116 protein-coding genes and 3 tRNA genes (2 of these 119 cut by a window edge) are annotated in these 115,343 nt (G+C 33.3%); 50 read left to right on the forward strand and 69 right to left on the reverse strand.

Features of this window, described 5'->3' with window-relative positions:
• Nucleotides 1–129: the 5' portion of a LytR/AlgR family response regulator transcription factor gene (locus tag ACFO3N_RS12705; protein ID WP_379798245.1), read on the reverse strand. The gene continues 591 nt to the left of window position 1, outside the view; 129 of the gene's 720 nt are visible here — the first part of the coding sequence; the start codon lies at nucleotides 127–129; the stop codon falls past the left edge of the window.
• Nucleotides 92–853 carry a sensor histidine kinase gene (locus tag ACFO3N_RS12710; protein ID WP_250834974.1) on the reverse strand — a complete coding sequence of 254 codons (762 nt, stop codon included), beginning with the start codon at nucleotides 851–853 and terminating at the stop codon, nucleotides 92–94. The genes ACFO3N_RS12705 and ACFO3N_RS12710 overlap by 38 nt, the downstream gene beginning before the upstream one ends.
• Before the next feature lie 221 nt (nucleotides 854–1,074).
• Between ACFO3N_RS12710 and ACFO3N_RS12715 the strand changes: the two genes are divergently transcribed.
• The 5 genes from ACFO3N_RS12715 to rpoN all read left to right on the forward strand — a co-directional run bounded on the left by ACFO3N_RS12715 (nucleotide 1,075) and on the right by rpoN (nucleotide 8,435).
• Nucleotides 1,075–3,441 (forward strand): efflux RND transporter permease subunit, encoded by a 2,367-nt coding sequence (locus ACFO3N_RS12715; protein ID WP_379798247.1) that lies wholly within the window; start codon nucleotides 1,075–1,077, stop codon nucleotides 3,439–3,441.
• A gap of 26 nt (nucleotides 3,442–3,467) precedes the next feature.
• Nucleotides 3,468–4,451 (forward strand): PDDEXK nuclease domain-containing protein, encoded by a 984-nt coding sequence (locus ACFO3N_RS12720; protein WP_379798250.1) that lies wholly within the window; start codon nucleotides 3,468–3,470, stop codon nucleotides 4,449–4,451.
• 309 nt (nucleotides 4,452–4,760) lie between these two features.
• Nucleotides 4,761–6,206, forward strand: coding sequence for an asparagine--tRNA ligase (asnS, locus tag ACFO3N_RS12725; RefSeq protein ID WP_379798252.1), 1,446 nt, complete (start codon nucleotides 4,761–4,763; stop codon nucleotides 6,204–6,206).
• Nucleotides 6,207–6,402: 196 nt separating this feature from the next.
• Entirely contained in the window at nucleotides 6,403–6,798 is a 396-nt protein-coding gene (locus ACFO3N_RS12730) for a GxxExxY protein (protein ID WP_379798254.1), read from the forward strand.
• A 176-nt stretch (nucleotides 6,799–6,974) separates the two neighbouring features.
• Nucleotides 6,975–8,435, forward strand: a complete 1,461-nt coding sequence (gene rpoN, locus ACFO3N_RS12735; protein WP_095928315.1) for an RNA polymerase factor sigma-54 — start codon at nucleotides 6,975–6,977, stop codon at nucleotides 8,433–8,435.
• 256 nt (nucleotides 8,436–8,691) lie between these two features.
• Here rpoN and ACFO3N_RS12740 read toward each other — a convergent pair whose 3' ends face one another.
• Both ACFO3N_RS12740 and ACFO3N_RS12745 read right to left on the reverse strand, forming a co-directional pair.
• Nucleotides 8,692–9,111 (reverse strand): hypothetical protein, encoded by a 420-nt coding sequence (locus tag ACFO3N_RS12740; RefSeq protein WP_379798256.1) that lies wholly within the window; start codon nucleotides 9,109–9,111, stop codon nucleotides 8,692–8,694.
• Between the two features lie 42 nt (nucleotides 9,112–9,153).
• Nucleotides 9,154–9,744, reverse strand: a complete 591-nt coding sequence (locus tag ACFO3N_RS12745; RefSeq protein ID WP_095928508.1) for a thymidine kinase — start codon at nucleotides 9,742–9,744, stop codon at nucleotides 9,154–9,156.
• A 236-nt stretch (nucleotides 9,745–9,980) separates the two neighbouring features.
• Here ACFO3N_RS12745 and ACFO3N_RS12750 point away from each other — a divergent pair, with 236 nt between their 5' ends.
• From ACFO3N_RS12750 to ACFO3N_RS12790, 9 genes are all read left to right on the forward strand, one after another.
• On the forward strand, nucleotides 9,981–11,015 hold the full coding sequence (locus tag ACFO3N_RS12750; protein ID WP_379798259.1) for a hypothetical protein: 1,035 nt from the start codon (nucleotides 9,981–9,983) through the stop codon (nucleotides 11,013–11,015).
• A gap of 45 nt (nucleotides 11,016–11,060) precedes the next feature.
• Nucleotides 11,061–11,780: a 16S rRNA (cytidine(1402)-2'-O)-methyltransferase gene (gene rsmI, locus ACFO3N_RS12755; RefSeq protein ID WP_177211859.1), complete on the forward strand. Its 720-nt coding sequence runs from the start codon at nucleotides 11,061–11,063 to the stop codon at nucleotides 11,778–11,780.
• 117 nt (nucleotides 11,781–11,897) lie between these two features.
• Entirely contained in the window at nucleotides 11,898–12,242 is a 345-nt protein-coding gene (locus ACFO3N_RS12760) for a HopJ type III effector protein (protein WP_379798262.1), read from the forward strand.
• A 186-nt stretch (nucleotides 12,243–12,428) separates the two neighbouring features.
• A complete protein-coding gene (gene recJ / locus ACFO3N_RS12765; RefSeq protein WP_379798264.1) occupies nucleotides 12,429–14,132 on the forward strand; it encodes a single-stranded-DNA-specific exonuclease RecJ in 1,704 nt (567 codons plus the stop codon).
• Nucleotides 14,119–15,402, forward strand: coding sequence for an MFS transporter (locus ACFO3N_RS12770; RefSeq protein ID WP_379798266.1), 1,284 nt, complete (start codon nucleotides 14,119–14,121; stop codon nucleotides 15,400–15,402). Before recJ ends, ACFO3N_RS12770 begins: the two co-directional genes overlap by 14 nt.
• Nucleotides 15,402–16,316 (forward strand): alpha/beta fold hydrolase, encoded by a 915-nt coding sequence (locus tag ACFO3N_RS12775; RefSeq protein ID WP_379798268.1) that lies wholly within the window; start codon nucleotides 15,402–15,404, stop codon nucleotides 16,314–16,316. Before ACFO3N_RS12770 ends, ACFO3N_RS12775 begins: the two co-directional genes overlap by 1 nt.
• 129 nt (nucleotides 16,317–16,445) lie before the next feature.
• Nucleotides 16,446–16,802, forward strand: a complete 357-nt coding sequence (locus tag ACFO3N_RS12780; protein ID WP_379798270.1) for a hypothetical protein — start codon at nucleotides 16,446–16,448, stop codon at nucleotides 16,800–16,802.
• Nucleotides 16,803–16,899: 97 nt separating this feature from the next.
• Nucleotides 16,900–17,256 carry a hypothetical protein gene (locus ACFO3N_RS12785; RefSeq protein ID WP_379798272.1) on the forward strand — a complete coding sequence of 119 codons (357 nt, stop codon included), beginning with the start codon at nucleotides 16,900–16,902 and terminating at the stop codon, nucleotides 17,254–17,256.
• 83 nt (nucleotides 17,257–17,339) lie between these two features.
• Entirely contained in the window at nucleotides 17,340–18,548 is a 1,209-nt protein-coding gene (locus tag ACFO3N_RS12790) for a cytochrome c3 family protein (protein ID WP_379798274.1), read from the forward strand.
• Here ACFO3N_RS12790 and ACFO3N_RS12795 read toward each other — a convergent pair whose 3' ends face one another.
• The 4 genes from ACFO3N_RS12795 to ACFO3N_RS12810 all read right to left on the reverse strand — a co-directional run bounded on the left by ACFO3N_RS12795 (nucleotide 18,549) and on the right by ACFO3N_RS12810 (nucleotide 20,898).
• Nucleotides 18,549–19,292: a UDP-2,3-diacylglucosamine diphosphatase gene (locus ACFO3N_RS12795; protein ID WP_250834962.1), complete on the reverse strand. Its 744-nt coding sequence runs from the start codon at nucleotides 19,290–19,292 to the stop codon at nucleotides 18,549–18,551.
• Between the two features lie 87 nt (nucleotides 19,293–19,379).
• Nucleotides 19,380–19,832, reverse strand: coding sequence for a 6-pyruvoyl trahydropterin synthase family protein (locus tag ACFO3N_RS12800; RefSeq protein ID WP_379798276.1), 453 nt, complete (start codon nucleotides 19,830–19,832; stop codon nucleotides 19,380–19,382).
• A 33-nt stretch (nucleotides 19,833–19,865) separates the two neighbouring features.
• Nucleotides 19,866–20,042, reverse strand: coding sequence for a hypothetical protein (locus tag ACFO3N_RS12805; RefSeq protein WP_008465178.1), 177 nt, complete (start codon nucleotides 20,040–20,042; stop codon nucleotides 19,866–19,868).
• A gap of 91 nt (nucleotides 20,043–20,133) precedes the next feature.
• Nucleotides 20,134–20,898: an enoyl-CoA hydratase/isomerase family protein gene (locus ACFO3N_RS12810; RefSeq protein WP_379798279.1), complete on the reverse strand. Its 765-nt coding sequence runs from the start codon at nucleotides 20,896–20,898 to the stop codon at nucleotides 20,134–20,136.
• A gap of 103 nt (nucleotides 20,899–21,001) precedes the next feature.
• Here ACFO3N_RS12810 and ACFO3N_RS12815 point away from each other — a divergent pair.
• From ACFO3N_RS12815 to ACFO3N_RS12830, 4 genes are all read left to right on the forward strand, one after another.
• Nucleotides 21,002–21,076, forward strand: a tRNA-Phe gene (locus ACFO3N_RS12815).
• A gap of 9 nt (nucleotides 21,077–21,085) precedes the next feature.
• Nucleotides 21,086–21,159: transfer RNA gene (locus tag ACFO3N_RS12820), tRNA-Ala, on the forward strand.
• A 66-nt stretch (nucleotides 21,160–21,225) separates the two neighbouring features.
• Complete coding sequence (locus ACFO3N_RS12825; protein WP_379798281.1) at nucleotides 21,226–21,474, forward strand: GIY-YIG nuclease family protein; 249 nt, start codon at nucleotides 21,226–21,228, stop codon at nucleotides 21,472–21,474.
• A gap of 257 nt (nucleotides 21,475–21,731) precedes the next feature.
• Nucleotides 21,732–22,166 (forward strand): hypothetical protein, encoded by a 435-nt coding sequence (locus ACFO3N_RS12830; RefSeq protein ID WP_379798284.1) that lies wholly within the window; start codon nucleotides 21,732–21,734, stop codon nucleotides 22,164–22,166.
• 108 nt (nucleotides 22,167–22,274) lie between these two features.
• Here the strand turns inward: ACFO3N_RS12830 and ACFO3N_RS12835 are convergent, their stop codons facing one another.
• Nucleotides 22,275–22,400 (reverse strand): hypothetical protein, encoded by a 126-nt coding sequence (locus ACFO3N_RS12835; RefSeq protein WP_379798286.1) that lies wholly within the window; start codon nucleotides 22,398–22,400, stop codon nucleotides 22,275–22,277.
• 198 nt (nucleotides 22,401–22,598) lie between these two features.
• Between ACFO3N_RS12835 and ACFO3N_RS12840 the strand changes: the two genes are divergently transcribed.
• Nucleotides 22,599–23,033 carry a hypothetical protein gene (locus ACFO3N_RS12840; protein WP_379798287.1) on the forward strand — a complete coding sequence of 145 codons (435 nt, stop codon included), beginning with the start codon at nucleotides 22,599–22,601 and terminating at the stop codon, nucleotides 23,031–23,033.
• Nucleotides 23,034–23,089: 56 nt separating this feature from the next.
• Here ACFO3N_RS12840 and ACFO3N_RS12845 read toward each other — a convergent pair whose 3' ends face one another.
• Nucleotides 23,090–23,311 carry a hypothetical protein gene (locus ACFO3N_RS12845; RefSeq protein ID WP_379798289.1) on the reverse strand — a complete coding sequence of 74 codons (222 nt, stop codon included), beginning with the start codon at nucleotides 23,309–23,311 and terminating at the stop codon, nucleotides 23,090–23,092.
• Nucleotides 23,312–23,465: 154 nt separating this feature from the next.
• Here ACFO3N_RS12845 and ACFO3N_RS12850 point away from each other — a divergent pair, with 154 nt between their 5' ends.
• From ACFO3N_RS12850 to tnpA, 6 genes are all read left to right on the forward strand, one after another.
• A complete protein-coding gene (locus ACFO3N_RS12850) occupies nucleotides 23,466–23,909 on the forward strand; it encodes a hypothetical protein (RefSeq protein WP_379798291.1) in 444 nt (147 codons plus the stop codon).
• Nucleotides 23,906–24,496: a hypothetical protein gene (locus ACFO3N_RS12855; RefSeq protein WP_379798293.1), complete on the forward strand. Its 591-nt coding sequence runs from the start codon at nucleotides 23,906–23,908 to the stop codon at nucleotides 24,494–24,496. The genes ACFO3N_RS12850 and ACFO3N_RS12855 overlap by 4 nt, the downstream gene beginning before the upstream one ends.
• Before the next feature lie 42 nt (nucleotides 24,497–24,538).
• Nucleotides 24,539–25,570, forward strand: coding sequence for an oxidoreductase (locus tag ACFO3N_RS12860; protein WP_379798295.1), 1,032 nt, complete (start codon nucleotides 24,539–24,541; stop codon nucleotides 25,568–25,570).
• Between the two features lie 32 nt (nucleotides 25,571–25,602).
• On the forward strand, nucleotides 25,603–26,187 hold the full coding sequence (locus tag ACFO3N_RS12865; protein WP_379798297.1) for an SMI1/KNR4 family protein: 585 nt from the start codon (nucleotides 25,603–25,605) through the stop codon (nucleotides 26,185–26,187).
• 226 nt (nucleotides 26,188–26,413) lie between these two features.
• A complete protein-coding gene (locus ACFO3N_RS12870; protein ID WP_379798299.1) occupies nucleotides 26,414–27,181 on the forward strand; it encodes a hypothetical protein in 768 nt (255 codons plus the stop codon).
• Between the two features lie 266 nt (nucleotides 27,182–27,447).
• Nucleotides 27,448–27,900, forward strand: coding sequence for an IS200/IS605 family transposase (gene tnpA, locus ACFO3N_RS12875; protein WP_379798301.1), 453 nt, complete (start codon nucleotides 27,448–27,450; stop codon nucleotides 27,898–27,900).
• Nucleotides 27,901–28,137: 237 nt separating this feature from the next.
• Here tnpA and ACFO3N_RS12880 read toward each other — a convergent pair whose 3' ends face one another.
• The 3 genes from ACFO3N_RS12880 to ACFO3N_RS12890 are packed head-to-tail and all read right to left on the reverse strand — an operon-like array spanning nucleotide 28,138 to nucleotide 30,987.
• A complete protein-coding gene (locus ACFO3N_RS12880) occupies nucleotides 28,138–29,109 on the reverse strand; it encodes a lipid A deacylase LpxR family protein (RefSeq protein ID WP_379798302.1) in 972 nt (323 codons plus the stop codon).
• Nucleotides 29,084–29,875 carry a monofunctional biosynthetic peptidoglycan transglycosylase gene (mtgA, locus tag ACFO3N_RS12885; RefSeq protein ID WP_379798303.1) on the reverse strand — a complete coding sequence of 264 codons (792 nt, stop codon included), beginning with the start codon at nucleotides 29,873–29,875 and terminating at the stop codon, nucleotides 29,084–29,086. Before mtgA ends, ACFO3N_RS12880 begins: the two co-directional genes overlap by 26 nt.
• Complete coding sequence (locus ACFO3N_RS12890; protein ID WP_379798305.1) at nucleotides 29,872–30,987, reverse strand: NAD(P)/FAD-dependent oxidoreductase; 1,116 nt, start codon at nucleotides 30,985–30,987, stop codon at nucleotides 29,872–29,874. Before ACFO3N_RS12890 ends, mtgA begins: the two co-directional genes overlap by 4 nt.
• A gap of 312 nt (nucleotides 30,988–31,299) precedes the next feature.
• Between ACFO3N_RS12890 and ACFO3N_RS12895 the strand changes: the two genes are divergently transcribed.
• On the forward strand, nucleotides 31,300–33,201 hold the full coding sequence (locus ACFO3N_RS12895) for a S9 family peptidase (protein ID WP_379798307.1): 1,902 nt from the start codon (nucleotides 31,300–31,302) through the stop codon (nucleotides 33,199–33,201).
• Nucleotides 33,202–33,377: 176 nt separating this feature from the next.
• Entirely contained in the window at nucleotides 33,378–35,816 is a 2,439-nt protein-coding gene (locus tag ACFO3N_RS12900; protein WP_379798309.1) for a hybrid sensor histidine kinase/response regulator, read from the forward strand.
• A 38-nt stretch (nucleotides 35,817–35,854) separates the two neighbouring features.
• Here the strand turns inward: ACFO3N_RS12900 and ACFO3N_RS12905 are convergent, their stop codons facing one another.
• The 12 genes from ACFO3N_RS12905 to pdxA form a co-directional block, all read right to left on the reverse strand.
• A complete protein-coding gene (locus tag ACFO3N_RS12905; protein ID WP_379798312.1) occupies nucleotides 35,855–37,210 on the reverse strand; it encodes a sigma-54-dependent transcriptional regulator in 1,356 nt (451 codons plus the stop codon).
• Between the two features lie 136 nt (nucleotides 37,211–37,346).
• A complete protein-coding gene (locus ACFO3N_RS12910) occupies nucleotides 37,347–37,643 on the reverse strand; it encodes a PepSY-like domain-containing protein (protein WP_379798314.1) in 297 nt (98 codons plus the stop codon).
• A 14-nt stretch (nucleotides 37,644–37,657) separates the two neighbouring features.
• Entirely contained in the window at nucleotides 37,658–37,951 is a 294-nt protein-coding gene (locus ACFO3N_RS12915) for a PepSY-like domain-containing protein (protein ID WP_379798316.1), read from the reverse strand.
• Nucleotides 37,952–37,969: 18 nt separating this feature from the next.
• Nucleotides 37,970–38,260 carry a hypothetical protein gene (locus ACFO3N_RS12920; protein WP_379798318.1) on the reverse strand — a complete coding sequence of 97 codons (291 nt, stop codon included), beginning with the start codon at nucleotides 38,258–38,260 and terminating at the stop codon, nucleotides 37,970–37,972.
• A gap of 28 nt (nucleotides 38,261–38,288) precedes the next feature.
• Nucleotides 38,289–38,585 carry a hypothetical protein gene (locus ACFO3N_RS12925; protein ID WP_248728511.1) on the reverse strand — a complete coding sequence of 99 codons (297 nt, stop codon included), beginning with the start codon at nucleotides 38,583–38,585 and terminating at the stop codon, nucleotides 38,289–38,291.
• A gap of 75 nt (nucleotides 38,586–38,660) precedes the next feature.
• Nucleotides 38,661–38,957 (reverse strand): hypothetical protein, encoded by a 297-nt coding sequence (locus tag ACFO3N_RS12930; RefSeq protein ID WP_379798321.1) that lies wholly within the window; start codon nucleotides 38,955–38,957, stop codon nucleotides 38,661–38,663.
• Between the two features lie 345 nt (nucleotides 38,958–39,302).
• Nucleotides 39,303–40,649 carry an acetyl-CoA carboxylase biotin carboxylase subunit gene (gene accC / locus ACFO3N_RS12935; protein WP_248728513.1) on the reverse strand — a complete coding sequence of 449 codons (1,347 nt, stop codon included), beginning with the start codon at nucleotides 40,647–40,649 and terminating at the stop codon, nucleotides 39,303–39,305.
• A gap of 108 nt (nucleotides 40,650–40,757) precedes the next feature.
• Nucleotides 40,758–41,243 (reverse strand): acetyl-CoA carboxylase biotin carboxyl carrier protein, encoded by a 486-nt coding sequence (accB, locus tag ACFO3N_RS12940; protein WP_095928350.1) that lies wholly within the window; start codon nucleotides 41,241–41,243, stop codon nucleotides 40,758–40,760.
• 23 nt (nucleotides 41,244–41,266) lie between these two features.
• Nucleotides 41,267–42,265: a beta-ketoacyl-ACP synthase III gene (locus tag ACFO3N_RS12945; RefSeq protein ID WP_095928351.1), complete on the reverse strand. Its 999-nt coding sequence runs from the start codon at nucleotides 42,263–42,265 to the stop codon at nucleotides 41,267–41,269.
• A gap of 175 nt (nucleotides 42,266–42,440) precedes the next feature.
• Nucleotides 42,441–42,635: a 50S ribosomal protein L32 gene (gene rpmF, locus ACFO3N_RS12950; protein ID WP_008465217.1), complete on the reverse strand. Its 195-nt coding sequence runs from the start codon at nucleotides 42,633–42,635 to the stop codon at nucleotides 42,441–42,443.
• A 9-nt stretch (nucleotides 42,636–42,644) separates the two neighbouring features.
• Entirely contained in the window at nucleotides 42,645–43,187 is a 543-nt protein-coding gene (locus ACFO3N_RS12955) for a YceD family protein (protein WP_379798324.1), read from the reverse strand.
• A 105-nt stretch (nucleotides 43,188–43,292) separates the two neighbouring features.
• A complete protein-coding gene (gene pdxA / locus ACFO3N_RS12960) occupies nucleotides 43,293–44,342 on the reverse strand; it encodes a 4-hydroxythreonine-4-phosphate dehydrogenase PdxA (protein ID WP_379798328.1) in 1,050 nt (349 codons plus the stop codon).
• Between the two features lie 57 nt (nucleotides 44,343–44,399).
• Here pdxA and ACFO3N_RS12965 point away from each other — a divergent pair, with 57 nt between their 5' ends.
• A complete protein-coding gene (locus tag ACFO3N_RS12965) occupies nucleotides 44,400–44,990 on the forward strand; it encodes a riboflavin synthase (protein WP_379798330.1) in 591 nt (196 codons plus the stop codon).
• A gap of 29 nt (nucleotides 44,991–45,019) precedes the next feature.
• On the opposite strand, the gene ACFO3N_RS12970 is transcribed toward ACFO3N_RS12965, so the two are convergent.
• Nucleotides 45,020–45,289: a hypothetical protein gene (locus ACFO3N_RS12970; protein WP_379798332.1), complete on the reverse strand. Its 270-nt coding sequence runs from the start codon at nucleotides 45,287–45,289 to the stop codon at nucleotides 45,020–45,022.
• A 473-nt stretch (nucleotides 45,290–45,762) separates the two neighbouring features.
• Here ACFO3N_RS12970 and dcm point away from each other — a divergent pair, with 473 nt between their 5' ends.
• On the forward strand, nucleotides 45,763–46,749 hold the full coding sequence (gene dcm, locus ACFO3N_RS12975) for a DNA (cytosine-5-)-methyltransferase (RefSeq protein WP_379798334.1): 987 nt from the start codon (nucleotides 45,763–45,765) through the stop codon (nucleotides 46,747–46,749).
• Here dcm and ACFO3N_RS12980 read toward each other — a convergent pair.
• From ACFO3N_RS12980 to ACFO3N_RS13000, 5 genes are all read right to left on the reverse strand, one after another.
• On the reverse strand, nucleotides 46,746–47,165 hold the full coding sequence (locus tag ACFO3N_RS12980; protein ID WP_379798336.1) for a very short patch repair endonuclease: 420 nt from the start codon (nucleotides 47,163–47,165) through the stop codon (nucleotides 46,746–46,748). The genes dcm and ACFO3N_RS12980 overlap by 4 nt on opposite strands.
• A gap of 156 nt (nucleotides 47,166–47,321) precedes the next feature.
• Nucleotides 47,322–47,395, reverse strand: a tRNA-Ile gene (locus ACFO3N_RS12985).
• Nucleotides 47,396–47,542: 147 nt separating this feature from the next.
• A complete protein-coding gene (gene mce / locus ACFO3N_RS12990; protein ID WP_095928359.1) occupies nucleotides 47,543–47,947 on the reverse strand; it encodes a methylmalonyl-CoA epimerase in 405 nt (134 codons plus the stop codon).
• Nucleotides 47,948–47,957: 10 nt separating this feature from the next.
• A complete protein-coding gene (locus tag ACFO3N_RS12995; protein ID WP_379798338.1) occupies nucleotides 47,958–50,318 on the reverse strand; it encodes a hypothetical protein in 2,361 nt (786 codons plus the stop codon).
• On the reverse strand, nucleotides 50,278–51,153 hold the full coding sequence (locus ACFO3N_RS13000; protein WP_379798340.1) for a hypothetical protein: 876 nt from the start codon (nucleotides 51,151–51,153) through the stop codon (nucleotides 50,278–50,280). Before ACFO3N_RS13000 ends, ACFO3N_RS12995 begins: the two co-directional genes overlap by 41 nt.
• Nucleotides 51,154–51,446: 293 nt before the next feature.
• On the opposite strand from ACFO3N_RS13000, the gene ACFO3N_RS13005 reads away from it, so the two are divergent.
• Nucleotides 51,447–53,135, forward strand: a complete 1,689-nt coding sequence (locus ACFO3N_RS13005; RefSeq protein ID WP_379798342.1) for an Ig-like domain-containing domain — start codon at nucleotides 51,447–51,449, stop codon at nucleotides 53,133–53,135.
• On the opposite strand, the gene ACFO3N_RS13010 is transcribed toward ACFO3N_RS13005, so the two are convergent.
• From ACFO3N_RS13010 to ACFO3N_RS13035, 6 genes are all read right to left on the reverse strand, one after another.
• Nucleotides 53,132–53,899, reverse strand: a complete 768-nt coding sequence (locus tag ACFO3N_RS13010) for a nitrilase family protein (protein WP_379798344.1) — start codon at nucleotides 53,897–53,899, stop codon at nucleotides 53,132–53,134. The two genes, ACFO3N_RS13005 and ACFO3N_RS13010, sit on opposite strands and share 4 nt — an antisense overlap.
• Before the next feature lie 37 nt (nucleotides 53,900–53,936).
• Nucleotides 53,937–54,713, reverse strand: coding sequence for a DeoR/GlpR family DNA-binding transcription regulator (locus tag ACFO3N_RS13015; RefSeq protein ID WP_250834934.1), 777 nt, complete (start codon nucleotides 54,711–54,713; stop codon nucleotides 53,937–53,939).
• A 269-nt stretch (nucleotides 54,714–54,982) separates the two neighbouring features.
• Nucleotides 54,983–55,729: a succinate dehydrogenase/fumarate reductase iron-sulfur subunit gene (locus tag ACFO3N_RS13020; protein WP_095928369.1), complete on the reverse strand. Its 747-nt coding sequence runs from the start codon at nucleotides 55,727–55,729 to the stop codon at nucleotides 54,983–54,985.
• A gap of 46 nt (nucleotides 55,730–55,775) precedes the next feature.
• Nucleotides 55,776–56,150 (reverse strand): four helix bundle protein, encoded by a 375-nt coding sequence (locus ACFO3N_RS13025; protein WP_035653142.1) that lies wholly within the window; start codon nucleotides 56,148–56,150, stop codon nucleotides 55,776–55,778.
• 21 nt (nucleotides 56,151–56,171) lie between these two features.
• Nucleotides 56,172–58,172 (reverse strand): fumarate reductase/succinate dehydrogenase flavoprotein subunit, encoded by a 2,001-nt coding sequence (locus ACFO3N_RS13030; protein WP_201999492.1) that lies wholly within the window; start codon nucleotides 58,170–58,172, stop codon nucleotides 56,172–56,174.
• 11 nt (nucleotides 58,173–58,183) lie between these two features.
• A complete protein-coding gene (locus tag ACFO3N_RS13035) occupies nucleotides 58,184–58,849 on the reverse strand; it encodes a succinate dehydrogenase cytochrome b subunit (protein WP_248728545.1) in 666 nt (221 codons plus the stop codon).
• A 356-nt stretch (nucleotides 58,850–59,205) separates the two neighbouring features.
• Between ACFO3N_RS13035 and ACFO3N_RS13040 the strand changes: the two genes are divergently transcribed.
• A complete protein-coding gene (locus ACFO3N_RS13040; RefSeq protein ID WP_379798348.1) occupies nucleotides 59,206–60,567 on the forward strand; it encodes a hydroxymethylglutaryl-CoA synthase family protein in 1,362 nt (453 codons plus the stop codon).
• A gap of 327 nt (nucleotides 60,568–60,894) precedes the next feature.
• On the opposite strand, the gene ACFO3N_RS13045 is transcribed toward ACFO3N_RS13040, so the two are convergent.
• The 8 genes from ACFO3N_RS13045 to ACFO3N_RS13080 form a co-directional block, all read right to left on the reverse strand.
• Nucleotides 60,895–61,077 (reverse strand): hypothetical protein, encoded by a 183-nt coding sequence (locus ACFO3N_RS13045; protein WP_253789435.1) that lies wholly within the window; start codon nucleotides 61,075–61,077, stop codon nucleotides 60,895–60,897.
• A 57-nt stretch (nucleotides 61,078–61,134) separates the two neighbouring features.
• Nucleotides 61,135–61,506 carry a hypothetical protein gene (locus ACFO3N_RS13050; protein ID WP_379798350.1) on the reverse strand — a complete coding sequence of 124 codons (372 nt, stop codon included), beginning with the start codon at nucleotides 61,504–61,506 and terminating at the stop codon, nucleotides 61,135–61,137.
• Nucleotides 61,507–61,668: 162 nt separating this feature from the next.
• Nucleotides 61,669–62,073 carry a hypothetical protein gene (locus ACFO3N_RS13055; protein ID WP_379798352.1) on the reverse strand — a complete coding sequence of 135 codons (405 nt, stop codon included), beginning with the start codon at nucleotides 62,071–62,073 and terminating at the stop codon, nucleotides 61,669–61,671.
• Between the two features lie 67 nt (nucleotides 62,074–62,140).
• Nucleotides 62,141–62,695, reverse strand: coding sequence for a hypothetical protein (locus ACFO3N_RS13060; RefSeq protein WP_379798354.1), 555 nt, complete (start codon nucleotides 62,693–62,695; stop codon nucleotides 62,141–62,143).
• A gap of 101 nt (nucleotides 62,696–62,796) precedes the next feature.
• The gene (locus ACFO3N_RS13065; RefSeq protein WP_379798356.1) at nucleotides 62,797–63,537 is read right to left on the reverse strand and encodes a LytTR family transcriptional regulator DNA-binding domain-containing protein; all 741 of its coding nucleotides are present in this window, start codon (nucleotides 63,535–63,537) and stop codon (nucleotides 62,797–62,799) included.
• Nucleotides 63,538–63,679: 142 nt separating this feature from the next.
• Nucleotides 63,680–64,114 carry a GNAT family N-acetyltransferase gene (locus ACFO3N_RS13070; protein WP_379798358.1) on the reverse strand — a complete coding sequence of 145 codons (435 nt, stop codon included), beginning with the start codon at nucleotides 64,112–64,114 and terminating at the stop codon, nucleotides 63,680–63,682.
• 7 nt (nucleotides 64,115–64,121) lie between these two features.
• Nucleotides 64,122–64,730, reverse strand: a complete 609-nt coding sequence (locus ACFO3N_RS13075) for a hypothetical protein (RefSeq protein ID WP_379798360.1) — start codon at nucleotides 64,728–64,730, stop codon at nucleotides 64,122–64,124.
• A gap of 6 nt (nucleotides 64,731–64,736) precedes the next feature.
• Nucleotides 64,737–66,119 (reverse strand): bactofilin family protein, encoded by a 1,383-nt coding sequence (locus ACFO3N_RS13080; protein WP_379798361.1) that lies wholly within the window; start codon nucleotides 66,117–66,119, stop codon nucleotides 64,737–64,739.
• A 144-nt stretch (nucleotides 66,120–66,263) separates the two neighbouring features.
• On the opposite strand from ACFO3N_RS13080, the gene ACFO3N_RS13085 reads away from it, so the two are divergent.
• Nucleotides 66,264–66,680, forward strand: coding sequence for a helix-turn-helix domain-containing protein (locus ACFO3N_RS13085; RefSeq protein WP_379798363.1), 417 nt, complete (start codon nucleotides 66,264–66,266; stop codon nucleotides 66,678–66,680).
• 116 nt (nucleotides 66,681–66,796) lie between these two features.
• On the opposite strand, the gene ACFO3N_RS13090 is transcribed toward ACFO3N_RS13085, so the two are convergent.
• On the reverse strand, nucleotides 66,797–67,348 hold the full coding sequence (locus ACFO3N_RS13090; RefSeq protein ID WP_379798365.1) for a hypothetical protein: 552 nt from the start codon (nucleotides 67,346–67,348) through the stop codon (nucleotides 66,797–66,799).
• 737 nt (nucleotides 67,349–68,085) lie between these two features.
• Here ACFO3N_RS13090 and ACFO3N_RS13095 point away from each other — a divergent pair.
• A complete protein-coding gene (locus ACFO3N_RS13095) occupies nucleotides 68,086–69,378 on the forward strand; it encodes an aminopeptidase P family protein (protein ID WP_379798368.1) in 1,293 nt (430 codons plus the stop codon).
• 336 nt (nucleotides 69,379–69,714) lie between these two features.
• On the opposite strand, the gene ACFO3N_RS13100 is transcribed toward ACFO3N_RS13095, so the two are convergent.
• Nucleotides 69,715–70,233 carry a ferritin gene (locus ACFO3N_RS13100; RefSeq protein ID WP_095928386.1) on the reverse strand — a complete coding sequence of 173 codons (519 nt, stop codon included), beginning with the start codon at nucleotides 70,231–70,233 and terminating at the stop codon, nucleotides 69,715–69,717.
• A gap of 89 nt (nucleotides 70,234–70,322) precedes the next feature.
• Entirely contained in the window at nucleotides 70,323–70,679 is a 357-nt protein-coding gene (locus ACFO3N_RS13105; RefSeq protein ID WP_379798370.1) for a hypothetical protein, read from the reverse strand.
• Between the two features lie 177 nt (nucleotides 70,680–70,856).
• On the opposite strand from ACFO3N_RS13105, the gene ACFO3N_RS13110 reads away from it, so the two are divergent.
• Nucleotides 70,857–71,660, forward strand: a complete 804-nt coding sequence (locus ACFO3N_RS13110) for a TIGR00266 family protein (protein WP_379798372.1) — start codon at nucleotides 70,857–70,859, stop codon at nucleotides 71,658–71,660.
• Nucleotides 71,661–71,830: 170 nt separating this feature from the next.
• Nucleotides 71,831–72,607: an alpha/beta fold hydrolase gene (locus ACFO3N_RS13115; RefSeq protein ID WP_379798374.1), complete on the forward strand. Its 777-nt coding sequence runs from the start codon at nucleotides 71,831–71,833 to the stop codon at nucleotides 72,605–72,607.
• A gap of 85 nt (nucleotides 72,608–72,692) precedes the next feature.
• On the opposite strand, the gene ACFO3N_RS13120 is transcribed toward ACFO3N_RS13115, so the two are convergent.
• Nucleotides 72,693–73,067 (reverse strand): hypothetical protein, encoded by a 375-nt coding sequence (locus ACFO3N_RS13120; protein WP_095928390.1) that lies wholly within the window; start codon nucleotides 73,065–73,067, stop codon nucleotides 72,693–72,695.
• 24 nt (nucleotides 73,068–73,091) lie between these two features.
• Complete coding sequence (locus ACFO3N_RS13125) at nucleotides 73,092–73,427, reverse strand: roadblock/LC7 domain-containing protein (protein ID WP_250834922.1); 336 nt, start codon at nucleotides 73,425–73,427, stop codon at nucleotides 73,092–73,094.
• A gap of 272 nt (nucleotides 73,428–73,699) precedes the next feature.
• On the opposite strand from ACFO3N_RS13125, the gene ACFO3N_RS13130 reads away from it, so the two are divergent.
• On the forward strand, nucleotides 73,700–73,843 hold the full coding sequence (locus ACFO3N_RS13130; protein ID WP_248728558.1) for a hypothetical protein: 144 nt from the start codon (nucleotides 73,700–73,702) through the stop codon (nucleotides 73,841–73,843).
• Nucleotides 73,844–73,849: 6 nt separating this feature from the next.
• On the opposite strand, the gene ACFO3N_RS13135 is transcribed toward ACFO3N_RS13130, so the two are convergent.
• The 7 genes from ACFO3N_RS13135 to ACFO3N_RS13165 form a co-directional block, all read right to left on the reverse strand.
• Nucleotides 73,850–74,524, reverse strand: a complete 675-nt coding sequence (locus ACFO3N_RS13135; RefSeq protein WP_379798376.1) for an ATP-binding cassette domain-containing protein — start codon at nucleotides 74,522–74,524, stop codon at nucleotides 73,850–73,852.
• Between the two features lie 298 nt (nucleotides 74,525–74,822).
• A complete protein-coding gene (locus ACFO3N_RS13140; protein WP_379798378.1) occupies nucleotides 74,823–77,585 on the reverse strand; it encodes a PD-(D/E)XK nuclease family protein in 2,763 nt (920 codons plus the stop codon).
• A gap of 63 nt (nucleotides 77,586–77,648) precedes the next feature.
• Entirely contained in the window at nucleotides 77,649–79,130 is a 1,482-nt protein-coding gene (locus ACFO3N_RS13145) for an OmpA family protein (RefSeq protein WP_379798380.1), read from the reverse strand.
• A gap of 113 nt (nucleotides 79,131–79,243) precedes the next feature.
• Nucleotides 79,244–80,437 carry a glycine C-acetyltransferase gene (gene kbl / locus ACFO3N_RS13150; RefSeq protein ID WP_379798382.1) on the reverse strand — a complete coding sequence of 398 codons (1,194 nt, stop codon included), beginning with the start codon at nucleotides 80,435–80,437 and terminating at the stop codon, nucleotides 79,244–79,246.
• 81 nt (nucleotides 80,438–80,518) lie between these two features.
• Nucleotides 80,519–83,677: a UvrD-helicase domain-containing protein gene (locus ACFO3N_RS13155; RefSeq protein WP_379798384.1), complete on the reverse strand. Its 3,159-nt coding sequence runs from the start codon at nucleotides 83,675–83,677 to the stop codon at nucleotides 80,519–80,521.
• 142 nt (nucleotides 83,678–83,819) lie between these two features.
• Nucleotides 83,820–84,416, reverse strand: a complete 597-nt coding sequence (locus ACFO3N_RS13160; RefSeq protein ID WP_095928395.1) for a lipoprotein signal peptidase — start codon at nucleotides 84,414–84,416, stop codon at nucleotides 83,820–83,822.
• 119 nt (nucleotides 84,417–84,535) lie between these two features.
• The gene (locus tag ACFO3N_RS13165) at nucleotides 84,536–84,751 is read right to left on the reverse strand and encodes a hypothetical protein (RefSeq protein ID WP_095928396.1); all 216 of its coding nucleotides are present in this window, start codon (nucleotides 84,749–84,751) and stop codon (nucleotides 84,536–84,538) included.
• A 180-nt stretch (nucleotides 84,752–84,931) separates the two neighbouring features.
• Here ACFO3N_RS13165 and ACFO3N_RS13170 point away from each other — a divergent pair, with 180 nt between their 5' ends.
• Complete coding sequence (locus ACFO3N_RS13170; protein WP_091494460.1) at nucleotides 84,932–85,288, forward strand: roadblock/LC7 domain-containing protein; 357 nt, start codon at nucleotides 84,932–84,934, stop codon at nucleotides 85,286–85,288.
• A gap of 35 nt (nucleotides 85,289–85,323) precedes the next feature.
• The gene (locus ACFO3N_RS13175) at nucleotides 85,324–85,704 is read left to right on the forward strand and encodes a hypothetical protein (RefSeq protein ID WP_250834915.1); all 381 of its coding nucleotides are present in this window, start codon (nucleotides 85,324–85,326) and stop codon (nucleotides 85,702–85,704) included.
• Nucleotides 85,705–85,963: 259 nt separating this feature from the next.
• Here the strand turns inward: ACFO3N_RS13175 and ACFO3N_RS13180 are convergent, their stop codons facing one another.
• On the reverse strand, nucleotides 85,964–86,344 hold the full coding sequence (locus ACFO3N_RS13180; RefSeq protein ID WP_012022792.1) for a TraR/DksA family transcriptional regulator: 381 nt from the start codon (nucleotides 86,342–86,344) through the stop codon (nucleotides 85,964–85,966).
• A gap of 7 nt (nucleotides 86,345–86,351) precedes the next feature.
• Nucleotides 86,352–89,753 carry an isoleucine--tRNA ligase gene (gene ileS, locus ACFO3N_RS13185; protein WP_379798387.1) on the reverse strand — a complete coding sequence of 1,134 codons (3,402 nt, stop codon included), beginning with the start codon at nucleotides 89,751–89,753 and terminating at the stop codon, nucleotides 86,352–86,354.
• A 300-nt stretch (nucleotides 89,754–90,053) separates the two neighbouring features.
• Between ileS and ACFO3N_RS13190 the strand changes: the two genes are divergently transcribed.
• On the forward strand, nucleotides 90,054–90,848 hold the full coding sequence (locus ACFO3N_RS13190) for a T9SS type A sorting domain-containing protein (RefSeq protein WP_379798389.1): 795 nt from the start codon (nucleotides 90,054–90,056) through the stop codon (nucleotides 90,846–90,848).
• An 81-nt stretch (nucleotides 90,849–90,929) separates the two neighbouring features.
• Here the strand turns inward: ACFO3N_RS13190 and recO are convergent, their stop codons facing one another.
• The 3 genes from recO to gdhA form a co-directional block, all read right to left on the reverse strand.
• Nucleotides 90,930–91,643, reverse strand: a complete 714-nt coding sequence (gene recO, locus ACFO3N_RS13195) for a DNA repair protein RecO (protein ID WP_379798391.1) — start codon at nucleotides 91,641–91,643, stop codon at nucleotides 90,930–90,932.
• Between the two features lie 152 nt (nucleotides 91,644–91,795).
• A complete protein-coding gene (porZ, locus tag ACFO3N_RS13200; RefSeq protein WP_379798584.1) occupies nucleotides 91,796–94,078 on the reverse strand; it encodes a type IX secretion system anionic LPS delivery protein PorZ in 2,283 nt (760 codons plus the stop codon).
• Nucleotides 94,079–94,203: 125 nt separating this feature from the next.
• On the reverse strand, nucleotides 94,204–95,547 hold the full coding sequence (gene gdhA, locus ACFO3N_RS13205; protein ID WP_379798393.1) for an NADP-specific glutamate dehydrogenase: 1,344 nt from the start codon (nucleotides 95,545–95,547) through the stop codon (nucleotides 94,204–94,206).
• Between the two features lie 327 nt (nucleotides 95,548–95,874).
• Here gdhA and ACFO3N_RS13210 point away from each other — a divergent pair, with 327 nt between their 5' ends.
• Complete coding sequence (locus tag ACFO3N_RS13210; protein ID WP_379798395.1) at nucleotides 95,875–96,666, forward strand: THC0290_0291 family protein; 792 nt, start codon at nucleotides 95,875–95,877, stop codon at nucleotides 96,664–96,666.
• A 172-nt stretch (nucleotides 96,667–96,838) separates the two neighbouring features.
• On the opposite strand, the gene ACFO3N_RS13215 is transcribed toward ACFO3N_RS13210, so the two are convergent.
• A complete protein-coding gene (locus ACFO3N_RS13215) occupies nucleotides 96,839–97,981 on the reverse strand; it encodes a cystathionine gamma-synthase (protein WP_379798397.1) in 1,143 nt (380 codons plus the stop codon).
• A gap of 104 nt (nucleotides 97,982–98,085) precedes the next feature.
• Here ACFO3N_RS13215 and ACFO3N_RS13220 point away from each other — a divergent pair, with 104 nt between their 5' ends.
• Nucleotides 98,086–98,829, forward strand: coding sequence for a DUF3298 and DUF4163 domain-containing protein (locus ACFO3N_RS13220; protein WP_379798399.1), 744 nt, complete (start codon nucleotides 98,086–98,088; stop codon nucleotides 98,827–98,829).
• Nucleotides 98,830–99,027: 198 nt separating this feature from the next.
• Here ACFO3N_RS13220 and ACFO3N_RS13225 read toward each other — a convergent pair whose 3' ends face one another.
• The 3 genes from ACFO3N_RS13225 to ACFO3N_RS13235 form a co-directional block, all read right to left on the reverse strand.
• Nucleotides 99,028–100,173 carry an ATP-binding protein gene (locus ACFO3N_RS13225; protein WP_379798401.1) on the reverse strand — a complete coding sequence of 382 codons (1,146 nt, stop codon included), beginning with the start codon at nucleotides 100,171–100,173 and terminating at the stop codon, nucleotides 99,028–99,030.
• Between the two features lie 109 nt (nucleotides 100,174–100,282).
• Complete coding sequence (locus ACFO3N_RS13230) at nucleotides 100,283–101,038, reverse strand: SDR family NAD(P)-dependent oxidoreductase (protein ID WP_379798403.1); 756 nt, start codon at nucleotides 101,036–101,038, stop codon at nucleotides 100,283–100,285.
• A gap of 134 nt (nucleotides 101,039–101,172) precedes the next feature.
• Nucleotides 101,173–102,048 (reverse strand): aldo/keto reductase, encoded by an 876-nt coding sequence (locus ACFO3N_RS13235; RefSeq protein ID WP_379798405.1) that lies wholly within the window; start codon nucleotides 102,046–102,048, stop codon nucleotides 101,173–101,175.
• Nucleotides 102,049–102,260: 212 nt separating this feature from the next.
• On the opposite strand from ACFO3N_RS13235, the gene ACFO3N_RS13240 reads away from it, so the two are divergent.
• The 9 genes from ACFO3N_RS13240 (at nucleotide 102,261) to ACFO3N_RS13280 (ending at nucleotide 112,116) form a co-directional block, all read left to right on the forward strand.
• On the forward strand, nucleotides 102,261–103,265 hold the full coding sequence (locus tag ACFO3N_RS13240; RefSeq protein ID WP_095928410.1) for an AAA family ATPase: 1,005 nt from the start codon (nucleotides 102,261–102,263) through the stop codon (nucleotides 103,263–103,265).
• A gap of 138 nt (nucleotides 103,266–103,403) precedes the next feature.
• Nucleotides 103,404–104,267: a DUF58 domain-containing protein gene (locus ACFO3N_RS13245; protein ID WP_095928411.1), complete on the forward strand. Its 864-nt coding sequence runs from the start codon at nucleotides 103,404–103,406 to the stop codon at nucleotides 104,265–104,267.
• Between the two features lie 74 nt (nucleotides 104,268–104,341).
• Nucleotides 104,342–104,698 (forward strand): four helix bundle protein, encoded by a 357-nt coding sequence (locus tag ACFO3N_RS13250; protein ID WP_379798409.1) that lies wholly within the window; start codon nucleotides 104,342–104,344, stop codon nucleotides 104,696–104,698.
• An 87-nt stretch (nucleotides 104,699–104,785) separates the two neighbouring features.
• The gene (locus ACFO3N_RS13255; RefSeq protein WP_379798411.1) at nucleotides 104,786–106,423 is read left to right on the forward strand and encodes a hypothetical protein; all 1,638 of its coding nucleotides are present in this window, start codon (nucleotides 104,786–104,788) and stop codon (nucleotides 106,421–106,423) included.
• Entirely contained in the window at nucleotides 106,423–107,424 is a 1,002-nt protein-coding gene (locus tag ACFO3N_RS13260) for a vWA domain-containing protein (protein ID WP_379798413.1), read from the forward strand. Before ACFO3N_RS13255 ends, ACFO3N_RS13260 begins: the two co-directional genes overlap by 1 nt.
• Before the next feature lie 150 nt (nucleotides 107,425–107,574).
• Nucleotides 107,575–108,609: a vWA domain-containing protein gene (locus tag ACFO3N_RS13265; RefSeq protein WP_379798415.1), complete on the forward strand. Its 1,035-nt coding sequence runs from the start codon at nucleotides 107,575–107,577 to the stop codon at nucleotides 108,607–108,609.
• 39 nt (nucleotides 108,610–108,648) lie between these two features.
• Nucleotides 108,649–109,410, forward strand: coding sequence for a tetratricopeptide repeat protein (locus ACFO3N_RS13270; RefSeq protein ID WP_379798417.1), 762 nt, complete (start codon nucleotides 108,649–108,651; stop codon nucleotides 109,408–109,410).
• A 108-nt stretch (nucleotides 109,411–109,518) separates the two neighbouring features.
• Entirely contained in the window at nucleotides 109,519–111,267 is a 1,749-nt protein-coding gene (locus ACFO3N_RS13275; protein ID WP_379798419.1) for a BatD family protein, read from the forward strand.
• Between the two features lie 102 nt (nucleotides 111,268–111,369).
• Nucleotides 111,370–112,116 (forward strand): tetratricopeptide repeat protein, encoded by a 747-nt coding sequence (locus ACFO3N_RS13280; RefSeq protein ID WP_379798421.1) that lies wholly within the window; start codon nucleotides 111,370–111,372, stop codon nucleotides 112,114–112,116.
• Between the two features lie 83 nt (nucleotides 112,117–112,199).
• Here ACFO3N_RS13280 and ACFO3N_RS13285 read toward each other — a convergent pair whose 3' ends face one another.
• From ACFO3N_RS13285 to ACFO3N_RS13295, 3 genes are all read right to left on the reverse strand, one after another.
• Complete coding sequence (locus ACFO3N_RS13285) at nucleotides 112,200–113,747, reverse strand: vWA domain-containing protein (protein WP_379798423.1); 1,548 nt, start codon at nucleotides 113,745–113,747, stop codon at nucleotides 112,200–112,202.
• 541 nt (nucleotides 113,748–114,288) lie between these two features.
• A complete protein-coding gene (locus tag ACFO3N_RS13290) occupies nucleotides 114,289–114,858 on the reverse strand; it encodes a 5-formyltetrahydrofolate cyclo-ligase (protein WP_379798425.1) in 570 nt (189 codons plus the stop codon).
• Nucleotides 114,845–115,343 carry the 3' portion of a succinylglutamate desuccinylase/aspartoacylase family protein gene (locus tag ACFO3N_RS13295; RefSeq protein ID WP_379798427.1) on the reverse strand. It continues 479 nt past the right edge of the window, so only the last 499 of its 978 coding nucleotides appear in the window; its start codon lies off the right edge, out of view; its stop codon occupies nucleotides 114,845–114,847. Before ACFO3N_RS13295 ends, ACFO3N_RS13290 begins: the two co-directional genes overlap by 14 nt.

Below are 115,343 nucleotides of genomic sequence, written 5' to 3' on the forward strand. Positions count from 1 at the left end.
CAAAAGTTTTTCAGGATTATTGAATGTCTTCACGATTTCCAATTCTGGAATTTGTTCGCAAAGCATTTTTAGGTAAGTCAATCCTGGAAGTTCATCGTCCAGAAGCAAGCATTTCAGTTTTGTATTCAAGTAAATCAATTTTTAGATGGGCAATATAAACATCGTTTTCTATAAACCTATCGAGTTTGAAATTATTCTTATAAATAATGCGAAGACGGTGTTCGAGCGTTGTGTGGCCAAAACCGCTTCGTTCTTTTTTCAGTACTTTTTTATCTGATATTTTATTCGAAACCGTCATAAAAAAAGCATTGTTTTTAAATTCAAAAACTACCGAAATAAAAGCATCTGCACTTTGGAGATCGGCATGTTTGAATGCATTTTCAATTAAATCAATGGAAATTAAAGGCGCTAGCAGAGGCTGTTCATATAATTTGTCTTCCTGATTGATATTGGTTTTAACCTTAAGTTCAAAAAGCGGACTAATTTTGATTTTGTTGATTTCGATTAAATTCAATGCAAAATCTATTTCTTCTTTGGCCGTTACAAATTTCTTTTTGCTTTCATATAAAATATAATCCAGAACGTTGGCCAATTTATCTAGAGCAAAATAGGTTTGATAAGCATGCGACTGAATCGAATTTAAGATATTCTTAAACAAATGCGGATTTAGTTTGGATTCTAAATTCTCCAACTGCAAATCGTTTACCTTAGATTCTAAAGCATAAAAACTTTTTTCAGCATCTTCTTTTGCTTTCTTCGTTTGCTTTAATTGATAAATCATAAAGCAAATAATAACAATTAAAAGCAAAAGAATGGTTAGAAAAATGAAAGTTGTAGTATTATTTTGTTGCATTGTTGCTGATCTATTTTTTAGTGCAAAATTACAATAACAGTATTTTTTACTGTAAAACGAATTGCAAATATGGCAAAAGCTAACGACTAATTGGCAAAAAGCAAGTAAATTATCCTGTTTTTAAAAATCTTGCGTTTTGTGTTAACATAAAGTAAAATAGAATCGAATATTTATGATTTCGAGCACTTTTCACTACATTTGCATCCATTTTTAAAGATTTTATGAAAAACGCTATCCAAGTTGGATTTTGGGAAAAGTTAGCCCGAATCATACTTAAAAACCGAATTACGATTCTGGTTATACTTTCTGCTTTAACTATTTTCTTTGGTTATCAGTGGAAGAATCTTTCTATGACTTATACCGAAGCTAACCTGCTTCCAAAAGATCATATTGCAAATAAAGATTATCAAAAATTCTTAGACAAATTTGGCGAAGAAGGAAACTTAATTGTTATTGGTTTCAAAGATCCTAAATTCTTTACACCAAAAAATTATGCGGCTTGGACCGAATTAATGAACGGTTTGAAAAAAGCCAAAGAAGTTGATTTGGTAATTTCTTTAAATGATCTAAAGAAACTTGAAAAAGATACCGTAAACCAAAAATTTGTTTTAGCACCGTTTATTGACGAAAGTAAAGTATTGGATGCTGCTTATTTAAAAAGCGTACAATACGATTTGTTTCACAATCTTCCTTTTTACGAAGGATTGCTGTTTAACAAAGAAAGCGGAAGCGTTCGTTCTGCCATTTACATGAATAAAGCGCTGGTAAATACAGCAGAAAGAAAGGTTTTTATCTTAAAAGATTTAGTTCCGAAAATCGATAAATTCGAAAAAGAAACGGGAATCGACCTTAAAGTTTCAGGAATGCCGTACATCCGTACAATCAATGCGGATAATATGAAAGGCGAAATCGGACTTTTCATTGGAGCGTCTTTATTGACCGTTTCTTTGATTTTCTTTTTCTTCTTCCGTTCGTTCAGAGCTACGTTTATTTCAATCTGTATTTTAATTGTCGGAGTAACTTGGTCGTTTGGAACGCTTGGTTTATTTGGTTATAAAATCACGATTTTAACAGCTATTATTCCGCCGCTAATTATCGTAATCGGAATTACAAACTGTATTTTCCTGATCAACAAATATCAGCAGGAAATCAAAATTCACAACAATCAGGCAAAAGCTTTACAGCGTGTTATTTCAAAAATTGGACATTCAACTTTTATGACCAACTTAACGGCTGCAATTGGTTTTGCAACCTTAATGATTACAGGAAACGAACTGCTTTTTGAGTTTGGATTGGTCACTTCAATCAACGTGATTTCTGTTTATACTTTGACACTTTTTATCGTACCAATTATTTACAGTTTTATGCCATTGCCAAAAGCAAAACACTTATATCATTTAGATAAAACTTATATTTCAACGCTTTTAAATACAGTTACAACTATCGTAAAAGGCAAAAAGACAATTGTTTATTGCATTTACGCTGTTCTGTTTCTTGTGAGTTTGAATGGAGTTAGACAAATGAAAGTTTCGGGAAGTTTGATTGGCGAAATGCCAAAAAGCGCTTCTTTCTTTAAAGATATTTTATTTTACGAAAAAGAATTTAATGGTGTAATGCCTCTGGAAATCATGATTGACACCAAAAAGAAAAAGGGTGTTATGAAACCGGCGACCATTCGTAAAATGGACGAATTGCAAAACACCATTTCTGAAATTCCTGAATTAGCAAAACCTGTTTCTGTTGTAAACTTGGTTAAATATGCAAAACAGGCTTTTTACAACGGAAACCCTGAATATTACCAATTGCCAACTTCTCAGGAACAGACTTTTATTTTAGGTTATGCCAAAAATGCAACCAAAAACAGTAAAGAAAACTTGATGAAAGCGTATGTTGATTCTACTGGACAATATGCCAGAATCACTACTTTCATGAAAGATATTGGAACAGATGAAATGGCAAAAGTAGAAGGAAAACTTCGCAAAAAAATTGATGAAATTTTCCCGAAAGACCGTTATGAAGTTACGATTACAGGAAAAGCATTGGTTTTCCAGAAAGGAACAACTTATTTGGCACATAACTTAATTGAGTCATTATTGTTTGCGATTTTAACTATTGCAATCTTGATGCTGTATTTATTCCGTTCGTTCAAAATGGTAGCAGCTTCTTTGATCACGAATATTTTACCGCTTTGCATCACTTCGGGATTAATGGGTTATTTCGGAATTCCGTTAAAACCTTCGACGATTTTGGTATTCAGTATCGCTTTCGGAATCTCGGTTGACAATGCTATTCAGTTTATGGCGAAATACAAAGATGAATTGACTCAAAACAAAGGAAAAGTAAAAAAATCTGTTTTCAGCGCCTTAAGAGAAACTGGAGTAAGTACATTCTACACTTCTATCGTTTTGATCCTAGGTTTTGCAACTTTTACATTATCAAGCTTCAGCGGAACAATTGCTTTAGGAGGATTAATTTCTTGTACTTTGGTTTTTGCGATGTTTGCTAACTTGGTTGTATTGCCTTCGTTGGTTTTGACTTTTGAGAAGAAGAAAACTAAGAAAGAGGAATTGGAGAATTTGGAGAAGTAAATATAATTCCCAACAAGTGATTGAGTATGGATAAGAGTTTTTCAGACATAACGAGTTTAATTAAACAGACTAGAATTAACACTTTAAAAATTGTTAATGCTGAGTTAATAAACTTATACTGGAATATTGGTCAATATATCTATGCCAAAACACAAGAAGCAAATTGGGGGCAGTCTGTTGTGAAACAATTAGCAATTCACATTCAAGATACTGAACCCGAATTAAAAGGATTTTCAGACAAAAATCTTTGGCGCATGAAGCAATTTTATGAAGCCTATAAAGATTTTCCAAAACTCTCACCATTGGTGAGAGAAATTAGCTGGACAAATAATTTATTGATATTTTCTCGAACTAAAACCATAGAAGAAAAAGAGTTTTACTTAAAAATAAGCAGACAGGAGTCTTATAGTAAGAGAGAGCTTGAACGCCAAATTTCTGCAAGTCTTTTTGAAAGGACAATGATCGGAAATTCAAAACTCTCAACAGTGTTGAGAGAAATTGATTCAGACATTACAAACTCATTTAAAGACAATTATATTTTTGAGTTTTTAAACCTTCCCGACTCTCATAACGAAAGTGATCTACAGAAAGGGCTTGTCAACCAGATGAAAAATTTTATTCTTGAATTAGGAAAAGATTTTTTATTTATAGACAAAGAATACAAATTACAAGTAGGGAACAGTGATTTCTATATTGATTTATTATTTTACCATCGAGGTCTGCAATGTTTGGTTGCCTTTGAATTAAAAACAGACAAATTTAAACCAGAACATTTAGGTCAATTAAATTTTTATTTAGAAGCTCTTGACCGCGATGTAAAAAAGCAAAATGAAAATCCAAGTATTGGTGTTTTGCTATGTAAAGATAAAGACAACGAAGTTGTAGAATATGCTTTGAGCAGAAGCTTATCGCCAACATTGGTTTCAGAATACAAAACACAGCTTCCTGACAAAAAACTTTTAGAGAAAAAATTGCACGAAATTTTTGAGAGCAAAAACAACCCTGAGTAGTTTTTTCGCCACGAATTACAACAACTGACATGAACTTAAAAAACTTAAATCTTTATCAAGCTCAAAACTTTGACAAATATTTAATATAAAGCATGTCATTTCCCCTTCATCGAAATGACAAAAACAAGAGAAATTGCTTCTTTTGAAACCGAGTACCCTAGCCCCGATCGAAGCGGCATCCTTTCTATTTTTCCTTTAAAAATAGAAAGATATAGCGAAGAGCGGGAAACAGCTTCAAAAATTAATTATTATCGATTATATTTGCAGTTGTTCAAAATGAATATTATTTAATATCAATTATATATAAAAATGAAACACACAAAAGTTAGAGACTTATTAAACAGTACGACGACGTTACAGGAAGTGAATGCAAAAGGATGGGTGAGAACTTTTAGAAATAATCAGTTCATCGCTTTAAATGACGGTTCTACCATTAATAATATTCAATGTGTTGTTGATTTTGAAAATACACCAGAAGAGACTTTAAAAAGAATCACAACTGGAGCTGCAGTTTCTGTAATTGGAACTTTGGTTGAAAGTAAAGGTGCGGGTCAGAAATATGAAATTCAGGTGAACAAACTTGAAATTCTTGGAGATTCTGATGCGGAGAAATTCCCAATGCAACCTAAAAAACACTCTTTAGAGTTTTTACGTGAAAATGCTCACTTGCGTGTACGTACAAATGCTTTTGGTGCGATTATGCGTGTGCGTTCGGTATTGTCTTATGCTGTTCACAGTTATTTCCAGCAAAAAGGTTTTGTTTATGTAAACACGCCAATTATCACTGGAGCTGATGCTGAAGGTGCTGGAGAAATGTTCCAAGTAACTTCATTGCCTTTGGATAATCTTCCAAAAAATGAAGAAGGAAACATTGATTTCAAAAAAGATTTCTTCGGAAAACATACCAACTTAACCGTTTCTGGACAATTAGAAGGAGAAACTTTTGCAATGGCTTTGGGTCAGATTTATACTTTTGGACCAACGTTTAGAGCGGAGAATTCAAACACTTCTCGTCACCTTGCTGAATTCTGGATGATCGAGCCAGAAGTTGCTTTCAACGACCTTGACGACAACATGGATTTGGCTGAAGATTTTATTCAGTACGTAATAAAATATGCTTTAGACAACTGTAAAGACGATTTGAAATTCTTGGAAGGAAGACTTCTAGAAGAAGAAAAATCAAAACCACAAGCTGAAAGAAGCGAAATGGCTTTGTTGGATAAACTGAACTTTGTTTTAGAAAACAACTTCAAACGTGTTTCTTACACTGAGGCAATTGACATTTTAAGAGATTCAACTCCAAATAAAAAGAAGAAATTCCAATATTTAATCAACGAATGGGGAGCAGATTTACAGTCAGAACACGAGCGTTTCTTGGTTGAAAAACACTTTAAATGTCCGGTAATTTTATACGATTACCCGGCAAACATTAAAGCGTTTTACATGCGTTTGAACGACAACACAGAACCAGGAAGAGAAACAGTTCGTGCAATGGACATCCTTTTCCCTGGAATTGGAGAAATCGTTGGTGGTTCTGAAAGAGAAGAGCGTTACGATGTTTTGGTTGAGAAAATGGAAAAACTTGGAATTGACAAAGAAGAATTATACTGGTATTTAGACACCAGAAGATTTGGATCAGCAACTCACGCAGGTTTCGGTTTAGGATTTGAGCGTCTGGTATTGTTTGTAACTGGAATGACAAACATTAGAGACGTAATTCCTTTCCCAAGAACTCCTGGAAGTGCGGAGTTTTAATACGTAAGGTTTTTTGCCACGAAGGCACAAAGACGCTAAGTTTATTTTTAAACTGATTGAAAGACTCTAAAAATTTTAAAATAATACCACGAAGACATAAATTCACAAGTATTATTTTATTGTTTATTGAAGATTTAAAAACTTTCAAAACAAAAACTTTGTGCCTTTGTGCCTTCGTGGCAAATCCCTAAAAAATATGCTCTCTGAAAGAACGGAAGAAATTGGAAAAATAATTGTAAACGCAGCATTTAAAGTTCACAAACAACTTGGACCTGGATTATTAGAAAGAGTTTATGAAGTTTGTTTGGCTCATGAAATCACTAAAGCTGGTCTTGATGTAAAACGCCAAGTTGATATTCCAATATTTTACGACGGAATAGAATTTAGCGAAGGATTAAGATTAGATTTACTGGTTGAAGATTCTATAATTATAGAAATAAAAGCAGTTGAACAAATAAATCCCGTTTGGGAAGCACAAATCATAAATCAATTAAAACTATTGAATAAAGATTTAGGCTTTTTAATTAATTTCAATGTTCCTTTAATAAAGAGCGGAATCAGAAGATTTATAAATACCAAAAGAGTATTTTAAGTTTTTGTAAATGTAAGAAAGCAAAAAACCTTGTGTCTTAGTGCCTTTGTGGCAAAAAACAAGAAACAAAAAACAAATAAAAAAACTTTGTGTCTTAACGCCTTTGCAGCAAGAAACAAAAAAATAAAAAAACTTTGTGCCTTAGCGCCTTAGTGGCAAAAAATAGCGCCTTAACTATGCTCAAGCAATTTTTAAATTTAAAATTATCCCAAAAATTATCTCCACAGCAAATTCAGCTGATGAAGTTAATTCAATTGCCTACGCAAGCTTTTGAACAGCGTTTATTAGAAGAAATGAACGAAAATCCGGCTCTAGAAGCTGGAAAAGAAGACGATTACGAAGCTGATGAATACGCTAATGAAGACTACGATGATTATGATGATGCAGAATCTGACAGAATCGAAGCAGACGACATTAACATTGACGAATATCTAAGCGACGACGATATGCCTGATTACAAAACTCAGGTAAACAACTACAGTGACGACGAAGAGCGCGAAACGCCTTTTGCGGCTCCGATCAGTTTTCATCAGGATTTAATCAATCAGTTGAATACTTTTATTTTGAATGATGAAGAGCGTGAAATCGCTGAATTCCTTGTTGGAAGTATCGATGATATGGGTTACATCCGTAGAAGTATTCCAGACATTGTAGACGATATGGCTTTTACTCAGGGAATTTATACTGACGAGGCGATGGTCGAGAAAATGATGACGGTAATTCATGAGCTTGAACCTTCAGGTGTTGGTGCTCGTGATTTACAGGAATGTTTATTGCTTCAGTTAAAACATAAAACTCCGACTGAATATGTTGATTTGGCTATTGACATTATCGAAAATCAGTTTGATGCTTTTACGAAGAAGCATTACGATAAGCTTTTACAGAAATATAGCATTTCTAACGAACAGCTTAAAAAAGCAATTCACGAAATAGAGAGGTTAAACCCAAAACCAGGCGGTTCTTTTACTGGAAACAATAAAGTTACAGAAAACATTGTTCCCGATTTTGCCATCAGAATTGTAGATGGAGAATTAGAACTGACTCTAAACGGAAGAAATGCCCCTTCTTTGCACGTTTCTAAAGACTATCAGGAAATGATGCAGACGTACAAAGAATCTCGTGATAAATCGACTGCGCAGAAAGATGCCGTTCAGTTTATCAAACAAAAACTAGATTCTGCAAAATGGTTTATTGATGCCATCAGACAGCGTCAGGAAACTCTTTTTGTAACGATGAATGCAATTATGCATTATCAGGAAGAATATTTCTTAGATGGCGATGAAACCAAGCTAAAACCAATGATCTTAAAAGATATTGCTGATATGGTTGGTTTGGATATTTCGACGATCTCGCGTGTGGCGAACAGCAAATATGTAGAAACCCCATACGGAACTAAATTGATTAAAGAATTCTTCTCTGAAGCCATGAAAAATGATCAGGGAGAAGACGTTTCGACTTTAGAAATTAAAAAGATTCTTCAAAATACGATTGAAGAAGAAGATAAGAGAAAGCCGCTTCCAGACGATCAATTGGCAGAAATCTTAAAAGAAAAAGGATATCCGATCGCGAGAAGAACTATTGCAAAATATCGTGAACAATTAGATATTCCGGTTGCGAGAATGAGAAAGAAGATTTAAACTTTCTCTAACCATATAAGAAATATAATTACACTTAAATAGCAAACCCGCCAGATTTTAAAAATCTGGCGGGTTTTATTTTGCCTCTATTTTACTACATTTCACACTCTTCAGTTTTGTCCGGCTGAGCGAAGTCGAAGCCCTAGTTAACTTAAATGGGCTTCGACTTCGCTCAGCCGGACAATCGTTTTAAAACAAAAAAACCGACAGGTTTCTAAAACCTGTCGGGTCTAACAACATCTAAGAAGAAGTTAAACTATTTGTATTCGTCTGGCAATATTTTCACATCAAACAAAAACACTTTCTTTTTATCGCTGTAGCTATACACCAACGTATAATCGTTTTCTCTAAAAACTTGAAGTCCAGGATTTGCTTTCGCAGTGCTTAAAAGGCTTTTTCTAATTTCTTCCTGAATTAAACTAATCTCTGCAGTTTCTTTAACGACCTTCATTAAAGTTAAATTGTACTGAACTGTTCTTTCTTGAGGCAAAGTAACACTGTCTAAACGAATTCCTTCTTGAATATTTAACGGACAGCTTTTATTGTATTTCGTAACTAATTCTTTAACTTCAGTATTTACTTCATCTTCTTTTTCGCCAAGATAAAATTGAAAATAAGCCACCAAAGCAACTGCAATTCCAATTAATAACAACAATAAACTAGTCGACTTTCTCATATTTTGTAGTGTTTTATTAAGGCTTATAGAAGGAAAATGAATCTATTTTTCCTGATTTTTTTTCATGGCATTAAAATACGCTGCACGGCTAAGTGGCTCGTATTCTTCTGTTTCACCAAGCATTACCAATTTATCATTAGCCGTTTTTCTAAAACTATAATTTGCTAAGTTACCAGTTCTAGTGCAAACAGCATGAACTTTCGTTACATATTCTGCAGTTGCCATAAGTCCTGGCATTGGTCCAAAAGGATTTCCTTTAAAATCCATATCCAATCCAGCTACAATTACACGAATTCCTTGATTTGCCAAATCATTACAAACAGTAATAATTTCGTCATCAAAAAACTGAGCCTCGTCAATACCAATTACATCACAACCTTGGGCCAAAATTAAAATATTAGCCGCTGCAGGAACTGGCGTAGAACGAATTTCGTTGGCATCGTGTGACACGACCATTTCGTCATGATAACGGGTATCAATAGCGGGTTTAAAAATTTCGACTCTTTGTTTGGCAAATTGGGCGCGTTTTAATCTACGGATCAGCTCTTCGGTTTTACCCGAAAACATTGATCCACAAATAACTTCAATCCAACCAAATTGTTCTTTGTGATTTACTGTATTTTCGAGAAACATTTTGTATTTTTCTACCTTTAAAAATGAATAGTTTTTATTACTTTGTACTGGCAATAAATTGATGTAAAAATGTGCTGTTTTACATTTTTTCAAAAGTAGAAAATTTTTATCAAACCTTAAATTCGCGACAGCGTATTAACAGAAATAAAAAATTATCTTTTGAATTTCCTTGAGAATAGAGACATTCAAACATCAAATACACTAAAATACCTTATTCACTATAATTTTCAACAGTTATGAAAAAAAAATTGGAAGCTGATTTAATTAGCATTGCACATCGAATTTTAAAACTTAAAAATAAATCCGATATCAATCAATTGTACCTTGAAACTCAGAAATTATACGAGAAATTAGCGGTATTAAAGTTTGTAGAAGAGAATTTCGACGCTGCAAAACCAACAATCGGGCAAAATGATATTGTATCCGAATTGGAAACCATTTTTGAAAAAGAAGAAGAGACAATTCCTGCTATAATTGAACTTGAGGCTCCAGCTGAAGAAAAAGTTATTGCACTTGAAGAATCTTACGAAACTGAAATTTCAGAAGAAAAACCAGCAGAAATTGTTGAAACTGCCGAACCAATTGTTGAAGTTGAAGAACCAGTAATTGAAGAAACTCCTGAGCCAGTTGTTGCCGAAATTGAAGAAGCTATTGTTGAAGAAATTATTGAGCCAATTGCTGAAAAAGTAGAAGAAACTGAAAAACCTATCGATGATCTTTCGTTTACGACTGTAAATGAATTGAAACCTATTCCAGATTTCAAGCCTGCTTTTGAATTAGAAATAGAACCAATTACTGAAGAAGTTAAAGAAGAACCTAAAATAGAGACAAAAGCAGAAACTCTTGGACAGCCAACTATTCAATTTGAAGATTTCGGAATTAATTACGCCGATGCGCAGTTTGTAAAAGTGGAAAGTTTTGAAAATGTTCCATCAACACAAGCTCCTTCTATCAGTGACTTTAAGGAAACTAAAAAAGTAGAAACGGCTATTCTTGAAACTCCTGCACAACCAAAATCGGTAAGTTTAAATGAAAAACTGGCAAGAGGTTTTCATATTGATTTGAATGACAGAATTGCTTTTACCAAAAATCTTTTTGGCAACAGTACAGAAGATTACAGCCGTGTTTTAAATCAATTAATGACTTTTGATTCCTATACAGAAGCAAACGAGTTTATCGAAAACATGGTAAAACCAGATTATAACAACTGGGAAGGAAAAGACGATTACGCAGAGCGTTTCATGGGAATTATCGAGAAAAAATTCTCTTAAAGACTTTTTCAAATCTTACATTTTACATTTCACGAATAAACAACTATGTCAAAATTATATATCGTTCCAACGCCAATTGGCAATCTTGAAGACATGACTTTTAGAGCCATTCGGGTTTTAAAAGAAGTCGATTTGATTTTGGCGGAAGATACTCGCACAAGCGGAAAATTGTTGAAGCATTTTGAAATTGGCACGCACATGCACAGCCATCATATGCACAACGAACACAAAACTACCGAAAACTTAATTGCACGTTTGAAAGCGGGCGAAACTATCGCTTTGATTTCAGATGCTGGAACTCCAGCGATTTCAGATCCTGGTTTTTTATTGACTCGCGCTTGTGTTGAAAATAAAATCGAAGTCGAATGTCTTCCTGGCGCAACTGCTTTTGTTCCGGCATTGGTAAACAGCGGACTTCCAAATGATAAATTTGTTTTTGAAGGTTTTCTTCCTGATAAAAAAGGACGTCAAACCAGATTTTTGGCTTTAGCCGAAGAAACCCGAACAATGATTTTATACGTTTCTCCGCATAAACTCGTTAAGACTTTAGCAGAATTCGTGCAATATTTTGGAGAGGATAGACAAGTTTGCGTTTCGAGAGAATTATCAAAATTACACGAAGAAAATGTACGCGGAACGGCAAAAGAAGTTTTAGCGCACTTCGAAAAAACAGCACCACGCGGCGAAATCGTAGTTGTCGTGGCCGGAAAAACCATAACCAAAGAACCTAAGAAAAATAAGTTTTCTAAGGACGAAGAAGAATAAAAAATAATATTAGTTCAATTCCATTTGTCACATCGAGCGGAGTCGAGATGCACGTTTGGTTCTCGCCTCCGCTCGAACTGACAATATGAACCAAAAAATATAATTAAAGAATAAATCATGAGCATTCAAGCCTTTTTAGAAAAAGTAAAACAAACTCCAACACAAATCACATTTCCAGAAACTATTGCAGTAATTGAAGAAAATTACATCTTTACTCCGACTGCTTTTCAAAACGGAACACAACATAATGCTGCAGGCGAAAATTCAGGTTCTTGCAAATTGTTTTCTTTCGCAAAACTGCAAAACTTAAGCAAAGAAGAAACTTTAGCATGTTTTGGAGCATTTTATTTTGAAGAAGTTTTAGGAGATCCAAACGGAACAAATCACCAAAACATTAGAAATTTCATCAACTTAGGTTGGGACGGAATTCAGTTTGAAGGAAATGCATTAGAAGCAAAATAACATTTGTCAGGCTGAGCGTAGTCGAAGCCCTTTCAGCACAAAATATTTTTGCCACAGATTTCACAGATTAACACAGATTAAAAAAAATTCTTTTAAATCCTTAAATCTGTGGCAAAAAAAATTACCCATCAAGATTAAACGATTTCACGAATCTGAAGTCTAAAATCTAAAATCTAAAATCAACCCATGCGTTGGACCTTAAAACCAAAACCTTCTGAAGAAAAAGTCAAACATTTGGCGCAAGCCTTGAATGTAGAAGATTTTGTTGCAACGCTTTTGATTCAGTGTGGTATTGAAACTTTTGAAGATGCCAAAAATTTCTTTCGTCCATCATTAGAACATCTTCACGATCCGTATTTGATGAAAGATATGGACAAAGCTGTTGCCAGAATCGAACAAGCCATTCAAAACGAAGAATACATCTTAGTTTTTGGCGATTATGATGTTGACGGAACAACAGCCGTTTCTTTGGTTTCTTCGTATTTAAAATCGCATTATCCTAATATTGCCACTTACATTCCCGATCGCTATGCCGAAGGTTATGGGGTTTCGTATAAAGGAATTGATTATGCAGATGACAATGGAATTTCTTTAATTATTGCTCTAGACTGCGGAATCAAATCGATTGATCATGTCGCCTACGCGAAAGCAAAAAACATTGACTTTATTGTTTGCGATCACCACCGCCCTGGAGAATTTCTTCCAGATGCCGTTGCTGTTTTAGATCCAAAAAGAGAAGACTGCTCCTACCCTTACGACGAATTGTGCGGTTGTGGAGTTGGTTTTAAATTAATTCAGGCTTTAGGTCAAAATCGAAATGAAACGATTGAAGATTTAGTTCCTTATCTAGATTTAGTAGCTACTGCAATTGCTGCTGATATTGTCCCGATAACTGGAGAAAATCGTGTTTTGGCATATTTCGGATTGAAAGTCATTAACAGCGAACCAAGACCTGGAATTAAAGCTTTAACGCATCAGGTAAAAAAGAAAGTTCTCGATATTACCGATGTCGTTTTTATTATTTCGCCAAGAATTAATGCTGCGGGAAGAATAAAACACGGAAATCATGCTGTTGAATTATTGACTGAATTCAATTTTGAGCAAGCACAGCAATTTGCTTCAGAAATTGAGCAATATAATGCAGATCGAAAAGATTTAGATAAAAAAATCACTAAAGAAGCTTTCCTGCAGATTATAGAAAATAAAGAAGAAGAACGTTTTTCTACCGTTGTTTTTCAGGAAGATTGGCACAAAGGTGTTATCGGAATTGTTGCTTCAAGATTAATCGAAACGTATTATCGCCCAACTTTGGTTTTTACTAAAAGTGGCGACAAATATGCAGCCTCTGCCCGATCTGTAAAAGGATTTGATGTTTATAATGCATTAGACGCCTGCGCCGAACATTTGGAACAATTTGGAGGCCATATGTACGCTGCAGGAATGACTTTAAAAGCAGAAAACTATCAAACTTTTAAAGATGCTTTCGAAAAACAGGTTTCAGAAACGATCCAACCAGAAATGCTTACTCCAGAAATTGAAATCGATGCCGAAATCAATTTCTCTGATATAACCCCCAAATTAATTCGAATCTTAAAACAATTCGAACCTTTCGGACCTCAGAATATGACACCTGTTTTTATGACTGAAAATGCTATTGATACAGGTTACGCTAAAACCTTAGGTGCAGAAGAAGAACATTTAAGGCTTTTTGCCAAACAAAATAACTCAGACGGGATCGCTGCAATTGGTTTCGGATTAGGAAAAAAACTAAATATTGTAAAAAATCAAAATCCGTTTCAGTTGGCATATTGCATTGCCGAAAACGAATGGAACGGAACTGTTTCAACACAGCTTATGCTAAAAGACATTAGAACAAATGGAAGAAATTAAATCCAATAAGCCCGATCCTTATCAGGCGCTTCGATATAAAGAATTCAACGTATTTTTATTATTGCGTTTTGCAATGGTTTTTGCCTGGTCTATGCAGTTTATCGTAATTGAGTGGGAAGTTTACAGTTTAACCAAAAACCCGCTTTCTTTAGGAATTATTGGTTTAATGGAAATTATTCCTGCCGTTTCAATGTCTCTGTTTGCTGGACATATTGTCGATCAAAGAGAAAAGAAAAGCTTATTGGTAAAGTGTATTTTAGGATTTTCAGTAATTAGTTTTGGGCTTTTCTTACTGACTTGGCCAAAAGTTGTTGGAGGCTGGTCTACACATGTTATTTTGTATTCTATTTACGCTTTAGTCTTTTTTGGCGGAATCGTTCGTTCTTTTATGGGACCAACTATTTTCTCTCTTCTTTCATTAATCATTCCTAAAAAAGTATATCCAAATGCGGCAACTTGGAGCAGTTCGGTTTGGCAGATTGGAGCCGTTATGGGGCCTGCATTGGCTGGATTCTCTATCAACTGGATTGGTGTTCATTGGTCAATGTGTTTGGTTTTCGGGTTTTCGATTCTTTCGTTAATTGCCTTATCGCAAATCAGTCAAAAACCGATTATAAATCCGAAAATGGGAGAATCTATGAAAGACAGTCTTATGGAGGGTATAACTTTTGTGTTTAAAAATAAAATTGTTTTGGGCGCACTTTCGCTTGATATGATTGCTGTACTTTTTGGAGGCGCTGTTGCATTATTGCCAGTTTTCGCACAAGACATCTTAAAAGTGGGTTCTGAAGGTTTCGGGATTTTAAGAGCAGCTCCTGCTGTGGGTGCTTTTATTACGATGCTCGTTTCTGCGTATGTTCCCCTGTATGAAAATGCAGGAAAGAAACTTTTAATTGCCATTTTTGTTTTTGGTTTATCCATCATCTTGTTTGGGTTGTCTACTTATTTCTGGCTTTCTGTTTTCGCCTTATTTTTAAGCGGATTGGCTGATGGAATTTCAGTAGTAATTCGTCAGACTATTTTACAGCTAAAAACTCCAGATCATATGCGCGGACGTGTTGGTGCTGTAAATTCGATATTTGTTGGATCTTCAAACGAATTAGGCGCTTTCGAAAGTGGTGCAACTGCCAAATTGATGGGAGCTGTAACTTCTGTTGTTTTTGGAGGAAGTATTACACTTTTAACTGTAGTTTTCACTGCATTGAAATCGCCTACTTTTAGAAATTTAGATTTGAAAAAAGATATGGATGAACACCATAAATTGGAGTAATGAAATCCTTTTTAGTCTCTTTCTTTTTCGTTTTTTCCCTTTTCTCCAAAGGACAAAGTCTTTATATCAAAACCTACGGAAACGAAAAGAATAAAACCATCATTTTTATTCATGGCGGACCAAGCGGCAATGCAACTTTATTTGAAGGAACAACAGCTCAAAAACTAGCCGATCAAGGTTTTTATGTTATTGCTTACGACCGAAGAGGCGAAGGAAGATCGACAGATTCTAATGCGAAATTTACTTACGAAGAAGTTTTTCAGGATCTAAATTCAATTTATGCAAAATATCACTTAAAGAAAGCTGTTATTTTAGGTCATAGTTTTGGCGGTTTAGTTGCGACACTTTATACTCATAAATATCCGCAAAATGTAAGTGCATTGGTTTTGGCGGGCGCTTTATTTTCTCAACAGGAAACTTACGATCACATTTTAAATACGCTGAAGAAAAAGTACAGCAACGATTCTGAACAATTAAAAAAAATCAGCATTGTTGAGAACCTAAATAAAAATTCAGCTGAATACAGAAAAGGATGTTATGAACTTGCTGGTGAAAATGGCTTTTTTAAAATGCCAAAACCAACAAAAGCTTCAAAAAAACTATACGCCAATTACGAAGCTGGCGAATTTTATAAAACCAATATTCGAAATAAAAACGCTCCACTTCTTTTTTATCAAAACGAAAAGCAAAATAATATTGATACACGTCCTGTTTTAAAGAAAATCAAATCTGCTGGAGTTCCTATTTATGGAATTTACGGAAAAGATGATGGTATTTTTTCATCAGATCAAATCAATTCTCTAAAGGCAATAACTGGAGAAAAACATTTCGCTTTTCTCGACAATTGCTCTCATTATTTATTTGTTGACCAACAGGTAGCATTTATTTCTAAGCTAAAATACTGGTTGAAATAATTCATCTAATTTAGAATTATAAACAACTCAAAATCAAATAGTAATATTAGTTTTTAGCTTTTTTTTATGCTTTTCTTAGTCAAGTATTAATACAAATAGCTCGTATCTTTGTGGCCTAAAAAAATTGCCATGAAAGATATCGAACAGATATACCGAAACGATTTTGGAATTTCATTTTATTGGAAAGAAGGCAACGAAATTATATCAGATAAAATCCAATTGCTTTTTAAACAAATGGGATTCTATTTTTCAGTTGAGGAATTGAATGAATTTCACGATTTAATTGAAGACTGCGTCACAGACCATAATAATTATGACACGCATGGTGTAAAACGCGCCTTCGATAAATTTTTATTGAAAACACCATATGTTGCTATAGATCTAGAAATATCACCAATGGAATTAAACTCCATAAAAGACTTGGTAGATGGGTCTTTATTTCGACTTAATCTTAATGAATATATCTACGGTTCGGGTATGAACTAAAGCGCGCTCAAAAAATATTTTTTTCAAACTTTTATGATTTTTTTATTTAGAATTAATATAAATAATATTTATATTTGTTGAAATAAAAGGATTTACGATGAGAGAAATTGAGCAAATATATCATAACAACTTTGGAATAGCTTTTTACTGGAAAGATCGCAATACTACAATTTCAGACAAGGTACAATTGGTTTTTAAAGAAACTGGCTTTTATTTTACGGTTCAGGAATTAAATTATTTTTGCGATTTGATTGAAGACAGTATGATAGAAAATGCTTGTTGCGAAGCTTGCGAAATGAAATACTCCTGCCATAAGTTTTTATTGAAAACACCTTGCAATTCTATAGATCTGGCTGTAAACATGACGGAATTAAAATCTATTAAAGATTTGGTTGAAGGTTCTTTATTTAAAATTGAATTAGATGAATATGTTTATGGAGTTGGCATGAATTAAGAAGCATTCTAAATATTTTAACAGCATTTTTTCATTATTGAAATATATTTTGATTCAATTCAAAAAAAAGTATATTTACAGCAATGAAAAAAGCTGCATTTCGACTAACTCTAACACTTCTGACAATTCTCGTTGTCAGTTGCAATAACAAATCTGGAGAATATATTGATCCTCGCGGAACCGATTATGCGGGATCTGAGAGCTGTATACAATGCCATAAAGTAGAATCTGAAATGGCATTCAAAAGTTCGCATTTTAAAGCAACCGCTCCAGCTATTTTAGGAAATGTTTCGGGCGACTTCGATTCCAAGAATCATACTTTCATTTACGATAAAGAGACCAAATTGGTGATGGAAAAACGTGGAGACAGCTTGTATCAAGTTGTTTATAAAAATGGTAAAGAAACAGCCAAATACAAATTTGAAATTGTTTTTGGAACCAAACATGCTCAAACTTCTGTTTACTGGAAAGACAACAATACATACGAATTACCAGTTTCTTTTTATCACTCTATAAACAATTGGGCAACAAGTCCCGGTTTTCCTGCTGACAAACCCTATTTTGACCGAATGGTGGTAAAAGACTGCTATTCGTGCCATGCCTCAAATGCCAGCAGCCGAAGTGTGAATCAAAATTCTGAACAAAAAAATATGATGTCTATGGATGTTGAAGATATCATTAGAAAAGAAACAGTTGTTTACGGAATTGACTGTGAACGCTGCCACGGTCCTGCCAAAAAACATGTTGAATTTCATCTAAAAAATCCAAACGTAAAAGTTGCCAATAGCATTACAAGTTTTAAAACTCTAAACAGACAGCAAAAATTGGATGCTTGTGCTCTATGTCATGCAGGAAATGACGGAATGAAATTAAAATCGCGTTTTGATTTTAAACCTGGAGATAATTTATCAGAATTCTTTCGTGAAACTAAAAGTATTAATGATACAACAAATTTTGATGTTCATGGCAATCAGTATCGATTGATGGCGCAGAGCAAATGTTTTATAAAAAGTGATAAAATGGATTGCATTACTTGCCATAATCCACATGAAAACGCTTCTAAAAACATGGCTTCGTATTCTAAAATCTGTATGAGCTGCCATCAAGGCTTAAAACACAAAGAAACCACTTTAAAAACAATGCCTGAGAAGCTATTAGCGAGCAATTGTGTAGAATGTCACATGCCGAAAAAAGCATCTGGAGCAATTAAATTTCAGCTTTCAAACAGCAAACAGCTTTCAGAATATATTCTGCGAACGCATAAAATTGGCATTTATCCGAATGCAAAGTAATTATTTTTCGAATTTTTTAAGCTCGAATTTTTCACCGTCAAAAACACCGTAAGTAAAATATCCGATCCAGTCTCCAAGATTTACATACTCGGAGTTTTCTCCAACCGGAATAATCATGGGTAAATGGCGGTGTCCAAAAATAAAATAATTGTAATGTTTGGTTTCTAGTTTTCGTTTGGCATACAAAACCAGCCATTCGTTTTCTTCTCCTAAAAACTTCACATCTTCGGCACCAGAAATCAGTTTGTTTTTTACTGATAAATATTGAGCCAAACTTACGCCAACATCCGGATGCAACCAGCGGAAAAGCCATTTTGAAAACGGATTTGTAAAGACCTTTTTCATTCTTTTATAGCCTTTATCGCCAGGACCTTTTCCGTCTCCGTGACCAATCAGGAACGTCTTTCCGTTAAAAGTAAATTCTTTGTTATCGTGATAAACCGGAATATTCAATTCGGTTTCAAAATAATCATTCATCCAAAGATCATGATTTCCAACAAAAAAGTAAATCGGAATTCCGCTGTCGCGAATTTCAGCCAGTTTGCCTAAAATTCGAACAAAACCTTTGGGAACAACGGTTTTATATTCAAACCAAAAATCAAATAAATCTCCCAATAAAAAAATTGCTTCTGCATCTTCTTTAACCTCATCAAGCCAAGCCACAAATTTCTTTTCACGCGGTAAACTCAATTCTGGAGTTGGCGCACCAAAATGCTGATCTGAAGCAAAATATATTTTTTTCATTTAATGTGAGATGTGAATTGTGAGATGTAAGATGTGAAATGAAAAAGCATTTTACAAATTACTTTTCACATTTCACTTTTAACTTTTTTACAAATTATCCGATGCGTACCATTCTGCAAAAGATGATTCTGTTTCCTGAAGTTTTAATGAGAAAAGAGAAATTCCTTCTGGAAGTCTTGCAACGATTCTCTCTGCAAAATCAACCACCATATTCTCGCTTGTCGGCTGATAATCTACTAAGATAACATGATGTCCGCGGTTTTTCAATTCATTTGCCAATTCGATATGCGGAGTTGTTTGATTAAAAACAGTTGCATGATCAAATTGATCGACGATTTCTTCTTTTACAATTTTCTTTAGATCAGAAAAGTCAATCACCATTCCGAACTTTACATTCGATCGGTCTATAATTGGCGAACCAATAACTGTTACCGATAATTTATAACTGTGTCCGTGAACGTTCTTGCATTTTCCGTCGTAACCGTACAAAGCGTGACCGGTTTCGAAACTAAATTGTTTTGTAATTCTGATATTACTCATCGATTTTTAATTTTAAGCTTGCAAATTTACAAATTAATTGCCGTTTTTAGCTCTTTTTTTAGCACGAGTATACATCCACAAAGCAATTCCGCCCAAAACTAGAAACGGAATGAAAGATCCAATGACAACGCCAATTTGATAACCGCTGTCTGGAGCATCTTTAATTTTCTCTGCAATGTCAACTTTTTGCATTAACGAAATAATAGTCATGTTCAATAATTTATATAGTGAAAATTTGATTTTAAAATATTTTTCAAAGCTATGCTCCCATTTTTCTAAAATCAATGACTTATATCATACCTTATTTTTTAAACTGCAGCAAAGCATTTTTAGTGAAATCAGACAAAACGAGTTTACCTGTAATGGCAGCACGCTCAAATAAAAGAGATTCCCATTGTTCTGTTCCTTCCCAAATTATCTTCTTCATTTCGTAAAGCGCTTCAGGATTATAAGAACTCAGTTTTTGAGCAAAACTTTCAACCTCAGCATCCAAATTTTCAGCGTCACATAAAACCGAAAAAAGTCCTTTTTCAAAAGCCCAATTTGCCGATTTCCATTCGTGAGCCGCTAATGTCATTTGTGTCATTGCTGTTTTTCCTATTTTTCTAGAAACTGCTGGTTCAATTACGAATGGTCCAATTCCTATTGCTAATTCTGATAATTTAATATCACTTTGCGGAGTTGCAAAAACATAATCGCAAGCCGAAACAATTCCGACACCGCCTCCAACAGCCTTTCCCTGTACGCGTCCAATTATAATTTTGTTGCAATTTCGCATAGCATTGAGCAGATGTGCAAAACCCGAAAAAAACTCTAGACCTTGCTCTTCACTTTCAACTTTCAAAAGTTCATTAAAAGAGGCTCCTGAGCAAAACGTTTTTTCTCCTTCACTTTTCAGAACAATTACCGAAACTTCTTCATTTCGACTTAAAGAATTAATTTCAGCTGTAAGTCTATTTAACAATTCACGTGGAAAAGAATTACTTGCAGGATGGCCAAATTGCACCGTTGCGATTGTATTTTGAAAAGAAGTTTCTAAGCTTCCGTTTGTATTTTCTAAACTCATAAAAATTAGATTTAAGGTAAAGTTACGCTTTTGAAAATAATTTGCCTGAAACTTCTACAAATTTGTTTTTTGAGAATTAATTGACTTTATTTGTTAAGACTTTGGGGGATTAGCTCATTTGGCTAGAGCGTCCCGATGAAAAATCGGGAAGGTGACAGTTCGAATGTAGTATCCTTCACAAACAAACGGGGGATTAGCTCATTTGGCTAGAGCGCTACGCTGGCAGCGTAGAGGCGATCGGTTCGAATCCGATATTCTCCACAAATAATTTAAAAATACCCAAGCAGAATCAGTATCCGCTTGGGTATTTTTTTTAGTACACCTTTTATGTTTTATATCTACATCATATATTCAAAAACCTTAGACAAATACTATGTTGGTTCCTGCCAAAATATTGAACAGCGTTTAAAAGATCATTTAAATAGTAGAAGTAAATTCACAAAAATTGTGAAAGATTGGGTATTAAAATATTCAGAAACATTTGCTACCAGAAGTGAAGCTTATCAAAGAGAGTTACAAATAAAAAAAATGAAAAGTCGGAAATACATTGAGACCCTAATAGAAACAAAAAGCTAGAGTGTCCCGATGCATCGGGAAGGCGAACGGTTAGAATCCAACATTCTGCACAATCCTGTCATTTAAGCAAGGAGAAATCACACTAGAAACTAGCGTAGAGATTAGAAATATAGTTAGTCGCAGATCTTTTTATTTATATTCCTAACAAACTTCCCTATCTAGTTTCAAAGAACACCTTAAACTATTAGAATTAAATCTTCTACAGCCTATCCTCTCAAACTCGTTTTTCCATTTTTGCAGTAAATAAAAAAAGAAAAATGATGAAAAAAGTAATATTATTATTCAGTCTTGTGTTTATTTACTCCTGCACAATTGACGAAATACTTGAAAATTCAAATCAAGGTATGGAAATAGGAAATGGAGATGATGTCTATGCAGATTATTTATCAAAAGATATTACTCCACCTTCCTGGATAATCGGAACGTGGATTAACCCCCAAGGAAAGGAACTTAAATTTACAAAAAACGATATTGTTTTTGGTTCAGAAGAATATAATACAGTACAAAGAGATGTCTTTTATTACCTTTTTCGAAAAAAAGATGCTGAGATTTTTCAAACCAAAACCGATACTACTTATTATTTACAATACAAGGAATCTGCTTCAGATAAAAAGAAATACAACTTTATAAAAATTTCAGATACTCTTATGGAATCAACGAAATTGTTTAAAGGAATTTATACCAAAAAATAAAACTAATTGTAAAATAAAAATCCGTATCACAAATAAGTAATACGGATTTTTTTATTCTATTTCTCATTAGCAGCATCATCTGCATCAACTCTATCTTTCTCAGCTTTTTTAAAATCGTTGTTTAGCAAGTTTTCTAGTTTGTTTTTTTTCTTTTAGATTTTTTCTAATTGTCAAAACGATTAAAATGATAACCAATAGTGTTACAACTCCTATTACTTCCCAATTAATTTCCATAGTTTTTAATTTTAAATTAAAAATAGAGATATTTAACATTTATCATATTATAAAAAGACTAAGTATTCTGCTACTTACATTCCTAACAAACTCTTCTATCTGGCTTCAAAGAATACCTTAAACTATTAGAATTAAATCTTCTACAGCCTATACGCTCAAATTCGTTTTTCCATTTTTGCAGTATATAAAAAAAGAAAAATGATGAAAAAAGTAATATTATTATTCAGTCTTGTGTTTATTTACTCCTGCACAATTGACGAAATACTTGAAAATTCAAATCAAGGTATGGAAATAGGAAATGGAGATGATGTCTATGCAGATTATTTATCAAAAGATATTACTCCACCTTCCTGGATAATCGGAACGTGGATTAACCCCCAAGGAAAGGAACTTAAATTTACAAAAAACGATATTGTTTTTGGTTCAGAAGAATATAATACAGTACAAAGAGATGTCTTTTATTACCTTTTTCGAAAAAAAGATGCTGAGATTTTTCAAACCAAAACCGATACTACTTATTATTTACAATACAAGGAATCTGCTTCAGATCAAAAGAAATACAACTTTATAAAAATTTCAGATACTCTTATGGAATCAACGAAATTGTTTAAAGGAATTTATACCAAAAAATAAAACTAATTGTAAAATAAAAATCCGTATCACAAATAAGTAATACGGATTTTTTTATTCTATTTTTCATTAGCAGCATCATCTGCATCAACTCTATCTTTCTCAGCTTTTTTAAAATCGTTGTTTAGCAAGTTTTCCAATTTCTTTTTTTCACGCAGATTTTTTCTGATTGTTAGCACAACAAGAATAATTACCAATATTGCTACAATCGCTATAATGTTCCAATTGATATCCATAATTAAATTTTTAATTAAAAGTAAATAATTAAAAATATCTTCCATGTTATCAAACAGTTAAGTGTTTTATTTTTTAATAAAACCTATTTTAATGCAATTATATTCTTTGAAGGATATTTCTTTAAAAAACTGTTTTCTATTTTTGCATGAGACAAAATTCAAACCACGCTATTTTTAATAGTTTATCAAACATTTCCAAATGCATCAAACCTTAAAACACAAAATATTCTCATTCATAAAGAAACCTCTTATAATTGCAGTTTTACTTTTCGTTTTTACTTTAATTGAAATATATTGGGCAATGGGAAGCTTTTCTGATAAAATATCAAGTGGCTGTTTAGATTGTTCTTTTTTTGATGATGCTTATTTAATGACTTTATTTTCTACCGTTTTCTTATCCATAGTTTTTCTGGCTCTTTCATTCATTAAAAACAATACTCTAAAAATTATACTTCAATTACTAATCTTAATTTCTGTTTGGTTTTTCTGGAATTACACCATTTTTGCAGATCGAGAATCTGGTTGGAGCACCTATCTATTTAAAGAAGAAATAATGTATACTTTTAAATTATCTTTCCTTCCTATTTCAATTTTATCTATTGTTACAGTATTTACTTTAAACTATATCTCAAGAAAATTATGAGTTCGGGTAAAAAAACACTTTTACGAATCTATTTCATCATCTGGGCACTTTTTGTGCTGGACTGCCTTTTATATTACTTTAAAGAAATTAGTCTTCGTGGTTATTATAGCGATGTAGTTTTATCATGGCTCTGGCTGATAAGCAACTTTGTAATAATTATTGTTTTTTGGAAAAAACTCTTAGCAAAACTTCTTATGGCGGCGATAACAATAACATTTGCAATTAGCATTATGGCTATGATGATGCCTTTTTTTGCCTTATTGCTTTCAAGCACATCTTTAGGTTTGTATCAAAATAAAGATCTAAATGAAAATTACAGAGCGCAAATTGTGGGTTACAGTCCAATGGGACATCCATGGCTAGAAGTTATTGAGAAAAAAGGATTGTTTGAAAAACGAATTATCAAATGTACCGACTCTCAGCTTATGAATGACAATCTGGATATCAAAATCAGGACGGCAAAAGATATTATTTTTAAAAGTGAAACCGATAGCACACTGACTTTGACTCTCTATTACGGAGGACCAAACATAACCATTACTTTTGATAAAAATACTGGAAATATTACTGCAATAAAAAACAACTAAAGTACTTTCGTACATAGCGAACCCCAAAATCAAATTTAAATAATGACAACAAAATCGTTTTTATTATCAACCACTTTTTTAATTCTATTATCTGCCTGCAATAAAAAAGAAAATACCACAACAACTGCACTTCCTGAAGTGACAGAACACGCAGAAACTGAAACCGACACTCTTCAAACTGAAGAAGTTACAAGAAAAGAAAGCATCAATTTATTTACAATTACCCCAAAAGACAGCAGCGATGTTGCTTTTGTTTCTCTTTCGGATATTTATCCTGTAAACGACGAAAAAGATACTCTTGCTTTACCAAACATCCAAAAAATAGGAAAGTACAATGCTGTGTATTTCACGTTTGACAAAAACTATAGAAAAAGATTTTTGGCTAAAACCAACATATCCGAAACCGATTCTGTTTTCATAATCGATTATGCTAAAAACAAGCACGTTTCTTTTGCTGTAAAAAACCTAAAAACCGCGGCGATGTTAAATGGTTATTCTTCTGAAGAAGATTGGCCTTACCAAAATTATGATTTTATGATTGGGTTTGAAATCAGCAAAAAATATTTAAGCGGATTCAGCGAATATTATAGAGATGCTTTGGTATATGTAGGTAAAGAAAATCCGTTTTCAAAAGAACGTTTGAAGCCTATTACGTGGGAAAAAATTGCAAAAAAAGATTATCCATCAAAAGCATTAAAAAATAACGACCGTAATTTGCTAAAGAACACAGTAACAGGGAATATGTATTTTTACAAAACAGAAAGCTATGAGTATTTTTTACAAGACTACCTAGATAGCAATAAAATAATTTATGGCAGACGTCTTTTGGTTGTCGATTCTAAAACGAAAGATGTTATTATCGAAAAACTTTTTAGTCAAAGCGAAGGCACATCTCCTGCTCCATTAAATTATGAAAATGGAGAGGATTCTATTGAACAATGGACAGGAAAACTTTTTAAAAATAAACCTGAAGTTGTTTTTGGTTTCGAATATATGTCTTTCGGCTGCCCAAATATTTCAATTATTGACAAATCTAATGAGGAGATTTTTCTGCAATGCGATAATCGTCATTAATAATCATTTACAACATCAATTCTAAGAAAACCATGGAACAAATAAAAACACGCATCGCCGAATGTGAACTTGAATACGATGAGATAAAAGAATCATCTCCAGCTTCAGATGAAGAAATACAAGAACTGGCTTCTTATTTCACACTGCCTTTACCCGAAGAATTAATAAACTTTTATAAAACTATTGGCGGTATCGAATCTGATGACATTTTTTGTATTTCTTCTGCTCAAAATCTAACCCGATACATGAAACAGAGAACCAATTTTGCTCATAATTCTACTGGCATTATCGATATGATTATTGCTTATTGGGGAAATGACAGACCAGAACTTCAGAAATACAAATTGCTTACTCAAGAAGAAACTGAAAAAATAAATACAAACTTTCAATGTATTGGTTGGATGACCTCTGAAGAAGATATTGAAGAAAGTAGCGAATATGTTATTTTTGATCGAAACGGGAACTTTACCAACATTTATTGTCATCAGGATAACATTAAAGCTACTACAAATCAATTACTGGAATTTTTAGAATCTGGCCTTCCGGAAAGATCTCTGGAAAATGTTTTGGAAGAATTATTTGAACGCGCCGAAGGAAATTTGAGCCGTTGGGATTAAATGCCAATCTATTTGCTATAACAAAAAGCCATTTCTAGAAATATAACAGAAGTGGCTTTTTGTTACATTATGCCCTATTGTGTCATAAATAAAACTTTTAAGATCCAAATTCTCTATTTAGGTATATAATATTTGCATTTTAAATCAGCGTTATTATTATCTTCTTAGCGACAAAATCCTATTACAGCAAACCCTCTAATCAAACCAAAATTTTCACTCTAATATCATGCGTACTTTTTTAAACTGGGAAATATTAAAACGGATTGAAGAATCACCAAAAGAATATATAGTTCAACGCAATGTAGATTTACTTAGTGCATTTCTATTTGGTTATGAAGACATTATATTAGAGCTTAAAGATAAAAAAGAATTAGAAGAAAAATATATCAAAATGCCTTCTATAGAAGATTATACCATTAAAAAATACAATGCACACCATATAGGCACACGAAATATTACAAGCATTATTTCATTTATTAGCGAGAATGAATTAGATTTTTACAAGAATTATTTATCCCTTTTAAAAGAGTATGAAGTTAAATATTCAATAGAAGAAACTATAAGCTATATTCTTCGTCAAGACAAGAAACGATTAAAAAAAAATCCAAATTATGAAGAAATATCAAGTTATTCTGAAGAATCTCTCCCTGAAAAAATGCCTTCTTTAAATGAATTGTTCTCACATATGAGAAAACGCTTTCCTATGTATTTTGGCAATTATAATTTAGCTCCTTTTCGTGCGTTTTTAGATGGTTACTTTCTTTGCAAGAAAGATTATCAAATTGCTTTAACACCTTTTGAACAAAAGGTAAAATCTTTTACTAAAAGTATTGTTTGTGGAAGTCTAGAAATAGAAAATGAATTTACGACTTGGGATAGAAAATACCGTTATGATCGAGACTGGAAATCTTGGGGTGATATTGACACTGTAAAAGAAAAAGATATATTAGAAAGTTTTTGGAAAGATATGGATGCATATATTGAAAGCGCTTAAAATCTACAACTTATGAAAGTCAATATTTTGGCAAAAGCCTTTTTTTATGAAGAAAATAAGGCTTTCTATTCGTTATAACAAAGCCATTTCTGGAAACAGAAGTGGCTTTTGTTATAATTTAAATTTTGCCCTATTATGTCATAATTAAAACTTTTAAGATCTACATTCTCTATTTACGTATACAATATTTGCATTTTAAATCGTCATCAATTGCCACGAATCTTTTTGCTTAAAATTCATCAAATGTAATTACAAAAGAGAAAAACATGCCTCAATCATTATACAAAGTATATGTTCATCTAGTCTTTAGCACAAAAAGGCGTTATCCATTTATTGATGACAATCTAAAAGAAAAATTATGGGCTTATCTGGGAGGGATTTGTAAAGGTTTGGAATGCAATCCTATTCAAATAGGAGGACATGATGACCATGTTCATATTTTATGTCTGCTGTCTAAAAAAATTACGCAAATGAAATTGGTTGAAGAAGTAAAAAAACAATCGTCAAAATGGGTAAAAACAGTAGATTCGCGTTATGCAAATTTTTATTGGCAGGACGGTTATGGTATTTTTTCTGTTAATCCTTCTCAATTAGATATAGTGGTAAAGTACATTAAAAACCAAGAAGAACATCATAGAAAAAAGACATTCAAAAAAGAACTTTTAGCCTTTCTAAACAAATATAATGTTGAATATGACGAACGTTATCTTTGGGATTAGGCTTTCGCCCTTTCAGGGCTAACTCTCTATATTCATATTCATATCGGGTTGCGTTGGGTTGCGTTGGGTTGCGTTGGGTTGCGTTGGGCTATTGTTAATAGCGCGTTGCGCTATTCTGTTGGTTTTGCTCTTTCAGAGCTATCTATATTGTATGCCTCTAGGCTGAAAGCCTAAGAGACATCAAAATAGTGCAACGCACTATTTCATAGCACTATCGCGCACCACTATCTCACATAACTATCGCAACAAAAACCCCATCCTTATCGAACCATAAAAATATCCCGAATTAGTATCAATTCCAGGATCATTCAATTCTCTTCCTCGATAAAGAAAAGAATACGAAATATTGAAGTTGTTGTGTCGGTATTTTAAACCAGCTTCGGCATTAAAACGAAGTGGCTCCAACTCAAAAGTAATCGGACTTGTGTCATTAAACATGCTTCCTTCGATTGTGGCATCATAAAACTGATAGTTGACACTTGGCGCTGCGTAGAAATAAAATTCTCTAATGTTGGGTTGAGTTTGTGTACTTATCGAAGCATCGTGCATATTAGAATCATAAATTGGCAGTAATTTTTTAAATCCGAATCTTGCCATAAATCCTGTTGAAACTCCAGAAAAAATAGTCCCAAGATTTCCTTCCGACTGCCAATGGAGATCTACAAAATCATTATGTTTTGAGGCAAACATTTTTTTAGAATAAATAGCGTGAGCCTGAACCCCTAAAGCATTATGAATCTGATTTTCCCAGCCATATACTTTTTTGTAGCCAATTATTTTATGAAAACCTTCCTGTAATTCCTCACCCAAAGCATTCGGGCCAAGAAAACCAATTTGAAAATCGGTCTTTAAAACCGATTCGCTCTGATAAAAAAAACTTTTTCCTACTTCTGCAAAAAGATAACCTGCAAAAGGACGATCGTTTACCGTAACTGCTTCTTTGTTTAAAAATCTTGGATTGTAAAGATATTGTCCAATTCTAAACTCAGTAATCTCTTTATTGATTTTTGGATTGTCATTTTTTGATAAAAAACGATAAAAAAGCTCTAGACCATTGGTATAATACATATCATATTTAGACGATGTATATAAATCGTTATCAGATATAAAACCTATTTCTGCAGTTTTTCCTTGTCCAAAAGTGAGTGTTACAGTCAATATTAGAAAAGCAAAAAGCGATTTTTTACTTCTTCTTTTCTTCTTTTCCATTATAATTGATTTTTCCAACGTAACGCATCTCACGTACAATTCGTTCTTTTCTTCTATTGATATAACTTGAAGATCCTGTAGCTTTAAATTTTCTTGGATTTGGAAGAATCGCTGCAATTCCTGCTGCCTGCATTGGTGTTAAACTCGAAGCATCTCTGCGGTACCAATGTTCTGTTGCTGCGTAAGCACCATAAACTCCATCTCCCATTTCGATACTGTTCAAATAAACTTCCATGATGCGTTCTTTGCCCCAAATAATTTCAATTAAAATTGTAAAATACGCTTCTAGACCTTTACGGAAATAACTTTTTCCTTGCCACAAAAAGACATTTTTGGCTGTTTGCTGCGAGATCGTACTTCCGCCACGAATTCTGCGTCCGCGTTCGTTACTTTTATATGCTTTTTGAAGCGCTTTAAAATCAAATCCATTATGCGTAAGGAAAGTTCCGTCTTCGCTGGCAATAACGGCTTTTTGTAAATTCATTGAAATTTTTTCAATCGGTTCCCAGTCGTGGTCAAAATAAACTTCTTTTCCTGCCATTTTATTCTCGATCGCACGAATCAGCATTAATGGCGTAAACGGCACAGGAACATATTTAAAAAAGATAACCGACCCGATAGAAATTCCGAAAAACCACAAAGCGGCTTTAATAAAAAACCATTTTACTTTTTCTCCAAAAGAACGATTCGATTTTTTTGAAGAAGCTGTCTTTGGTTTTGGTTTGTTTGTAGTTGTTTTTGGTGCCGGTTTTTTGGTTACTTTCATTCTATTAAATCTGCTAATTCTGTTCCTATTAAACTGCCTATCGCTACTCCCATTCCGCCCAAACGCACTCCACAGAATACATTTTCAGAAAGTTGGGTTACGACAGGATTCTTACTATTTCCGATTCCCATGATCCCGCTCCATCGGTGCGCAATCTGAAAATCCTGATTTGGTAAAATTACATTTTTCAGTAAATCTTCCAATCTATTTTGAATAATTTTCGTCTGTCCAAATTCAGTAGTTGTTTCTCCTTCAAAATCAAGATTTCTTCCTCCGCCTAATAGAATACGGTCATTAATATTTCTAAAATAATAATAGCCTCGATCTAAATGAAACGTTCCTTTGATGTCTAAATTGCGAATAGGCTCGGTAATAAGCACTTGCGCTCTTGCTGGTTTTACAGCGCCATTGGTCAATTCACTCGCAAAACCGTTTGTTGCAAAAAGCAGTTTTTTGGTTTTAAAGCTAAAATCGTTTACCGCAACCTCAACATGATTTCCTGCATCGGCATACGATTTTACTGTTTGCTGATTTAAGATTAAAATATCTGCCGCAATAGCTTGCTTCAGTAATTCTTGCATCATATTTCCAGTATCGATCTGTCCTTCAAATGGATTAAAAATTAAATACTCGTTACTATTTCCAAATCCAAAACGGTCTACTTCTTTTGAAAAAACATCAGCTTTAAAAAGTGGTTTTAGAATTTCATTGATAAACGGAATTTTCGAAATACATTCGTTAAACCCAAATTCATCATCTTTCAAAAATAATTCATATCCGCCGTGAGGTTTAAAATCGATTGCCGCGTCTCCTAATCTTTTTCGTAGCAATTGCAAACCTTTCCATCGTTTTTCAATAAGTGCCACAACATCTTCTTCTGAATTTGTTTTTAAATCATCCATAATTTCAGACAGGCTTCCGAAGCAGGCAAAACCAGCATTTTTGGTACTTGCTCCCTGTGACAGCATTCCGCGTTCAAGAACCAGAATTTTTGCGGCAGGAAATCTTTCGCGTAAGCGCAATGCAGTATGCAGACCAACAATTCCGCTTCCTACAATAGTATAATCTATATTCGTAAACCAATTTTTGAGTTCCCAATAGCTTAGTTCCATAAATTTTTTATTCTAAAAAATAAATTTCAATTCTTAAACTCCAAATTCCAATCTTGGGTTAAATTACAATTTTTTAAAATCCAAAACTAAATGAAATTCCAAATTCCAAAAACTTCATTGATTACAATTTTAGTCGAACTGTCAGGCTGAGCGAAGTCGAAGCCACATCTCGATAAGCCCTTCGACTTCGCTCAGGGTGACAAATAGGAATTTCTTCACATTGGAATTTTAACATTTTTTGGGATTTGGAATTTAACAACTTGGAATTTAAATGTTGTATTTTTAGCGCACAAAAAATAGAATAATTTGATTATGAAAAAAGTAGTAGTAACAACCTTAATAATGATGAGTTTAAATGCTATCGGACAGAATGTAATGTCTCCGGAATTGTTATGGAAATTAGGACGAGTAACTCCTCTTGGACTTTCGAAAGATGAAAAAAATATTGTTTACAAGGTTTCAACACCTTCTGTAGCCGATAACAAATCGACTTCTAAGCTTTATATTATTCCAGTAAACGGAGGTAATGCGACTGAAATTAAAGACACTAAAGACGTTTTAAAAGACAAAAATATTTCTCCTGACGGAAAATTTGTTGTTTATAATGATGAAGTAAAAATCGACAAAGTTTTAGGTAAAGATTTCTACCCAAGTCTTGACAAATCTGATGCTCAAATCTATGATGGATTAGATTATCGTCATTGGGATACTTGGAACGAAGGAAAGTTTAATCACGTTTTTTATAAAGAAAACAAAGACGGAGCAAAAGGAACCGATATCATGAAAGGTGAAACTTTCGATTCTCCGCAAAAACCTTTTGGTGGTGATGAAGATTACATCTGGTCTCCAGACAGCAAAAGCATTTTGTATGTGAGCAAGAAAAAAGCAGGAACTGCTTACGCGATTTCTACCAACACAGATATCTATGAGTACAATCTAGAAACTCAAAAAACAACCAATAAAACCGAAGGTAATTTAGGTTATGATACTGCTCCGCAATTTTCTCCAACCGGAAATTTAACTTGGTTGCAAATGAAACGAGACGGTTACGAGTCTGATAAAAACGATATTATTGTCGAGTTTAAAGGAATCAAAACTAACTTAACCGCAAACTGGGACGGAACTGTAGATAATTTCATCTGGAGCAAAGATGGAAAAACGGTATTTTTTGTAGCTCCAGTTGACGGAACCAAACAACTTTTCTCGGTTAATTTTCCTGGTTTAACTAAAATTGCGATCAACGTTCGTCAATTGACTAACGGAGATTTTGACGTAAATGATTTAGTTGGTTTTGCTGGCGATGAAATCATTGTTACAAGAACTGATATGAATCATGCAGGTGAGATTTATTCTTTCAACTTAAAGAAAAATACTTGGAAACAAATCTCAAATGTAAATACAGATACTTATAAAACTTTAACATTAAGCAAAACAGAAAAACGTTACGTTACTACAACCGATGGTAAAAAGATGTTGGTTTGGGTAATTCTTCCTCCAAATTTTGATGCTTCAAAAAAATATCCAACTTTATTATTCTGCCAAGGCGGACCGCAAAGTCCGTTGACACAATCGTATTCTTTCCGTTGGAATTTCTCTCTAATGGCTGCTAAAGGTTATGTAGTTGTTGCTCCAAACCGTCGTGGAATGCCAGGACACGGTGTTGAGTGGAACGAACAAATTAGTAAAGATTGGGGCGGACAAGTTATGGACGATTACCTTTCTGCAATCGATGATGTTGCAAAAGAAAGTTATGTTGACAAAAGTCGTTTAGGTTGCGTTGGAGCTAGTTACGGAGGATATTCTGTATTTTATTTAGCTGGAATTCACAAAAACCGTTTCAAAACATTTATTGCTCATGACGGAGTTTTCAACACCGTTTCGATGTTAGGAACTACTGAGGAAGTTTTCTTTAACAATTGGGATTTTGGTGGACCATATTGGGAAAAAGATAATGCTGTAGCGCAAAAAGCTTATACAACTTTTAATCCTGCAACTTTGGTTCAGAATTGGAACAAACCAATTTTGATTTTCCAAGGAGGAAAAGATTTCCGTGTGCCAATCGGTCAAGGTCAAGAAGCTTTCCAAGCAGCTCAATTAAGAGGAATCAAAAGTAGATTTGTTTATTTCCCAGATGAAAATCACTGGGTTTTAAAACCTCAGAACGCTCAGGTTTGGCAAGGTGAATTCTTCAAATGGTTAGATGAAACTTTGTAATTCCTAAAAAGAATATTTTGACAGCCGTAGATTTACACAATCTACGGCTGTTTTTCTTTGTAAACCTTACAATTATGTAACATATTGGGTAGATTTACTCTTCGTAAAACAGATTTTTTTAGATAAATTGCAATGTTTTAATAAGACCCCATTCCCTCAAATCTTTCAAGTAAAATATGGAAACAAAAAGAAGCTACACCGCAATTAAAGTTTTATTCAGCTATGTTGCATTATTAGCTTTGGTTGTTACGGTTGGATGGTTTCTTTATTCTGAAAATGTAGTTTACAATAAACTGGAAGATAAGATTGCTTTAGAAAAAAACAAAATCATCAGAGTCAGCAGATTGTATTCTAATGTTTATAAAACCGAAAGTTTAGCAAGGCAAACCATTCAGAACAACTCCGAAAAAGATTTTAAAAATTATCTTATCGAAACCGATTCTCTTCGCAAACGTATCGATACTTTAAAACAAGTTGTTACTACCGAATATCAGAAAACACTTTTAGATAGTGTAACTTATTTTTTGTCTGAAAAGACAGAAAACATTAAACAGTTAAGAGAAATCAAGAATAAAGCAGACGATGAAACTTCTGTAAATAATGCTATTGATGAAATCACGAAAATGGAGTTTAATTTGAGAAAACTCGAACTTCAGGATTTCACTAAAAACCCAAATCAGTTGGGGAGTTATCAGCGAAGTGTTTTACAGCAATATGTTGATTATTTAAATTCGAATATTCCAGACGACAGCACCAATACATTGAGCAAAAAAGCTTCCGATTCTATTTTGGCCAATTCTAAAAAGCTTTTGAGTTCTGTAAAAATAAAAGCCGAGAAGAAAAAAGAATCTTTGAATTTTGAAGAAAATAAACTGCTTCAGAATGAAATTGCAATTTCAGATCAGCTTAGAAAAATACTTCGAATTATTGAGCGAGAAATCATCATCAATTCGATCAAAAACAATTCATTAAAAGAAAAATCATTAAAAAGAGTCAACGAAATTGTAACGGCTTCGGCAGTTATCGGTTTATTGCTGACGGTCTTTTTCTCGATTCTAATTGTAAGCGATTATTCAAAATCTCAATTGTATAAAAAACAGCTCGAAATCGCGAATTTCAAAACCAAAAATCTGCTAAAAAGCCGTGAACAATTAATCTCGACAGTAAGTCACGATTTAAAAACGCCTTTGAGCACCATAGTTGGTTATTCTGAACTTTTAGGAAATTCAGACATCAATACGAAGCAATCCTATTTTATTAAAAATATTAAAAACTCGTCTGAATATATTACGCAATTGGTTCAGGATCTACTCGATTTTTCGCAGATCGAAGCAGGGAAAATTTCTATAGAAAAAGTTCCATTTTCGTTGCCAGAAATCATTGAAGATGTTGCCAGAAATATTCAAACGGTTTACAAGCAAAAAGACATTGATCTTATTATCAATGTAGACGAACAATTTCAGAAACGTATCGTTGGCGATCCATTTCGTTTAAAACAAATCTTGACTAACATTATTGGAAATGCTTATAAATTTACCGAAGAAGGCCATATTCGAATTGCCGCTTACATAAATGACGATCAGTTTTTTACCATTTCAATTCAAGATACTGGAATCGGAATTGAAAAAGCAAATCAGAAATTGGTTTTTGAAGAATTTGCCCAAGCGAATGAAAACATTGAAAAGAAATATGGCGGAACTGGTTTAGGGTTATCAATTTGTCAGAAGATCATTTCTATTCTAGGCGGTAATTTAAATTTAGAAAGCATTTTTGGAAAAGGGAGCACCTTTACTATTAAACTGCCTTTATTATTCGATAATAGCCAAAACTTTACTGCAACCGAACTAAAACCTAAGACGGCAAAAAGCAGTAAAACACAAACTTTTATTGTTGTTGATGACGACATTAATCTTTTGAATCTAACAAGTGGGGTTTTAAAACAAGAACAACATAGGGTTTATTCTTTTACTAATCCTGCAAAAGCTTTAGCAACGATTCAGACCACGCCTTTTGATTTTGTCATTACCGATATTCAAATGCCAGAAATAGACGGATTTCTATTTTTAGAAAAACTTCGTGAACTTCCAGATACCATTTTTAAAAATCAGCCTGTAATCGCATTGACAGGCCGCACCGATTTGGATCTTTCAGTTTATAAAAATGCTGGTTTTACTACCGTTATAAAGAAACCTTATTCGCCAAAAATTTTGCTCGAGACGATTCAGCATATTTTAGATCATGAAGAAATTCCGATAACTGAATCTACAGAGAATGCAAATGAAAATGCTTCTCAAATATATTCTTTAGAAACCTTGAAAGATTTTCTAGGCCAGGATGAATCGGCTTTGAAAGAAGTTTTGAAGTCTTTTATCGAAACGTCAATTGAAAATTTAGGATTTCTGAAAGTTGCCGTTCAAGAACAAAATCATGACGAAATAAAATCTATTGCCCATCGCATTGCTCCAATGTTCAAGCAAATTCAGGCAAATGAGATTGGCGAAATTTTAAAAAATTTAGAAAAAGAAGATTTAAATACAATCGATATAAAAGCAACGTACGCAGATTTATCTGAAAAAGTAGAAGTCCTTTTTAAGGAATTAAAACAAGAGATTTAATGAAGCAATAAAAAAGCAGTCTTAAAGAGACTGCTTTTTTATTCGATATTATATTGTTTCAATTTATTGTAAAGTGTTTTTCTAGTAATTTTCAGCAGTTTTGCTGCTTCAGATTTATTATTTTGGGTTTTTGACAAGGCATTAATAATAGTTTCTTTTTCGTTTTCAGACAATGAGAAAACTTCGGCAGTTGCAGCAGGCTGATTTTGGATCTGAAAAAATTCTGCTGGAAGCACATCACTTTCAATAAAATCACCACGAGTTAAAAGAGTGGCACGTTTTACACAGTTTTGCAATTCTCGTAAATTTCCTGGCCAAGAATAGTTCTGAAAAATAGAAACCACTTCTGGAGAAAACCCGATTACATCTTTATGCAATTGCTGATTGGCTTTTTCTAAGAAATAATCTGCAAAAACCATTAAATCTTCGCCTCGATCTTTTAAAGATGGTGACTGAATTGAAAATTCATTGATTCTATGGTATAAATCTTCTCTAAAATCGCCGTTTTTTACTGCCTCACGCAAATCTTCATTCGTTGCCGTAATAATGCGTATATCGACGTTTATTTCTTTATTGCTTCCTACTGGTTTAATTTTTCTTTCTTGAAGCGCTCTTAACAACTGGATTTGATTTTCGTACGAAAGATTTCCTATTTCATCCAAAAATAAAGTTCCGCCATTGGCAGCTTCAAAATATCCTTTTTTATCATTGATTGCTCCAGTAAAAGATCCTTTTAGATGTCCAAAAAATTCGCTTGCAGCCAATTCTTTCGGAATCGCTCCGCAGTCTACCGCGATAAAATTATTGTCTTTTCTTCTACTTTGCTGATGAATACTTTTAGCAATGATTTCTTTTCCTGTACCACTTTCACCAATTATTAAAACTGACATATCTGTCGGACTCACCAACTGAATATGATCTAGAAGTTTTTTGGATGCAACAGAAATTCCTTTTACAAACTCATTGTCTCCCGATGAAGCCTGCTTTTTTACTGTCTTTTTTTCTTTTACAGGAGCTTGTTCTTCTTCCTCTTTTGGTGCTTGTAGTGCATTGGTAATTACAAGAAGAACTTCGTCTGGATTAAATGGTTTAGAAATATAATCTGCTGCTCCATTTTTTATGGCTTTAACAGCAGTGTTTACATCAGAATATCCTGTCATTAAAATAACTGGAATATGAGGGTGAGAATTTTTAAATTCAGACATAAGTCCGATACCATCAGAATCAGGCAAGCGAAGGTCAGTCAAAATCAAATCGAATGACTCGTTTTTAACTGCTTCACGCGCTTCTGTTGCTGAGAAAGTAGTGGTTACCTCATACGCTTTTTTGATTAGAAATTTCTCTAATAATTTACAGAACGCAATATCATCTTCTATCAGTAATATCTTCGGCATTTGCTTGTAGGGTCTTTTTGCTAAAATAATATTATTAAACTTGTTATTTCATAAAATTATGCAAAATATGTAAAAAAAAAGAGATTGCACAATGCAATCTCTTTTTCACCAAAAACATAAATCTAAATTCACCTAATTATATCTTCAACCAGTTACCATTGACATCTGAGTAAACAGTAGCCTTTTGGTCTCCAACTGATATTTCTAGTTTGTACTCTTTTTTGTCATTGACAAATGCTTTATCCAGTTTTGCTCCTGGATAAGCTGTCTGCAAAGCTGTTTTCACAGGTGCAGGCACAGCATCTACTGTAACTTCTGTATATTCTGATTGAATAGCTACAGTTGCTTTAGTGTTTGGAGAAACAGGCAATACATTTCCTTGCATTGACAGAGTTCCTAGAACCACTATTGCTGATAAGATTAGTTTTTTCATGATGCTGATTTTAATTATTTCTTAATGATATTTCCAGAAGCATCTGTAAAAATAGTATACTTCTTTTCTCCACTTGAAATCTCAAGTTTGTACTCATTTTTCTCGTTTTTATAAGCTTTTTCTAGCTTAGTATTCGGGAAAGATTTTTCAAGTGTAGACTTTACAGCGGCCGGAACGGCATCTATAGCTACTTCAGTAAACTCACTTTGAGCGAATACTGATTGAGAAATCGACACTGCTGGAAGAACCGCAGCATTTACTGTAAAACTTCCTAATACAATTGCTGCTGATAAGATTAACTTTTTCATAATATTTAGTGGTTTAAATTATTTTTTAAGAATGTTACCAGAAGCGTCTGTATAAACGATCGATTTTTCACCTCGAACGGTTATCTCAATTTTGTACTCCTTTTTATCATTTACCCATGCTTTCTCAAGCACTACACCAGGATAAGCTTCATCTAAGCCTTTTTTTACGGCTGCCGGAACTCCATCTACTTCTTTGTATCCATCCTGATCATTTACTGTCTGCACCATTAAATTGGTTACAACAGGGGTTTCTGCGTTCATCGACAAACTGCCTAAAACAATTGCTGCCGATAAGATTAACTTTTTCATAGTAATAGTTTTTAAGGGTTAGACTTAATTATTTTTTAATCCAAGTTCCATCTGCGTTAGCAAAAAGATTCCCTGATTTATCTCCAACAGTTACTTCAAGCTTGTATTCAGATTTTGTGTTTTTAAACGCTTTTGAAAGCACAGCATCTGGATACGCTTTTTTAAGAGCATCTGTAATTGCTGCTGGAACTTCTTCCAATTTAATTTCTGTATAATCATCTTGGATAGAGATTGTTTTTACGATTGTATTTGAGATTGGCGAAGTTGAAGCAAATGATGTTAAACCTCCCAAAACGATTGCGGCTGATAAAAATAAATTTTTCATGATAGTTGTTTTTTAATATAGTTAATTTGATCTTAGTATTCTTGATCCGGATTTTCACAAGACTTCATTTTCAGATTATTGTGTAATCCAAGTTCCGTCTGCATTAGCAAATAAGTTTCCTACTTTGTCACCAACAGTTACATCAAGTTTATACTGTGCTTTTTCGTTTTTATATGCTTTAGTAATTACTGCTTCTGGATATGCTTTTTTCAAAGACTCTTTAATCGCAGCTGGTAATTCTTCTAATTTGATTTCTGTATAATCGTCTGCGATAGAAACTACTTTTTCATTTGTATGAGTAATTGGAGTAGTTGAAGCAAATGAAGTTAAACTTCCTAAAACAATTGCGGCTGATAAAAATAAATTTTTCATAACGTATATATTTAAATTAATAGTTGTTTACGCTTTAAGTAATGAAATTATTATGCCGTAAAGAAAAAGAGCCGTGCCAAAGATCGTAAAAACCTGTATTAAAAGACTTTACATCAAATATAGCAAAAAAAGACAAAACTCGAAAGGTGTGTAAATGAGAAAAAAGGTGTGTAATAAGTAAACACTTTTAGTGTAACCTTTCTAAAAAATTCTAAATTTTAAAATCACAAATTCCAAAATAAAGGAGTAAAAGTTCTAGATTTTGGGATTTGGAATTTATCTCTAAGTTTCGAGATTGGAATTTTGTAAAAGAAAAAAGGCTTCCAAATTTGGAAGCCTTTATAACTATTCTGGACTATTCATTTTAAATGTATCCATAAATGCAGTTGTATAATCACCTGCAATATATTTTGGATCATCCATTAATTGTCTGTGGAAAGGTATTGTAGTTTTCACACCCTCGATTACGAACTCATCCAAAGCTCTACGCATTTTGCTAATAGCTTCTTCACGAGACTGCGCAGTCGTAATTAACTTAGCGATCATAGAATCGTAGTTTGGCGGAATGCTATATCCTGAATATACGTGAGTATCTAAACGAACTCCGTGTCCTCCTGGCATATGAAGCGTAGTAATTTTTCCTGGTGAAGGACGAAAATCGTTGTAAGGATCTTCAGCATTAATACGAACTTCAATAGCATGTAATTGTGGAAGATAGTTTTTACCAGAAATTGGAATTCCAGCAGCAACCATAATTTGTTCACGAATCAAGTCATAATCAATAACTTGTTCTGTGATTGGGTGCTCAACCTGAATACGAGTATTCATCTCCATGAAATAGAAGTTTCTGTGTTTGTCCACTAAAAACTCTACAGTTCCAGCTCCTTCATATTTAATGAATTCAGCAGCCTTTACAGCAGCTTCTCCCATTCTAGCACGAAGGTCGTCTGTCATGAAAGGCGAAGGTGTTTCTTCAGTTAGTTTTTGGTGACGACGCTGTACCGAACAGTCTCTTTCAGAAAGGTGACATGCTTTTCCGTAAGAATCTCCAACAACTTGAATTTCGATATGACGTGGCTCTTCAATAAGTTTCTCCATGTACATTCCGTCATTTCCAAATGCTGCAGCAGCTTCTTGACGCGCACTTTCCCAAGCTTTTAAAAGCTCTTCTTCTTTCCAGATTGCACGCATTCCTTTTCCACCACCACCAGCAGTAGCTTTCATCATAACTGGGTAACCAATTTCTTTAGCTATTTTTTGTGCATGTTCGTAAGATTCTAACAATCCATCTGAACCTGGCACACAAGGTACTCCTGCTGCTTTCATTGTAGCTTTAGCAGAAGCTTTATCTCCCATTCGGTCGATCATTTCTGGAGCAGCACCGATAAATTTAATTCCATGCTCTTGACAGATTTTTGAGAATTTAGCATTCTCAGAAAGAAATCCATAACCTGGATGTATTGCGTCTGCATTTGTAATTTCTGCAGCAGCAATGATATTTGACATTTTCAAATACGATAAGTTACTTGGAGGAGGGCCAATACAAACCGCTTCATCAGCAAATTTAACATGTAAACTTTCTGCATCGGCTGTAGAGTAAACTGCAACAGTTTTGATTCCCATTTCCTTACATGTACGAATTACACGTAGTGCAATTTCTCCTCTATTCGCAATTAATATTTTTTTAAACATCTTATTTTAATTAGATAATTAGACAATTTGATAATTAGATAATTTTAGATGATTAACAAAACTTTTTTCGAACCATTCTAAAATCTAAAATCTAAAATCTAAATTTATTTATGATGGATCTACTAAGAATAAAGGTTGGTCAAATTCTACTGGAGACATATCGTCTACAAGAATTTTTACAATTTTACCAGAAACTTCAGATTCGATTTCGTTGAATAATTTCATTGCTTCGATTACGCAAAGAACGTCTCCTTTAGAAACAGTACTTCCAACTTCTGTGAAAACTGGTTTATCTGGAGATGGTTTTCTATAGAATGTACCAATGATTGGAGATTTTATAGTAATATATTTAGAATCGTTAGCAGCTGGTGCTTCTGGAGTTACACTTACAACTGTTGGAGCCGTAACTTGTGGAACTGCCGCTTGAGGTAAAGCTGCCTGAGCAGGTAATTGCTGTACGTAAGTTGCTTCAGTTACATTTGTTTCTAAAGTTGTTCTGATCGTGATTTTTACATCATCCATTTCTAACTTCACTTCTGCAACGCCCGAATTTGCAACAAATTTGATTAGGTTTTGAATTTCTTTTAAATCCATAATGATTCGTTTTTAGTTTTAATTTATTTTTTATCGTAAGCCCATTTTAAATAGATAGATCCCCACGTGAATCCACCACCAAAAGCGGCAAAGATAATGTTATCTCCCTTTTTAAGCTTATTTTCAAAATCAGCCAATACTAATGGTAAAGTTCCAGAAGTAGTATTTCCGTATTTCTCGATATTTACTAGAACTTTAGAATCTTCCAATTCTAATCTTCCAGCAGTAGCATCAATAATACGTTTATTAGCTTGGTGTGGCACTAACCAGTCAACATCTTGATTTGTCAAATTATTTCTTTGCAAAATCAATTCACTAGCATCTGCCATATTAGTTACAGCATATTTGAAAACAGTTTTACCGTCTTGCATAATATTGTGCTGTCTGTTTTTTACAGTATCTTCAGAAGGCGGAATCAAAGAACCTCCTGCAGGTATTTTAAGGAAGTCACGCCCTACACCATCACTTCTTAAATATTCATCCTGTAAACCTAAACCTTCATAATTTGGTTCGAAAAGAACTGCTCCAGCTCCATCTCCAAAAATAATACAAGTTGCTCTATCAGTATAATCTACAATAGATGACATTTTATCGGCACCAATTAAAAGTACTTTTTTGTAACGTCCAGACTGAACATATGCTGCAGCTGTAGACATTCCGTATAAGAAACTTGAACATGCCGCTTGCAAATCGTATGCAAATGCATTTGTTGCTCCAATTTCTGTTGCAACAAATACTCCTGTAGAAGCCACCATCATATCTGGTGTCGCAGTTGCCATTATAATCATATCAATCTCAAGCGGATCAATATTTGCTTTTGCAATTAAATCCTTCGCTGCTTGTATAGCAAGGTAAGATGTACCTTTATCAGCATCTTTAAGGATTCTTCTTTCTTTAATTCCTGTTCGAGCGGTTATCCACTCATCATTGGTATCAACCATTGTTTCTAATACTTGGTTCGAAAGAACGAAGTCAGGAACATAAGCTCCAACAGCGGTAATGGCGGCTGTGATTGTATTCATTATATTCTATTATTTTCTTTTCAAATTACGATTAATTTGAAAAATTTTTAAAAGACCCGAAAATTACAAAAAAAAACGTAACGAATTTGTCTATATTTTCCTAAAAAACGAAAATTATAATCAACAAAAAAAACTCTCACTATGTGAGAGTTCTAGTATAATTTACAAAAACGTATTAAGCAACCGCTTCAGATTTATCGATAACAACTTGCCCTCTGTAGTACATTTTACCTTCATGCCAGTAAGCTCTGTGGTATAAATGCGCCTCACCTGTAATAGGACATGTAGCGATTTGAGCTACAGTAGCTTTGTAATGTGTTCTTCTCTTATCTCTTCTTGTTTTCGAGGTTTTTCTCTTAGGATGTGCCATTTTACTATATTATTTATCCGTTAATAGTTTCTTTAATTTTTCCCAACGCGGGTCAATATCTTCTTCTTTGTTACTCTCTTCCTTTTGTTCTTTTACACTTAACTCATTCAGTTTTGTCAAAGCCTCTGTTTGTAGACTTCCGTCTTTAACACCTGGATGAATTCTTTTGTGAGGTACAGAAAGCGCGATCATTTCATAAATATATTGCGCTATATCTACCTCATGTTCACCATGTGGCAAAATCAACAATTCTTCATTATCATCATTAAATTCGTCTCCAAAGCGAACAATTAACTTCATTTTCCCTTTTATAGGCAAATCAAAATCTTCGCCTGTTAGATCACAAGGCACATTTACTGTTCCTTTGTGTTTGAATTCTAACTCTAACATGGTACTTTTCTTTTCGAAAAGTAAATTAACTTTAATATCCGAATTTTGAAACTCATCGTATTCAAAATTCTTAAAGAAATCGTTATTTATTTGATACTCAAAATGGTGTTTTCCTAGTTTTAATCCTACGAAAGGAATTAAAAATTCTTTTGTTTTGCTCATTTCAACATCAATTTGATCAATTCGATTCTAAAACTAGATATCTGAATTGGGGTGCAAAGATATAAAATTATTACAAATCTAATAATCTTATTGACCTTTTTTTGTTTATAACTGTTTTTCTTTTATTTTAAGAGGTTTTTGGCTAATCTCCTCATACTGATTACGCGAGCGAAAAATATCAATCGCAAGATAGACTGCTTCTTTAAAAGAATTGTAATCTGCCATATCTTTTCCAGCAATATCATAAGCTGTACCGTGATCTGGAGAGGTTCTAACTTTATTTAAACCTGCTGTATAATTCACGCCTTTTCCAAAAGACAATGTCTTAAACGGAATTAATCCTTGATCGTGATACATTGCCACGATAGCATCATATTTTTCATATTGACTGCTTCCAAAAAAACCATCCGCAGAAAATGGACCAAAAGCCATTGTTCCCGAATCGAAGATTTTCTTTAAAGTTGGCTTCAAAATCAAATCATCTTCTTTTCCAATCACACCACCATCACCAGCATGTGGATTCAGTCCTAAAACTGCAATTTTTGGCTTCACTATACTAAAATCCTGAATCAAAGATTTCCTAATAGTTTCTATTTTTTTAGTTATCAATTCTTCTGTTAAATGAGAAGCGACTTCGTTTAACGGCACATGATCTGTAATTAAGCCTACTCGTAAATTATCTTGAACCATCATCATTAGCGCATCGCCTTCTAATTCCTGATTCAAATAATCGGTATGTCCAGGAAATTTAAAATCCTCAGACTGTATATTGTATTTATTAATGGGAGCCGTAACCAGAACATCTATTTCACCATCTTTTAAAGCTTTTGTTGCTGCCGTAAAAGATTTAATTGCATATTCTCCTATTTTAGGATCATTTACTCCAAAGTTAATATCAACTCCTTCTCTCCAAAGATTAAGAACATTTATTTTACCCGGAATGATTTGATCTAATTTATCAACTCCATGAAATTGAACTGTCGATGTAAAACTCTTTCTAACAAATGAAAGAATTTTAGCATTTGCAAAAATAACCGGCGTACACAATTCCAACATACGAGAATCTTCGAATGTTTTCAGTATAACTTCGCTTCCAATACCGTTTAAATCTCCAACTGAAATTCCAACAATTATATTTTCTGCTTTTTTATTCATGAGCTCAGTTTATTTATTACTAATTTTGATGTGCAAATTTAGTAAAATAAAACCACAATGTTCACAGGAATTATAGAAACACTCGGAAGGATTCACGAAATTCAAAAAGATCAAAACAATCTTCATATAACAGTTGACTCATCAATAACCCACGAATTAAAAATAGACCAAAGCGTTTCGCATAACGGAATATGCCTTACAGTAGTAGCTATTAAAGATTCTCTTTACACCGTAACAGCAATTGACGAAACTATTCTGAAAACCAATATTAGCGATTGGAAAACTGGCGACATTGTAAATTTAGAGAGGGGAATGAAACTCGGCGACCGCTTAGACGGACATATTGTACAAGGCCACGTAGACCAAACTGGAACCTGCATTAAAATTGAAGAAGCAAACGGAAGTTGGAATTATACTTTTGAATACGATAAAAACCTAAACAATATTACAATCGAAAAAGGTTCGATTACAGTAAACGGAGTCAGCCTGACCGTTGTAAATTCTAAAACGAATGAATTTAGTGTTTCAATTATTCCGTATACTTATGAACACACTAATTTTAAAGATTTCAAAGTTGGAACAAAAATCAACCTTGAATTTGATGTAGTTGGAAAATATATCTCTAGACTTTACGCAATAAACAAGTAACGTTTAGATTCCCACAAAAAAAGCTTCAATTAAATTGAAGCTTTTTTTATTTGATTTTTATATATTACAGTAGCACCTAAAGCTAAACCGCCTAATAGTAAAAAAACAATTTGCTGGTCTATTGGAAAATTTGCTTCAGGATTACAGCTAGGCAGATCCGGATCCTCACATTCAGCATTTGTTGTGTTCATACTTTTACCATTTGTTTCTGGTACTGGCGGATGCGCAGACCCTGCAGACATTAATAAAACATTTAATAATAAGGCAATTACTAAAAATGGGGCTTTTAGATTTTTCATAAATTCAAGCTATTGCAAACAGCAATTCTAGATAATTATTGATAAATATTCTTTAATAGAAATTTCGCACAAACGCATTTCCATCTCCAAAATCTTGGACAAAAGTATAAGTTTTTTACTCAAAACCAACTTTTAAAACCAAAAATCCAGAACAAATTTTAACATTTTTCTTAAAAATACCTCTAATCCGTTTCAGAAAACGTTCTAGAAGAAACAACGTTCATTTTCAGCACTATTCGCAAGACTTAAAAGGCTATAAGAATTTACTTATTTTAGTAGCGATAGTTTTTTGTTCTCTCAAAAAATGTCTTTTACCAAATATACGCCAAAAAAAGTAGTTTGGATTCAACTTAAATTACATTCAAGAGAATATTCTCAAATTAATATATTTGTAAAATCAAACACACATACAATCCAATTCTAAAAGATTTAAAACTTCAAATTCAAATCTATTTTTAATTTTAATTAATCAAATGAAAAAACCATATACAGTCGGAAGTTTATACGCAGGCGTTGGCGGTATTTGTTTAGGTTTTGAAAATGCAGGTTTTAAATTAGAGTGGGCAAATGAATTTGACAAAAAAGCCTGTGTTACATACAGAAACAATTTTGAGCACACTCTTATTGAAGGAGATGTAATGCAGCTCGACGTAAAAGACCTCAATAAAATTGACATTCTTACAGCTGGATTTCCATGCCAACCCTTTTCTCTAGCTGGGCACCGAAAAGGTTTTAAAGACAGCAGAGGAAATCATTTTTTTAAAATATTGGATTTTATTGATGAAATGCGTCCTAAAGTAGTGTTTCTTGAAAATGTCAAAAACCTAAAAGGCCATGATAAAGGAAACACAATGAAAGTAATTCAGCGCGAAATCAAAAAACGGGACTACACTTTTGACAGCGCTATCTTGAATACTAGAGATTTCGGAAATATTCCGCATAATCGTGAGCGAATTTTCATGGTTGCTTTTGACAAAAGATTTGTAAAAAAAGGATTTAAATTTAATTTCCCAGAGAAAGAAGAATTAACCAAAAAGGTAACTGACTTAATTACAAAAGAAAAAGTCGATAAAAAATTCTATTACACCGAAGACAAATACATGTACAACATGTTAAAGGAAGCCGTTGTGAGAGAAGATAGAATTTATCAATTTAGAAGGCAGTATGTGCGAGAAAACAAAAAAGAAGTCTGTCCAACTTTAACTGCAAATATGGGAACTGGCGGCCACAATGTTCCAATCATTACAACTGTATTTGGCTTTAGAAAATTAACACCAAGAGAATGTTTTCGTTTTCAAGGATTTCCAGATCACTATAAATTACCAAAAATTTCAAATTCCAGTCTTTACAAACAAGCTGGAAATTCTGTAAGCATGCCTGTTATAGAAAGGCTCGCCTCTGAAATATTCAAATGCATTGAGAAAGCAGAAGCTAGACAGTTAAAAGCTGAAAAAGTTTAAATACTTAAAAGCATAATTGTTCCTTCAATTTTTGCCAGACAAACTTCCAGATTTTTTTCAATCTCTTTACTCCAGAACCTTAAAATCGTCCAATTTTCAGAAATCAGGAAAGCATTGACCTCTTCGTCACGCTGTATGTTTCTTTCAATTTTCGGAATCCAATATTCTCGATTGGTTTTAATTCTTAGTTGCTCCGTTTCCCAATCTTTTCCGTGAAAAAACTCACTATCAACAAAAATGGCAATTTTATATTTGGCAAAAGTAAGATCAGGCCTTCCAAATACCTTTTTGTTGTTTTTTCGGTATCTGTGACCCAATTTCCACAAAGCTTTTGCAAGCCTTACTTCGCCTTTTGTAGCAGTGCTTTTTATCGCCTGCATAGTTTTCCTCCTCTGTTCGGGAGTTAATCTATCCATCTGAAGATTAAATTTGTTTGGACGGATAAAGTTAAGGCATTTTACAGAAATTGGCGTTTAAATAATACGGGACAAAATTTCAATTTTCACATTTCAAAAAACACTAAAAAACAAAAAAGCCTTTACATTTCTGCAAAGGCTTCTGTTCTAAAAGAGTGGTCCCACCTGGGCTCGAACCAGGGACCACCTGATTATGAGTCAGGTGCTCTAACCAGCTGAGCTATAGGACCGGTTTAGAGGATGCAATATTACTACTATTTTTCATTCACTCCAAATATTTTAAGACATCATTTTCAATTTAATTTTAAATCTTTCTCCGAATCTTAAAAACGAAATTGATTTTCAACATCTTATTCAAAAATTAAAATGACATTTTTTTATTTAATTTCTTGGCAAAGCTCCACCAAAACGCCATTTGTGTTCTTCGGATGCAGAAAAACAACCAATTTATTGTCTGCTCCTTTCTTCGGAACTTCATTAATCAAGACAAAACCTTCATTTTTCAAACGTGCAATTTCGGCTTCGATATCATCAACATCAAAAGCAATATGATGAATTCCTTCTCCTTTTTTCTCCAAAAATTTAGCAATAGGACTTTCGGGGTTTGTTGCTACCAAAAGTTCGATTTTATTATTTCCTGTCTGAAAAAAGGACGTTAACACTCCTTCGCTTTCTACTGCTTCCATTTTATAAGACGGAACACCCAGCATTTTTTCAAACAAAACATTAGCATCGTCCATATTTTTTACCGCAATCCCAATATGTTCTATTTTATTTACCATCTTTTCGAAATTATTGATTTACATATGTTCTAAAATAACCACATTCAGCAATTACATCCTGATAGTATTTCGTATCCGAATAGTCTTTTCTTAAAGCTTTGAACGAGTTCCAAGCGATAAAATTAACTTTATCATCTTGAATTTCCCAATAGCTGTTTATATTGTTATACTTTTTATTGTAATAATCATTTCGTTCGCATTTCGAAATCAGATACAAACATTTTGCTTTTTGTTCTTTATTCGAAGCTGCTTCAAAAGCTTTCTGATAATACATTTTAGAAACCGAATTATTCGTAATCATTTCTTTCATCGAATCTCTAAACGAATACGGACTTGATCCGTAACCCACAATACTCATTTCGTAAAAAGTTCTTCCGTTTCCAAAATGAGAAATATTATAAAATGCATTTCCTAACAAAAGGCTGTTGGTGTAAACATCTTCTTTCTGAGCCAATTTATCCTGCATTTCTTTTATAGTGGTCAAGAAATCCATAAAAGTATATTTTCTTTTCTGATACGCCGCGTGCTCGCAATCGTGGCAATCTTTTATATTTCCGTTAAACGGATTCCCTAAGAATTTAACATACTGAACAGAATCTGTTTGCTGCATAAAAGCAATCGCTTCTGGAATTTTGTTTTTGAAAGTAGACTGAACTGCTTGAAAATTATTAATGTCTTTCAATTTTAAACTATAAATTCCCGCCCCAATTTTTTCGATTTCAGATTTATTAGATTTTTCCAAAAAGCTTTTTATTGCCAGCAAATTCTTTTCATTGTCATAATATGCATTTCCATCATTCCAATAGCTATAGCGTGATTCTCCGTAAATCTCGGCCATAACCAAATTGCCTTGTTCTTTATACAAACGCGATAAATAGCTTCTGCTCCATGAAGAAGCATTTTGATAACGAAACGTGTCTCCTTTATAATTTTTAGGAAGTTCTGTGTATAGCCAATTTAAATCGGCTAGAATGGTTTTCTCATTTTTATCTGTCAGCTTATCAATCTTGCTTAAATTATTTACAAAACGCAATAAACGAAGCTGCATTCCCGCCAATTCTGTTTTCGGAAGTGTTTTTTCAGCTTTACTGTAATTTTTATCTGCATTGGCATAATCGCCTTTTAGCATTTGAAGATATCCAAGTGAAATATCCCATAAATAAGGCTTATCGGTATTTCCTGCAGCAGAAATTTTTGCAATTAAATCGACAGCGCTATTATCCACTTTCGTCTTATTTTCTGTTTTATTTTCAGCAACAGTTTGTGGTTTTGGTTTCTGATTTTCTCCTTGCCCGTCCGTCTGAAACGAATTGTTTATTTTTTGCTCTAGCGAATTAACCAATCTTGTTCCGAGATAATTTAAATGTTCGCTTTTAGGATCTAATTCGTAGATTTTTTCAATCGCCTGTTTTTCGTCTTTATAATATCCGTGAATTGCCCAAAGCGCCGCTTTTTCTTTATTATCTTTTGCCAACGCTAAAGCCTTTGTCCAATCTGATTCGTTTTTTGGTTTGAAGCTATACGCTGTAACCACTCTTAATTCTGGACATTTATCAAAAACCTGAGCGTATAAATAGTTAGAAGTCGCATATTTTTTTTGTTTATAATTAATTCCTGCAACATACGCTAAAGCGCGATAATACAAAGTATTTCTGGCAACAGAACTTTCTGTTTTATTAAAAAAATCAATTGCTTTTTGTTTGTCGTTACTATAAAAACGTGCTTTCATGGTCAAGAACCAATATCTGTTTTTCAAAAACGGATCTGATAAAGTATTGTATACATTTTCTATCGACTGAATCATTTTGGCATCGTTGAACGTTTTTGCCACAACGGGATCGTAGCTCCAATAATCATCTCCAATAGATACTGTTTCTATTTTTTGAGCCAAATACAGAAACTCAACAAAGTTTTTTACTTTCTCGTCTTTCAGATTCAGCTTTTTGCCCCATTTTTGCGTGCTTTTATTTTCTTTTTTCGTTTTATAATAAACATGCAAACCTTCAATTTCTTCTTTATTTTTGATGGTATTTTTGTCATCAGAATAATATCTAGGCTTTTCATCACCAATCAAAAAATAATTGACAGTTGTGGTATCAACTTTTCCTTTTAGATAATCTGCCCAATCTGATTTTATATTTTTATTAAAACGAGAATTATGCTGGGTATCAAAACCAATTCCGTAAAAAATACCACCAGATAAAAACAAAGGCGAATACGATTTATCGGCAAAAGTTTCTGGGGTAAAATTTGAATTATAAGATCCTAAATAATCCCAATCTCCATCTGCGCAGGCATATATAATTCCGAATGCAGAAAGCAAAACGGCACTAGAAGCAAGAAATAATCTGCTTAAAAGTATTTTTTTCATAAGTGTTTAAATTGAATTCGTCTAAATCGTAAAATATAATTTCGTTTGGCTTTTCTACAAGATTATCTTGCAAATCTTCTGCCATTTCTTTTAAATCTTTTGGTTTTATTTCTTCTATTTTCAAGAGATCGTTTTCTTCATAAAAAACACCATTTTTATAATTGGAATGTTTTACCCTGAAAAAAATCGGGCTTGTTTTTTCAAAATTGGAATCTTTCTCTAGTTCTCTACTACTCATTTTAGAACGAAGTCCGATCACTTTATTATTTCTAATATGAACTCCCCACGAATAAATTGGAAAAGCAAAATCTAAATGAAGCGGATATCTTTTTAAACTTTTAAGATATCGTTCTGCCACTTTCTTATCGTAAATAGAATTTAGAGAATCGGGCGCAATTGATCCCATATTATAATACATCAAAACTCCAGAATCAACATTCGGAATTTTTGTTTTTTTGAAATATTTCACCTGATGCAATCGAATGGTCGCTGAAAGTTTCTTCTTCGAAAATTTTTTAAAAACCTCTATAAATTTTAAATAATTCTCTTTGCTTTTTAAGGTCCAATCACAATCAATTTGAATTTCTTGACACGCGATTTTGTTTTTAGAATTGATTTGTTCTATAAAATCAAAGGTTTTTTGAGCCAGATCATTTACATCAAGATTAGGCTGAAGCATCACTTTGTTCTGAATAAAAACAACTGGAACAATAGCATAGTCTTTCGGATTTTCTTCAAAACGAACAGGACTGATAGGAATTGGAAAATTGGATTCTGGATGAATTCCAATGTCAAAATATCTTACATAAAGTTTCTGTACATTGTTTTCTTTCAATGCTTCTTTTTCCGTTTCAGAAAACTTGAAGATTGTTTTCCAGTAATAAAAGGAGATTACGGGCTTTTCACTTTTAGTGCATGACAACATTAAAAAGAGAAACAAAACTGGGAAAAATCGTTTGAACAAAACTTAGGAAAATTACATTTTAATTCAAAAGTAAGAAATTATAGCTTTTTAAACACTAAATTTTTTGAAGATTTCCAAAAGTCCCAAATCCTAATAAATGGATAAAAAATTTCAATTAAAGCAAATATAATCGTTATTTTGTGCAATCAAATTGAAAAACCGTTATGTTGAAAGACACCTTAAAATACATTGCATTTGTAATTCTAATATCGATGATAAGCTGCGCGAAAAGAGGCAGCATTACCGGCGGTTTAAAAGACACATTACCTCCTGTTTTGGTATCAAGTTTTCCTAAAAACTTTACAACCGATTTTAAAGGAAACACTATTACTTTAAATTTTGACGAATATGTCAAACTTAAAAACACAAACAAACAGCTTATTATTTCTCCACCATTAAAAAATGAGCCGTTAATTACGCCTACAAATGTCAGCAAATTTATAAAGATCGAACTTCGAGATACTTTACAGCCCAATACAACTTATAGTTTAAATTTTGGACAGGCAATTACAGACAACAATGAAGGAAACGCACTAAACCAGTTTAAATATGTGTTTTCGACTGGATCGCATATTGATTCGCTTAAACTGAACGGGAAAATTAAAGATGCGTATGGAAAGTATGTTGACAATTTTGTTTCTGTAATGCTATATGAAGTAAATGATAAATTTAAAGATTCTACCATTTACAAAGAGTTTCCGCGCTACATTACGAACACTTTGGACAGTATGCGAACTTTTCAGTTTGAAAATTTAAGAGAAGGAAAATATCTTTTGGTAGCCTTAAAAGATAAAGGTTCAAATAATAAATTTAATCCGAAAGATGATAAAATCGGATTTTTGAAAAGTTATATCACAATTCCGACAGATACGGTTTATGAGGTGGAACTATTTAAAGAAACATTGCCATTAAAAGCTTTCAAACCTATTCAGGCTTCAGGAAATCGTTTGTTTCTTCCTTATGAAGGAAAACAGGATTTCAAAAATTCAAAACCGAAAATTACACTTAAAAATGGTGACGAAGTTCTTGAAACTATCGTAACACAGTTTCCTAAAAAGGATTCGCTTCAAGTTTGGTACAAACCAATAAAAGCCGATTCGTTATCAATGGAAGTTGAAAAAGGAGATTATAAAAAAAGATTTTCGTTTAAGATTAAAGCCTTAAAAAAAGACACTTTAAATATTAAAGCGGTACAAAACGGTCAGATTAATTTTAGAGAACGTTTTACTTTGGAAACCGAAACTCCGTTGGTAAAATTTGACAAATCTAAAATCGCTTTGGTCAATAAAGATTCTGTTGCTGTTCCTTATACAACAGAATATGATGAATTTGAACAGAAATTATATTTCGATTTCCAAAAAGAACCATTGGATAAATATAATTTTACTTTCTTACCAGGTGCTTTGACCGACTTTTATGAAAAAACAAATGATACTTTATCTTATAAACTCAGCACTAAAGAACACGCCGATTACGGAAATCTGATATTGACTCTTAAAAATGTCAAACGTTTTCCTATAATTGTTGAATTGACCAATAAAAAAGGAGATGTAGTTTTAGCCGAAGGATATTCTGAAGGCGCAACTACTTTAGAATTCAATCTACTGCAACCTGATGTTTTTACTGTGCGCATTATTTATGACGACAATAAAAACAAACAATACGACACTGGTAATTTCTTAGAAAAGAAATACGCAGAAGAAGTATTTTATAATCAGGAAGAATTTGATGTGCGTGCCAATTGGGATCGGAACGAAACAATTGACTTGAGCATTCCTTTTAATCCAGAAGTCGAGAAGAAACAAGACGATAAAAAGAAAAAAGAAGCAGAAAAGAAACGAAAAGCCTTTTAAAACCTAATTTCAAACTGATCTCTATCGCTTAAAAAGTCTAATTTTTTACGCGTTTCATACATGGTGTTTTTGTCTAGTTCTACGGCAAAGACACCATTTTTTTCTTGTGGCTCTAAAATATAATTACCCAAAAAATCTATTGCTTGAGAATGACCAATATGTTCGTAATCGTGAGCATCGTTACCAGTTCTGTTTACCCCAACCACATACGAAAGATTTTCTATGGCACGCGCTTTTAGCAAAGCATCCCAAGCATTGGTGCGTACTTTTGGCCAATTGGCAACATACAAAATAAGGTCGTAGTTTTCTACATTACGTACAAAAACCGGAAATCTCAAATCGTAACAAACCTGCAGACATATTTTCCAATCTAGATAATCTATAATTACCTTCTTATTTCCGCAGGTGTACACTTTGTCTTCACCGGCGAGAGAAAAAGAATGTCTTTTATCGTAATACTGAAATTCGCCTGACGGAAAAACAAAAAACATTCTATTGTAGAATTTTTCGTTTTCTGTGATGACAACACTTCCTGTTACGGCAGCATTTTTTTGTTTTGCTTTCAATTTCATCCATTCAATCGTTTCTCCTTGCATGGTTTCAGCAACCTCAGGAGCATTCATTGTAAATCCGGTCGAAAACATTTCAGGAAGCACAATGAGATTTACTTCCGATTGAATTTCATCAATTTTCGAATCAAAATTTTCCCTGTTTTTACTGGCATCTTGCCAAAAAAGATCGGTTTGGATTAAAGCAATTTTCATCAGATTTTAGAGATAAGTAGAAAGATTGGTTTTGAAATTAAATTACAGTCAATTCAGGAAAATTCTCTTTGTATGACTTCAATTTTTCATGAGCCGGTTCTTCCTCGGTTATAACATAATTCAGTTCAGACAAACTAGCAATTTTCATTTTAAGAACTGTATTTAGTTTCTCCGTAATAGTTAAAACTGCCGTTTTTTTAGAAGCCTGAATCATTGCTTTTTTTACTTGAACAGTTTCCCAATCAGAATCTGAATAACCGCCATCTACGTCTAAAGCATTTGTCCCTAAAACTAAAAGATCTGCTTTTATATTGGCCAATTGATGAAAAGCTTCTCCGCTCACACACATCTGACTGTAAGAGGAAATGCTTCCGCCAATCATGATCGTTTTAATATTGGGTTTATCTAAAAGCTGAACCGCAGTTAAAGCCGTAATCGTAAAAACAGTTAAATTAAGATCGTTTGGAATTAACCGGATGAACTCTCGAATGGTAGTTCCGCCATCAACAATTAAAACCATTCCGTCATGAAGAAGGCCAACCGCTTTTTGTGCAATAACTTGTTTGGCTTCAACAGCATAAGTCTGGTTTGATGAAGAATAATGATATCCTTTGGTCATGGCGCCACCTTTTACTTTAATTAAAAGTGCGTCAGCATCAAGTTCATTAATATCACGACGAACAGTATCTTCGGAAACACCAAGTTTAGCCGAAAGAGTTTCAAAACTCACACGCGTGTGCAAATTGATCTCTTTTAGAATATGATTTTTACGTTCTTCTTTACTGTAATTTAAAACTTCATTTTCAGTGCTCATGCCAATTATTTTTTTCTTCTTACAAAAATAAACATTTCAACAAACAATTCATCGAAACAAAAAAACCAAATTAAAGCATTACATCAATTTAAAATAAAACAGAACCAGTTTACACCAAAAGCCTAAAATCATATATTTTAAACTCTCTTACACAACAAATCGAAGCTTTTAAGAGATATTGATTCAGTTTTAGATATTATGCTGTAAATAGAAACAAAAAACGCTTCCGTCGTAACGGAAGCGTTTTTTTAAATATACTAAATTGTGTATTATCCTTTCAAGCTTGCTGCTAAATACTCACGGTTCATACGTGCGATATTTTCAAGCGAAATTCCTTTTGGACATTCGATTTCACAAGCTCCTGTATTTGTACAGTTACCGAAACCTTCTAAATCCATTTGGTGAACCATGTGTAAAACACGATCTGTTGCTTCAACTTTACCTTGTGGCAATAATGCATATTGAGAAACTTTTGCAGAAACGAATAACATTGCTGAAGAGTTTTTACAAGTTGCAACACAAGCTCCACAACCAATACAAGCAGCAGCATCAAATGATTTGTCTGCATCATCTTTGTTAACTGGAATAGTATTCGCGTCGATTGTATTACCTGAAGTATTTACAGAGATAAATCCTCCTGCGTGCTGAATTCTGTCAAAAGAACTTCTGTCAACCACTAAATCTTTAATTACAGGGAAAGCTTTTGCTCTAAATGGTTCGATAAAAATCGTATCGCCATCTTTAAACATACGCATGTGCAACTGACAAGTTGTAACTCCTCTGTCTGGTCCGTGTGCTTCTCCGTTGATGAATAAAGAACACATTCCGCAGATTCCCTCACGACAATCGTGGTCAAATGCAACTGGTTCTTCTCCTTTATTGATTAAACCTTCGTTAAGAACGTCTAACATTTCAAGGAAAGACATGTCTGGTTCGATTCCATCGATAGGATATTCTACAATCCCTCCTTTATCTTGAGCGTTTTTTTGACGCCATATTTTTAATGTAAGTTTCATAATTTTGTTATGGGTTATAAGTTAAGAGTTAAACGTCATAGGGTTACTACTCCATTTTAGTCCTAGCTAAATAATTTATATATCCATTTAATATTGCTTTGGTTCTTTCGAACCTTTCTCTAAATTTTTGCAACAAATCTTCTTCAATATAATTCTCATCTAAAGCAGTAATTACTTGATTTAAAGATTCAGTTAATGAACCTCGGGCAATTCTGCAGAATTGAATATTTTCTTGATAATGATATCTTCCAAACCCTTCGGCAATATTATCACTAACAGATCTAGAAGATCGTTTAAGCTGACTAGTTAAGGCATATTTTTCGTCAATTGGAAATTTCGAAAGAATATTTTGAGAAACAAAGATTCTTAATTCACGTGCTGCTTTCCAGCACTCTAAATCTTCGAACGACTTTAGACTCATAACCCTTAACTCTTAACTTTTTTATTTATAACTTCTTTGAACTAATTTAATGTTTTCGTAGTTAAGAGGTTCTTTGTGTAATACTGCATCACTTGGTTTTCCTTTGTATTCCCAAGCTGCAACATATGCAAAGTTTTCGTCATCACGAAGTGCTTCTCCTTCTTCTGTTTGGTATTCCTCACGGAAGTGACCTCCACAAGATTCGTTACGGTGTAAAGCATCTTTCGCGAACAATTCTCCTAACTCTAAGAAATCGGCAACACGAGTTGCTTTTTCTAATTCCTGATTAAATTCGTAAGCGCCTCCAGGAACTTTTACATCTTTATAAAACTCTTCACGTAAAGCAGCAATTTCTTCGATAGCTTCAGTTAAACCTTTAGCGTTACGAGCCATACCTACTTTATTCCACATAATTTTTCCAAGTTTTTTATGGAAATAATCTACAGAATGTTTACCGTTGTTATTGATAAATTTATTGATTTGATCTACAACCGCTTTTTCAGCTTCAACAAATTCTGGTAAATCTGTAGAAATTTCACCCATTTTAATATCTGGAGCCAAATAATCTCCGATAGTATAAGGCAATACGAAATATCCATCAGCTAAACCTTGCATTAAAGCAGAAGCTCCAAGTCTGTTTGCTCCGTGGTCAGAGAAGTTAGATTCTCCAATTGAGAAACATCCAGGAATTGTAGTCATTAAGTTATAATCAACCCAAGTTCCACCCATTGTGTAGTGAACTGCTGGGTAAATCATCATTGGTGTTGTATAAGGATCCTCATCAACGATTTTGTAATACATCTGGAATAAGTTTCCGTATTTACTTTTCACGATTGCAGCTCCTAATTTAGTTACCAAAGCAGCATCTTTATCATCTAAACCTTTTACATAAGCATCTTCAGTTCCGTAACGTTTAATAGCTGCTGCGAAATCTAAGTAAACCGCTTCTCCAGTTTTGTTAACTCCAAAACCAGCATCACATCTTTCTTTAGCTGCACGAGACGCAACGTCACGAGGTACTAAGTTACCAAAAGCAGGATATCTTCTTTCTAAGAAATAATCTCTTTCGTCTTCAGATAAATCTGTTGCTTTTTTCTTTCCTTCACGGATAGCTTTTGCATCTTCCAAGTTTTTTGGTACCCAAATACGACCATCATTACGTAAAGACTCAGACATCAAAGTCAATTTAGACTGGTGATCTCCTGAAACTGGAATACATGTTGGGTGAATTTGTGTATAACAAGGATTTGCAAAAAACGCTCCTTTTTTATGAATTTTCCAAGCTGCTGTTGCGTTACTTCCCATAGCATTTGTTGAAAGGAAAAATACGTTTCCGTATCCTCCAGAACCAACTACTACCGCGTGAGCAGAATGTCTTTCTATTTTTCCTGTAATTAAGTCACGAGCGATAATACCTCTCGCTTTTCCGTTCACGATTACAATGTCTAGCATTTCGTGACGGTTGTACATTTTAATTTTTCCACGACCAATTTGACGGTTCATTGCAGAATAAGCTCCTAACAATAATTGCTGTCCAGTTTGTCCTTGTGCATAAAATGTACGAGAAACCAAAGTTCCTCCAAAAGAACGGTTATCCAAAAGTCCGCCATATTCACGAGCCAATGGCACCCCTTGAGCCACACATTGGTCAATAATATTACCAGAAACTTCAGCCAAACGATAAACGTTTGCCTCACGAGCACGGTAATCACCACCTTTTACAGTATCGTAAAACAATCTGTAAATCGAGTCACCGTCACCTTTATAGTTTTTTGCAGCGTTGATACCCCCTTGTGCTGCAATAGAGTGCGCACGACGTGGAGAATCTTGGAAGCAAAATGCTTTTACGTTATATCCTAACTCAGCCAAAGTAGCCGCAGCCGAACCTCCAGCTAAACCTGTACCAACTACAATAATATCAAGATTACGTTTGTTAGCAGGGTTTACTAAATTAATATGATCTTTATAATTTGTCCATTTGTCCGCTATAGGACCATTTGGAATTTTTGAATCTAATGCCATTATAATTGATATTAATTATTGAAATGATGAAATAAAGCGATAATTACAAAAAGCGCTGGAACTACAACTGCGAACCAGTAACCTACTTTTGATAAAAATCTAGAGTATTTGTTATGCATCCCTACAGATTGAAGAGAAGATGCAAACCCATGCCATAAGTGGAATCCTAAAAGGATAAATGACACACAGTACAATGCCGTACGAATTGGGTCATGGAATTTGTGAACTAACTCACCATAATACCTCGTAGCATCTGGTGCCGTACCAGCTATATATTTATAGCTAACTTCAGGAAACCAGAAATCATAAAAGTGCAATCCTAAGAAAGCCAAAATAACCAATCCAGAAATAATCATATTTCTAGAACTCCATGAAGCGTTTGCCGCTCCGTTGTATTTAGCGTACGCAATTGGTCGTGCCGCGCTATTTTGAGCGGTAAGAATAAATCCCATTACAAAATGGAAAATTACTCCGAATGCCAAAACTGGCTGCATTACATATTGTATCAGCGGATTGTATCCCATAAAGTGAGAAGCTTCGTTGAAAACATCTTCACTCAAAATAGAAATAAAATTTAAGGAAACATGCAGCGCTAAAAACGTGATTAAGAATATTCCCGAAAGAGCCATAGCTACTTTCTTTAAGATGGAAGCATTCAATAGTGCAGATTGTGCCATAAGTGTTAAGTAGTTTGTTTTAAAAAATTAGACAAAAATAACTCAATTACAAAAGAACTACAACCATTTCGCTGTTATTTATAATGATTTTAAAATAGCTCAATTCTACGTATTTTTACGTACAAAATTAAAACTGATAAAAAATAATTCACTATAGAAAACCTCAAATCATTGCTTTGTAAAACAGAATCAAGGATTTCGACTCTAAGTAGATTACTAAAAATTTATGATATTGTTATTTTATTCGAAGTTTTAATTTATTTTCTTCAAAAGTGCAGGGTCGTCAAAATTTTATCAAAGTAAAAAATTGCCATTCCACAACATAGTTTTACCTTTAGCGGCTCAAAAAAATAAGAATGAAAACAGGAATTGATGCTATTTCATTTGACGTAGCAAACATACATTTACCCATAAAAACTTTGGCTGTTGCCAGAAATATTGAACCCGAGAAACTAGAAAAAGGTCTTGGTCTAATAAAAATGACTTTCCCAGACGCACATCAGGATGCGGCTGTTTTTGGAGCAAATGCTTTAACAAAACTTATCATTGATAATAAAATTGACTTAAAAGAAATCAGCCGAATCTATGTTGGTACCGAAAGCGGTATTGACAGTTCTAAACCCATTGCTTCTTATCTAATTAGTTTAATGGAGCAGAAATTTGGCGAAGATTCATTAGCAGAATGCGATGTTGTAGATTTTACTTTCGCTTGTATTGGCGGTGTAGACGCTTTGCAAAACTGTCTTGATTTTGTAAAATTAAATCCAACTAAAAAAGCCATTGTAGTTACGTCTGATTTCGCAAAATATGATTTAAACTCTGGAGGAGAATATACGCAAGGAGCTGGAGCGGTTGCAATGCTGATCACTGCAGATCCGAAAATTATTGCTTTTGATGATAATTGGGCAACAAGCACAAAAGGTGTTTTCGACTTCTTTAAACCATACAGAACGATTGCTAAAGAAGAAATCACTAAAAACGCAAACAACGATTCTTGGTTTGATAATTTAGAAGCTGAAATTGAAATTCATAAAGATCAGCCAGTTTTTGACGGCCAATATTCGAATCAATGTTACATGGATCGTACGCGTAATGCGTATTTTTCATTCAAAAAATTAAAAAACACTACCGAAACTCTTTATAACACTTGGCACAGTATTGTAATGCACTTGCCATATTCTTTCCAAGGAAGAAGAATGTTATCTGAAATCTACGCTTTAGACAGTGCCGAAAAAATCATTGCTGATGATATTGCACCAGCAGATTATCAGACAAAAATTAAAGAAGTGGCAAAATCTGACGATTATAGAAGTTTTGTAACTGAAAAATTACAACCAGCAGAATTGGCTTCTTCATTAATAGGAAATCTTTATACAGGTTCCATTTTCATGGGACTATTATCGACTTTAGCTCATTTTTATGACACAAACAAAGAAGTTGCCGGAACTAAATTCGGTTTCTTAGCCTACGGAAGCGGATCGAAATCGAAAGTTTTTGAAGGAACTATTCAGCCAGAATGGAAATCGGCTTTAGAAAATGTGAAACTTTTTGAAAATTTAGCGGAAAGTGTAGAAATTGATTTCAGTACTTACGAAAGTCTTCATAAAAAGGAACAAAAACAGAGCGTAAGAACTCCTAAAAACGAATGGGTCTTAGATAGAATCGAAAAAGAGATTCCTGTTTTGATTGGAGCGAGATATTATAAATGGGTGGATTAAATTCCAATATTTGAAATTTGAAATTCCAAATTCCAAATTCCAAATAAAAACCGAAGCACTTGCTTCGGTTTTTTGTTTTTATACCATACCGTTTGTCATCCTGAGCGAAGTCGAAGGACACGTTAGTAGCTCTACAAAGATTGATTTTCGTTGCGGAGTTACTTGCGAAGATTTCTCCTTCGTCGAAATGACAAGATTGCGCAAAAAAACTTTGTCAAAGTTTTAAACTTTGACAAAGGTCACAGCTAAAATTTAAACCGATTAATTATTTAAATTCCAACAAGAAATTCTCTAATTATCTCATTGACATATTTTCTAATTAAAAAATCAATCTTTTTTATGCTGTTCGGTATAATTTTGATTTCCTTTAATTCGGGTATCTTCGGTGTGCATTCCATTTGCCATTCCTAGCATAAAGGCTGTAATTATGATTATAAATTTTCTTTTTATCCAATGAAGAAGCGGTCGTTTAGATTGCTCCAAACGAGAATTTTTATTTTGCTTATACATTTTGAAAATGATAAATGATTAGACATTATTAAATCATCTATGCTCAGAAATAATTTCTTAAGCGCTGTATAAACTTTTCCCGAAGTGTTTTGAAGTGATTATTTCATTTATAAAAACAGATTGTTTTATAAATGAAGTTAGGTTTTGATAAAGCAGGTTTTGAAGTTTCAGCAATTTCTTGATTTGGAAAGTAAAAACAGTTTCGGTTTTGAGAAAATTCAAAACAATTGAAAATCTTATTTCATTCCAAGAAACAGCGTGTCCGAATTTATATAAACGAGAATTCTTAAGATTTAATTCTCTTCTTAAAACTACAAACGAAGACTGATAATATTCTGCCGATTTAGATTGAGAATATAAAGTACCATCGCCCGCAATCACGACAAAAGTCAGAAAGAGTGCGATTAAGTATTTTATATGTTTTTTCAATCTTTGAGCTTTAGATTCTGGAACGAGAATACGAATTTCAAATAAAAAACCGAAGGGAATTTGCTTCGGTTTTGCTTTTATACAACTAGTTTGTCATCCTGAGCGAAGTCGAAGGACACGTTAGTAACTCTACAAAGATTGGCAATTTTGCATGTGCAATCTCTAATATGATTTAAGATTAATCTCTACTTCCAAGCTTAATCTTTTATTTAATATATATGTATACCCCGTAAACATAAATACTTCATTTGGATCAATTGAAAATTCTCCTTCAATATCATTATGAGACATGAAATAAAGCGCAACATCATAATCATCCAAAATTTCATCCGTAATTGGAATTATTATCTTATTACTATTTAATTCAAAAGGAATTTCTATGAAATAAAGTTTAGGAGGATATAATGCCCAATTCCAATTTCCTCTTTCATCATCAGATAAATTTTCAAAAGTTTTTTCATCTGCAAAAATAACCAATTCTTTAATAATCTTATTTTCCCAATCGATATTATAAGTTACCTTTCCAACACCAAAATCATCGCTATCAATTATAAATTTCTTCATCATTCAATTATTTTCAAAACAAAAATAAAAATAAAAATCCTACAAATAAAACGAAAACCTTTGTCAAAGTTTAAAACTTTGACAAAGGTCGCGACACATAAAGCAATAAACCCAATCCTAAAATAAAAACTACACAGCTTAAAAGCATTAAAATTCCATTTTTTAAAGCAAAAAAAGAAAATCCTACAGCAACCGAACCCACAATTACCATTAAGGATTTTACAGTTTCTGTCTTTATAAAAGCAAATGCATGCAAAGCCAAACCAAGAAAAAGCAATGACGGCCCAACGGCCACAAATGGATAAAAAATCAATGACGAATTACTGATCTGCTGACTTAATGCTTCTTTTGCCATTTCATTATTTCCGTAACTCGACATTAGAAAATCGATTGTGCAAAGTCCGATATGGGCAATAACGCCTAAAGTTGTCAAAATCGAAGCGACTTTATTAGTTTTTGTTTTAGGAAATGCGTCATTAAACGACAATAAAAAACAAGCTCCAATTAAATTGAACCAATGCGCAAAATCTATCGACGTATTGAAACTTGGCAAAATGTTAGAAAATAATAAATAGCTGGCTAAGAAAAATAGCAATCCGATCGTGCAAAAATGTTTTGTTTTCATAATTTGTTTTAAAAATTGATGAAGCAAAACTAAAATCAAAATTTACCTAAAATCCCTATTTTACTGACTTCGGTACGAAATGCATTGTTTTAGGTACAAAATTATAATGCCAATAAAACATCTTTATAATTTCTCGAAACTGGAAGTTCTATTTGAGTCAAAATAATGGTGTTTGAATTTCGCCAAGATTTAAAATGCGACGGATTTATTAAATGCGAACGATGAATTTGCACTAAAAAACCAAAATCGTCCTGAACTTTTTTGAGCGAAGATCGAATAAGTTTCGAATGGAGTTTATCATTTTCGATATAAAAAATCTCAACATAATTCTGAGCATTCGAAATGCAAACCAAGTCGGCTTTGTTGATTTTTAATACATCTAATTTGTTTTCTCCTTTAAATACTAAAACATCGTCTTTTATCGGAATTAATTTGATTACATATCTTCGTGCGAGAACAATCACAGGAGTTATGATTAGAGCAACTTTTATAAAAATTCCAGAAAAGAATTCTGAAAAAGTATATCCGCCATTTAAAATTGGGCTTTTATAAAAGGCAAAAACTCCAATTAAATACAATCCATGAAACAGAAAAATGGCTATTATTTCTAAACTGATATTCCACTTCCCTATTCTTTCGTAAAAGTTTTTTTGAATAAAAGCTAAAAGACCATAACATAAAAAAGCCATTACACTAAACCCAAAACTGATTAAAAACCACGCTCTGAAATTTATAGTTCCGTCGTCAAAGGGCCTTATCACGAAAGCAAAAACGAAAAGCCATAAACTAATAAGAATGGCAATTACTAAATGATGCTTTATTGATGGATTTAGTTTATACATATTAGTTGAAAATTTTACCGCAAAGCACCCAAAGTTTTTCTGTTTAAGTCATCTAAATAAACGCAAAGTTCACAAAGCTTTAAACGCAAAACTTTGCGAACTTTGCGTAAGCCTTAGCGGACTTTGCGGTTAAAAAACCTATTTATTTATAAATCGTAAACTTATTATGACTCAAAGTAAAACCTAGATTCTCATAAATCGCCACGTTTTCTACTCGTTTCTTATTTGTCGTAACTTCAATACTTTTTAAATCATTTTTCTCAGCAAAATCTAAAATCTCATTTATTAATAATCTTCCAACGCCTTGACCACGATATTTTTTATGAATGAAAAACTCCTGAATCTCACCAACCAATCCGCAGTGATGAAGGAGATTTTGGGTATGAAAACTAATAAAACCTAAACCTTCATTTTCGTTTTCGGCAATTAGATAAAGATTTTTTGGGTTTGAAATATTTTCATTGAAGATCATTTTGAAAACTTCAAAATCTAAAACCTCATTTTCGAGTTCGCATATTGCTTTGTAGACAAAATCTAAATCTTGTTTTTCTACTTTTCTGATTTGAATCTTCAACATATCTTAGTTATAAATTTCCATAAACCACAATATAATCAGCATAAGATAATTTATCTTTTAACCAGCTTTCCACTTCTTGTAAAAAGGTTTTTACATTTTCATCATCACTTTCAATTCCATTTATTCTTTCTAAAATTAGTTTGCAGATCTTATTATCAAAAAAATTATGACCTGTAACATCAAATGTTTCCTGTTCAACATTATTAGAAGTGTCGAGCATAGGAAAAACAGATTCGAAATCTTTCAAAACAATATTAAAATCTTCTGTAGAAATAAAAACATCATTTCTTTTTTCAGTTTTATAAAATTCTCCTTTAGCATTTTCTGGCCATAAAATAAAACCGATTTTTGAAACGGGATTATTTCCTGTGGCTATAATAATGGGCTTTTGATTAATCCTTTCAATTGCTTTTGTCACATCCCGATTACAAATTTGATATTCCTTTTTTGCAATTTCTTCTTTGCATTCAGTTTTCTCACAAATCTCTCTAATGTTTTCATTATGAAAATCTTGTTCGGAGAGCGCAACATCATTATTGTTCTTTTTAAGAAGCTGAATTGCTTTGGCTAAAGGAATTGAGATTTTACTTCTTAATATTTTTACACTTTCATCCATTCTTCATTACAAATATTCATTCAACCCAAGTCGTTCAAATTTCTGTTTATATTTTTGAACATATTTATTCCAATCTTCGTCGTTTTTATAAATCGAAAAAGCATATTCAACGGCCTCTTTACTGAAATGATTCCCAAAAATATTATCCAAATATTGAATTCCAGAATCGATTACTTGTTTTAAAACCTGCAATTTATCAATTCTAGTTGCTTTGCAGGCTTTATCGAGCCACAATCCTTTTCCAATTTTCACATATTCTACAAGAAGATTTTCTGTTATAAATAGAGAAGGAACATCGTTAATATCTGATTCATGTCTTCCGTTTTTAAAAACCAATAAAATCAGTTCTTCCGAATAATATTCCTCTGGAATTAACCTTAGCATTGTACCACTTTCCGCTGCTTTAAAACAGAGTTCTTTCGTTATAAATTCATCAGGAATTACTTGAATCGCAAAACCATCTTTATTGACTAATTTTTCACAAAGCTCAGAAGTTATTAAATCCTGATCGATAAACGGCAAAGCATGAAATGTAATATTTAATGCCAAATTGCAAAGTTCTTCAGTTTTAAATTGCTTCGGAACGAGTTTAAGATCTCTGTAATTTGCCAAAACACGATCACGCCAATATTCATAAATTTTAGCGGGCGGATTATTTTGTTTTAAAACCAATTCGCCTCTTGCCAAATCTCGTTCCAATTCTTCAAAAGTTTCAATTAATGGATTATCGAGTAATTTTCGGAGTTCGTTTGAGATAATTTCTTCGTCAGTTTCATCATCATATTCGCATTCGTTTTTCGGATCAATTTTATCTCTGTCATTATAATAAAACAAGTCTATTTTCTTTTGGGCAAATGCTGTATTATGATCTGTTACGATAAAAACTGGAGAATTTACAGAACCCGAACAATTGAAACTTCCGTGATTATAATAAGTCATCACGACTTCTTTTGCTGTAACATTTCCTTTTACTTCAACATTCGCTCCGCCAAGCAAAAGACTTTGACAATTTACGCTTCCGCTAATGAAAACATACAGACCATAATCGCCTTCGGCATTAATAATTGAACCACTTACAGAGAAATCTCCGTTTATAAAAATTCCTTCAATTCTTATTTCTTCAATATTTTTAGTCGAAAAGTTTAACAAATTGGTCAGCCATTTTTTCTCTTTATCCTCATAAAGGTCTAAATAAAAACTTCCTTCAAAATTGACATTTTCTTCTGCCGTTAGAAAAAAATCTTCGTCTTCCCATTCGTCAAAATAATCAAACTTTTCATCTTCAGTTAAAAAAGGATATTTGTTCTTGATCTCGGCTATAGTAATTAATTTGAAATTGGAAGTCTGCATTTTATTGGTATTAATCGAAGTTGATTTTTTGAATATCAAGATTACACAATTCTAAATTCAAAACCAATTCGATAGTCAGAAAAATTGTATTTTTACTTTTTGAAATGTTTTTAGAAATATACTACAGAACCTTGTTTTGTACCGAAACTAAAAACCTAAAAGAATTTTAAATATCTTTGAATCATGAGCACAGCAACAAAACCAAGACACATCGGTCGAAACATTAGCCGAATTAGAGAACTGAGAGATATGAAGCAGGAAGCGCTTGCTATTGCACTTGGTGTTAGTCAGCAATCTATTTCTAATCTCGAAGGAAGTGAAAACGTTGATGATGAAAAATTAACCAGAATTGCAGAAGCTTTGGGAGTTACACCGGAAGCAATAAAAAACTTTTCTGAAGATGCTGTTTTTAATATTATTGGGAATACTTTCGAAATAGAAAACAATACTGGCTCTTCAGTAATAAGTCATGGATGTACTTTTAATCCGATTGATAAGCTTATTGAATCGTATGAAGAGAATAAAAAACTTTACCAACAGTTAATTCAAGCTGAAAAAGAAAAAGTGGCGCTTTTGGAGAAGTTGCTTGATAAGAAATAGAAATTTATTTTTATAAAAGAAAAAAACCGAAGTTTTGAAATTTCAAAGCTTCGGTTTTTTATCAATTTAACTTATAAAGCATATCCTAAATATTTATATTAAGAAGTCTATTTTTTTTAAAGCTCATTCAACCAAACAATCCATTTTTCTTGAAGAATATGTAAATCTTTCGGAGTTGATTTCATCGAAACTGAACCAAAATTTTCTCCTGTTACAACTGTTAGCAATCTGTTTGCTCTTCCAGCAATTGTGAATAAATCATCATTAACTATCAATCCATGTCCGTAGGCTTTTAAGTCTCCACTTTCTATTCTTTCAAATATCATCAAATCGGCGCTATTCACAAGACCAACTTCTTTTTTATTTGTTATCCGATTTATTAATTGTGGAATTATCTTTTCGTAATTATATCCTACCCAATATTCAGCTTCGAACAAATACCCATATTCCCGATTATTATCGATTTTATCTAAAATAAATTCAGTTGTATAATTCTGAACTTCTTCTTTGTTATTCTTATAAACCCAGCAGAATTGATTTTTTTGTTCATCTATTGCATTTTGAAACTTCTGAGAAATCTTTGGATCTTTTGGAAATTTCAATTTTAAAACAGCAGTCTGCGCAAATGAAATATTGGAGATAAATATTAAAATAAGGAGATTTTTCATTCTGTTGTTAGGTTTAGAATATTATTAGCCAATATACAAAATCGTTTAAAAGATAATTAAATGTAAATCTGCAAAATCTGCATGAAACAAAAATCGCCAATCTTTATAGAGTTACGAGTGTGATCTCTCGTTCGTCGAGATGACAAAACTTTGTGTTTACCAATCTTTGTAGAGTTACTTGCGGAGATTTCTCCTTTCGTCGAAATGACAAGATTGTGGTTAATTACGAATTTGAAAAGAAAAAATCTACAGAATCTGCTAAATCCGCGTGAAACAAAACCGCTAATTTTTGTGGAATTTCGAGTGTGATCTCTCCTTCGTCGAGATGACAAAACTGTGTGTATACAAATCTTTGTAGAGTTACTTATGGAGATTTCTCCTTCCTCGAAATGACAAGATTCGGTAAATACTTTGCGCTTTAGCGACTTTGCGAGATTATTTCGTTATTGTTTAAAGAAATGCTTTGCGCAGATCCTTCGACTTCGCTCAGGAAGACAAAACAGAACTTAAACTTTGTGTTCTTTGCAACAAAAAAAATTTGCGACTTCGCGTCTTTGCGAGCAAAAATCTCCTGCGCACTTTGCGTAAACCTTAGCCTCCTTTACGATTAAAAAAACTTCGTGCCTTAGCGCCTTCGTGGCAAAAACAATAAATAAGAAAACTTTAATAAATCTGCTATACGCCACTAATTCAAAAATTAGTAATTTTGAAATTCGAAGTTCAAAAACGAAATAATTATGAAATATCATCAAATAAACAGCGCTCTTTTTGTAAAAAATCGCAGAAAGTTCATGGCTGAAATGAAACCTAATTCGGTTGCTGTATTCAACTCAAACGACATTTACCCAGTTAGTGCCGATAGTACTTTACCGTTTGCTCAACACAGAGATATTTTTTATCTAAGCGGTGTTGATCAAGAAGAAAGCGTTTTACTTTTGTTTCCAGATGCGCCTTATGAGCATCAGAGAGAAATTCTTTTCTTGAGAGAAACCAACGATCATATCGCAGTTTGGGAAGGCGAAAAACTGACTAAAGAACGTGCTTTTCAGGTTTCTGGAATTAGAACAGTTTATTGGTTACAGGATTTTCATAAAGTTTTGAACGAAATGATGACGTATGCCGATACGATGTACATCAATACAAACGAACATTACCGTGCGACTGTTGAAACAGAAACTCGCGAAGCTCGTTTCGTAAAATGGTGGAAAGAGCGTTATCCTGCACACAATGTCGCAAAAAGCAACCCAATTTTACAAAGACTTCGTTCTGTAAAAGAAAGCGAAGAAATCGATTTGATTCAGCATGCTTGTGATATCACAGAAAAAGGTTTCCGTAGATTATTAGGATTTGTAAAACCAAACGTTACAGAATACGAAATCGAAGCGGAATTAGCTCACGAATTCATCCGTAACCGTTCTAAAGGTTTTGCTTATACGCCAATTATCGCTTCTGGAAACAATGCAAATGTTTTACATTATATCGAAAACAACCAGCAATGTAAAGACGGAGATTTGATTTTGTTGGATGTTGCGGCTGAATATGCAAATTATTCAAGCGACATGACGAGAACAATTCCAGTTTCTGGACGTTTTACAGATCGTCAGAAAGCGGTTTATAATGCTGTTTTGAGAGTTAAAAACGAAGCAACAAAAATGCTTACGCCTGGAACACTTTGGAAACAATACCATGTTGAAGTAGGTAAAATCATGACTTCTGAATTACTTGGTTTAGGCTTAATCGACAAAGCAGATGTTCAGAATGAAAATCCAGAATGGCCTGCTTACAAAAAGTATTTCATGCACGGAACGTCTCACCACTTAGGTCTTGACACGCACGATTACGGATTGCTTCACGAACCAATGAAAGCAAATATGGTTTTCACGGTTGAGCCAGGAATTTACATTCCAGCAGAAAAATTCGGAATCCGTTTAGAAGATAACGTTGTGGTTCAGGAAAAAGGAGAACCTTTCAACTTAATGCGTAACATTCCTGTTGAAGCAGATGAGATTGAGACTTTGATAAATTCATAAATAAAAAAGAGGCTGTCCAATATTTTCGGGCAGCCTTTGTTTTATAAGTGTTTCTTTTTTAAGCCCCAGTGGGGCGAAATATTTATAGCCATTCAATCATATTGATGTAAAAGAGCTCCAGCGGAGCGACACATAATGTAAAAAAACATATGTCGTTCCGCCGGAGCTTTTGTTTTGGCAATACATAAATTTCTATAAATATTTCGCTTCTCCGAAGCTGATCTTCCAAAACAAAAGAAACTAAAAATTCTCTAATCTTTGGGAAGTGACATCTAAAACCAATAAAAAAGCCCTTAATAAAATATTAAGGGCTTTTTAAATTATATAAATCGGTAATTATCCGATTTTTGAGATTTGTACATCCAATTGGAATTTACCGTCAGCTTCATTTCCATTGATTAGATCAAAAAGCTCTAATGCTCTTCTTGCATTTTTCTCTTCTTCTCTTTGTTCTGCTACATACCACATCATGAAATCTTCTGTAGCGTAGTCATTTTCAGCTCTACATTTTGCAATCACTTTATTAATTGCCTGAGTAACTGCAATTTCGTTTTGCAAAGCAATTTCGAATACTTCTTTAAAAGAAGCAAATTCTTGCTGTACTTCTGGAACCGATGGCGTAATTGCAATCCCTCCCATATCTGTAATGAATTTGAAAATTTTTAGAAAATGCTCTCTTTCTTCTTCTGCTTGCTTATACAAATACGATGCTGTATTAGCATAACCATTTCTATCCAACCATGCAGCCATAGCTAAATATTTGTTCGAAGCGTCACTTTCTAATTTTGCTTGTAAATTCAATATATTTTCTACACCTTCAACTAATGAAGTACGTGTTCTTAGTAAATCTTTCATAACCTTTAATTTTTATACGTGTAAAATTACAAAAATTAAAGAAGCAGATCGTAACCCCTTGAAAATTTGGATTTAATCTAAGTAAGAATCTAAATAAGCTCGACGTTTACCATATTGCAAAGCATAGAATGCAGGCTGAGGGTAAATTTTGTTCCGTTTAACAAATCTCTTAACTGCACTATTTCGCAGATATTAAGATTTCTAGAAAAGTTTCTTTTGGTAGTTTCAATCAGCTGTGCATCTGATTGGTCAGATAAGTCATAAAGCATGTTAAGAATATCAACACTATTAACCTTTCTTTGAAAAATCAAAAAATCTTGAATCTTATAACTTGACACAGTATCAACAAAATTGATAATTATACTATTGGTCAAATCACATTGGTAACTATATCCTTTTTCGGTCTCAAATAATACTTTGGTGGTCAAATCGCTAACTAATGACATTCTGATAAAATTATAACGATGCAAAAATATAGAATTTAAAACAAATAAACACGTAATTAAGACTAATTTAAAATAACAAAATCATTTAAAGTTCTTAAAAACAGTCGAAGTGCGTTAAACACTGTAACATTCTACAGCATTTTTTGTCTAATTTTAAAAACAAATATCTAAGAAATTATGCAGGCACACGAAATAGATTATCAGATTTTTGGCGAAGAAATGCAGTATGTGGAAATAGAATTGGATCCACAAGAAATTGTAATTGCCGAAGCAGGCAGTTTTATGATGATGGAAAACAATATCCAAATGGAAACTATATTTGGAGACGGTTCGCAACAACAAGGTTCGGGTTTGTTTGGCAAACTTTTAAATGCAGGCAAAAGAGTTCTTACTGGCGAAAGCTTGTTTATGACTGCATTTTTAAATCAAGGTGACACCAAAAGCAAAGTTTCATTTGCATCACCATATCCTGGAAAAATTCTTCCAATTGATTTAACTCAATTTCAAGGTAAATTTATCTGTCAAAAAAGTTCTTTTTTATGCGCTGCCAAAGGCGTTTCTGTCGGAATTGAATTTTCTCAGAAACTAGGTCGCGGTTTATTTGGTGGTGAAGGTTTTATCATGCAGAAAATTGAAGGAGACGGAATAGCATTTGTACATTCTGGAGGAACAATGGCTAAAAAAGAATTAGCTCCTGGCGAAGTCTTAAAAGTAGATACGGGATGCATTATTGGTTTTACCAAAGATGTAGATTATGATATTGAATTTATTGGTGGTATTAAAAATTCGATTTTTGGAGGCGAAGGTTTATTTTATGCCACTTTAAAAGGTCCAGGAACAGTCTTTATACAATCGTTACCATTCTCAAGATTGGCTGACCGTATTATTGCATCGGCACCACGATCTGGCGGAAATAGTCGTGATGAAGGAAGCCTACTTGGCGGACTAGGAAATCTTTTGGATGGTGATAACCGATTTTAATTTATAGAAATGGTTTTCAGAAATGGAAGCCATTTTTTATTATTTCACAAACTAAACAATGTTATAAATAATTTTATAACTCTTTTAAAGATTTCCCAATTAAATCAAGACATCATGATATTTTACTTCAGCTTTCTTAACTTTGTGCTTTCACAAAAAAAATGTTCATTTTGAAAACGATTTTATATAAAAATACTAAAATATCATACTCAGATTCTGGAATTGGAAACACAATAGTTTTACTTCACGGCTTTCTTGAAAACAAAAAAATGTGGTTAGAATATAATAATCTGTTTTCAGAAAAGTACCGCGTTGTAGCAATCGACTTATTAGGTCATGGTGAATCTGATTGTTTAGGATATATTCATAAAATGGAAGACAATGCAGGCGCTGTAAATGAAGTTTTAGAGCATTTAAATATTGAAAAAGCTACAATTGTCGGGCATTCAATGGGGGGTTATGTTGGTTTGGCTTTCGCCGAATTATATCCAGAAAAAATTCAGAAATTAGTTTTACTAAACTCCACTTCAAAAGAAGACAGCGCGGAGAAAAAATTAAACAGAACCCGAGCCATTAAAGCTGTCAAACAAAATTATGTCAATTTTGTAAGTTTAGCGATTGCAAATTTATTCAGCGAAAACAACAGAATTCGATTAGCAGAAGAAATCGAAAAAGTAAAAACGGAAGCTTTAAAAACGCCTTTGCAAGGAATTATCGCTTCTCAGGAAGGAATGAAAATTAGAAAAGACAGAGAAGAACTGGTTCGCAAAAATTTATTTCCGATTTTATTGATATTAGGAAAAAAAGATCCTGTTTTAAATTACGAAGAAAGTCTTTCGCAAATCGAAGATACGACAGTAGAATTGGTTTCTTTTGAAGACGGGCATATGAGCCAAATTGAAAACAAAGAAGCTCTAAAAGCTATTTTACTAGATTTCTTCGAATAAAAACCGAAACTATCAAAATCAAAAAAGGCCATTTCTAACCTAGGGTTGAAATAGCCTTTTTCTCATTCTTGGGGGCAAAATATCGTTATAACTTTGAAGTAATGTCTTTCTTGTATTTAGATAAAGTCGCTCTTGTTAAACCAAGATTTGCTTTAGTAGAATCTACCGCTAAGTAGATAAAATATCTTCCATCTTCAGAAACATCAATAATGTGAATCTGATCTGTAAGGGTAATTAAAATATCATTAATTTTTTGATTTAATCCTAAGGCTCTAAGTGCATTTAATTTAGCTTTTACGACTTCTAAATTATAAGCCGAAGCCAATTCTGGATCAAAATCAGATTTTACTGTTAGAGAGCAGTACGACATTCCTGTTTCAACTTCTGTAACCGAAACAGCGATAAATCCGTTAACATTCTCTTTTAAATCGTTTTGAAAATTTTGCAAAAAATCTGACATGTGTATTAAATTTTTGGTTTTAAATTAGTTGTTAAAAATAGAATCCATTTTTCTCAGCAATAGACCCATTTTGCTTAAATCTTTAGAAAGCAACGCGATGCAATTATCATCTTGATTTTTGCTTGCTACAACAATCCCGTCGTTATTTTTTATCATAACTTGTTTAAGATCTCCATTATTAACGTCTTCAGACATCTCAAGGCACATCTTTAAAATCATTCCGATCATTGCTGCAACATTCCCGTCGTATTCTAAATTAACAGACTCATTCAAGATTCCATCAATATTAAAACTTAGTCCAGACTCTGCGCCAGTCTCTTCTACTAGTGTTTGTAAATCAATCATTTTCTTATTTGTCATGTTTTTGGAAGCGCCAAAGATATTTTAATATTGGCAATTGTGCGATAAACACTTGTTAAAAAAAGATGTAGTATAACGTACTGACGCACTTTTATTTATCACTTAATTAATCCTATTTTTTTGCAAAAAATATGCAAAAAAAATTAACATAAAAAGCAAATAATACTAAAAACATAACATTTCGCTTAACAAAACTCATTTCTAAAATTAACATTTGCGGATTATTGCAATTGACAGAAGTTTTTCTATAGCTTTGCAAAAAATTTAACAAAATGAAAACTGTTGACGAATTACGCTTTGACTTAAATGTAAAACTGGAGAAGTTTAGAAGATTTCGTATTGAAAACGGACACATTAACAACTCGACTTCTGGAGAAAAATCTAAAAAAGGTTTTTTCAAAAAAATATTCAGCTAAAAGCATCTAAAAAATTGCCGAATTTATCAGATAACCTTTCTGCATAAGTTCGGCTTTTTCATTGATTACCTGCAACTTACCATTGTTTAATATTCTTAAATCTGTTGCGATTTCTATAACATTTCTATAATGGTGATCTGTAACAATTATTCCTTTTTCTTGAGAATTTTCTTTAATTAACAACATTACAATTTCTATCATTTTAGGAGACAAACCACTAAATGGCTCATCCAACAATACAAATTTTGATTGATTAGAAAGTATCAATTTAACTTGAAGATATCGCAATTCTCCAAAAGACAAATCCCTAATTTTTTGATTTAAAAGAGATTTTAAAAAATCATCTTCACAAACAAAGTGCGCTTTTTGTTTATCGACAGATAACAAAATGGTTTGCAAAACCGAAAAATGATTTGGAATAAATTGGTTTTGATGTAGATAACCAATTTCATTTAACAAAGTAGAGGCATTATTTTTTGAAATTCCGTTAACAAAAATACTTTTATCTAAAGCGGGCACTATTCCAAATATAATTTTTAACAAGGTAGATTTTCCAGAGCCATTTCTGCCAAACAAGCCTATTATTTGACCTGTTTCCAATTTCAAATAAATATCCGAAAGCAATAATTTATTATTAAAGCTTTTTTGAATTCCGCTGACTTCAAGAATATGCTTTTTCAAGATACTTTTTGAATTAAAACCCAAATCATCAAAGACAGAAATACAAAACCAAAATTTAGCAAAAGACTACAAAACACAAGCCTTCTTTTTGAAAGACCATTGTTCCTATAAAACAAATATTCGTTTTGGCGATATATTTCTTTAAATCCAATGCTTGAAGCAAAACCTAGTGTAGCTATCATCAATAAAAAATGATTAAATCCTCCAAAAAGAAATGCAATGGCAGAAACGGCTAAATTCACTATCAAAGTCGTCTTATAAAATTCAAATATGTTTCTAAATTTCCTGATAATATATTCTAGATTTTCTCTTCAAAAGGAATATTAATATCCAAAATCTCCGCTAGCAAATTAGCAATTTCTTCCAAATAAGAATTCAAGATTTGAGGTGACACTATAACATCTAAATCCTTTTCTTCTTTAAAGCCAAAAGGCAAAAAACCCGATTTTAAATTTTTAAAGGATATAATTCCAACTTCTATCGGAAGTCCGCCTGCATGTTTCTCAAACATGAATGCATAAGCCAAAACCTGAATGATTTTGTCGTTTTTAAGCTCTTGTGTTAATCCATTCCAAGATTTCAATATAACATTAGACTTTTCTACTTTTCCAGTCTTATAATCAATAATTCGGATTTTCCCATCTCGACGTTCAATTCGATCGACATTTCCTTTAATTAAAACAGGAAACGGCAATTTTGGATGAACAAACTCGCGTTCAAAAGTTTGCTCTAAAGCAATTATCTGAATCGCTTCATTGTTTTTTACCGATTCTAATTCCATTCTCAAGAAATTAGCTACATTTCGTTTTGCAACTTCAAAAGCCAAAAGATTTCTCCCTTTCTTGATTTCACCTTCTTTATAAACCAACTTAAACTGCTTGAGAACTTCATCATCCAGCAATTTAAAACAATTTAAAAGATCGTTCTCAGAAATAAATTTTCCGATAAAAGGTTCATAAAGCGTTTTTAATGTTTCATGAATAATTGTTCCTAAAGTATTCAAAGCAATATTTTCTTCCACTTCTTCCACTTCCCGAATTCTCAATATCTTTTGAAAATAAAACTCAATCGGATTTCGAATATAGCTAGTCAATGCTGAGGGCGAAAAACCATTAACAGCAATCTCCTTCAATCGTTCCATTACCAATTCAGACTTAGCAACAGAAATAGGCTCATAAGCAGTATTTGGAAGATCTGGATTATAAATATCAAAAGTAATATTATGCTGTGGTTTCTTCTCGACTTCTAGTTGCGTAATAAAACGGCTTCGTTCTCCGGCATCCAGTCCGTCATTTTCAGTATTATAAATCAAATAAATATTTTTAGCCCTCTGTAATAAGTGATAAAAATGATAAGTATAAATAGCATCCTTTTCCTTGAAAGTCGGAAGTCCAAGTTCTCTTTTTACATCATAAGGAATAAATGAATTCTGCGATTTCCCAGCTGGAAATTTACCTTCATTCATAGAAGTTATAATGACAGTATCGAAGTCCAAAACACGACTTTCCAAAACCCCCATGATCTGCAAACCTCGTAATGGTTCACCCTCAAAAGATACTTCCGCTAAATCTATAATCTGTTTATAAATCGAATGCAGTGTATCAATATTATCAATATGATGATGTTTAGAGTAATAATTTATAAGCTTATTTATTACTTTAAAAACGCCATACACAAAAGCTTTCGCAATTTTTTCTTCTTCATTGTCATTGCTAAAATGATCTTTAATTGCGATCAACAAAGTCGAAATATTCTTTAAAACTGCTATAGAACCATTTTCCCATTTTTCAAACAACAAATTAAAAAAACTTGAAGACTCAGGATGTAGTTCTAAAATTTTCTGATGCGTAATAAAAGTATAATTATTCTCTTTTATCATTCTTACTAATCTATGTGCGTTCGCATAAGGCTCCACCAAAGGATGCGTTAAAATATCAAGCACGTCTTTATAATAAAAAACATAACTGCCCCCTTTTCGGGAAAGCGCATTAGTGTGCATTTTAAACAATTTGGCAACAAATATCTGCGACGGATTATTTTTCCCAGAATATCCCATCGTAATATTTAATGCCCCAACAGATGAAGGAAGCGAGTATAGAACAGGAACCAACAAGTTTTCCTCACCTAGCACAACTGCAACTTTATCCAGTGAAGCATCTGGATTTTGATCTATTAAATTTTCAATAATACTCCCCGCCAATTTTGCTTGGCCAATTGTTTTTGGAGTTCCTATTATTTGAATGTTTTTTGACTGTGAAAAATCATCAACAATCCATTCAAAAACATTTGACTTATAATGTTTCCAACTTTCTTTAAATCTTCTTAAAAAAAGTCCTGCATCATGATATGGATCATTGAGAAAAGCCTGATCAGCATCCCAATAAATTCTAGCTTGATCCAAAGCAAGTAAATGCTGTACTATTTTTTCTTCGGCAGCATTTAGAGCATTGAAACCGGCAAAAATAAATGTACGGTTTCCAATAGTATTCGAAAAATGATTAAGATTATTTACCGCTTCTCTATAAATCAAACCTTGATATCCAATTGACTTAAAAAGCAAATGATTGTACAACGACTCGTAGTACAACGGGAGCAACTTCCAGAAATCTATGTAGTTTTCAAGAAGCTTTGTTTTTTGGTCTACTTCTAGCCCCCATCTTTTTATATCTTCAATATCTTTAAGATAAGACAGAACATGAGAAGGATCCAAAAGGTATCTGTCAATTTCATTAAAGTCTTGCAAAAGTGTTTTTGCCCAGTTCGCAAACAGCTCAAAAGATTGCTGTTGTTTTTGTTCAGTAATAGACAAATAAACTTCATAAAATTCAAACAAAAGCTCAATCGAATCAACCGAACGAATTGAAGCTACATCTTGAACAAAATCTTCTATACTTGTAATCTCTGGAGCAATAATAGTTTTTGAAGTCTCTTTTTTAAGAGCTTCGATCAAAAAAACTTTTGCCCTTTTATTAGGAAGTATTATTGTTATTTCAGAAAGTTTGTCCGCAAAGTCCTGAATTACAACAGAGGCAATTTTTTGAAGAAAAGAAGTATTTACCATAGGATAAAAATAAAAAAAGCCATTCAATTAAGAATGGCTTTTCCTGTTTATTTAGAAAACTAATTATAGTTTACCTTGGTATTTTGAACCAATGTGTCTAATTTCAGTTCTTCTGTTTTGTGCTTTACCTGCAGCAGTTTTGTTACTTGCAACTGGTTGGCTAGCTCCAAATCCTTTAGACTCTAAGTTCTCTGGGTTAACACCTCTTTGAACTAATGCATCTAACACAGCTTTAGCTCTGTCTTCAGAAAGTTTTTGGTTGATTTTAGCAGAACCTGTACTATCTGTGTGTCCTTCAATAGAGAATTTCGCGTTTGGATAGTTTTTAAGGATTTCTTTAATAGCATCTAATCTAGCTTGAGTTTCTTTATCTCCAGTTTTGAAAGTAGCTTTTCCTGAGTTGAAGTATACCGCTCTAGCTTGAACTTTAAGATCTTCTAACGCCTCAGAAGTTACTTCTGGACATCCTCTGTTACTAGCTGGACCAGCAACTGTAGGACAATCGTCATCTTTATCAGCTACACCGTCTTTATCAGCATCTAAGAATGGGCAACCACCGTTTTCTTTAGGACCAGCAACTGTAGGACATTTGTCATCTTTATCAGCGATTCCGTCTCCGTCTGTATCAGGACAACCTTTTAAAGCAGCTAAACCAGCAACATCTGGACAAGCGTCATCTTTATCAGCAATTCCGTCTCCGTCAGTGTCAGGACATCCGTTTAATGCAGCTAAACCAAATACATCTGGACAAGCATCAGAAGCATCAACGATTCCGTCACCGTCAGTATCAGGACATCCGTTGAATTGTTTTAAACCAGCAACATCTGGACAAGCATCATCTTTGTCATAGATTCCGTCTCCGTCAGTATCTTTACCTCCGAATTTGAAAATCAAACCTGCAGTGTGTTGGAAGTGAGATGGAGTATCAATAACTCCATTATAATCATCTCTTCCTGGATTATCTCCTGAACCTGAAGCAACAGCCCATTTGTATCTTGTAGCAAGCTCAAGACCAATAGCATCTGTAAACCAGAAAGTAATACCAGCTCCTGGATTAACAGTTCCAAAACTGTCATCCCCTAAGAAAGTATAACCTCCACCAATAGATAACGAAGGATCAACTACTTTAGATTTGATTAACTCTTGGAAGCTGTATTTGATAGTAGCATCAATTCCGTAGTACATTAAATCACCAGGATTACTTACAATGTTACCTCTTCCATCATGCCCTGGAGCTAACGGTCTAAAATAAACAGCTTTATCAATTTTGTTTACAGATCCTTGTAAACCAACTGAGAAACCGTGTCCAACATATCTATTTACTCCAATGTAAGATAGAGAAGGAAGAATATTCCAGTTGTCTTTTACAGCGAATGGCTGAGAGAAGTGCTGATCAAAAAATCCGCTACCAGCTCCTGAACTTGTTCTAGTATCCACAGCATTAACCCCGAAAGAGATCGCCCATGGATTGTTACTGTCTTGCGCGTGAGAACTTAAACCCATCGCCATCAATACAGCAACTAAAAGTTTGTTAAGATGTTTCATACTTAATTTTTTTAATTACAATTTAGTTAATTACAAGCAAAAGTAACACCAAATTTTTTAAATACAAAATGAAATGTTAAAAAAAACCTACAAAAATTTAACGTAAGTGGTAATTATATAACTTTTAACATTTTACCGACAACTGTGAAGGCATTTATAGCTTTATCCAAGTGTTCTTTTTCGTGCGCTGCAGATAGCTGTACTCTTATTCTAGCCTTATCTTTTGGAACCACTGGAAAGAAAAACCCAATAACATAAATCCCTTGTTTCAAAAGTTCATTTGCCATCGTTTGAGACAATTTTGCATCATACAACATAACAGGCACAATTGCAGAATCTCCATCAATAATATCAAAACCTGCTTTTTTCATACCTTCTTTAAAATAGTTTGTATTCCATTCTAGTTTATCACGAAGTGTTGTGTCTTTTTCTAATAATTCAAAGACTTTAATTGAAGCCCCAACAATTGCTGGCGCCAACGAATTTGAAAACAAGTAAGGTCTAGATCTCTGACGCAACAATTCGATTATTTCTTTCTTCGCAGTAGTATATCCTCCCATTGCTCCTCCTAAGGCTTTACCAAGAGTTCCTGTAATAATATCTACTCTTCCCATTACCCCTTTTGCTTCAAGAGTTCCTTTTCCTGTTGCTCCAATAAAGCCGGCCGCGTGACATTCATCTACCATAACCATTGCATCATATTTATCAGCAAGGTCACAGATTTTATCTAGTGGCGCTACAAGACCGTCCATAGAAAAAACTCCATCAGTAACAATTAATTTAAAACGAGCCCCTGCTTCATTTGCTTTAATTAATTGCTGCTCCAATTCTTCCATATTATTATTTTCATAGCGATAACGAGTTGCTTTACATAAACGAACACCATCTATTATAGAAGCGTGATTTAAGCTGTCTGAAATAATTGCATCGTTTTCTCCTAACAAAGGCTCGAATACCCCTCCATTTGCATCAAAGGCTGCCGCATATAAAATAGTATCTTCAGTACCATAAAAATCAGCAATTTTTTTCTCTAATGTTTTATGAATATCTTGTGTTCCGCAAATGAAACGAACAGATGACATTCCGAAACCATGCGTATCCATTGCATCTTTAGCAGCCTGAACCACTTCTGGATGAGAAGAAAGTCCTAAATAATTATTAGCACAAAAGTTCAACACCGTTTCACCTGTCGAAATTGTAATTTCTGCCCCTTGAGGAGACGTAATAATTCGTTCCTTTTTAAAAATTCCATTTTCCTCAATTGTCTGCAATTCCTTTTGCAGATGTTCTTTTATTTTACCGTACATTTTTCATTTATTTAAAACGTTAAAAATTAACAGCTTAACAAAAATAAAGCTTCGTTTTTCTTTAACATCTGATTAATTTTTTCACAAATTTACCACTTCAATTTCGGTTCCTATATACACCAATGCCTTTTTTAGAACCGTGTATCCTAAATCTTCAATTGCATCTTGATACTCCTGAATTTGCTGTTGATATTTTGCATTAACAGCTCCAGTTTTATAATCCAACAAATAGGCTTGTTTATTTTCCAAAAACACAACTCTATCTGGCTTTAAAATCCTTCCTTCTTTCTGCACAATGGTCTGTTCATTCAGAACCCTATCTTTTCCATCAAAACAAATATTCAATTCGGGGTGGTTGACAATTTCTTTTAGAGTTTTCAAAACCTGATCTACTTGGTCGTACGTTATCAAACCATTCTCGACAGATTTTGTTACGGCCAAATCAACATCTGATTTATCTTTCACATAAGCCAGAATCTCGTGAACAATATTTCCATATGAAATAGCTTCCTGCTGATGCGTTCCCCACATCAAAGCTTCGCGTTGCGCTATTTTAATATTTTTCGGATTTAAAACCTCTCTCACAATAGGAATCGACTTAACCGCATCTACTGTTCTAGTACTTTTTGACAACCTCGTTTTATTTCCAAATTCGTAATTCAATTTTTCTTCCTCATAAACCCCTTCATTGATCAAGAATTTAATAAAAAAAGAAGCCATATTATTCGGATATTCGCCATCGCTTTTAGCTTTTAACGATTGAGAAATTACATACAGCTGTTCTTCGGCACGGGTTAGCGCAACATAAAGCACATTTATATTATCTAAAAGTTCTTCTTGTTTTTTTAAATTGAAAACTGCCGAAGCGCTTTCGCCAAAACCCTCAACAGCACTACTATTATCAACCAAAGCTTTTGGAACTCCCAAATCGATTTCCTCCGTATCTAGCCACAACTTATCTTTTGGTTTTCTATTATAATCTTCATCTGCAAAAGGCATAATTACAACCGGAAACTCTAATCCTTTAGATTTATGAATCGTCATAATACGAACCGCATTATTTCCTTCTGGAGACGGGATACTAAATTTCTCTGAATTTTTATCCCAGAAAATCAAAAAGTCTGCAACACCAGATTGATTTCGAATATCTCTTTCTAAAACAATATCTAGAAAAAACTGCACATAAGCATTCCCTTCAGACGGAAGAATAAATTTAGAAATGATGATTTCTACCGCTTCATACAAAGATTTCTTTCGCACATCTTCAAATGAAAAAGAAACATCAAAAGTCATAAGCCATTCTTCAAATTCTTTTTCAAATCTTTGACTCATTCCCAATGCGATGAAATCATGCACAGGCATTGACAAATCTTTTGTCGAAGAAAGAAAATGCAAAAAGTTGGCTTTCGACTCTAAATCAGCACTATTGTTTAAATATCTTAAAAGATGAATTATTAAACGAACTTCTGATGCATTTTGAATCATTAATGTCTCTGAAGAAAGAAGCGGAACACCTTGTTCTGTCAAATAATTTGCAACCGCAATTCCTTGATCTCTTTTTCTGGTCAGGATTACAATATCTTTATATTCAAAACCTTGTTTAACAACTTCTCGAATTGTATTTAAAGTTGCCAAAACATACAAATCAGATTTCTCTAAAACCTCTTCTTCATCTACAGATTCATTTTTCTCAGCAATCGGAAGAAAAGAAATATTTACATAACCGCCTTTTTTTGAATTCGTATTTTGAAAACTGTGATTTTCATATAAATCCTTATAATCTTCATTTGTAAATTCAGCCGAAATCAATTTAAAGAAAGCATTATTGAATTCAATAACTTCACTATAACTTCTATAGTTGGTGTCTAAATGCTTCACTATTTTTTCATGATGAAAAAAAGCGACTTCTTCTTTACTTAATTCGATAAACTGCTCTGCTTTTCCTCCGCGCCAGCGATAAATAGATTGTTTTGGATCTCCAACAATCATCAAAGTTCCTTTATTTCCGTAATCATCTAGACCAGAAAGCGAATTATCAATAAGCGGAATCAAGTTCTGCCATTGCATTTCTGAAGTATCCTGAAATTCATCGATAAAGAAATTACGATAGCGCTCACCCAAACGTTCATAGATAAAAGGCGCTGGCTGATTCTGAATTTCCCGATGAATGATCGCATTGAATTCTGAAATCGATAAGATATTTTGTTCTGACTGAATTTTTGCAAGCTCGTTACTTACTGTATTCAACAAAGAAAGTGGTGTTATATTTTTTAAAAAAGCTTTATAAAAATCTCTTTTTTCAAAGTTCTGATAAACCTCTTTTAATATCTGAAGCAATTCTGGAATAATATTTTCAATTAACGCTCGGTCTTTTGCCGTTTTGTTAATCGCAATATCATCAAACTCATGAAAGGTTTTATTTTTTGGATTGAATTTTCCATCTCGAATACTTTGCAAATGATTTGGAAAAGTCCCTCTCGAAAATGATTTTTGATCAATTCCGTTTTTATCAATCAATTCAATTGCTTTCGTTGCAAGATCTTCATTTACATCTTCCAAATCTTTACAAAGCCCTTGCATCTTGTTTTTAATCTCAACAAACTCTTCAATTGTTTTATCTTGAAAATGAAGAATTTCATTTCGATTATTTTCATTCAAGACCAACCTTCCTGTTTCCAGAATTTCACGAGAAACATCCCAGCTTTTATCATCATCGGTTTTTTCCATTGTAAAATCGATGAGCAGTTTGGTTAATGTTTCGTCTTCTCCAGCTTGTGCGATAATCGCATCAACAGCTTCAACTAATAAGTTTTCGGTATCCAAAGTAACTTCAAAAGTCATTGGAAGATTCAAATCATGAGCAAAAGCGCGGATAACTTTATGAGTAAATTTATCAATTGTAGAAATATCAAAAGCGGCATAATTATGAATTAAGTGCTTAATGATTTGCTGTGATTTGGTTTTAATTTTAATAATCGAAAGCCCAGTATCGCGCGATAAGTCTTCCATCAAATCGGCAGCTTTTGGAGACGGGTCGTCTTTTGCAAATTCAGATAAACTCCCAACAATACGGCTTTTCATTTCATGAACCGCTTTGTTGGTAAAAGTAATGGCTAAAATATTTCGGTATGCATCGTTTTTTGGAGAAGAAAGAATAATCTTCAAATATTCTTTCACCAAAGTATACGTCTTTCCTGATCCCGCAGAAGCATCATAAATGGAAAAAGACGGACTTTGCATAAGTTTGGTTTTAGTATTGTAAAAATAGCACAATTAAATATTAAATCCCAATAATGAAAAATTCCAAATTCCAATTTTTGAAGCACTAATTGCAAACAAATATTAGAATTTGGAATTTTTTATGTTGTATTTTTAAAAATAATTAGTGTTTTGGAAAAGCTCTTTTGTTGAAAACTAAAAGTATACCTACACCTGTAGAAATTGCCACATCGGCTACATTAAAAATCGCATTAAAGAAAGCAAAATGTTTTCCGCCAAATATGGGAAGCCAACTTGGAAGTTCTCCTTCCCAAATAGGAAAATAAAACATATCTACAACCAAACCATGAAACCATGTTCCGTATGGAACTGGAGAAAAAATAGTCGCTAAGTTATGTGTACTATCATCAAAAATAACTCCGTAGAAAACAGAATCGATAATATTTCCTGCTGCTCCAGCAAAGATTAATGCAATAGCTGCTATTAAATAATTTGAATGACGCTTTTTTACTGAATCAGAAAGCCACCAGCCAATTCCAACAACTGCAAAAATTCTGAACACGGTCAAAATTAATTTTCCATACTCTCCAGGAATTTTTGTTCCCCAAGCCATTCCTTCATTTTCAATGAAATGAATTCTAAACCAATCAGCAATCACAAATTCTTCGCCTAAAACGAAATTTGTTTTGACATAAATTTTAGAAAGCTGATCAACAATTAAAACTAAGAATATAAGGAAATACGCTTTTCGTAATGACATTTTATAATTTTTTGATGCGCAAAAATAACAATTTAATCAAAAAAAACGCTCCCAAAGGAGCGTTAATTGTTTTGCAACAAACTAAACAAGTTTATCTGCTAATCTAAACCGAGTAAAGTTTACTTTTTTACGGCAGCTTTTGCTGGTGTCTTTGGACTGTCGGAAAAAAATTCTGAAATGGACTTGAATATCCCTTTGCTTTCTTTTCCGGCTGCCAATTTCTTCGCTTCTCCCTTTTTTACATCAGCTTTAAACTTAACGCGCAGTTTTTCAAATTCTTTCATTCTACGCTCTACATCAGAGTTTACTTCTTTGAATTTCAATACTTTAGCCATAATGTAAGTTTTTTGTAGTAAATAATTTAAATTATTACTGATTTGGTACTACAATGATACATAATTTAATTTATATTTGTTAATAAAAATTAACACTTGTTTAGGATAACTTGAATTAATTTTTAAAAACGAATACCAACACAAACTGAATTTAACATTCCTCCCAAAATCCTACAAAACATGAATGAAATCACAACTACACTGAACGACTTTCTTGTCAGCACAAAATCTACCGCTGCATTAATTTTAAATGGAAAAGGAAAACTTATCACTTCCTTAAATCTTGATTACGGCGACAGTATTGCCGCAATGAGTGCAGCTATTTTATCTATGAGCGAAAAATTCTTAATCGATTTGGAAAAAGGCTCTCTAAAACAATTATATCTAAAAAGTGCCGAAGGGGTTATTGTTGGAAACAAAATAAGCGGCTCTAACTTTATCGTTGCTTTCTCTAAAGAAGGAAGTAACCTAGCATTATTGATGCGCTCTACAGAAGAAGTTTCTGCAGAATTAAGCAAAAATTCACTATTGAAATAACATAAAATTCTATTAACAAATAACCCAAATGAACTATGAGCAATGATTTTTTAAACGTGTTTTTGAACGAAATGAAAAGCAACGTAAATGGCTTTATCGCTGTAGCAGTAACAGAAATTGAATCTGGATTAAGCTTTGGAAATTTAACTGTAGATCCAAGTTTTGATCCTGAACTTGCAGCAGCCTATAACTTAGAAGTTGTAAAAGCTAAATTGAGCGCCGTAAAAGCACTAAACCTAAACCAGGACATCGAAGATATTTTGATTACTCTTTCTAATCAAATTCACATTATCGATATTTCTCCAAACAAAAAATTCATGATCTATCTTGCTGCTGATGCTTCAAAAGCGAATTTAGGTATGACAAGAGCTATTTTAAGAAAACACAAAGCTGATGTTGAAAAAAATCTAGCATAACTTTCTTAAATTTAATACACCTAAAAAACCGTCTTTAAAAGGCGGTTTTTTTATTTGAATAGCAAATGAAAAACCAAAAAGAGTCAAACAAAATAGTTCTTACAAAAAACAATGCTCTCTCTTTAAAATTATTTTGATTAATTATAAATAATTTCTTTCAAAGCGTAAACCTAGTAACGAACTCTCTTATAGCTAAATGTTAAACAAAAAAAGCGCCCCTTAAAGGAGCGCTTTTTCTCTTACGTAGTTCTACGCAATTTTATCTTTGCAAGTTTTTAGCTTCGATACTCATGGTTGCATGAGGAACGATTTTAAGCCTTTCTTTGCTAATTAATTTACCTGTTACTTTGCAGATACCGTAAGTTTTGTTTTCTACACGGAATAAAGCATTTTTTAAGTCACGAATGAATTTCTCTTGCCTGATAGCCAACTGAGAGTTTGCTTCTTTAGACATGGTCTCACTTCCTTCTTCAAAAGCTTTAAAAGTTGGAGAAGTATCGTCAGTACCGTTATTCAAATCGTTCATATAGGCACTTTTGATCAAATCAAGATCTTCTTGTGCTTTTTTAATTTTTGCTTGGATTATTTCTTTGAACTCTGCTAAATCTGCATCAGAGTATCTTGTAATTTCATCTATCATTTTCTAACTATTTTGAAATTAATATAATGGTTCTAATATCATCAAACTCAATTTCTGTGCCGTTTTCTAAAGCGTCCACAAAAACCAGTTCGTCTGTTAATGTTTCAGACTTAATATAGTCTTCGTTTTTTGAAACCGCATCTTCTAAAATGCCGTTTCTTTTTATTTGTACTTTAATCTTATCCGTAACCTCAAATCCTGAATCTTTACGAATGTTTTGTATTCTATTTACTAACTCTCTAGCGATACCTTCATTTTTTAATTCTTCGGTAAGAGTAATATCAAGCGCAACTGTTATTCCGTTTGAATTAGCAACTAACCATCCTTCGATATCTTGTGATGTAATTTCCACATCTTCTAATGATAAAGTTACACTATTTCCTGCAATAACAATATCTAGCGTTCCTTGCTTGTCCAGCTGATTGATCTGATCTGCAGAAAAACCTTGTATCTCCTTAGAAATCAAGCCCATGTCTTTACCAAAACGTGGCCCAAGAGCTTTAAAATTAGGCTTAATTTGTTTTACCAAAATACCTGAAGCATCATCTAAAAGTTCAATTTCTTTAACATTTACCTCAGCTTTTACAAGGTCAGAAATTGCTTCGATTTCAGCACGCTGATTCTCGTCAAGTACTGGAATCATTACCTTTTGCAGAGGCTGACGAACTTTAATCATCTCTTTTTTACGTAGTGATAACACCAGAGAAGAGATCGTTTGCGCCTTCTGCATTTTGCTTTCCAACGTTTTATTAACAAAGTTTTCGACAAATTTCGGGAATTCAGCCAAGTGAACACTAGCAAAATCCTCGCTTCCCTTCGAAGTTGTTAAATCACGGTATAATTTATCCATAAAAAATGGAGCTACTGGAGCGCTCAATTTACTGATTGTAAGCAAACAAGTATAAAGCGTTTGGTAAGCTGCAATTTTATCCTTCGCATATTCTCCTTTCCAGAAACGACGACGGCATAAACGAACGTACCAGTTACTTAAGTTTTCCTGAACGAAGTCAGAAATTGCTCTTGTCGCTTTTGTTGGCTCGTAATCTTCGTAACATTCGTCTACAAATTTGATTAATGAATGTAATTCAGAAATAATCCATTGATCGATTTCTGGTCTTTCGTTTAACGGAATTTCGGCTTCTTCATATTTAAATCCGTCGATGTTTGCATATAACGAGAAGAATGAATAGGTATTGTAAAGTGTTCCGAAGAATTTACGTTTAACCTCAGCAATTCCTTCAAGGTCAAACTTCAAGTTATCCCACGGATTTGCATTCATAATCATATACCAGCGTGTAGCATCAGGACCGTTTTCTGCAATGGTTTTAAATGGGTCTATAGTATTTCCTTTACTCTTAGACATTTTAATTCCATTCTTATCCAAAACCAAGCCGTTTGAAACTACATTTTTGTAGGCTATTTTATCAAAAACCAAAGTTCCGATTGCATGCAAAGTATAAAACCATCCGCGAGTCTGGTCTACTCCTTCTGCAATGAAATTTGCTGGAAAATCTTTGTTGCCATCAATTTTTTCTTTGTTTTCAAAAGGATAATGCCATTGTGCATAAGGCATTGCTCCAGAATCGAACCAAACGTCGATTAGATCACTTTCGCGCTTCATTGGTTTTCCAGAAGCTGAAACTAAAGTAAGCCCATCAACAACATTTTTATGCAAATCGATTAAATCATAATTTGACTCAGACATGTTTCCGATTTCAAATCCTTTAAACGGATTTTCTTTTTGAAAACCTGCTTCGATTGATTTTTCGATTGCATTGTACAATTCTTCAACAGAACCGATAATAACTTCTTCTGTTTTATCTTCTGTTCTCCAAATTGGCAACGGAATTCCCCAATATCTAGAACGAGATAAGTTCCAATCGTTGGCATTTTTAAGCCAATTTCCAAAACGTCCTTCACCAGTAGATTTAGGTTTCCAATTGATAGTTTCGTTCAGGTCGAACATTCTATCTTTCACATCGGTTACTTTGATGAACCATGAATCTAGAGGATAGTATAATAACGGCTCGTCTGTTCTCCAGCTGTGTGGATAACTGTGCACGTATTTTTCAACTTTAAAAGCTTTGTTTTCTTCTTTTAAACGAATAGCGATTTCAACATCTACAGATTTCTCTGGAGCTTGTCCTGCATCGTAATATTCGTTTTTAACATATTTACCAGCTAAATCACCTACATGAGAAGTAAATCTTCCTTGTAAATCTACTAATGGAACTGGAGTTCCGTTTTCGTCTAAAACCAACATTGGCGGCACTTCTGGTTTTGCTTCTTTTGCTACTTTAGCATCATCTGCACCAAAAGTCGGAGCTGTATGCACAATTCCTGTTCCATCTTCAGTTGTAACAAAATCACCTGCGATTACTCTAAATGCGTTTTCAGCATTTTCATAAGGCAATACGTAAGGCAATAATTGCTCATAACGGATTTCCACTAAATCTGCTCCTTTTGCTTCTGCTAAAATTTTGTATGGCAATTTTTTGTCGCCGTTTTTCACATTGTCAAAATCAGCGTCATCTTCACTTAAGAAAAACCCTTTCCCGAATTGTTTTCCAACTAAGTTTTTAGCCAAAACAACATTGATTGGCTCAAAAGTATATTGATTGAAAGTTTTTACTAAAACATAATCGATTTTTGGACCAACTGTCAACGCTGTATTTGACGGAAGTGTCCAAGGAGTTGTCGTCCAAGCTAAAATGTGAATATCTCCAAAACCTTGCAAGAATGAAGGTAATGTTTCTGGCAATGTTTTAAACTGCGCTACAATAGTAGTATCGGTAACATCACGGTAAGCTCCTGGCTGGTTTACCTCGTGAGAAGACAATCCTGTTCCTGCTTTTGGAGAATACGGCTGAATTGTGTATCCTTTGTACAACAAACCTTTATCGTAGATCTGTTTCAAAAGCCACCAAACCGACTCCATATATTTTGGTTTATAAGTCACATACGGATCTTCCATATCTACCCAATACCCCATTTTTTCGGTCAAATCATTCCATACGTCGGTATAACGCATAACGGTTTTTTTACACGCTTCGTTATATTCTTCGATCGAAATGGTTTTACCAATATCTTCTTTTGTAATTCCTAATTCTTTTTCGGTACCCAATTCAACAGGCAAACCGTGAGTATCCCATCCAGCTTTTCTTTTTACTTGAAAACCTTTTTGAGTTTTATATCTGCAAAAAATATCTTTAATCGCACGTGCCATTACGTGGTGAATACCAGGCAATCCGTTTGCTGAAGGCGGACCTTCAAAAAATACGAAAGGCTCAGCACCTTCGCGAGTTGTTACACTCTTTTCAAATATATTTTCTTTCTTCCAAAAATCAAGAACTTCAGACGCTACAGTTGGCAAGTCAAGTCCTTTGTATTCAGTAAATTTTGTACTCATTTTATCCTTTTCTTAAACGAGGTGCGAAAGTAGTAAATTTAAGTCAGAAGTAGAATATCTAAAGCCAAAAGTTGGCACTTTTAAGACAATTTTTAAGAGTAAAAAAGAAATCATTATCAAAATAAGAAATTAGGAGCGCTTTTTTTCAAAAATTCTTAATTCAAAAACACTTTTCTAAAAGATTAACAGCATTACAGTTTACAGTGATGATTTTTTGTTAAATTTTAACATATCGAAATCTATTATTAGGAATTGTAAGATTAATAATTGTAGTTTTATACCCAACTTTAAAAAATGTGTATGAGAACAAAATTACTTATCTTATGCTTACTTACAGTAAGTTTTGCAAAAAGCCAGAATCTTCTACAAAACGGTAGTTTTGAACAATTTACCGCTGACGCTCCTGATTCATGGACTTTTATTTACGGAGCTACATCAAAAGAAGAAACAATTAAAAATGGTGGATCTTCAAGCTTAAAGGGTTTACCAGTATCAGACTTAGAAAATGGTCTGATGCCAACTTTACAATTCAAACAAGAGTTTACTTTATCAGATCTTGACGAATACACTTTAAAGTTTGACTATTATATTCCAAATGATGTTCCTTCTTTCATGAACATTAGCAATCTATCTTATGAAATCATAAAAGTAACTTCAGGAGGAGCCTCTTTTATTGCTCAACCCGATTTTCTTACTAGAGAATTTGGCATTTGGAAGACAGTAACTTTTGACTTTAAAATAACAGCATTTTTAGCACCAACAACATCAGTAACAATGGCTGCTTTTTTTACAGCTGGATGTCAATTTGATGGTCCTGCAATCTATTTTGACAATGTAAGCATCGTTAAAAAATCTTCTTTAGGCACTGTTGATTTTAATAAAAAAAACAACCCTATTGCATCTATGTCTAAAGATGAAATAAAATTAAGCAGTGATTTTAAAAATTCTTCTTATGTAATTTACTCTATAGATGGTAAAGCAGTAAAAAGAGTCAATAATAACTCATCTGAAACTATTGCAATTTCTGGATTACCAAACGGAGTTTATTTATTAAAATTAAACGACTTAGGCACATCAGTTAAGTTCATCAAATAATAAGGTTAAGCAACCTCAAACAAAAAAGGATCGAGTTAAATTCGATCCTTTTTGTTTTATACAATTAAAGAAAATATACTCTCAAGAAAAAACCTCTTTTAAAATATCCAAAGATTTGGGCCTTTTAAAACCTTCCAAGTGCAGACTGTAATAATCAATTAGAATTTTCAGGAGAATCTGCCTTTCTAAAACATGAAAGACTTTTTGATCGTTATCAAATTTTAATTCCAATAGTTTCTTAAAAAGATTGGTCTCGTGTTCTGAAAGCACATTTCCTTTTTGAAAAAGTGCAAAGACACCTTCATTCATTTCAAAAAAAGGCAAATCAATTTCAGAAATATCAGGATAAAAACCGAGATATTTTGTGATTTCTAAAAGCAGAATTAAATGAAAATTAGAAATTTCATCATGATGATCCAGCCACGTAAGCGCAGCTTCTAAAAAAAGGAAAAGCTGTTCGTTTTTCTCTTCTTCTTGAATAGAATGATGAAGCATTTCGGACAAAAACATCACCATGGTACTTTTGACAATATCGGTATGAATAGTTTGAAACGGAACAGCACTTTTTATTTCTTTAAAATTCTCTAGAGTTCCTTTATTCTTATGAACAGCTTCAATTTCTAAAATAGAAAATGGTTGAAAATAAGCAATTTTCTGGCTTGCTTTCCTACTCGAAAAAGCGTCGCGCACAAAATAAGATTTCAGTCCGCTAGAAAGTGTAAAGCATTTTACAATCAAGCTTTTCTCCTGAAATTTTAAAGATGAAATTACTATGGCTTTTGTTTTGACGAGCACAATTTTTTGTTTTTTTTGTTTCAAGTTTCAAGTTTCAAGTTTCAGGTTTCAAGTTTATCAAATTGAAGATAAACTGAACACTAAAAAAGACTGGACACTAAATACTGAATACTAAATACTAAATACTAAATACTAAACACTGAACACTAATCTTATCGTATAATCATCACTTTCTTAACTTTAGTTTCTCCTCCATCTTCTGCAGAGATAAAAACCATGTAAACACCAGATGCTACTTTATATTTGCCAAAAGCAGTTGTATCCCATTCGATCGTTCCGCCAGAAGAAGTCACTTCGTAAACCAAATTTCCTTCTATATCTGTGATTTTCACATTAGCCTTATCAATTAATCCGGCCACTTTAACAGTTCCCGAATAAGTCGGACGCACAGGATTTGGATAAACATACACATTGCTTAAATCGTCATTTGCTCCTGTTGCAATTCCGCCAAACGAAACCAACCCTTTGTCGGTTGCAATAAAGACTTCTCCCGTTTTAGCATTTATCTTAACATCATTTATATAATTACTTGGCAAAGGCGAATTGTTTATTGTAAAATGATATTTTGTTTCCTGGCCATTTGGCGAAACCATAAATATTCCAGAATCTGCCGTTCCAATCCATTTATTATTTGCGCCATCGACTGCTATCGAAGTTACAAACTGTTCATATAACAACTCCTGAGCCAAATCGTCTTCGGTTATAATGATCGAATTTGCTTTTAACTGACTATCTGTTTGAAAACTAGAAACATTAGAGAGAACTCTCAAACCCTTTGTTGTTCCTATCCAAAGCTGATTTTTTGTATCTAAAGCTATTGCTCTAACATCGGCAATTGGCAGATTTCCAGCATCTGTTCCAAAAGTCATTTTTTTGAAGGTATTTGTCGCTTCATTAAACCCTACAACTCCACTTTTATAAGTCCCAATCCATTTTACATTGTTGCGATCTACCACTATACTCGAATAATTATCTTCTCCTACATCATCTGATATAGAAGTCATCGAATAACTGCCCCATTGTCCATTTGTTTTTAAAACTTTCAATCCATTATTGATTCTGCTATTGGTCACCCAAAGATTCCCAGATTTATCAAAAGCCGTTGCATTAATACGGATGTCGACATAATCTGGCGCTGTTGTTTTAAGCGACTCTAAACCACTATTTTCTTCATTATATAAATGAGTTGGAATATCGCTTTCAATTTTTAATAATCCCGAGAAAAAAGAACCAGCATAAACCTGTTTTTCATTATTAGGATTTATATAAATTCTCGTTATTGATTTGGCATCATAAACATCAGAATATGGAATGTTTAACCATCCCGAAGCATTAAATCTGCTAATTCCATAACTGTCCAAAGGGTATGGATTATACACCGCATCATAATCTCCATAAACTGCCCACAAAACATTTGAACCAGCATCTATAGAAAAAATATCATTACGTACTGGACCGCTAGGCGTACTGTTTTCAAAAGCTGTGGCATTATTTAAAGTAGAAGCAAACAATCCTTTTTCTTTTGTCCCAATAAAAATCTGATTTCCAACTGCAGTTGCACAGCTAAAATTCAAGGTATTATCTAAGACCTGAGAATTTGTAATTTGTCGACTCAACGCCATTTGATTATTATAAACATATACTGTATTGGCAGTTGTGACCAATAAATTGTGATTTTTCGCTCGTGTATCAACAGTTGCTTGAGGCAACTGCAAAAAACCCACAAAAGCATTGGAGTTGAATCTATGAATATATCCTGTATTATTAATTGCAATAAGTTCTGAATCTAAAGCCTCAACACTTGACCAATCCCCACCATTGACTATTGACCATTGATTGTAATCTATAAGATTAGCATTTGTAATGTCTGCTTTTCTAATGCCGCTTGAAGTTGCCGCAAAAATAAATCCGTTAAACATTGCGGTTTGCTTTACGCTTATTTCTGCTCCATTATCACCAATAAAATACGTGTCGCCAAATTGGGACGTTTTAAGATTAAATTGAACAATTCCAAAATTGCAAGAAACATATATCAATCCATTATTTTCCATAAAATGATTGATCTTTTTAGTATTTGCTGGCAATTGCTTATTGATTATATCTACAACTTTTAGAATACTTCCATCGACTTCATTAATCAATATCATCAACCCATTTTCATAACCTATAATTGTTTTCTTGGATGCCTCGCTGTAATAAACTGCCGAAATGGTCTGGCCCGAAAGTCCGTCAACAGTCGTCGTTGTTTTAAGGATATTTGTTCCTGTATTTTTTGAAAACAATGCATTTTCAGAAGCCGCAAAAACAGTTGTTCCAGATTCTGAAATGTCTTTTACTTCATTAAATGAAAAATATCCCTGCCAAGACAATTTGCTCTGCGCTTCGCAAAACTGAATTAGAAGTAAAAACAAACCGCAGAAAAATACTTTTTTCATCATATAATGTATTCGAATAGACAAATATAATACAATCGGGTTTTTATTTAATTTTTAGCCCAAATAAAATACCCCCGATATCTTATTAAGATAACGAGGGTAATTTTAAATATTGCAATTAAATCTTAAACTACACCTTGTGCAAGCATAGCATCGGCAACTTTTACAAATCCGGCAATATTAGCTCCTTTTACGTAGTTAACATATCCGTCTTCTTCTGCACCGTATTTTTTACATTGGTTATGAATTCCGATCATGATTTCTTTCAATCTTAAGTCTACCTCTTCACTAGTCCAGTTTAAACGAATTGAGTTCTGAGTCATTTCTAATCCTGAAGCAGCAACTCCACCAGCATTTGCAGCTTTTCCTGGCGCGAACAACACTTTACTATCTAAGAAAAGTTTAATAGCATCTAAAGTAGAAGGCATATTGGCAGCTTCCGTAACACATAAAACGCCATTATCTATTAATTTCTTAGCATCGTCACCATTCAATTCATTTTGAGTAGCGCATGGAATAGCGATATCTACTTTTACTTCCCAAGGGCTTTTTCCTTTGTGGAAAATAGCATTTGGATATTTCTCTAAATATCTTTCTGCTCTATTATCTCCAGTAGCTCGCATTTCAACCATGTGGTCAATTTTTTCTCCAGAGATACCTTCTTCATCGTAAATATAACCATCAGGTCCAGAAATAGTAACTACTTTTCCTCCCAGTTCATTTACTTTTAAAGCAACACCCCAAGCCACATTTCCGAATCCAGAAATAGCAACTCTTTTTCCTTTAATTTCATGACCAATTGTACGAAGCATTTGATCTGTAAAGTAAACTACTCCATATCCTGTAGCTTCTGGTCTAATTAATGAACCTCCGTAAGCCAAACCTTTTCCAGTTAAAACTCCTGTAAATTCATTTCTAATTCTTTTGTATTGACCAAATAAGTAACCTATTTCACGTGCACCAACACCAATATCTCCAGCTGGAACGTCAAGATCTGGACCAATATGACGGCATAATTCTGTCATGAATGACTGGCAGAAACGCATAATTTCAGCATCAGATTTTCCTTCTGGATCAAAATCAGAACCTCCTTTTCCACCTCCCATCGGAAGTGTTGTCAAACTATTTTTAAATACTTGTTCAAATGCCAAGAATTTTAAAACTGATAAGTTCACCGAGTGATGAAATCTAATTCCTCCTTTGTAAGGTCCAATTGCAGAGTTCATTTGAATTCTGAAACCTCTATTCACAATAATTTCCCCTTTATCGTCTACCCACGGAACTCTGAATATTATTGATCTTTCTGGTTCAGCGATTCTTAAAAGGATATTTTTTCCGTCATACTTTTTACGCTCAGATATAAACGGAATTACAGTTTCTGCGAATTCTCTAACTGCTTGAAGAAATTCTGGCTCGTTTGGATTTTTTGACTCAACAAGAGCCATAAATTCATTTATTTTTTGTTCCATCTTTAAAATAAATTTTCAGATAATTTAGATTTAATTTTTACTCTTATAAAAAATAAGAAACTACGTTTAAGAAAACGTTTTCGTTTTAACGGACAAAGATATATCAAATAATGATTCGATGTTACATTTTTCACTTTTTTGAAGCGATTTGTGTTTTTTTCAAACAATAGAAAAAAACGCATTTTACCTGTAGGTGTTTACACGCAAAACACCTTTTAAAAGTTAGTAAATTAAGTATTTTGCTAGTTATTTTTCAATACAGCAATTTAATATTTTGAATCGATTATGTTTTTTATATATTTGCCGAGATTTGTAAGCCCCTAAAAAATGCCTAAGCACCTATTTATCACATTATTTGCCTTATTGGGCATATCAACTGCTGTATCAGCACAAGGATTAGCCCAAGAGATCGGAATCTACGCAGGACCTGTAACTTTACAGTCCGATTTTGGAGAAAGAAACAACTTTGATAATAATGTCGGAAACACAGGTTTTGGCATTGGAATCATGCACTTTATAAACTTTTCTGCCAATAACAATAGAGAAAATTTTTTCACAGAACATTTTAAAGTAAGATCTGATCTGTCTTACAGCAGAACCACTTTAAAACATCATGGGAAATGGGTTGATTATAAGCCTAATGGTTTATTTGCAACACAATTAAGAAACATGCATGCAAGTTCTAGTATAGTAAGCTTGGGAGCACAGATGGAATTTTCTCCTTTTATGAAAATCCACGATTTCGAAAACACAGTTGGTAGCTTCAGTCCGTATGGAGCTGTAGGGTTCCAGGTGAGCTACTATTCAGCAAAAGTTGGATCACATTTAGGAGACATTACACTTCCTGCTAATACACCAGGAAAATACTTAACTCCATCTGATGGACGTGCACATGGTTTTTCTACAGAAACTGGTGTAGCTTTAGCGGCAACAGCAGCAGTAGGTGTACATTATAAACTAACTGAAATGAGTGATTTAATGTTTGAAACTCGTTTTCATATGTACAGTTCAGACTGGATTGACGGATTAAACCCAAATAAAGATATTTATAAAGAAAACAAATCTAACGATTGGCAGGTTTGGTTTAACTTCGGATACATCTACTATTTAGAATTCTAAAAAAGTTTAATCTCAAAATATAAAAAATCCCAAATTCCAAAACTATTCATTGGAATTTGGGATTTTTCATTAGACATTTTAGCGCCTTCTATTCTAAGAAATTTTAAAATACGAAATCCCAAACTCCGAAAGAAAAAATTGGAATTTGGGATTTTCTTATTTGGAATTTATACTAAGCTAAAGCTTGTTCTAAATCGGCAATTAAATCTTCTGCATCTTCGATACCAACACTCAATCGAACTAAATCATCTGTAATGCCTACTTCTGCTCTTTTATCTGCAGGAATAGAAGCGTGAGTCATTAAAGCAGGATGATTAGCCAATGATTCAACTCCGCCAAGAGATTCTGCCAAAGTAAACACTTTCAATTTTTCTAAAAATGCGATAGAATCTTCTTTCTTCCCAGACTTAAAATCAAAAGAAACCATTCCTCCAAAAGCTTTCATTTGCTTCTTCGCAATTTCGTGAAACGGATGATTCTTTAAACCTGGATAATAAACCGTTTTAATTTTAGGATGGTTGCTCAAATATTCAACTACTTTTTCTCCATTTTCACAATGTCTTTGAACTCTTAAAGCTAACGTTTTGATTCCTCTTAAAACCAAGAAACTATCCATTGGCCCAAGAGTTGCTCCTGTAGCAAATTGCTGAAAATGCAATTGATCTCCAAGTGCCGCGTCTTTTACAATTAATGCTCCAGCAATAACATCAGAATGACCTCCTAAATATTTGGTCGCAGAGTGCATTACAATGTCTGCTCCTAAATCTAAAGGTTTTTGCAAATAAGGCGTTGCAAAAGTATTATCAACAGCAAGAAGAATTTTTTTCTCTTGAGTAATTTTTGCAATTTCTTGAATATCTGCCAATTTCATCAACGGATTTGTTGGTGTTTCTACCCAAATTAACTTCGTATTTTCGTTAATTAAACTTTTCAGTTTTTCGATATTCGTCATATCAACAAAATGAAATTTAATACCCGAATCTTTATAAACACGAGAAAACATTCTGTAGGTTCCGCCATATAAATCATCCATCGCAATGATTTCGTCTCCAGCTTTAAAAGATCTTAAAACGCAATCTGTAGCTGCAAGACCAGACGAAAATGCTAATCCGCGAGTTCCGTTTTCAATACTAGCCAGCGCCTCTTCTAAAGCCGTACGTGTCGGGTTTGAAGCTCTACTATATTCGTAATCTGCCAAAGGTTTCCCTGGACTTGTTTGTACAAATGTTGAAGTTTGATACACTGGCGGCATAACAGCGCCGGTACTTGGATCATGATGCTGTCCTCCGTGAATAACTTTTGTATTGAATTTCATATAGTTATAAATTTTAAATCCTTAATTCTTTTACAAATTTACCGCTTAATTTATTTTATCGCGACACAACTTCTTACCTTTGTAGATAATTAACACTTTTTGATATGAAAAATTCATTATTTATACTCTTTTTGTGTTTGATTTTTACAAGTTGCAAAAAAGAGCTTTCATTTGAGAATGAAACATTTGAAGAGAAATCTACCGTCCCATGCAAAAATGATTGCCCAAAAATCACCATAGAAGTTCCAATTGCTAAAAATGTTAAAGTAACCTCAGACAGCATTAATAAAAAAGTATTTGCCGTCATTAAAGAGATTGTGTTTTTTGAAGACGATTCGGTAAAAGTTGATGGCTACAAAGCATTGGCAAAATCTTTTATTGCCTCCTATCAAGAAATGCATCAAAAATTCCCAAACGATACCTTTGGCTGGGAAGCAAAAATCATTGGAAATGTCGAATTTGAATCGGACCAGATTTTAAACCTTAAAATTGACCATTATACTTTTACTGGCGGCGCTCACGGTTATCAAGGTTATCGCTCTTTATTATTCGATAAAAAAACAGGAAAAACCATTTTCAATAATCAGTTATTTAAAAACGAAAATGAGTTTAAAAATTTCGCTGAGAAAACATTCAGATCAAAATATAAAATCCCAGAAAAAGCTAATATCAACGCTACAGGTTTAATGTTTGAAAACGACAAATTTCAATTGCCTCAAAACATTTTTTACACCTCCGAAGGTTTGCTTTTATATTACAACTCATACGAAGCGGCATCCTACGCAGATGGCCCAAAAGAACTTATATTTCCGTATGAAGAAATAAAGAAATATTTGAATTTTCAATAGAAAAATAAAATCAAGATGTTTTTATCCCTTATCTAACACAATCTTTGTCGATATGCTGGACCTAGACGCACTGCGGTGCGTCTCTACAGAAAAACTTTGTCAATAAAAAAATCCAAAATGTTAAATGCATTACTATACGTCTCTACAGAAAAACCTTTGTCACTTTGTCACTTTGTTTCTCTGAACCTCTGCACCTTTTTATTGAACATCATATTTCATTTTTCTTAAAACCCTCAAAGCTTCTTTAAATGAAGAGTACACATTTTTATACGGTTTTAAAAGCAATTTTGCATCTATCAATTTTTGTCGGGCATCCTCAAAACCATTCAAATGACAAATCATAAAAGTTGACGGCAGATTTTCCAGATCTTTCATTTCACGATCAGATAACGCAATTTCTTTTTGAAGTTTTCCGAGCAAAGCCATATTTGAATTATAAATATGATACAACATTTTCCGGTTGAACTCTGGTGGCTGAAAAAGCATTTGGCGATCTATTTTATAATAACCATTATCAAAGAAATGAATCGTTTGTTCTTCTAACGGATAATAACTCGTTTTGTCATTTAATCCCAGCGGAACATATTCTGTAATGGTAAAAGTATCATCATTATATTGTATTGTAACAACATCTTGTGCCGAATAAAAAAGCTTAATTTGTTCGTTTATCAATTCGATATCTACGCGAGACAAATACGTTTTATCACGTAATTTTTTCGGAACTCCAGCCCAACAAATCACGAATAATTCTTTAAAAACACGGTATTTTGGCGACATATCTTTATGTCTGAAATTCATAAAATCGATAACGCCGTCTAAAGTATATTGAATACTGTTTCGAGAGCTATTTTCTATTCCGATTACCGTTTCTGTATTTTGATTGCTCTTTTCGATTACCTCATGTTCTTCTAGAGGAATTGAATTACTGCCACGTCTCACAAAAACACTGTTAGCAAGAATGGTATGAATTCCTTTTTTAAAATAAGAGATTTTACTTTTAGGCTTTATGGTAACCAGACCAATTACTTTGTCTTTTGGAAGATTTGGAAAAGGGACGTTTTCGTATTGAATTTTTGGAGGATTTTCTAGAAAGGCATTCACCAGATTCTGAATTCGGCTGTCATCGAAGAAATCATCCCCGACAATCTCATTATCCTGATCTTCTACTCCAACAACGATATAAGAATTATTGTTTGGGTTGGAATTGGATAACGCGCAAATGTGTTTTAGAAACTTGCCCTTCCCTTCGCGCGAATGAAGATTCAACTGCCTTTTCTTATCATAAAAACTGCTTTCGTCATTATGAGCGAGGAGATTTTTAATTAAAAGGCGCTTATTAATCATTCTTTTTAGATTATTAGACTGACTTAGATTTTTAGACTTCTCAGATTGATTTTCAGTTTCCTAAGTTAAACTAAAGATCCGACTTTCTAAGAAGTCTAATAATCTAGTTTTAAATATTCTTTTTAACAATCGTCGAAGAGGCCTGTGCTGTACTCATAACAACCAGATCGGCAATATTTACATGATAAGGTCGTGAAACTACAAAGTGAATAATATCAGCAATATCTTCTGCCTGTAACGGATCAAATCCTTTATAAACATTTGCTGCTCTTTCAACATCTCCTTTAAAACGAACTTCGCTAAATTCAGTTGCTACCATTCCTGGATGAATTCCTCCAACTCTAATTCCAAACGGGTTTAAATCGATTCGCATTCCTGCAGTAATAGCATCAACGGCATGTTTAGAACCACAGTATACATTCCCATTTGGGTAAACCTCTTTTGCTGCTGTTGATCCAATATTAATAATATGCCCCGATTGTCTTTCGACCATTTGTGGAATTATCGCTTTTGAAACATACAAAAGACCTTTCACATTAATATCAATCATGGCATCCCAATCGTCTAAATTTCCATTTTGAATCGGATCTAAACCATGGGCATTTCCTGCATTATTAATTAAAACGTCAATCGCAGAAAAATCGTTTGGCAAAGCACCTATTTTTTCTAAAACTTCCTCTTTATTACGAACATCAAATTCTAAAGAATATACTTCTGTAAAAGCCGAAAGTTCTTTCTCGAGTTCTTCTAAACGGTCTTTACGCCTTCCGCAAAGGATAACTTTATAATTGTTTTTTGCCAGAATCTGAGCGGTTGCTTTTCCAATTCCGCTTGTAGCACCAGTAATTAAAACTGTTTTTTTCATTTTGTTGATTTCATTTTGCCACAGATTAAAAGGATTTAAATGATTTTTCAATCTGTGAAAATTCTTTTAATTTGTGGCTACTATTTTTTTACGCGTTTAACTGAATACTGTCACTGCGACTGAATACTTAAAAATTAAGGCACATCATCGCCCATACTTTCAGTCCAGATAGCAAACCAATCTTCTTTATCCATTTCTAATTCAACTGCTTTTGACAGAGATTGAATTCTGGCAACGTTAACAGTTCCTGCAATAGGAATAACTCTTGCTGGATGTTTTAAAATCCATGCTAATAAAAGTGTATCTGCACCTAAATGATATTTCTCTAATAAAGTAGAAAACAGTTTTTTTAAACGGCGAGTTTGTTTTGTATCTTCTCTAAAAACCGTTCCTAGTGGATTCCATGATAAAGGTCGAATTCCGTTAGTCTGCATATAATCTAAACTTCCGTCAGTCATTGCTTCATAATGCGTAGCAGAAAACTGAACTTGATTATAGCTTACTTCTGTTTTCTGACGAATCAATTCAGTTTGTGAGCTTGTAAAGTTTGAAAGTCCAAAATCAATAATTTTTCCTTCTCCTTTTAATTTCTCAACCGCTTCTGCAATTTCATCAGCCTGCATTAACGGACTTGGTCTGTGAAGTAAAAAAACATCTACATAATCTGTTTTTAAATTCTTCAAAGATGTTTCTACAGACTTAATAATATAGTCTTTGGAATAATCGTAATGTTTGATTTTGTTTTCGGGGCGTTTATCAGCAATCATCTGAATTCCGCACTTGGTAATTAATTGTAATTTTTCACGATCAATTTTACTTGCGTGAAAGGCTTTTCCAAAATCGGCTTCGGTCGTATACGAACCGTAAATATCCGCGTGATCAAAAGTCGTAATTTTGTTTTCGATACTCACCTGTATCATGTTTTCCATTTCTTTAGTTGTAAGGTTTTTATCCCAAACTCCCCAATTCATAGTGCCCGAAATTATAGGCGATAAGACTGTTTTGCTCATAATAATTATGCGTTATTTTTGGTAATAATTATGCTTTACTAAAACATAATCATCAAAGTTCTTAAAAATATAAAAATAGATTCACAATTAGTCCTTAAAATTAGGTCTTTGGTCGAAGTTTTAACCATTCTTTAACATCTTACTTCTTAAAAAATATTCAATTTGCACTCTCAAAAATTAGGCGTTAAAATCAAGGTTTTAAAAATATTTATATGGAAGAAAATACAACGACTTTAGACATTAGAGCGATAAATGAAAAAATTGAGAGAGAAAGTGCTTTTATAGACCTTCTTACAATGGAAATGAACAAAGTTATTGTGGGTCAGAAACATATGGTCGAGCGTCTATTGATCGGATTACTTGGACAAGGGCATATTTTATTGGAAGGAGTTCCTGGTCTGGCAAAAACTTTAGCCATCAACACGCTTTCTCAAGCAGTTCAAGGATCTTTCAGCCGTATCCAGTTTACGCCAGATTTATTACCTGCCGATGTTATCGGAACCATGATTTACAATATTAAAGCAAATGAGTTCTCAATTAAAAAAGGACCAATTTTTGCCAATTTCGTACTTGCGGATGAGATTAACCGTGCTCCAGCAAAGGTTCAATCTGCTTTATTAGAGGCGATGCAGGAGAAACAAGTTACTATTGGTGACACTACATTTAAATTAGACCGTCCGTTTTTAGTATTAGCAACACAAAACCCAGTTGAGCAAGAAGGAACGTATGCACTTCCTGAAGCACAAGTTGACCGTTTTATGTTGAAAACTGTTATTGATTATCCAAAAATTGATGAAGAACGTTTTGTAATTCGTCAAAACTTAAAAGGAACTTACGAAAAAGTAAATCCGGTAGTTTCCGTAGATCAGATTCTACGTGCTCAGGAAGCTGTTCGTGAAGTTTATATGGATGAAAAAATCGAGAAATATATTCTTGATATTATTTTCGCTACACGTTACCCAGAAAAATACAAATTAGCCGATTTAAAACCGCTTATCAGTTTTGGAGCTTCTCCTCGTGGAAGTATCAACTTGGCTAATGCTGCTAAATGTTATGCTTTTATCAAACGTCGTGGTTATGTAATTCCAGAAGACGTTCGTGCAGTTGTTCACGATGTATTACGTCACAGAGTTGGAATCACTTACGAAGCAGAAGCAGAAAACATCACTTCTGTAGACATTATCAACAAAATCGTTAACGAGATTGAGGTACCTTAAAAAAAGTGCTCAGTGTTCAGATTTTTAGTATTCAGTAAAGACTGTAACTGAATCTCTGAACACTAACAAAGACAGAAAGACCTTTTAGAATTTGAACTTACTGAACACTTTCTAACTGATCACTGAACACTAAAAAAAATGGATACAAAAGAGCTTTTAAAAAAAGTACGGAAAATAGAAATCAAAACGAAGAGACTGAGTAATCATATCTTTTCGGGAGAATACCACTCTTCATTTAAAGGACGAGGAATGACGTTTAGCGAGGTGCGTCAATACCAATACGGAGATGATATTCGTAACATCGATTGGAATGTAACCGCACGCTACAATGAAGCTCACGTTAAAGTATTTGAAGAAGAACGCGAATTAACCATGGTTTTAATGGTCGATATTTCGGGTTCGGAATCTTTTGGTTCTAAAAATCAATTCAAGAAAGACATCGTAACCGAAATTGCGGCAACGATGGCTTTTTCGGCTACACAGAATAATGACAAAATTGGTTTAATCTTATTTTCTGATACTGTAGAATTATATATTCCGCCTAAAAAAGGACGTTCACACGTACTACGCATCATTCGTGAATTGATCGAATTTGAACCAAAAAGTCATAAAACAGACATTGCTCAAGCCTTGAAATTCTTATCTGGAACCCAGAAAAAGAAAGCTATTATTTTTATGATTTCTGATTTTATGTCTGATTCTTATGAGCATACATTAAAGATTGCTTCAAAAAAACATGACATTACAGGTGTTCGTGTGTACGATATTCGCGAAGAAAGAATTCCAAATTTAGGAATGGTAAACATGCTGGATGCCGAAACCGGAAAAATACAATTGGTTGATACAAGTTCTAAAGCTGTTCGAATGAATTATGAAAAACATTATCAAGAAAAGCTGAATTACTTTAAAGATACTTTCCGTAAATCTGGAGCAGGAATTGTCAACACCAGAGTTGACGAAAATTATGTAACTAAACTATTAGGCTATTTCAAATCGAGATAAGTATTTTTGATTTTTGATTAACGATTTTTGATTTATGATGTGTGTGATTTGAGATTAAAGGAAGTATTTAAGAAATGACTAAACAAGAATTAGAAAACAGATTGATTGATTTTGCAGCAACAATTATAATTATAGCAAGTAAGTTTGAGAAAAATTATGCAGGAAATCATTTGTCAGGACAAATAATCCGATCGGGAACATCGCCAGCGCTAAACTACGGTGAAGCGCAAAGTGCAGAGAGTAAAAAAGATTTTATTCATAAAATGGGAATTTGTCTGAAAGAATTAAGAGAAACATTTGTTTGTTTGAAAATAATAGAAAAAGCAAATTTATCAACAGACAAAGAAAGTTTAATGCAAGTAAAAATAGAAGCAAATCAATTAATTTCCATTTTTGTGTCCAGCATTAAAACATCAAAAAATAATTCATAAAAATTAAAGATTACTATTTTAGAAAACTATTGACAATCCTTGGAAAAATCAAAAATCAAAAATCGTTAATCTTCAATCGTTAATCAAATGAAATTTAAACTTTATATATTTTTATTCCTTTTTTCTACTATGATTTTTGCTCAGCAAAAACAAGTAGAAACGAGTATTGATACCACCAAAAATAAGATTGGTGCCGAGTTCAAACTGACCCTGAAAACAGTTGTAACTTCAACATCAAAAGTTGAATTTCCTAAACTTAAAAATATTGGTTCGTTAGAAGTTATCCAGTCTTATCCAATTGATACGGTTAAGAAAGATGCCACTAATTACGAACTTATAAAAAAATATGGTTTAACGCAGTTTGATTCTGGCCGTTACACGATTCCGAGCATCAAAATTTTAATTGATAAAAAACCTTTTTACTCTGATTCTATTAAAGTTGAAGTAGCCGCTGTAAAAGTTGATACTTTACAGCAGAAAATGTACGACATTAAAGACATTTCTTCTGTTGATGAAGGAATGGGAAATTGGTGGATTTACACTTTAATAGTTCTAGCAATTTTAGGAATTGGTGGTTTCGTTTATTGGTATGTTAAAAAACGTCAGTTGAAAAAAATCGAAGAAGAAGTTTATAAAACGCCAATAGAAAAAGCAACTAGTTTATTAAACAACTTAGAACAAAAAGAACTGGTTCAAAAAGGAGAAATTAAAGAATACTATAGCGAACTGACCGATATTGCTAGAAATTATATTGAAGAAGCCATTCACATTCCAGCAATGGAAAGTACTACTTCTGAGTTAATTACTGCGATTAGAGAAGCTTCGACCAAAAAGAAAATGACGCTTACGCCGGAAACGGTTGAAAATTTAGAACGCGTTTTACGTCAGGCCGATTTGGTAAAATTTGCCAAATCTAAACCGCTTGATTTTGAAATTACTGATGATAGAAATAAAATACAGAAAGTAATTTTAACCCTAGATAATGCAATTCCAACTGAAGCTCCAGAAGAAATTGAAGATCAGTTATTAAACGAAGCGCAAAGACAAAGACAAATTCAGGCACAGCTTAAGAAACAGCGTAATGCACGAATTGGTTATGCGGTTGCAGCTATCATACTTTTATTGTTTGCTACAACCACTTTCTTTGTGGTTACCAAAGGTTTCAATTATGTAAAAGATAACGTAATTGGCCACCCTTCAAAAGAATTATTAGAAGGCGAATGGGTAAAAAGTGCTTATGGAAGCCCTGCTGTTCTTATTGAAACGCCAAAGGTTTTAAAAAGAATGGACGCGCAAAAAGTACTTCCAAAAGAAGCAATGGCACTTATCAAAGAAATGCAACTTTTTACATACGGAAGTATGGTTGACAATTTTTACGTAACGGTTTCTACATCTAAATTCAAACAGCCAACAGATATTGATTTAAGTAAAACTCTTGAGGGTAATCTAAAAATTATCGAGGCTCAAGGCGGACAAAATATTATATTAAAACAAGAAGATTTTCAAACAAACGAAGGTATTCAGGGAGTAAAAGGTTACGGAACAATGACTGTTTTGAATCCAGCAACCAAAACGAGTACAAAAGCATATTATGAATTGTTACTTTTCAAACAAGATCAAGGTTTACAGCAAATCCTGATTTTGCACGAAGAAGGCGATACTTATGCAAATGAAATCACGACCCGAATATTAAATTCTGTTGAACTTCAAAGAGCAAACAACTAATGAGCAAGATCACTTTTTTAAATCCAGAGTTCCTTTGGTTGTTTCTATTAATTCCGATTGCGATAATCTGGTTTTTCTGGAAACGCAACCAGCAGTCGGCTACCTTAAAAATGAGTTCGACAGCAGGATTTCAAAATAATGAATCGTTTTGGATCAAGTTCAAACCTGCTTTATACGTTTTCAGAATTCTCGCTTTAAGCTCATTAATTATAGCATTGGCACGCCCAAGAACTGTAGACATTAGTAACCAGACTAAAACAACAAAAGGAATTGATATTGTAATGGCAATTGACGTTTCTGGATCTATGCTGGCGAAAGATTTAAAGCCAAACCGTATGGAAGCTTTAAAACGAGTTGCGGCAGATTTCGTTGGAGAAAGACCAAACGACAGAATCGGATTGGTTTTATACGCTTCTGAAGCTTACACCAAAACCCCTGTTACCAGCGATAAAGCAATCATTCTTGAAGCAATAAAAGGAATTAAATACGACACGGTTTTACAAGACGGAACAGGAATTGGAATGGGATTGGCAACTGCTGTAAATCGTTTGAAAGATAGCAAAGCAAAAAGCCGTGTAATTATTTTACTTACTGACGGTGTTAACAATGCTGGTTTTATCGAACCAGAAACTGCCGCTGATATTGCAAAACAATACGGAATAAAAGTTTACACAATTGGTCTTGGAACAAACGGAATGGCAGAATCTCCATACGCATACGCACCAAACGGAGGTTTCTTATTTAAAATGCAAAAAGTTGAAATCGATGAAAGGTTGATGAAAAGTATTGCACAAAAAACAGACGGAACATACTTTAGAGCAACAAGCAATGATAAATTAGCAGAAATATACAAATCGATCAATAAACTGGAAACGACAGAAATTCAGGAACTGAAATTCTACGATTACGACGAAAAATACAGGTTTTTTGTCTTATTTGCAGGTTTAATGTTATTGCTTGAAGTTGGATTAAGAAATACGGTTTACAGAAGCTTTATTTAATTTTGAAAAAATTAAAAAATCCCAATTCTAAAAATTCCAAATAACAAATTGGAATTTGGAATTTGGAATTTTTAGAATTGGAGCTTAAAACAAGTTTGGAATTTGGAATTTATCTCAGCATTATTTGAGATTGGAATTTTAAAAAAATTTATGGAATTAGACGAAAAAAAATATTTATATCTCTTATTACTTATCCCAATTGTGGTATGTATTTTTCTTTTCAATATGTATTGGAAAAGAAGAACGCAACGTGAATTTGGTGATTTGGAAATGGTAAAAAGATTGAGCCCTGAGAAATCGGTTTTTAAACCTGTTTTAAAAATTGTTGTAATTCTTTTGGCCCTTACTTGTTTGATTATTGGCTTGGTAAATCCGAAAATCGGAACCAAAATGGAAACCGTAAAACGAGAAGGTATTGATATTGTTTTTGCTGTCGACGTTTCTAAAAGTATGCTTGCAGAAGACGTTGTTCCTAGCCGTTTGGATAAAAGCAAACAATTGGTTTCTCAGATCATTAATAATTTAGGAAGCGATAGAATCGGAATTGTTGCTTACGCAGGAAGTGCTTTCCCAGTTTTACCAATCACATCAGATTACAGCGTTGCAAAAATGTTCTTGCAAAGTATGAATCCAGGAATGGTTTCATCTCAAGGAACATCTTTGGACGAGGCAATTAAACTGTCTTCTACTTATTTTGATGAAAAGAGTAAGACCAGTAAATTATTAATTCTGATTTCTGACGGTGAAGATCATTCTGAAGGCGCAACTGCCGCGGCAGAAGAAGCCAATAAATTAGGAATGAAAATCATTACAATTGGTGTTGGAACAGAAAGAGGAGGAACAATTCCGTTAAAAGAAAATGGTGTTGTAAGAGGCTATCAAAAAGACCAAAACGGAGAAACAGTTATTACCAAATTAAATCAAGAAGGTTTAAAAACAATTGCAAAAGCAACAAAAGGTGGTTATGTTTACGGCGGAAGTACGAAAGAAGTTTTAGAATATGTAAAAAATGCTTTGAACAATATTCAGAAAACAGAATTTGAAGCTACACAAATGGCAGAATTTCAATCGCAGTTCCAATGGTTTATCGGATTTGCATTTTTACTGCTTTTCCTAGACATTTTCTTATTAGAAAGAAAAACAAACTGGATCAAAGAGTTGGATTTATTTAATGAAAAGAAATAAATGTTCAGAGTGAAATTCAGAACAGAAAACAAAATTAGAATGAAAAATTTAATCCTTTATATTTTACTAACGGTTTCTTTTGCTGCTGCTGCACAAGAAAAGGACAAATCATTGCCTGCTGGTAATGAAGAATATAAACAGAATAAATTTACTGATGCTGAAGCAAACTATAGAATTTCGGAATCAAAATTTCCTAAAAAATCAGTAGCTCCATATAATTTAGGAAATACCATTTATAGACAAAATCAGATTTCGGAAGCTAAATTTGCTTACACGAAAGCGATAAAAAATGCCAAAACGAGACCTGAAAAACACAAGGCTTATCATAACCTTGGAAATACTTTCATGAAAGAGAAAGATTATTCTCAAGCCGTTGAAGCTTACAAACAAGCACTTCGTAACGACCCTACTGATGATGAAACACGTTACAATTATGCTTACGCAAAACAAAAATTAAAAGAGAATCCTCCTAAAAACGATCAGAAAGATAAAAATAAGGACAAAGACAAGGATAAGGATAAAAACAAAGATAAAGACAAGGACAAAAATAAAGATAAAGACAAGGATAAAAAAGACGATAAAGGCGACCAAGATAAAGACAAAAAAGACGGTAAAAACGATCCTAAGAAAGATGACAAATCTGACAATCAAGGAGAGCCAAAACCACAGCCTGGAGGAATATCAAAAGAACGTGTTCAGAATTTGCTTGACGCTGTAAATAATGAGGAAAAGAAAATTCAGGACAAAGTAAATGCTCAAAAAGTAAAAACTAATCCTAAGAAAACAGAAAAAGACTGGTAAAATTTGGTTAATCGTTTAACCGTTAATTTGTTTATTTGATCCAAACAATACGATTAAACAAAATAACGTTTAAACGATTAAGCATTAAAAACAACGATTAAACAAGTAATGAAAAGATATTTAATTCTATTTCTAATCACTTTTCAAGGACTTATGGCTCAAGTACAATTTGAAGCCAGAGTCAGCAAAAACTCGCTTGGAATAAATGAAAGACTTCGCATCGACTTCATCATGAATGTTGACGGAGATAATTTCGAGCAACCTTCTTTTGAGGGGTTTAAAATGGTCGCAGGACCAAGCCAACAGATTAGTCAGTCTTGGATAAATGGGCGAAGCTCTTTTCAAAAAATATATTCTTATATCTTGCAGCCTGAGAGAAAAGGAGTTGTCACCATTAAGCAGGCCGCAATAGAATTCAACGGTCAGGTTTACAAAACAAATCCGATTAAGGTTACTGTGACCAATGCCGTGGCTCAAGAAAGAGATCCAAACGACAGACCTCCAGGATCTGGAAATGAATTATTGACTCTTGTTGCCGAAATTTCAAAAACAAATCCATATCTAAACGAACCAATAACAGCGGTTTACAAATTGTATTTCAATAATATTGGAGTTACAGGATTTAAAGAATTGGCCAAACCTAAATACAATGATTTCTGGAATCAGAACATTGACATCAAACAATTGGCAATTGAAGAAGGAAATTTCCAAGGCCAAAAATGTTATTATGTTATCCTGAAAAAGACCATTTTATATCCTCAGAAATCAGGAAAACTTACTATTGAACCTCTTTCACTAGATATTGGTGTGCAATTGCCAACAAATCGCCGTGATATGTTTGGTCAAATGATTATTACAGAAGACAATAAAGTAGTTTCTGCTGGAGCAAAAACAATCAATGTTAGACCTCTTCCTGAAAGCACAAAACCAGAAGGATTTACTGGAGCTGTCGGAAGACTGAATTTTACCGTTACTCCATCAAAAACAACGCTTAAAAATGGCGAAGGTCTTGACTTAATCGTAAGTGCGCAAGGAACTGGAAATATGAAGTTGTTTACGCTTCCAAAACCAGTTGTTCCAAATGCATTAGAAATGTATGATCCTGTTCATGACGAGCAAGTAACTACTTCTCTAAGCGGCATGTCTGGAAGAATTACAGACAAATACACTATTGTACCACAATACCGAGGAAAATATGCGATAAAACCAATGCAGTTCTCCTATTTCGATTTGAGCTCTGGAACTTATAAAACCATTACTTCAAAAGAAATTATGATTGATGTCATGGACGGTCCAACGCCTGCGGAAGCAAATCCAGGAGCATCGGCTTCTAAAAATGCGGTGGCGAAAGCAGATCAATTCAAAAACATTAAATCTAGAACAGCATTAATTCCTATTGAGAAAAAAGATTTTTATGATTCGAACTTATATTTAGGATTATTGTTTGCTCCATTTATCATTATTCCGATAATCATTTTAGCTAGAAAGAAAAAAGAAGCTATGGATAGTGATGTTACTGGAAACAGAATTAGAATGAACAATAAGCTGGCTAAGAAATATTTATCGCAAGCGAAAAAACATCTTAATAACAAAGAGCCTTTCTATATTGCACTTGAAAAAGCAATGCATAATTTCTTGAAAGCAAAACTACATATTGAAACTTCAGAAATGAGTAAAGACAATATTAGAGAATTGCTGTTATCTAGAAATGCAAATCCAGAAACGGTTCAAAATTTTATTGCTCTAACTGAAAACTGCGAATTTGCACGTTATGCACCAGCATCGAGCGCTTCAATTCAGCAGGATTATGATAAGGCTGTATTGATTATTTCTGAATTAGAAAAACAGATTGTTTAATTTTTTTTACGCAATCCCGATAGCTATCGGGAGCTAAGAAAATTGATTTAGATTGAGTCGAATTTAAGTTCGCAAAGTTGATAATCTTTATTACAATAGAAAATGAAAAACATACTATATCTCTTTTTATTCATCTCGCAGGTTTTCTTTGCGCAAGGTCGCTTTGAATCGGCCAATGCATTGTACCAAAAAGGACAATATAAAGAAGCGGCGCAGGTTTATGAAAACATCATAAAAGAAGATAAATTACATTCTGCCGAAGTGTATTTTAATCTTGGAAATTGTTATTACAAACTAAATCAGGTTGCACCTTCGATTTACAATTATGAAAAGGCTTTGGTTCTTAAACCAAACGATCCTGAGACGTTAAACAACTTAAAATTTGCCAAAAAACTAACGATTGATGAAATCAAAGAAGTTCCAAAAGTAGGTTTTGCCAAACTGATTCAGAACTTTACTTCTATTTTTGATTATAATACTTGGGCTAAAATTTCTGTTGCGCTTGGTTTTGTGTTTTTATTGAGTTTTATTGGATATTATTTTTCGAACGCTACACTTGCAAAAAGAATTTATTTTGTCGGAATGTTTATCGTTTTGGTGGCTTTTGCTTTAAGCATCTCAGCGGGAATGTCTGAAAAAAATCATTTTGAAAACGATCGTGTAGCCATTGTTTTTTCTGAATTAAGCCAAGTTAGACATGAACCTAAAAAATCTTCGACTGGAATTATTTTATTGCATGAAGGAGCGAAAGTGTATGTTTTGGAAAGTATTGCAGGCTGGAAAAAAATCGAATTAACAGACGGAACGCAAGGTTGGATAGATTCTTCAACTGTCAAAGAGGTAAAATAAAGTTTTAAAATATTAAATATAGAAATCCCAAATTCCAATAACTGCTTTGGAATTTGGGATTTTTACATTATTTGGAATTTAAATTAGTTCACCGCATCAACCAATCTTACAAACTCAGATCGATAACCTTCTTCGTCGTTTGACAAACCCGATTTTGCCAATCTTTTGATATCAGAACTTGAACTGTTTGCTATGTATTTTGAGTCACGCAATTTTAGTCCAAACCAAGAAACAGCGGTTGTGAATTTGAAATCTGGAGAGCTGTTTTCTAAGTTCGTTTTTTGATCTGCAATTACATTTACGATTTCAATGCTTTTATTGCCATCAGGTTTTTTATATCTAAATTTTACTGTAGCCAATTCATCACTATGATTTTCAGCTACTTTCTGCGTTTTAGTATATTTTAAATCTGAAGGGACATAATCACTTTCTACGCCAATCGGAACAATCTCATACAAAGCCGTAACCGAGTGTCCGCTACCTAATTCTCCTGCATCAATTTTATCATTTTTAAAATCTTCTGCATTTAATTTTCTGTTTTCATAACCAATCAATCGATACGCTTGAACGTGATTCGGATTAAATTCGATTTGGATTTTTACATCTTTCGCGATAGCAAACATTGATCCTTTAAATTCTTTTCCAAGAAAACGATTTGCTTCTTGAATGTTATCAATGTAAGCATAATTTCCATTTCCTTTATCGGCAAGAATTTCCATTTTACTGTCTTTGTAATTTCCCATTCCAAATCCAAGAACGGTTAAGAAAACTCCAGATTCTCTTTTTTGTTCGATCAATTTCAGCATATCATCATCAGAAGAAGCGCCAACATTCAAATCACCGTCAGTAGCTATCACCACTCTATTATTTCCTTCTTTAATAAAATTCTGCTGTGCCAATTTGTAGGCTAATTCGATTCCTTCTCCTCCTGCCGTGCTTCCACCTGCATGTAAATCATCAAAAGCATCCATAATTTCGTCTTTATTATCTCCAGAAGTAGGTTCTAAAACTACTCCAGCAGATCCTGCATAAACTACAATCGAAACTTTATCAATGCTTCTCAGTTCTTTTACCAAAACTTTCATCGATTCTTTTAGCAAAGGCAATTTATTCTGTTCATCCATCGAACCCGAAACATCAACCAAAAAAACCAAATTAGTAGCTGGCAGATTTGCCATAGGAATATCTTTTCCTTGCAAACCAATCTTTAGTAATCGGCTGTTTTTATTCCAAGGACAATCACTGTATTCTGTATTAATAGAAAACGGATGCTGACCCTCTGGCTGTGGATATTTGTATTTAAAGAAGTTAATCATCTCTTCCACACGAACGGCATCTTTAGGTACTTTTTGCCCTTCGTTTATAAATCGGCGGATATTGGTATAGGATGCATTATCAACATCAATAGAAAAAGTAGAAAGCGGTTCTTTTAGGGGAGATTCAAAAGGATTTTCTTCCAATCCTGCGTAGCTTTCTGTATTTGGTTCAATGTACATTTCCTCTGGAATTGCATCTGTTACAGCTGCAGCAGAATCAACTGTCTCGTAACTTTGGTCTGGTGCATACGCTTTCTTACAGCTGAAAATAGTAAGTACAAGGAATGCCATCATAAAGAAATTAAGATTTCTCATAAAGTAAATTTTTAAAAATTAATAAAAGGTTATAGGCTTCAAATAAGGACTAGCATTCCGGATGTACTAGAGGCGATTATTTGCATTTTTTCGAGTAAGCAAAATCGTGCCAAAAAATTTAAAAATCCTTTTCTTACGTGAAAATAAATTGAGAAACCTTGATTTTAAAGGGATTTGGTGTAGAAATTTTTTTTGTGAAATGCGAATATTTTTTTGCCACAGATTAAAATGATTAAATAGATTAATCTTTTTGAATCCTCTAATCTGTGGCATTATTTTTTTGCATCCAATTAATCGGCAAACATTGTGTTAGACGCACTGCGGTGCGTCTCTACAATAAAATGGGTGTAAAAAATTAAATGTGTGTTTTTTTGCCACAGATTAAAATGATTAAATGGATTAATCTTTTTGAATCCTCTAATCTGTGGCATTATTTTTTTGCATCCAATTAATCAGTAAACATTGTGTTAGACGCACTGCGGTGCGTCTCTACAATAAAATGGGGTATAAAAAATTAAATGTGTATTTTTTTGCAATTAAATTAAAACTGATAAATCTTTTCTGGCGTTACGCAATAATCCAACTTGATATCCGACTCAAAAACATCATCAATCTGATTTATGGCTTCAAAAAAAGAAAGTCCAATTTTGATGGTTTCGGGTTTGCATTCGGCAAGAAATTTATCATAAAAACCTTTTCCGTAACCAATTCTATTTCCAAAAACATCAAAAGCTAAAAGTGGTACAAAAACTACTTCAACTTTAGAAGACGGAACTTCAATTCCATCTACAGGTTCAGGAATGTTGTATTCGTTCTTTTTGATTTTAGTATTATCCGTTAAAAGAAAATGAGTCATTTTTCTGGTTTCGAAATCACTTTTAGAAATCAGGATTTCTTTGTCTTTTCCAGAAAGCAAATGCAGAACAAATTCCGTATTAACTTCTTTATGCTCTTCAATTGGAAGAAATACATGATAATAAATTTTATCCCAAATCGGCATTTGGATTAATTGGTTTGCAATTGCCAAACTCTTCTCTTCTACTTCATCAAAAGAAAGTGCTTTACGGAAATTTTTATATTCTATTCGGAGTTCTTTTTTACTCGTCGGCATTGTCTGGAGTTTTAGATAAATGATAAATAGCATCGCCTTCATAAACAATTGGCGAATGATTGGCATTAATTACATAACCATCGTGCGGCGCTTTGATTTTTTGTTCAAACTTCCCAAACGGATCTGTAATAATAGCCAAGATAGTGCCTTTGGTTACAAATTTTCCGATCAAGTTAAAATCATGAAGCAAACCCGAACATTTTGCTCGAAGCCAAACCGATTGTTTAATATAAATTGAAGGTGTTAAGGCGGGTTCCATAATTTGTTTAGAATCTAACATTCCTAAATAATGGAGCAAACGTTTTGTTCCCAAAACACCTTGATTTGCAATTTCATTATTGATATCTAAAGATTTTCCACCTTCAAAAAGAAGCATTTTTACATTGGCACTTTCAGAGGTTTTTCTAAAAGAACCATTTATATTTTTAGAATAAAGTGTAAATGGCGCATTAAAAATATCGGACAAAACTTTAAGTTCAGGATTG

The organism is Flavobacterium chungangensis, from assembly GCF_042654045.1.
Taxonomy (GTDB): domain Bacteria; phylum Bacteroidota; class Bacteroidia; order Flavobacteriales; family Flavobacteriaceae; genus Flavobacterium; species Flavobacterium chungangensis.

Coding starts and splice junctions, on each gene's coding strand:
- ACFO3N_RS12890 (WP_379798305.1), bottom strand. CDS start 30,987: ATGGAACTAAGCTATTGGGAACTCAAAAATTGGTTTACGAATATAGAT.
- ACFO3N_RS13270 (WP_379798417.1), top strand. CDS start 108,649: ATGAAAAATTTAATCCTTTATATTTTACTAACGGTTTCTTTTGCTGCT.
- ACFO3N_RS12745 (WP_095928508.1), bottom strand. CDS start 9,744: ATGTTTCTCGAAAATACAGTAAATCACAAAGAACAATTTGGTTGGATT.
- ACFO3N_RS13005 (WP_379798342.1), top strand. CDS start 51,447: ATGTTGAAAGACACCTTAAAATACATTGCATTTGTAATTCTAATATCG.
- ACFO3N_RS13060 (WP_379798354.1), bottom strand. CDS start 62,695: ATGAAAACAAAACATTTTTGCACGATCGGATTGCTATTTTTCTTAGCC.
- ACFO3N_RS12965 (WP_379798330.1), top strand. CDS start 44,400: ATGTTCACAGGAATTATAGAAACACTCGGAAGGATTCACGAAATTCAA.
- ACFO3N_RS12910 (WP_379798314.1), bottom strand. CDS start 37,643: ATGAAAAAACTAATCTTATCAGCAATAGTGGTTCTAGGAACTCTGTCA.
- ACFO3N_RS12865 (WP_379798297.1), top strand. CDS start 25,603: ATGGAACAAATAAAAACACGCATCGCCGAATGTGAACTTGAATACGAT.
- mtgA (WP_379798303.1), bottom strand. CDS start 29,875: ATGAAAGTAACCAAAAAACCGGCACCAAAAACAACTACAAACAAACCA.
- ACFO3N_RS13100 (WP_095928386.1), bottom strand. CDS start 70,233: ATGAAAGATTTACTAAGAACACGTACTTCATTAGTTGAAGGTGTAGAA.
- ACFO3N_RS12775 (WP_379798268.1), top strand. CDS start 15,402: ATGAAATCCTTTTTAGTCTCTTTCTTTTTCGTTTTTTCCCTTTTCTCC.
- ACFO3N_RS13165 (WP_095928396.1), bottom strand. CDS start 84,751: ATGGCTAAAGTATTGAAATTCAAAGAAGTAAACTCTGATGTAGAGCGT.
- ACFO3N_RS13010 (WP_379798344.1), bottom strand. CDS start 53,899: ATGAAAATTGCTTTAATCCAAACCGATCTTTTTTGGCAAGATGCCAGT.
- ACFO3N_RS12915 (WP_379798316.1), bottom strand. CDS start 37,951: ATGAAAAAGTTAATCTTATCAGCAGCAATTGTATTAGGAAGTTTTACA.
- tnpA (WP_379798301.1), top strand. CDS start 27,448: ATGCCTCAATCATTATACAAAGTATATGTTCATCTAGTCTTTAGCACA.
- ACFO3N_RS12730 (WP_379798254.1), top strand. CDS start 6,403: ATGCTCTCTGAAAGAACGGAAGAAATTGGAAAAATAATTGTAAACGCA.
- ACFO3N_RS12925 (WP_248728511.1), bottom strand. CDS start 38,585: ATGAAAAATTTATTTTTATCAGCCGCAATCGTTTTGGGAGGTTTAACA.
- ACFO3N_RS13020 (WP_095928369.1), bottom strand. CDS start 55,729: ATGAAACTTACATTAAAAATATGGCGTCAAAAAAACGCTCAAGATAAA.
- ACFO3N_RS12860 (WP_379798295.1), top strand. CDS start 24,539: ATGACAACAAAATCGTTTTTATTATCAACCACTTTTTTAATTCTATTA.
- ACFO3N_RS12825 (WP_379798281.1), top strand. CDS start 21,226: ATGTTTTATATCTACATCATATATTCAAAAACCTTAGACAAATACTAT.
- ACFO3N_RS13235 (WP_379798405.1), bottom strand. CDS start 102,048: ATGAGCAAAACAGTCTTATCGCCTATAATTTCGGGCACTATGAATTGG.
- asnS (WP_379798252.1), top strand. CDS start 4,761: ATGAAACACACAAAAGTTAGAGACTTATTAAACAGTACGACGACGTTA.
- ACFO3N_RS12900 (WP_379798309.1), top strand. CDS start 33,378: ATGGAAACAAAAAGAAGCTACACCGCAATTAAAGTTTTATTCAGCTAT.
- ACFO3N_RS13140 (WP_379798378.1), bottom strand. CDS start 77,585: ATGGTAAATACTTCTTTTCTTCAAAAAATTGCCTCTGTTGTAATTCAG.
- ACFO3N_RS12780 (WP_379798270.1), top strand. CDS start 16,446: ATGAAAGATATCGAACAGATATACCGAAACGATTTTGGAATTTCATTT.
- ACFO3N_RS13175 (WP_250834915.1), top strand. CDS start 85,324: ATGAGCAATGATTTTTTAAACGTGTTTTTGAACGAAATGAAAAGCAAC.
- kbl (WP_379798382.1), bottom strand. CDS start 80,437: ATGTACGGTAAAATAAAAGAACATCTGCAAAAGGAATTGCAGACAATT.
- ACFO3N_RS12770 (WP_379798266.1), top strand. CDS start 14,119: ATGGAAGAAATTAAATCCAATAAGCCCGATCCTTATCAGGCGCTTCGA.
- ACFO3N_RS13230 (WP_379798403.1), bottom strand. CDS start 101,038: ATGAAAAAAACAGTTTTAATTACTGGTGCTACAAGCGGAATTGGAAAA.
- ACFO3N_RS13120 (WP_095928390.1), bottom strand. CDS start 73,067: ATGTCAGATTTTTTGCAAAATTTTCAAAACGATTTAAAAGAGAATGTT.
- ACFO3N_RS13250 (WP_379798409.1), top strand. CDS start 104,342: ATGACTAAACAAGAATTAGAAAACAGATTGATTGATTTTGCAGCAACA.
- ACFO3N_RS12970 (WP_379798332.1), bottom strand. CDS start 45,289: ATGAAAAATCTAAAAGCCCCATTTTTAGTAATTGCCTTATTATTAAAT.
- ACFO3N_RS12840 (WP_379798287.1), top strand. CDS start 22,599: ATGATGAAAAAAGTAATATTATTATTCAGTCTTGTGTTTATTTACTCC.
- ACFO3N_RS13155 (WP_379798384.1), bottom strand. CDS start 83,677: ATGCAAAGTCCGTCTTTTTCCATTTATGATGCTTCTGCGGGATCAGGA.
- ACFO3N_RS13240 (WP_095928410.1), top strand. CDS start 102,261: ATGGAAGAAAATACAACGACTTTAGACATTAGAGCGATAAATGAAAAA.
- rpmF (WP_008465217.1), bottom strand. CDS start 42,635: ATGGCACATCCTAAGAGAAAAACCTCGAAAACAAGAAGAGATAAGAGA.
- ACFO3N_RS13280 (WP_379798421.1), top strand. CDS start 111,370: ATGAAAAACATACTATATCTCTTTTTATTCATCTCGCAGGTTTTCTTT.
- ACFO3N_RS13090 (WP_379798365.1), bottom strand. CDS start 67,348: ATGAAAAATCTCCTTATTTTAATATTTATCTCCAATATTTCATTTGCG.
- ACFO3N_RS13040 (WP_379798348.1), top strand. CDS start 59,206: ATGAAAACAGGAATTGATGCTATTTCATTTGACGTAGCAAACATACAT.
- ACFO3N_RS12740 (WP_379798256.1), bottom strand. CDS start 9,111: ATGAGAAAGTCGACTAGTTTATTGTTGTTATTAATTGGAATTGCAGTT.
- ACFO3N_RS12870 (WP_379798299.1), top strand. CDS start 26,414: ATGCGTACTTTTTTAAACTGGGAAATATTAAAACGGATTGAAGAATCA.
- ACFO3N_RS13035 (WP_248728545.1), bottom strand. CDS start 58,849: ATGGCACAATCTGCACTATTGAATGCTTCCATCTTAAAGAAAGTAGCT.
- ACFO3N_RS12810 (WP_379798279.1), bottom strand. CDS start 20,898: ATGAGTTTAGAAAATACAAACGGAAGCTTAGAAACTTCTTTTCAAAAT.
- ACFO3N_RS13125 (WP_250834922.1), bottom strand. CDS start 73,427: ATGACAAATAAGAAAATGATTGATTTACAAACACTAGTAGAAGAGACT.
- ACFO3N_RS13160 (WP_095928395.1), bottom strand. CDS start 84,416: ATGTCATTACGAAAAGCGTATTTCCTTATATTCTTAGTTTTAATTGTT.
- ACFO3N_RS13065 (WP_379798356.1), bottom strand. CDS start 63,537: ATGTATAAACTAAATCCATCAATAAAGCATCATTTAGTAATTGCCATT.
- ACFO3N_RS12880 (WP_379798302.1), bottom strand. CDS start 29,109: ATGGAAAAGAAGAAAAGAAGAAGTAAAAAATCGCTTTTTGCTTTTCTA.
- ACFO3N_RS13245 (WP_095928411.1), top strand. CDS start 103,404: ATGGATACAAAAGAGCTTTTAAAAAAAGTACGGAAAATAGAAATCAAA.
- ACFO3N_RS12790 (WP_379798274.1), top strand. CDS start 17,340: ATGAAAAAAGCTGCATTTCGACTAACTCTAACACTTCTGACAATTCTC.
- ACFO3N_RS12835 (WP_379798286.1), bottom strand. CDS start 22,400: ATGGAAATTAATTGGGAAGTAATAGGAGTTGTAACACTATTGGTTATC.
- ACFO3N_RS12785 (WP_379798272.1), top strand. CDS start 16,900: ATGAGAGAAATTGAGCAAATATATCATAACAACTTTGGAATAGCTTTT.
- accB (WP_095928350.1), bottom strand. CDS start 41,243: ATGGATTTAAAAGAAATTCAAAACCTAATCAAATTTGTTGCAAATTCG.
- ACFO3N_RS13190 (WP_379798389.1), top strand. CDS start 90,054: ATGAGAACAAAATTACTTATCTTATGCTTACTTACAGTAAGTTTTGCA.
- ACFO3N_RS12830 (WP_379798284.1), top strand. CDS start 21,732: ATGATGAAAAAAGTAATATTATTATTCAGTCTTGTGTTTATTTACTCC.
- accC (WP_248728513.1), bottom strand. CDS start 40,649: ATGTTTAAAAAAATATTAATTGCGAATAGAGGAGAAATTGCACTACGT.
- ACFO3N_RS13085 (WP_379798363.1), top strand. CDS start 66,264: ATGAGCACAGCAACAAAACCAAGACACATCGGTCGAAACATTAGCCGA.
- ACFO3N_RS13045 (WP_253789435.1), bottom strand. CDS start 61,077: ATGTATAAGCAAAATAAAAATTCTCGTTTGGAGCAATCTAAACGACCG.
- pdxA (WP_379798328.1), bottom strand. CDS start 44,342: ATGAATAAAAAAGCAGAAAATATAATTGTTGGAATTTCAGTTGGAGAT.
- ACFO3N_RS12715 (WP_379798247.1), top strand. CDS start 1,075: ATGAAAAACGCTATCCAAGTTGGATTTTGGGAAAAGTTAGCCCGAATC.
- porZ (WP_379798584.1), bottom strand. CDS start 94,078: ATGAAAAAAGTATTTTTCTGCGGTTTGTTTTTACTTCTAATTCAGTTT.
- ACFO3N_RS13110 (WP_379798372.1), top strand. CDS start 70,857: ATGCAGGCACACGAAATAGATTATCAGATTTTTGGCGAAGAAATGCAG.
- recJ (WP_379798264.1), top strand. CDS start 12,429: ATGCGTTGGACCTTAAAACCAAAACCTTCTGAAGAAAAAGTCAAACAT.
- ACFO3N_RS13180 (WP_012022792.1), bottom strand. CDS start 86,344: ATGATAGATGAAATTACAAGATACTCTGATGCAGATTTAGCAGAGTTC.
- ACFO3N_RS12720 (WP_379798250.1), top strand. CDS start 3,468: ATGGATAAGAGTTTTTCAGACATAACGAGTTTAATTAAACAGACTAGA.
- ACFO3N_RS12795 (WP_250834962.1), bottom strand. CDS start 19,292: ATGAAAAAAATATATTTTGCTTCAGATCAGCATTTTGGTGCGCCAACT.
- ACFO3N_RS13290 (WP_379798425.1), bottom strand. CDS start 114,858: ATGCCGACGAGTAAAAAAGAACTCCGAATAGAATATAAAAATTTCCGT.
- ACFO3N_RS13055 (WP_379798352.1), bottom strand. CDS start 62,073: ATGATGAAGAAATTTATAATTGATAGCGATGATTTTGGTGTTGGAAAG.
- ACFO3N_RS13145 (WP_379798380.1), bottom strand. CDS start 79,130: ATGAAACATCTTAACAAACTTTTAGTTGCTGTATTGATGGCGATGGGT.
- ACFO3N_RS12805 (WP_008465178.1), bottom strand. CDS start 20,042: ATGACTATTATTTCGTTAATGCAAAAAGTTGACATTGCAGAGAAAATT.
- ACFO3N_RS12945 (WP_095928351.1), bottom strand. CDS start 42,265: ATGAATACAATCACAGCCGCCATTACCGCTGTTGGAGCTTATGTTCCT.
- ACFO3N_RS12955 (WP_379798324.1), bottom strand. CDS start 43,187: ATGAGCAAAACAAAAGAATTTTTAATTCCTTTCGTAGGATTAAAACTA.
- ACFO3N_RS13075 (WP_379798360.1), bottom strand. CDS start 64,730: ATGGATGAAAGTGTAAAAATATTAAGAAGTAAAATCTCAATTCCTTTA.
- ACFO3N_RS13170 (WP_091494460.1), top strand. CDS start 84,932: ATGAATGAAATCACAACTACACTGAACGACTTTCTTGTCAGCACAAAA.
- ACFO3N_RS12850 (WP_379798291.1), top strand. CDS start 23,466: ATGCATCAAACCTTAAAACACAAAATATTCTCATTCATAAAGAAACCT.
- ACFO3N_RS12905 (WP_379798312.1), bottom strand. CDS start 37,210: ATGCCGAAGATATTACTGATAGAAGATGATATTGCGTTCTGTAAATTA.
- ileS (WP_379798387.1), bottom strand. CDS start 89,753: ATGAGTACAAAATTTACTGAATACAAAGGACTTGACTTGCCAACTGTA.
- ACFO3N_RS12750 (WP_379798259.1), top strand. CDS start 9,981: ATGAAAAAAAAATTGGAAGCTGATTTAATTAGCATTGCACATCGAATT.
- ACFO3N_RS13095 (WP_379798368.1), top strand. CDS start 68,086: ATGAAATATCATCAAATAAACAGCGCTCTTTTTGTAAAAAATCGCAGA.
- ACFO3N_RS13210 (WP_379798395.1), top strand. CDS start 95,875: ATGCCTAAGCACCTATTTATCACATTATTTGCCTTATTGGGCATATCA.
- ACFO3N_RS13225 (WP_379798401.1), bottom strand. CDS start 100,173: ATGATTAATAAGCGCCTTTTAATTAAAAATCTCCTCGCTCATAATGAC.
- ACFO3N_RS12760 (WP_379798262.1), top strand. CDS start 11,898: ATGAGCATTCAAGCCTTTTTAGAAAAAGTAAAACAAACTCCAACACAA.
- ACFO3N_RS13030 (WP_201999492.1), bottom strand. CDS start 58,172: ATGGCATTAGATTCAAAAATTCCAAATGGTCCTATAGCGGACAAATGG.
- ACFO3N_RS12855 (WP_379798293.1), top strand. CDS start 23,906: ATGAGTTCGGGTAAAAAAACACTTTTACGAATCTATTTCATCATCTGG.
- ACFO3N_RS12930 (WP_379798321.1), bottom strand. CDS start 38,957: ATGAAAAATTTATTTTTATCAGCCGCAATTGTTTTAGGAAGTTTAACT.
- ACFO3N_RS12800 (WP_379798276.1), bottom strand. CDS start 19,832: ATGAGTAATATCAGAATTACAAAACAATTTAGTTTCGAAACCGGTCAC.
- ACFO3N_RS13130 (WP_248728558.1), top strand. CDS start 73,700: ATGAAAACTGTTGACGAATTACGCTTTGACTTAAATGTAAAACTGGAG.
- ACFO3N_RS12895 (WP_379798307.1), top strand. CDS start 31,300: ATGAAAAAAGTAGTAGTAACAACCTTAATAATGATGAGTTTAAATGCT.
- dcm (WP_379798334.1), top strand. CDS start 45,763: ATGAAAAAACCATATACAGTCGGAAGTTTATACGCAGGCGTTGGCGGT.
- rsmI (WP_177211859.1), top strand. CDS start 11,061: ATGTCAAAATTATATATCGTTCCAACGCCAATTGGCAATCTTGAAGAC.
- ACFO3N_RS13070 (WP_379798358.1), bottom strand. CDS start 64,114: ATGTTGAAGATTCAAATCAGAAAAGTAGAAAAACAAGATTTAGATTTT.
- ACFO3N_RS12710 (WP_250834974.1), bottom strand. CDS start 853: ATGCAACAAAATAATACTACAACTTTCATTTTTCTAACCATTCTTTTG.
- gdhA (WP_379798393.1), bottom strand. CDS start 95,547: ATGGAACAAAAAATAAATGAATTTATGGCTCTTGTTGAGTCAAAAAAT.
- ACFO3N_RS13105 (WP_379798370.1), bottom strand. CDS start 70,679: ATGTCATTAGTTAGCGATTTGACCACCAAAGTATTATTTGAGACCGAA.
- ACFO3N_RS13215 (WP_379798397.1), bottom strand. CDS start 97,981: ATGAAATTCAATACAAAAGTTATTCACGGAGGACAGCATCATGATCCA.
- ACFO3N_RS13265 (WP_379798415.1), top strand. CDS start 107,575: ATGGAATTAGACGAAAAAAAATATTTATATCTCTTATTACTTATCCCA.
- ACFO3N_RS13285 (WP_379798423.1), bottom strand. CDS start 113,747: ATGAGAAATCTTAATTTCTTTATGATGGCATTCCTTGTACTTACTATT.
- ACFO3N_RS13015 (WP_250834934.1), bottom strand. CDS start 54,713: ATGAGCACTGAAAATGAAGTTTTAAATTACAGTAAAGAAGAACGTAAA.
- ACFO3N_RS13275 (WP_379798419.1), top strand. CDS start 109,519: ATGAAAAGATATTTAATTCTATTTCTAATCACTTTTCAAGGACTTATG.
- ACFO3N_RS13260 (WP_379798413.1), top strand. CDS start 106,423: ATGAGCAAGATCACTTTTTTAAATCCAGAGTTCCTTTGGTTGTTTCTA.
- ACFO3N_RS12980 (WP_379798336.1), bottom strand. CDS start 47,165: ATGGATAGATTAACTCCCGAACAGAGGAGGAAAACTATGCAGGCGATA.
- ACFO3N_RS12845 (WP_379798289.1), bottom strand. CDS start 23,311: ATGGAAGATATTTTTAATTATTTACTTTTAATTAAAAATTTAATTATG.
- ACFO3N_RS13255 (WP_379798411.1), top strand. CDS start 104,786: ATGAAATTTAAACTTTATATATTTTTATTCCTTTTTTCTACTATGATT.
- ACFO3N_RS12995 (WP_379798338.1), bottom strand. CDS start 50,318: ATGAAAAAAATACTTTTAAGCAGATTATTTCTTGCTTCTAGTGCCGTT.
- ACFO3N_RS13025 (WP_035653142.1), bottom strand. CDS start 56,150: ATGAGTCTAAAGTCGTTCGAAGATTTAGAGTGCTGGAAAGCAGCACGT.
- ACFO3N_RS13220 (WP_379798399.1), top strand. CDS start 98,086: ATGAAAAATTCATTATTTATACTCTTTTTGTGTTTGATTTTTACAAGT.
- ACFO3N_RS12920 (WP_379798318.1), bottom strand. CDS start 38,260: ATGAAAAAGTTAATCTTATCGGCAGCAATTGTTTTAGGCAGTTTGTCG.
- mce (WP_095928359.1), bottom strand. CDS start 47,947: ATGGTAAATAAAATAGAACATATTGGGATTGCGGTAAAAAATATGGAC.
- rpoN (WP_095928315.1), top strand. CDS start 6,975: ATGCTCAAGCAATTTTTAAATTTAAAATTATCCCAAAAATTATCTCCA.